Raw genomic sequence first — 111,814 nt, forward strand, 5'->3', positions numbered from 1 at the left:
TGCGGCCCCCGGCGAGTTCGCTCGCCGGGGGCCGCTTCGTCGTCAGCCGACGCGTCAGCGCGGCCTCATGCCGGACCGGGGGCTCGCGTCGCTCGAGACGCTTTCGAGCCCGGCTCCACGCGCGTGCGGCAGCTTGGAGCCGAGCACCATGGCGGTCACATCGCGCGCGATGTGCTGCGGCGTGAGGCCCACGCGCTCGAGGATGTCGCCGCGGGAACCGTGCTCGAGGAACTCGTCGGGAAGGCCGATCTCGGTGACGGCGGTGTCGACGTCGGCCTCGCGGAGGTCCTGACGGATGCGGGTGCCGATGCCGCCGACCCGGATGCCGTCCTCGAGGCTCACGAGGATGCGGTGCTCGCGCGCGAGGTCGATCACGCTCTCGGGCACCGGCACCACCCAGCGGGGGTCGACGACCGTCGCGCCGATCCCCTGGGCCTCGAGTCGGTCGGCGACCTCCAGTCCGATGCCCGCCATCGGGCCGACGGTCACGAGCAGCACGTCCTTCCGTGCCGACTCGGCCAGGACGTCGACGCCGTCGGGCGTGCGGCGGACCGCCTCGTAGTCGACGCCCACCGTGCCCTTCGGGAACCGGAGCACCGTCGGCGCGTCGTCGACGACGACGGCCTCGGCCAGCTCCTCGGCGAGCCGCACCGAGTCGCGTGGCGCGGCGATGCGGATGCCGGGCACGACCTGCAGGATCGACAGGTCCCACACGCCGTGGTGGCTCGGCCCGTCGGGGCCGGTGACGCCGGCGCGGTCGAGCACGAACGTCACGCCGGCCTTGTGGAGTGCGACATCCATGAGCACCTGGTCGAAGGCCCGGTTGATGAACGTGGCGTAGACCGCGACCACCGGATGCAGGCCGCCGAAGGCGAGGCCGGCCGCGGAGGTCGCGGCGTGCTGCTCGGCGATGCCGACGTCGAAGACCCGGCTGGGGAACCGCTCGGCCATGCGGTGCAGGCCGGTCGGGCGCAGCATCGCCGCGGTGATGCCGACGAGCCGCTCGTCGTGCTCGGCGAGGCGCACCAGCTCGTCGGCGAACACGCTCGTCCACGAGGGAGACGACGAGGACTCGAGCGACTCCCCCGTCTCGGGGTCGATCTGGCCGACCGCGTGGAACTGGTCGGCGACGTCGTTGCGCGCGGGCTCGTAGCCACGGCCCTTGTCGGTGATCGCGTGCACGATGACCGGCGCCCCGTAGTCCTTCGCCTGCCGGAGGGCCTCCTCCATGGCGCGCTCGTCGTGGCCGTCGATCGGGCCGATGTACTTGATGTCGAGGTTGGAGTACAGCGCCTCGTTGTTCGTGAAGCGACTGAGGAACCCGTGCAGGCCGCCGCGGACGCCGCGGTAGAACGCGCGGGCGGGCGCGCCCATGCGATCGAAGGCCGCGCGACTCGAGAGGTGCAGGGCCCGGTAGGTCTGCTTCGTGCGCACCGAGTTGAGGAATCGCGCCATGCCGCCGATGGTCGGGGCGTACGAGCGGCCGTTGTCGTTCACCACCACGATGAGCCGGCGCGTGTTGTCGTCGGAGATGTTGTTGAGCGCCTCCCACGTCATGCCGCCGGTGAGAGCGCCGTCGCCGACGACGGCGACCACGTGCCGGTCGTCCTGGCCGGTCATCTCGAACGCCTTCGAGATGCCGTCGGCCCACGAGAGCGAACTCGAGGCGTGCGAGCTCTCGACGATGTCGTGCTCGGACTCGGAGCGCTGCGGGTAGCCGGCGAGGCCACCGGTCTGGCGCAGCGTCGAGAAGTCCTTGCGGCCGGTGAGCAGCTTGTGCACGTACGACTGGTGGCCGGTATCGAAGACGATGGCGTCGCGCGGCGAGTCGAAGACCCGGTGGATCGCGATGGTCATCTCGACGACGCCGAGATTCGGGCCCAGGTGGCCGCCGGTCTTCGAGACGGATGCCACGAGGTACTCGCGCACCTCACGGGCCAGCTGCTCGAGCTGCTCCTGGTCCAGCGCATCGAGATCGCGTGGTCCTGAGATCGTCTCGAGAAGGGTCATGGGTGGCGCCTCCGGGTGCTCGCGGCGGGTGCCGCGGATCGAATCGAGTCTACGCCGGGCATTCTGGGAGGCCGGGCAGAGTTCGGGGCGATCGGCGAAGAGCCGACCGCCCCGAATCGCGAGCTGCGACGCTACACGAGCGAACGCAGCACGTACTGCAGGATGCCGCCGTTGCGGTAGTAGTCCGCCTCACCCGGCGTGTCGATGCGCACGACGGCGTCGAACTCCACCTTCTGCTTGCCGGCGGGCGAGTGCTCGCTCGGCTCGGCCACGACGTGCACGGTGCGCGGCGTCGCGCCCTCGTTGAGCTGCTCGAGGCCCGTGATCGACACGACCTCGGTGCCATCGAGGCCGAGGGAGTCGGCCGACTCGCCGGCCGGGAACTGCAGCGGAACGACGCCCATGCCGATGAGGTTCGATCGGTGGATCCGCTCGAAGCTCTCGGTGATGACGGCCTTCACGCCGAGCAGGTTCGTGCCCTTAGCGGCCCAGTCGCGGCTCGAGCCCGAGCCGTACTCCTTGCCGCCGAAGATGACGAGCGGCGTGCCCTGCGCCTGGTAGTTCATCGACGCGTCGTAGATGAACGACTGCGGGCCGCCCTCCTGGGTGAAGTCGCGCGTGTAGCCGCCCTCGACGCCGTCGAGGAGCTGGTTCTTCAGGCGGATGTTCGCGAACGTGCCGCGGATCATGACCTCGTGGTTGCCGCGACGCGAGCCGTAGGAGTTGAAGTCCTTGCGGTCGACGCCGTGCTCGGTGAGGTACCGGCCCGCCGGGCTGTCGGCCTTGATCGATCCGGCCGGCGAGATGTGGTCGGTCGTGACCGAGTCGCCGAGCTTCGCGAGCACGCGTGCGCCGACGATGTCGGTCACCGGCGTGGTCTCGAGGGTCATGCCGTCGAAGTACGGGGGCTTGCGCACGTACGTCGACTCGGCGTCCCACTCGAAGGTCGCCCCGGTCGGCGTGGGCAGCGTGCGCCACCGCTCGTCGCCCTCGAACACGCTGGCGTACTGACGGGTGAACATCTCCTCGTTGATCGACTCGTCGATCGTCTGCTGCACCTCGGCCGCGTCGGGCCAGATGTCCTTGAGGAACACGTCGTTGCCGTCGGAGTCCTGACCGAGCGGGTCGGTCTCGAAGTCGAAGTTCATCGACCCGGCGAGCGAGTAGGCGATGACGAGCGGCGGGCTCGCGAGGTAGTTCATCTTCACGTCGGGGTTGATGCGACCCTCGAAGTTGCGGTTGCCCGAGAGCACCGCAGTGACGGCCAGGTCGTTCTGCTGCACCGCGGCGGAGACCTCCTCGATGAGGGGGCCCGAGTTGCCGATGCAGGTCGTGCAGCCGTAGCCGACGGTGTAGAAGCCGAGGTCCTCGAGGTCCTTGGTGAGGCCGGCCTTCTCGTAGTACTCGGTGACGACCTTCGAGCCCGGCGCGAGGGTGGTCTTCACCCACGGCTTGGCCTTCAGGCCCTTCTTCACGGCATTGCGTGCGAGCAGGCCCGCGGCCAGCATGACCGACGGGTTCGACGTGTTGGTGCACGACGTGATGGCGGCGATGGTGACGGCGCCGTGGTCGAGCGTGTAGCTCACCCCGTCGGACGTCTGCACCGGGGTCGGCTTCGAGGCCGTCTTCGGCGCGTGCGAGTGGTGCGTGTGCACGTGGTGGTTGTGCTCGTCTTCGGGCGTGTTGCTCGGCGGGTCGGAGGCCGGGAACGACTCGGACACCTCGAGATCGACGAGGTCGTGCTCGACGTCGGCGTAGTTCGTGAGGTCCTGCTCGAACTGCTGCTTCGCCTCGGTGAGCACGATGCGGTCCTGTGGGCGCTTCGGGCCGGCGATCGACGGCACGACGGTCGAGAGGTCGAGCTCGAGGTACTCCGAGAAGACCGGCTCGTTGTCGGCGTCGTGCCAGAGCTTCTGCGCCTTCGCGTATGCCTCGACGAGCGCGATCTGCTCGTCGGCGCGGCCCGTGAGGCGGAGGTAGTCGAGGGTCACCTCGTCGATCGGGAAGATCGCTGCGGTGGAGCCGAACTCGGGGCTCATGTTGCCGATCGTGGCGCGGTTGGCGAGCGGCACCGAAGCGACGCCCGAGCCGTAGAACTCGACGAACTTGCCGACCACGCCGTGCTTGCGGAGCATGTCGGTGATCGTGAGCACGACGTCGGTCGCGGTGACGCCCATGGGGATCTCGCCCGAGAGCTTGAACCCGACGACCTTGGGGATGAGCATCGAGACGGGCTGACCGAGCATGGCCGCCTCGGCCTCGATGCCGCCGACGCCCCAGCCGAGCACGCCGAGGCCGTTCACCATGGTGGTGTGCGAGTCGGTGCCGACGCAGGTGTCGGGGTAGGCCTGCAGCACGCCGTTCACCTCACGGGTGAACGCGACGCGCGCGAGGTACTCGATGTTGACCTGGTGCACGATGCCGGTGCCGGGCGGCACGACCTTGAAGTCGTCGAACGCGGTCTGGCCCCAGCGCAGGAACTGGTAGCGCTCGCCGTTGCGCTCGTACTCGATCTCGACGTTGCGCTCGAACGCGTCGGGGCGACCGAAGAGGTCGGCGATCACGGAGTGGTCGATGACCATCTCGGCCGGGGCGAGCGGGTTGATCTTGTTGGGGTCTCCGCCGAGCGCGGACACGGCCTCGCGCATCGTGGCGAGGTCGACGATGCAGGGCACGCCGGTGAAGTCCTGCATGACCACGCGGGCCGGCGTGAACTGGATCTCGGTGTCGGGCTCGGCGGTGGGGACCCATGATCCGAGCGCCTCGATCTGCTCCTTGGTGACATTGGCGCCGTCTTCGGTGCGCAGCAGGTTCTCGAGGAGCACCTTCAGGCTGAACGGCAGCTTCTCGTGCCCCGGCACCGTATCGAGTCGGAAGATCTCATAGGACTTGTCACCGACGTGGAGCGTGTCCTTCGCCCCGAAACTGTTCACTGCAGACACGATGTCCTCTCCTTCGCGGATTCCGCGCATTTATCTTGACGTCGAGATAACAGTATCACTCGTGAGAGCGAGGTGATGACGGGTACACCGCCCGCACGACGAGCCACGTGAACACCAGCACGAGGGCGTACAACGGCACGCCCATGAGCAGGCGCGTGGCACCGAGGGCCTCGACGTTGCCGGCGAAGTAGAACGGCAGCTGCACCAGCAACCGGGCGGCGAACAGCCCCAGCCAGACGAGCGTGAGGAATTGCATGGTGCGCAGCTTCCGCCTGTCGGCACGCCACGCGGTGCCGTCGCCGACCAGGAAGCCCACGATGAGCCCGATGAGCGGCCAGCCCACGAGGAGCGACACGAGCAGCGCCACGCCGTAGGCCGCGTTCGTGTAGAAACCGAGCACGTAGTTGTCCTCGGCCCGGCCGGTCCACAGGGCGAGGGCCGCGGATGCCCCGACGCCGATGAGGCCCGCGATGGCCTGCGTCGGCCCGCTCCGCCGCACGAGCCGCACGACCGTGAAGATCACGGCGAGGCCGAGCGACGCCGAGAGGGCGGGCACGAGCTCCTTCGTGAACGTGTAGACCACGAGGAACACGAGCCCGGGCAGGATCGCCTCGGCGAGCCCGCGCACTCCCCCGAGCGCGCCGAGCAGGTCCCGTGCGGTCAGCGACTCCTCGCGGGCGATGCCGCCGAGTCCCGAGCGCTCCGCCGCGGCCGCGAGTTGGCGGCCGAACTCGTTCGTGCCGTCCTGCTCGGGACTCGGGGCATCCGCTCGATCGTCATCGGGCCGGTGTTCGGCGTCGGAACCGGACATCGCGCTACGCCGGGGTCGCGCCGGCGGCGGGCATGCGCAGCGGGATCAGGTCCCGCGGAGGCATGGGCGTGGAGCCGCGCACCACGACGATGGAACGGAACAGGTCTTCGACCTGCGCCGCTGCCGTGGGATCGACCGCCGCCTCGCCGGCGATGACGCCGCGGAGGAACCAGCGCGGTCCGTCGACGCCGATGAAGCGCGCGAGGCGCATGTGCCCCGCCTGGCCCTCGCCGGCGGTGACGGGGATCTGGGCCAGCAGCTCGGGTCCGAAGGTGCCCTCGCGCACGGTCGTCGTGCCGCCCTGACGTGCGATCTGGTCGGCGATCTGCGCCCGGATCTCGTGCCACAGCCCGCTCGAGCGCGGCGCCGCGAACGGCTGCACCTGCAGGGTCGAATTGGCGTAGTCGAGCCCGATGGCCACGACCCGCTTCGTGCCCTCCTCGACCTCGAGGCGGAGGTGCAGGCCCTCACGAGGCAGCACCTTGACCCCGCCCAGGTCGACGTAGGGGCGCACCGGGTTGGCCTCGGACTCGTCGAACGGACCCGCGACCGCACGGTCGTCGGGTGCCGACTTGGGCTGGTCGACGGGGACCTCGTCGACGTTCTCGATGTCGCTCACGCGTTCACTCCTGATCTGTGCTCCCCGAATCCCGTCGAACCGAACCCGCCCTCGCCGCGCATGCTGCCGGGAAGGCGCTCCACCTCGACGAACCGGGCGCGGCTCACGGGCATCACGACGAGCTGGGCGATGCGGTCGCCGGCCTCGATCGTGTACGACTCGGTGGCGTCGGTGTTGAGCAGTGCCACCTTGATCTCGCCCCGATAGCCGGCGTCGACGGTGCCGGGCGCGTTCACGATGGTGATGCCGTGCTTGAAGGCGAGGCCCGAACGCGGCACCACGAACGCGACGTACCCGTCTGGCAGCGCGATCGCGACGCCGGTGCCCACGGTCGCCCGCGCTCCGGGCGCGAGTTCCACGGACTCTGCCGCGTGGAGATCGGCTCCGGCATCGCCCGGGTGGGCGTAGGTGGGGAGGCGGTCGGCCGTGATCAGCACATCGACGGATTCGGTCACTGTTCGAGGGTAGTGCAGAAGTCTGATCGAATAGAGCCATGCCCGACTACCGCGAGAAACTGTGGCCGACGCCCTGGATCTACATCGCGACCCTGCTGCTCGTGCCCGCGAGCATCCTGGTGCTCGCCCCCGTCTCGATGCCCGCCGGCATCGTCACGGGCATCATCCTCTACCTCGCGGTCGTGGGAGCGCTCACGTTGACCTCGCCCGTCATCGAGGTGAGCGACGGGATGCTCCGAGCCGGCCGTGCCGAGATCCCCCTCGCCCAGACGGGCGAGGCGACCCCCGCCCTCGATGCGCAGGCGCGCGTGGAGCGGGGCACCGGACTCGACGCGCGCGCGTTCCTCGTCATCCGCGGATGGGTGCAGCCCGTGGTGAAGGTCCCGATCACCGATCCGGGCGATCCCACGCCGTACTGGCTGCTGTCGACCCGGCATCCGAAAGAACTGGCCGCCGCGATCAACGGATCACGACGGCCGGGTGGAGCGGAGCGCGACGTCTAGGACGCGCACTCCAGGCAGATCGGCCCGAGCTTGGTCTCGTGGTCGATCTGCGAGCGGTGCTTCACGAGGAAGCAGTTCACGCAGGTGAACTCGTCAGCCTGGGGCGGGAGCACGACGACGTCGAGCTCGACGTCGGAGAGATCGGCACCGGGCAGGTCGAAGCCTCCAGGGTTGTCGGCGTCATCGACATCCACCACTCCCGACATCTTGTCGGGGACGCGCTCCTTGAGGGCCTCGATCGACTCGGAGTCGTCCTCGGTCTTCCGCGGTGCGTCGTAATCCGTTGCCATTCCCATCCATTTCCTCGGTGCCGATGATTCGGCGGGCATAGTCTGCATCAATTCGGGTGCGTAAGCAAACCACTCGCGCCGCCCTGCAACCTGCTACGTGCTCAACTTCCGCCGCGCCCGCGCTATTCCCGGCGACGCCTTCTGCGACGTGGCATCCTTGGGCGGAGACGATGGCACGGAAGGGCTTTGTCGCGATGCAGGAACTCAAGGTAATCGGAGTCGAGAACGGCGCGCTGCTCGCCGCTTCCGACGATGGAGCACGCTTCCGGATCGAGATCGACGAGGTGCTGCAGTCCCGGATCCGGCAGGCGCAGCCCGAGACCCACACCGGGCCCAAACCCTCGCCCCGCGAGGTGCAGTCGCTCATCCGCTCCGGCCTCTCGGCCGAGGACGTCGCACAGGTCACCGGGGCGTCGATCGACTACATCCGCCGCTTCGAGGGGCCCGTGCTGGCCGAGCGCGAGCACGTCGTCACGTCCGCACTCGCCGTGCCCGTGCACGTCACGGCCGACGTCGACCCGGGTGACGACCCGCCGACGTTCGGCAGCGTCATCCGCGACCGGCTCGCGAAGCTCGGGGTGCACGGCGAGCGGTGGGCGAGCTGGAAGGACGAGGAACGGGGCTGGATCGTCAAGCTCGAGTTCACGGCCGACAGCATCGACCATGACGCCCGCTGGGGATTCGAGCCGCGCACGCAGGCGCTGCATCCGCTCAACTCCGAGGCCACGACGCTTTCGCAGCAGGGCGAGCTGAAAGGCGGCCTGATCCCACGGCTCCGCGCGGTGGCACCCGACGCCGAGGAGCCGAGCCGCTTCGACAGTGGCGCGTTCACTTTCGAGGAGAGCGAGCACGGCGAGTTCGACACCGCGCCGCACCTCGAGCCGCTGCCCTACGCCCGCTCGACGCCGCCGGTGTCGAGCCCTGCCGCCGCGCGCGCGGCCATCAAGCGGGCGGATGAACCGAAGCCGACGCTCGGCGAGACGGCCGACCTGCTCGAGGCCCTGCGCCGCCGGCGCGGTGAACGCGAGGCGGCGGGCGGAGCCGACCACGAGCAGCAGCAGCCCGTGCTGCCCACTCCCGCCCCGGTCGCCGAGACGCCGCCGGCCCCCGCGTCGAAGTCACCCGCCGACGACAAGCCCGGCACCGCGGCTCGTGCGCTCTGGGGTGGCAAGCCGTCGGCGGGCGCGCCCGCCGGCCGCACGTCGAAGAAAGGCCGCGCGTCGATGCCGAGCTGGGACGAGATCGTCTTCGGCGCGCGCAGCGACGACGACCTGGCCTGACGCCGGAGCCCGCGGCATCCGCTCGCCTCCGCCGTCACGTTCTGCGGAGATACGGTCCGGCACGCCGGCGATCCCTCGTGAGGCGCGGTGCGGCGGATCGAATCTCCGCCGTCGTGAGCGCGAGTGCTAACATTCGAACATACGTTCGAAGCTCTGGAGGTCGGCATGCCGCGCGTGCAGGAGGTCGTCGAGGTCCTGACGAGTGACGTGGGCGAACCCGAGCGGCTGGTCTGGCGGGCACGCCGCTTCCGGGTGACCGACATGCCGACGGCGCTCGTGGGACCGTGCGACTGGTGGGGTCCGTTCTCGGGCCACGAGGTCTCCCCCGGTCGGGTGCCGCTGTCGATCTCGGGCTGGCGTTTCCAGGCGAGCGCCGACGACGGCGAGACGCACGTGTTCGACGTCGAGCACGACGGCGCGCACTGGCGGCTGGTGCGCGTCTACGACTGACTACGCGCTCTTCTCGGCGCGACGCGGCTTGTGCGGCACGATCGTTGGTGCCGCGTTGTCGAGCACCGCGGCCTTCGTGACGACGACGCGGGCGACCCCGGTCGAGGACGGCACCTCGAACATGATCGGTCCGAGCACCTCCTCCATGATCGCGCGCAGCCCCCGGGCTCCCGTCTGACGCAGCACCGCGAGGTCGGCGATCGCCTCGAGCGCGGCCTGCTCGAAGTCGAGCTCCACGCCGTCGAGCTGGAACATGCGCTGATACTGGCGCACGAGCGCGTTGCGCGGCACCGTGAGGATCTCCATGAGCGCGTCACGGTCGAGCGGCATGACGGTGGCGACGACGGGCAACCGGCCGATGAACTCGGGGATGAGGCCGTACTTGTGGAGGTCTTCCGGCAGCACCTCGCTGAAGATGTCGGCCTCGTCCTCCTTGCTGTGCAGGGGGGCGCCGAACCCGATGCCGCGCTTGCCGGCGCGCGACGAGATGATGTCTTCGAGGCCCGCGAACGCGCCCGCCACGATGAACAGCACGTTCGTCGTGTCGATCTGGATGAACTCCTGGTGCGGATGCTTGCGTCCGCCCTGCGGGGGCACGGATGCCACGGTGCCCTCGAGGATCTTCAGGAGCGCCTGCTGCACGCCCTCACCCGAGACATCCCTGGTGATCGACGGGTTCTCGGCCTTGCGGGCGATCTTGTCGATCTCGTCGATGTAGATGATGCCGGTCTCGGCTCGCTTGACGTCGTAGTCGGCGGCCTGGATGAGCTTGAGGAGGATGTTCTCGACGTCTTCTCCGACGTAGCCCGCCTCGGTGAGGGCAGTGGCATCGGCGACCGCGAACGGCACGTTGAGCTGCTTGGCGAGGGTCTGCGCGAGGTAGGTCTTGCCGCAGCCGGTCGGCCCGATGAGCAGGATGTTCGATTTCGCGATCTCGACGTCGTCGTGCGCGCGGTCGGCCGCGGTGAGGGTCGTGCGGGCCCGCACTCGCTTGTAGTGGTTGTAGACGGCGACCGCCAGGGCCTTCTTCGCGGCCTCCTGGCCGATGACGTACTCCTCGAGGAACGCGAAGATCTCTTTGGGCTTCGGCAGCTCGAACTCGCCCGCCTCGGTTTCGCCCGCCTCGGCGAGTCGCTCCTCGATGATCTCGTTGCAGAGCTCGACGCACTCGTCGCAGATGTAGACGCCGGGTCCGGCGATGAGCTGCTGGACCTGCTTCTGGCTCTTCCCGCAGAAGGAGCACTTGAGCAGGTCGGCGCTCTCCCCGATGCGTGCCATCGAACCCTCCCTGTCGAGTCTGTTTCGAGCCTAGCCCGAGACGGGGGCGTCGGGGCCGAACCGCCACGGATTGGCGGAAACGAGACGAACGAGGGGCGGATGCGACATCCGCACCCGCCCCTGATCGCGTGTTGCCGGAACTAGCGCGCGAGCGCCGGCAGGCTCTTGCGCGACGAGAGCACCTGGTCGATGAGGCCGTACTCGAGCGCCTCCTCGGCCGAGAGGATCTTGTCGCGGTCGATGTCGTTGTTGACCTGCTCGGCGGTGCGGTTCGAGTGGCGCGACAGCGTCTCCTCGAGCCAGGTGCGCATGCGCATGATCTCGGCCGCCTGGATCTCGATGTCGGAGGCCTGGCCGTGGCCCGCCTCGCCCATCGCCGGCTGGTGGATCAGCACGCGCGCGTTCGGCAGCGCGAGACGCTTGCCGGGCGTGCCCGCCGCCGCGATGACGGCGGCCGCCGAGGCGGCCTGGCCGAGCACGACCGTCTGGATCTCGGGGCGGATGTACTGCATCGTGTCGTAGATGGCGGTCATGGCCGTGAAGGAGCCGCCGGGCGAATTGATGTAGAGGATGATGTCGCGATCGGGGTCCATCGACTCGAGCACGAGCAGCTGGGCCATGATGTCGTCGGCCGACGCGTCGTCGACCTGCACGCCGAGGAAGATGATGCGGTCCTCGAAGAGCTTGGCGTACGGGTCCTGGCGCTTGTAGCCGTAGGCCGTGCGCTCCTCGAAGCTCGGCAGGATGTACCGCGAGCCGGGGGCCTGGATGCCGCTGAAGGCGGTGCCGCCCATTGCAGGGATGTTCATTCGCTCGTTCTCTCTCTTCCTCACGCCTGGGTTCCGCCGCCGCCCGACACGTCGAGTGCGGACTCGCGGATGTGGTCGACGAAGCCGTACTCGAGGGCCTCCTGCGCGTTGAACCAGCGGTCGCGGTCGCCGTCGGCGTTGATCTGCTCGACGGTCTTGCCGGTCTGCGCCGCGGTGATCTCGGCGAGCCGCTTCTTCATGTCGAGGATGAGCTGCGCCTGGGTCTGGATGTCGCTCGCCGTGCCGCCGAAGCCGCCGTGCGGCTGGTGCAGCAGCACGCGGGCGTTGGGGGTGATGTACCGCTTGCCCTTCGTGCCCGCGGTGAGGAGGAGCTGGCCCATGGACGCCGCCATGCCGATGCCGACCGTGACGATGTCGTTCGGCACGAACTGCATGGTGTCGTAGATCGCCATGCCCGCCGTGATCGACCCGCCCGGCGAGTTCACGTAGAGGTAGATGTCCTTCTTGGGGTCCTCGGCGGCGAGGAGCAGCAGCTTCGCCGCGATCTCGTTGGCGTTCTCGTCACGAACCTCGGAACCCAGCCAGATGATGCGGTCCTTCAGCAGTCGATCGAAAACACCGGGGCTGGGTGTCACTTCGGCCATGTGTCGCTCCGTTTCGGTTGTCGCGTTCACTCGAATCTATCCGGTGCAACACGCGCCGACGGGGCTGTTCGCCCTAGGCGGATGCCGCGTCCCGACCGCCCTCGTGGGCGGGGTCGTCATCGACCAGAGCGGCCGCGTAGGCCGTCATCGAGCGCGTGTACCGGCGCAGGTGAGGCGCGAGCGCCGTCAGCGCGACGGATGCCCCGCGCGTGGCGTCGCCCGCGCTCACGAGCGCGAGCGCGAGGAACGCCGCGACCTCGTCGCGGTACGGAGCATCGGGGTGGTCGCGGTGCTCGGCCTCGATGAGCGCCAGCGCCTCGCCCACGTCGCCGAGGTTGCGGATGCTGCTGGCGAGCTGCACGACCGCCTGCGGGCGGTGCTCGGCGTCGAGGCCGAGCTCGAGGGCACGCCGGTACAACGGCACGGCCTCGTCGGGGCGGCCGGCGGAGTCGCGCGCCCCCGCGCGTTCGAACACGGCGCGGGCGTCATCGTCGCCCCGCTCGGCGGCGATGGCGTCGATCCTCGCGATCACCTCGTCGTCGACGGGCGATCCCGCCGCGAGGCTCCATGCCGCGGCGATGCGCCGCTCCCACTCGTCGGTCTGCATGCTGCTTCCTCTCTCCGCGACGACCTGTCGCCGGACCACGTCGTCTTCACAAGGTCGTCAGCCGCCGAATGGTCGTGGGGGCGACGGCCGGGTGTGCGAAGAGGCCGGGCGGAATCCGCCCGGCCCCTTGGGCATGTCGCGCGAACGCGACACGTGAGTGCTACTCGGCGTCGGCCTTCTTGGCCGCGCGCTTGCGGGCCGGCTTCTTCTCCTCGGCGGCGGCCTCGGCAGGCTCCTCGGCGGGCGCCTCGGCTGCGGCGTCGGCCTTCTTCGTCGCGCGCTTGCGGGCCGGCTTCTTCTCCTCGGCGGGCTCGGGCTCGGCGGCCGTCTCGGCGCCGGCGTCGGCCTGCTCGGCCTCGCCCTCCGCCTCGTCGGACACGGCCGTGAACTCGGAGAGGTCGACGGCGTTGCCCGAGGCATCCGTCACCTTGGTCTTGCCGAGCGCGAGCGCGAGCGCCTTGTTGCGCGCGACCTCGCCCACCATGGCGGGGATCTGGCCGTTCTGGCTGAGCACCTGCACGAACTCGTTCGGGTCCATGCCGTACTGCGCGGCGCCCTGCACGAGGTACTGGGTGAGCTCCTCCTGGCTGACCTGCACCTTCTCGGCCTCGGCGATCTTGTCGAGGACGATCTGCGTCTTGAACGCCTTCGTGCTCGACTCGGTGACCTCGGCGCGGTGCTCGTCGTCTTCGAGACGGCCTTCGGACTCGAGGTGGCGGTGCACCTCGTCTTCGATGACGCTGTCGGCGACGGGCACGTCGACGAGCTCGAGGAGCTTGTCGACGAGGAGGTCGCGGGCCTGCGTGCCCTGACCGAACGACTTGTTGCGCGAGACCTGCTGCTTCAGGCTCGCCGTGAGCTCGTCGAGCGTGTCGAACTCGCTCGCGATCTGCGCGAAGTCGTCGTCGGCGGCGGGGAGCTCGCGCTCCTTGACGGCCGTGACGGTGACGGTGATCTCGGCGGTCTCGCCCTCGTGGTCGCCGCCGAGGAGCTTCGACTCGAAGGTGGTGGTCTCACCGGCGGTGAGGGACTCGAGGGCCTCGTCGATGCCCTCGAGCAGCTCGCCGGAGCCGAGCTCGTAGGAGATGCCGCTCGCGGTGTCGACCTCGGTGCCGTCGATGGTGGCGACCAGGTCGAGCGTCACGAAGTCGCCCGTGGTCGCGGGACGGTCGACGGTGATGAGCGTGCCGAAGCGGCTGCGGAGACGCTCGAGCTCGGCCTGGACCTCGTCGTCGCCGACCTCGACCGAGTCGACCGTGAGCTCGAGACCGTCGTAGTCGGGAAGCTCCACGTCGGGGCGCACATCGACCTCGATGGCGAGGAGCAGGTCGCCCGAGAAGTCCTTCTCGTTCGGCCACTCGACGATGTCGGCCTCGGGACGGCCGAGCGGGCGCAGCTCGTGCTCGGTCACCGCGGCGCGGTAGAAGCCGTCGAGGCCCTCGTTCACCGCGTGCTCGAGCACGGCGGCCTTGCCGACCCGCTGGTCGATGATGGGCGGCGGCACCTTGCCCTTGCGGAAGCCCGGCACGTTGATCTGCTCGGCGATGTGCTCGTAGGCGTGGGCGATGCTGGGCTTCAGCTCCTCGGGCGTCACCGAGATGGTGAGCTTGGCGCGCGTGGGGCTCAGCTTCTCAACCGAAGTGGTCGGCATGTGGAAGATCTCCTGTTGTGTGGAAGTTCGTGTCGAGCCGCAGGCGACTCGTCGGGGCGACAGGATTTGAACCTGCGACCTCCCGCTCCCAAAGCGGGCGCTCTACCAAGCTGAGCTACGCCCCGAGTCGCTGACTCAACTCGTCGAGTCATCCGCACGGCACGCCGAAGCATGCAGGAGCACGGATGGACCCCCGAAAGTCTACTGCACGGGCGGCTTCGCGGTTGCGGCGTCGCAGCGGATGCGTGATGGCAGGCGGAGTGGCCCCCGAACGGGCGCTGTGGATGATCCTCCCCAGCGCCGTCGGCGCGTGGGAGAGTGTGCGCATGACCGACCCCCTCCCGCTCGCCGAGGACCTGCGTCGCTGGCCGCCCGACCCGTCGTGGCTCATCGACACCACGCGGTGCCCCGCGTGCTTCACGAGCCTGTACTCCACCCGCTGCGGCACCTGCGGACTGGACCTCGGGGTGCCCGCGTCGTCGGAGCTCCTCGCCGCATCGACCGAGGTCTTCGAGGCGGAGGCGGCGAGGCAGCGGGTCATCACGGGCATGCGCAAGGCCCAGCGGGCGCGCGAGGGCCGTGCCGTGCCGAGCACGACGGCGATCGCGGCGACGGCGGTCGCCGCCGCGACGGCGACGGCGATCCCCGGCTCCGCTCCGACGCCGGAGATTGCTGCCGACGCCGCACCCACGGCACCCGTACGCGAGCCCGAGGCATCCGCTTCGGCGCCTGCGGCACCCGTTCCGGTTCCCGGCGATGCTCGGCCGCCGCGCACGCCCGAGCCTGCAGCCGTGACGGACGAGCCGCCGGCTCGACGCCGCTCGGGCGTGCAGGTGCTCCTGCTCACCTTGGGCGTCGTGCTCATCTCGGTCGCCGCGATCGTGTTCCTGCTCGTGGCGTACCTGGTGGCGACCCTCGAGGTGCGATCGGTCATCATCGCCGGAGCCAGCGTGCTCGTGCTCGGCATCGCGTGGCTGCTGCGGGCTCGTCGCCTGTCGGGCACGGCCGAGGGCGTGGCATCCGTCGCCATCGTGCCGCTGCTCCTCGACGTCTGGATCGTGCGCGAGAACGAGCTGTTCGGCACCGAGGCCCTGAACGCCGCGGCGTACACCGGCGTGGCGTTCGCGGTCATCGCCGGTGTCCTGGCCGTGACGCGGGCAGTGAGCGGCATCCGCGTGCCGGGCTTCGCGGCTGCCGTGCTGGCCCCGAGCGCCGCATTCCTCCTTGCCTTCGCAGTGGATCCCGGCACCCCGACCGCCACCTGGCTCGGCGGGCTCGCAGCGGTCGTCGTCGGCGCCGCGGCAGTTGCGACCGCCCCCATGTCGCCCGAGCGCACCATCATGCTCGTCGCCGGGTTCACTGGTGGACTGCTGGCGCTCGCCGCCGCCTTCTGGGCGCTTCCCGAGGTGAGCTGGGGCCCGGCCTGGGCGTTCCTCGCGGTGGCTGCCGGGGCGCTCCTGCTCCTCGTCGCGACGCGCATCGCACGCGCCGAGGTCGCCCCAGAGTGGGGACCGGCCGCGGCCATCGGTGCGGGCATGTCAGCGGCACTGGCCCCGGTGGTCGGCATCGCCACTGTTCTCGAGCAGGGCCTCGCGCTCTGGCTCGCACCCGGCGCGGCCGGGGCGGTGGTCGCGTTCGCCGCGGCGCTCGTGCGCGCGGCTCGTTCGATGCGTCCAGAGGCACGAGCCGCGCTCTTCGCGGCGGCGGCCGTGGCGGCCGCGAGCGCGGTTCCTGGCCTGCTGCTCAGTGTCGCCGCCCTGGGCTCGCGCGCCGCCGCCTGCCTGCCGCCATGGCAGGTGGAGTCCGACGAGCGCGTCGCGTCGAGCCCGTCGGATCTCGACCTCGGCGCCATCCTCGTGCCCTTCGTGGTGGCGGCGGGCGTCGCCGCGGTGCTCGTCGTCCTCGGTCTGCTCCGCCGGTTCGCGGTGGTTCCCGTGGCGGCCGCGCTGACCGGCCTGCTCGTGGTGGGGGCGATCGTCCCCGGCACGGCCGTGCCTGCCGCGATCTTCGTGGGCGTCGCGATGTCGGGTCTTCTCGCGGCATCGAGCGGAATGCCGACCCGCGTGCCCGGACTGGTCCCGACCCTCGCCGTGCTCGGCGTCGCCGCCGCGGGCCTGGCCCTGTCGACGGCGTACGCCGATGCAGCGGTCTGGCCATGGACGATCGCGGGCATCCTGGCGATGGCGGTCGCCGGCCGCCTGCTGGCGAGCCGGGTCTGGTCGGTCGCCGCCGCGCCCGGCGTCGGCACGGCGCATCTCGTGATCGCGATGCTCCTGGCGGTCGGGGCCGTCTTCACGTTGCCGTTCTGGATCAGCGCATCGGGATTCACGCCCGTGTCGCCATGGCATTCGCCGTGGTTCTGGCTCGGCATCGTCGGGGCCGCGCTCCTCGCCGGCGTCGTCCTCGCTCCGCGCCTCTCCCCCGCGGATCGACTCGGCCTGGGTCTGCCTGCGCTCGTCGCGACGGCGGTCGGAGGCTTCGCGGCCGCGCTCACCCCCGAGACGGATCTGCAATGGGTCCCCGCCGTCTCCGCCGCAGCCGTCGTCATCGCCGCGCTGCGCGCTGCCACACCACTGCTCCTGCGGATCTCGTTCGCCGCGGTCGGCCCCCTGCTGCTCGCCATCGGATTCGAGCGCGTGCTCGCAGCCGTTCCCGACGCGCCGCCGTCGATCCTCGGAGCGGCGGCCGCCGTGCTCCTCGCCGCCGCGATCGCGCCGCTCGTCACGACCCGGAGGGCGCCGTCCGCACGCGTGGCATGGTGCGTTGCACTGGGCGTCGCCGGCCTGATCACCCTGGTGGCCCTGCCGTCGGCCGGCGATCAGGCGTGGCTGCTCCTGGTGCTGCTCGCTCCGGCACCGCTCCTCGTGGCCGCGCTCGACGGCGACCCGATCGGGGGTTCGTCACCGAGCCGGCATCTCTCGTGGCTGAGCCTCGCACTCGTCATCGCCGCCGTCTGGACCCGGCTCGCGGGCGACGGCGTGGACGATGTCGAGGCCTACACGCTGCCGCTCGCCGTGGTCCTCGCCGCGGCCTCCGGGCTCATCGCCTGGCGCCGCACCGCACGGCACGCGACGGCGGGCGGGCGCACCGCGCTCATGGCATCTGCAGCCGCCGCCGCCGTGCTGCCGAGCGTCGGCTCGAGCGCTGACTCCGAGTTGCGCACGCTCGTGCTCGTGGCGGCAGGCGCGGTGATCGCGATCGCGTCGGTCTTCCTCCCCGAAACGGTGCGAGGCGTGCCGATCCGCCTCCTCGGCGTGGCGAGCGGCTGGGTCGCGTTCGCCGGAGCCGCGCTGGTGCGCGGGACCGCCGTCGCGGTGGGCGAACGCAGTGCGCTGCCCGTCGAGTTCTGGCCGGTGCTCGCACTCGCGGCCGGGACCGTCGTGGCCGTGGCCTGGGCGCGCACTGGATCGCGGCCCGCCATCCTCGCGGAGTCCATGCTCGCGGCGTCCGTCGCCTCGGCATCGATCCCCCCGACGATCGCGATCGTCGTCGGTGACGATCCGGTACTGCGGGCGGCCGTGCTCTTCCCCGCGCTGGCCGTCCTGCACGTGGCCGCCGTGGCGCTCAGGGCGCGGCCGCTCGCCGGGGCGGTCCTCGAGTGGGCCACGCTCGGCGTGCTCGTCCTGGGCGGCATCATCGTGCTCGTGGCGAGCAGGCTCGAGCCGTTCGACGTCGTCACCGTGCCGGTCGGCGCCGCGCTCATCGGCGCGGGAGCGTTCCGGATGCGGCGGTCCACCGCCTCGGGCAGTTGGCCGGCGCTCGGCCCGGGGCTCGCGGTGCTCCTCCTGCCGGCCCTCGTCGCCGACTTCACCGATCCCGTGCTGTGGCGGCTCATCGCGCTGGGACTCGTCGCCGCTGCGGCCGTGGTGATCGGCGCGGTCCGCCGCCTGCAGGCGCCGCTGCTCGTCGGGGGCGGCGTGCTCCTCGTGCACGCGGTCAATCAGCTGTGGCCGTGGATCACCGATCTCTACGAGGCCGTCTGGTGGTGGCTCTGGCTCGGGATCGCGGGCGTCATCCTCGTGGTGCTGGCGGCGACGTACGAGCGGCAGCTGCGCCTGGCGCGCAGGGTCGTGCACTCGATCGCCGAGCTCCGGTAGCCACCGATCAACGCGGATGCCTCGCCGCCGCAGAGGTCAGGCGCGCTCGACCCACTCCGCGCGCCAGTCGGGCGCGGGGAACGGTTGCGACCAGTACGCGGTCTCCTTCGCGATCTTCCCATCGCGCATCTCGAAGATGAAGACCGTCTGGTAGATCGCGCCGTCGCCGTAGTCGAGGTCGGCCTCCGCGACCCAGAGATCGCCTTCGCCGGTCACACGTCGCGGCGTGATCTTCGGCAGCCTCGGGAAGGCGTGATAGACGCCTCTCCGGTTGTCGCCACCGACGATGCGCTCGCCCGACTGAGGCCACTCCATGACGGCGTCCTCGTGGAACACGGCATCCATGCCGTCGATGTCTCCGGCGTTCAATGTCGCGATCAACGCCTCGACCGTCTCGCGCCCGCTCATGCAGCTGCTCCTTCGAACGGATGCCGCGTGCGTACCGTGACGGGACCGACCCCTGCCGTGTACTACGATGATCCAGTGCCCGAACGCGGGCGCTCGCGGATGTAGCTCAATGGTAGAGCCTCAGTCTTCCAAACTGATTACGCGGGTTCGATTCCCGTCATCCGCTCCAATTGACCGCCTTCTGATCAGGTATGGATCCCGCAACCGATCGCTCGGGATGCGAAGGATCCCGCTCGCGCTTGCAGACGTAGTTCTCGTTGCGACGACCTCAGGTGCCGGCGCGGCGGCCGGGCTCGATCGGCGGGTCTACTATGGGCGCCATCAGGGCAGGACGGCCCGACGGGGCGGCGATGATGGCGGATCGAAGTGGTAGGCACGGTGCTCGGGTGACGCCGGAACTCGTCGCTCGGGAGATCCGACGCCAGCACTTCGCCGTACTGTCCACGGTGAGCCGTGATGGAGCGCCGCATTCCGCCGGTGTGAGCTACGGCAGCACCGGCCCGGGCTCGGAACTCACCATCTACGTCATGACCAGGCGGCACCTGCTCAAGGCCCGCAATATCGCGTCCGACGCTCGGGTCTCCATCGTGATCCCGCCGCCCCGACCGGTGCTCGCATTCCTCCCGCCGCCCACCATCCAGTTGCACGGCCGAGCCGAGCTGCTCGACTGGGGCGACGCTGAGGGAACGGCGGTCTTCGAGACCTTCTGGATGGGTCGCCGGATCCTCGAGGGCTACCAACGCGCCCGCGACCACGGTGAACAGCGCGTGTGCTTCATCCGGATCGTCCCCGACCCGGAGGTGCGCACCTACATGCTCGGCGCCCGGATCTGGCAGCTTCGCAACGACATGGAGGCCGGCGCGGGGAAGGTGACCCTTCGCCACGGACGCTGAGCCAGCGGCACCGGACTCCCGTCCGTTCGGTGTCAACCCCCGCCCAGCCGAGCCTTGCCCTTCTTGAAATAACCGGGCGGCTGCGTAGCGTTGAGGGGAGGACAGACGCTCCGGGGAAGGGTGGACACGATGACCGACACGAAGACCGCACCGAAGAAGACCACGAAGGCGGCCGAGGCCCCGAAGGCCACCAAGGGCTCGAGCGCGGATGTCGCGGCCGGCGTCGCACAGTACCTCACGCCCGTCGTGCAGGAGCTCGTCGCCCTCGCCGTGAACGGCAAGCAGGCGCACTGGCACGTGCGCGGCGTGAACTTCATCGCCGTGCACGAATTGCTCGACGAGGTCGTCGCCCACGCGCAGGGCTGGGCCGATGAAGCCGCCGAGCGGGTCGTCGCGCTCGGACTGCCGGTCGACGGCCGGCTGAAGTCGGTCGCCGACAAGAGCGGTGCCGTGAACCCGAAGCTCGGCTTCCAGCCGTACGACGAGGCGATCACCGACGTCATCGCGCAGATCGACCTCGCGACCGAGAAGGTCAACGAGGCGATCGAGGGCCTCGAGGACCTCGATCCCTCGAGCCAGGATGTCGCGATCGAGATCCGTCGCGGTCTCGACAAGGACCGCTGGTTCCTCTTCTCGCACATCGCGGTGAAGTGACGATGCACTGACGCGGCGATTCCGCCGCGCGACGGGGTCATGCCAGAATCGCGGCATGACCCCCGCCGCGTTCCTCGCCTTCTGCGGACTGGCGATCATCCTGGCCCTCACGCCCGGACCCGACAGCTTCCTCACCCTCCGCTACAGCCTGCGCGGCCTCCGATCGGGTATCGCGGCCGGAACCGGTGCCGCACTCGGCCAGCTCGGCTGGGCGCTGCTCGTGGGCGTCGGCCTCGCCGCGATCATCGAGCAGTCGGCCGAGGTCTACCAGGTCATCAAGCTCGTGGGCGGCCTCTACCTCGTCTACCTCGGCATCCAGGCGTTCCTGAGCCACCGCAGGAATGGTGGGGCGGATGCCGCGGCGCCCGCCGTTCCCGGTTCGGTCCGCCGCGCGTTCGGCGCCGGCCTGATCTCCAACCTGACGAACCCGAAGGTCGGCCTCTTCTTCCTGGCCGTCGTGCCGCAGTTCCTCCCCGACGGGGCATCCGCGTTCGGGATGACCATGCTGCTGGGGGCCACGCTCACCGTGATCGGCGGACTGTACCTCGTACTGCTCGCGCTCGTCGCCGCGAAGGCCAACGCCTGGCTCAACCGACCGCGGGTGAGCCGCAACCTCGAGCGCACCTCCGGCGGCATCCTCGCCGCCCTCGGCATCGGCACGATCGCCTCGGCCGCGCAACCCTGACGGCTGTGTAGGGTCGGACCGTGCGAGCGGTCGTGTATGAGCGATACGGGTCGGTGGACGAACTCGAACTCCGCGACGTGCCGGTACCGAGGCCGGGCCCCGGTGAGGTGCTCGTCGAGGTGGTAGCCACCTCGGTGAACCTCTCGGATTGGGAGGCCCTGCAGGGCAGTCCGGGATATGCCCGCTTCGGAGGGCTTCGCCGACCGCGACGAAGAATCCTGGGGTCCGACGTTGCGGGGAGAGTGGCGGCGGCGGGTGAGGGCGTCACGCGGTTCCGCGTCGACGACGAGGTGTACGGCGACAACGTCCCGCGACTCGGCGGTTTCGCCGACTACGTCGCGATGCCCGAGTCGGCCCTCGCTCGGAAGCCCAGTGCCCTGACATTCGAGGAGGCCTCGACGATCCCACAGGCAGGCGCCATCGCCCTGCAAGCCGTCGCACTGGCGTCGCCGGGCGAGCACCTGCTCATCAACGGCGCCGGCGGCGGCTCCGGCTCGTTCGCCATCCAGCTTGCCGCCCGTAAGGGCGTGCACGTCACAGCCGTCGACAATGCGGACAAGCTGGACTTCCTCCGCGACCTCGGCGCAGACCGCGTGATCGACTACCGTGTGAGCGACTTCACCCGAACCGGGCCCTACGACGTGATCGTGGATCTCGTTGCACGTCGCTCGGTGTTCGCCTATCGCCGTGCACTCGCCCGGGGCGGGCGGTGCGTCATGGTGGGCGGCACGCTGCGCACGATGCTGCGGATGCTGACCGTCGGCAAGCTCCTCGGGGCCGTCACCGGCGCGCGTCTCGGGGTGCTCTTCGTGCGGGAGGGTCCCGAACACTTCACCGCCCTCGCCGAGCAATGCGCGGCCGGCGAGATCCGCATCAGCATCGACCGCGCCTTCGATCTCGGCGAGGTTGCCGACGCGCTCACGCTGCACGGCACGGGCAAGGCCAACGGCAAGGTCGTCGTCACCGTCTCGAACGCGTGACGCGATCATGTCGGTCGTCGCCTGGCATGCTGACCCAAGCGCGCCTCGACCGGCTGCTACCGCAATGTCCCCGATAGCGTCCCGCCGGGAGCAGGTGCAGAATGCCGGTATGGCGGATGCCTCGGGGCCCGACCCGTCCCCGCCGGCCGACGAGCCGGTGGCCGCCCTCACCGACGCGCAGAAGGCGCTGCGGGCACAGCTTCTCGCGACCGAGCACTGGAGCCTGCTGGCCTCCCGCTCGACGACGCAGAGCGAGGTGCTCACGCGCATCGCGATCTTCCTGACCCTCGTCTCGGCCGGGCTCGTGACGCTCGGCGTGCTCGGCAACGCGACGGAGTTCCGCGGATGGTTCGGGGTCGCCGCCCTTGGTGTGCTGTTCCTGCTCGTGCTCCTCGGGGTCATCACGCAACTGCGCGTGTTCAACACGGCGACGGAAGACCTGGTCTACGTGCTCGCGATGAACCGGCTCCGCGGCGCCTACGTCGACCTCGACCCGGGTCTCGAGCCGTACCTGATGATGGGTACCACCGACGACGACCCGGGAGCAGGACGCACCTACTACGCGTTCGCGAATCGAGATCGCACGCAGGTCATCGCCAGCTCGATGATGGTGATGCTGGTCGTGAACACGGCGCTCGTGGGGCTCTTCGTGGGCGCGTTCGTCTTCGCACTCTCAGGGTCCGTGGCGTGGGCGATCGCCCCCGCGGTCGTGATCGCGGTCGCACAGTTCGCACTGTGGATGCGGTGGGGCTACCGCACGTACCGGCACGTGATGCGAACGCACGTACCGAGGCGACGCAGCACCGGCGACTGGCCCCCTACCGCTGCAGCCAGGTGAGCACGGCGAGCACGCGCCGGTGGTCGGTGCCCGAGTCCTCGAGGCCGAGCTTCTGGAAGATCGACGTCACGTTCTTCTCGACGGCCCCGACCCCGATGTAGAGCTGCTTCGCGATCCCGGTGTTCGTGCGTCCCTCCGCCATGAGCGCCAGCACCTCGCGCTCGCGCGGCGTCAGCGTGGCGAGCGGGTCGCCGCGGCGCGACAGGAGTTCGGCGACCACCTGCGGGTCGAGCACGGTGCCACCCTCGCTGATCCGCTGCACGGCGTCCTCGAGCTCGTCGAGCGAGGCCACCCGGTCCTTGAGGAGATAGCCCATGCCGCCATTGCCCGACGAGAGCAGTTCGTGCGCGTAGGTGCCCTCGACGTACTGGCTGAGCAGCAGCACGCCCAGTCGCGGCATCCGCCGGCGCAGTTCGATCGCGGCTCGCACACCCTCGTCGCGGAAGGTCGGCGGCATGCGCACGTCGAGCACCGCGACATCGGGCCTCGTCGTCTCGAGCTCCGCGAGCAGCGCATCGGCATCACCGTACGATCCGACGGTCTCGAACCCGGCTTCGTCGAACAGCCGCACCAGCCCCTCGCGCAGCAGCACCGAATCCTCGGCGAGCACGATGCGCAAGGGGCTGGGGGCGGCATCCGTCATGCCGTCCACACTATCGACGAGCGTCAAGCGGTGCCGGATGTCGCGACGGGCGCGAGCGGCGCGAACGGCACGTGCGCGCCGATCGAGGTCGGCCCGCCTGCCGGGCTGTCGATGACGAGCAGGCCACGGAGGCCGCGGACGCGCTCGTCGAGGCCGGCGAGGCCGTGACCCGGCACGGCGGAGGCGCCGCCGCGGCCGTTGTCGGTGACCCACACGTCGATCCAGTGACCCGCGGCGCCCTCGTCGCGCGTGGTCACCCGGAGCCGGATCGCGCTCGCCTCGGAGTGCTTCGCCGCGTTGGTGAGGAGCTCCGCGGCGATGAAGTACGCGTTGCGTTCGATGGGCGCGGGCAGCGTCACGGAGTCGAGGTCGATCTCGACCGTGACGGGCACGGGGCTTCGCATCGCGAGCGACTCGAGGGCCACCGCGAGGCCGCGGTCCTGGAGGATCGGCGGCGCGAACCCGCGTGACAGCGCGCGCAGCTCGTCGAGGGTCTCGCGGGCCTGGTCGCGCGCCTCGCCGAGAAGCTCGCGCGCCGACTCGGGGTCGCGCTCCAGTTTGCGCTCGATGGCGGCCAGATCCATCTGCAGTCGCACCAGACGCTGCTGGGGGCCGTCGTGGATGTCGCGCTCGAGACGTCGGAGCGACGCATCCTCGGCCTGCACCGCCGCGCCGCGCGAGGCCGCGAGCTGCGCGACCTCGACCTCGAGGGCCTCCGAACGCCACGCCCCGAGGATGCCGCGCGCGATGACGTCGTGCAGGAGCGTGAGGCCGCGGAACACGAACGGAAGGGTGAGCAGGAAGACCACGCCGAGGATGAACTCGAACACGCGCTCGCCGACGATCGGGTCGATCTCGAAGGTGTTGCCGGGGAAGATCCAGTCGAGGATCACGTCGTGCAGCCAGAGACCGCGATCGGACTCGGGAATGAAGCGCTGCCAGATCCAGCCGGTCGTGCCGCCGAGCGCGACCGAGGTCCAGGCGATGGTGACGGCCCACGTGAAGATGCTGATGATCGGGTTGATCACCATGCCGTGCAGCAGGTACAGCCAGTAGTGGCCGTTCACGAACGGGGCGAGCATCATGCGCCAGAAGCCCTGTTCGCGCTCGGCCTGCTCCCAGCGCGGTGGCGTGATGGCGGGTCGCCCCGCCCAGCGCAGCCGCACGAGCTCGAGCATCCCGAAGCCTCGCGCCGTGTAGAGCGCCGCGACGAGGATGAAGATGCCGAAGACGATGAAGATCATCCCGAGGCCCGTGAAGAAGACCGTGCTGAGGATGCTGAGGCCGATGATGGCGATCGGCATCGTGAGGATGAGGAACCCGAACTCGCGGGGCACGCTCGCCCAGAGGGCGCCGTAGCCGGAACGCCGCGGCGGGGCATCCGCTCGCTCGGTGGTGGTGTCGCTCGTCATGCGGTCGATGCTCGCGCTCTCAGTGCTCATGGTGCGTGGTTCCTTCTGTCATGGTGGCAGACGAGCCCGGTTCGACGACGGCGAACTGGCCCATCATGCCCTGGTCCTCGTGCCACAGCAGGTGGCAGTGGTACATGTACGGGGTGTCGGGATCGGCGTAGTCCTCGAAGCGGAGGACCAGCTCGATCTCGGTCTCGGGGGTGGCGAAGACGGTGTCCTTCCAGCCCGCGAGCTGCGGGGGCGGCGGAGCGCCGTCGATGGACGCGATGCGGAACTGCACGTCGTGCACGTGGAAGCTGTGCGGCATCTGGCTGGTGTTCTCGATGATCCAGCGCTCGGTCGTGCCGACGGTGGCGGTCTGGTCGATGCGGTCCATCTCCATCTCGTCGCCGTTGATCTGGAAGCCGTCGAGGCTGAACCGGCGCGTGGTCGCGACGTCGGCGGTGTCGACGGGCGGCACCTCGGCGAGCCGATCGGGCACCTCGGGCGACGGGTCGAGCGAGTCGGCGGCGCGCAGCTCGAGCACGTCGAACGCGTCGGTGCCGCCGTTCATCGCGGCGATGGTGCCGATCATGCCGGCGGCCTCGGCGGTCATCTCGGAGCGCAGCACCAATCGCTCCCCCGGCGTCGGACGCACGAGCACCTCGGCGCGCTCGCCGGGCGACAGCATGACGCGATCGAGCTCGACGGATGCCTCGAGCAGTCCGCCATCGGTGGCGATGAGCTCGACCGGCCGGCCGTCGCTCCAGGTGAACGCGTAGCTGCGCGCGGTGGACGCGTTGAGCAGGCGCAGTCGCACCACCTCGTCCGAGACCTCCAGGTACGGGCCACGCGTGCCGTTGACGAGGAGCTCGTCACCGAGCCCGCCCGCGAAGCCGCGCGGGCCGCCCTCGCGTACGCCGTCGTTCGTGAACGCGGCGTCCTGCACGATGACGGGGACGTCGTCGACGCCGTACTCGCGCGGCAGCGGCAACGCCCGCTCGGCGTCGTCCTGCACGAGGAACATGCCGGCGAGTCCGCGCTGCACGTGCGACTCCGTCTCGCCGTGCGGGTGCGGGTGGTACCAGAGCGTCGCGGCCTGCTGGTCGACCTGCCACTCCGGCGACCACGTGGCATCCGGATCGACCATCTGGTGGGGGCCGCCGTCCACCTCGGCCGGCAGGTGCATGCCGTGCCAGTGCACCGTCGTGGGCACCTCGAGCGAGTTCGTGACGTCGACCCGGACGCGCTCGCCGCGCTGTGCGACCAGGGTCGGGCCGAGGTAGGAGCCGTTGAAGCCCCACGTGTCGCTCGGGGCGCCTGGCGTGAACTCGGTCGTGCCCGTCTGCGCTTCGAGCGAGAAGACGCGGGTGCCGTCGGCGTCGACGGTCGATTCGGCGAGCGGCGGGATGGCGAGCGGCGTCTCGAAGTCGACCTCGCCGACCGTGGAGACCGGCGTCGGGCCGGCGAAGCCGCAGCCGGCGAACGAGACCGCGACGAGCGCCCCCGCGGCGAGCGCCGCGAGCGCACCGGCGGCGGCGCGGGGCCGGCGGATCGGAGCTGGGTTCGAACGTGTCGGAAGCATGTACCCAGCGTCGCGATCGCGCCACCGGCGCCACAGCCGGTGCGCGCCCGGATCGTCGCGGGGGTTATCCCCCGCGACTCCGCGGGGTCAGCGCGCGTCGTGCGTGATGCGCCCGCCGAGGAGCGTCACGGCGACCGGCATGGTGCGGAGCTCGTCGACGGATGCCGCGAGCGGATCGAGTTCGACGGCCGCGAGGTCGGCCGGCGCGCCGACGGCGATCTCGGCACCGCGGCCGCCGGTCGACGCGGCGAGCGCCGCCCTTGCCTCGATCGACTGCTCGGGATGCCACGGCTCGCGTCCGTCACGGGTGCGGCCGACCGCTGCCGAGATGGCGACCCACGGGTCGAGCGGTGCGACGGGTGCGTCCGAGCCGAGCGCGAGCTCGACGCCGGCCGCGGCGAGTTCGGCGAGCATGAACGCACGATCGGTGCGTCCGGCCCAGTACCGGTCGGCGACGTCGCGGTCGTCCATGGCGTGCTCGGGTTGCACGCTCGCGACGATGCCGAGGCCGGCGAACCGCGCGACGTCCTCGTGGCGGAGGAGCTGGGCGTGCTCGATCGACGCGAGCCCGTTCCAGCCGTCGGGCGCGACGGCCTCCAGCGCGTCGAGCACGGCCGCGTTGGCGCGGTCGCCGATCGCGTGCACCGCGGGTGCGAGTCCTCCGCCGTGGGCCGTCCGGAGGAGCGGCACGAGCTCGTCGTAGGGCACCGTCGCGAGCCCGAAGGGGTGGTCGTGGCCGGCGAGGCCCGGGTAGCGATCGAAGCACCACGCCGTGCGGGTGTTGAGCGACCCGTCAGTGATGACCTTGTAACCGCCGACGGTGACCAGGCCGCGGCCTTCCGGCAGTTCGTCGCCCGTGCGCATGCCCTCGTCGATGGCGCGGTCGAGGTGCTGCGTGTAGACGCCGAACGAGACGCGCAGCGCGTCGAAGCCTGCGACGGCGCGGCGTGCCCAGTCGTCGCGGTTCCAGCGCATCTCGTAGTCGGTGATGCCGACCGTGCCGCGCGCCGCGGCGGCTGCTGCGGCCTCGGCGACCCACCGGTCGAGCACGTCGTCGGCGACGTCGTCGAGTTCGCGGGTGAGGCGGAAGCAGTCGTCCTCGCGCAGCACGCCGCTCTCCCCCGCGAGGTGGTCGACCCCGTGGCGGCGCGCGGCGGCGCTGTTCACCCAGCACGCGTGCAGGTCGCCCGCGATGAGCACGACCGGCACGTCGCCCGACACCCGGTCGAGCAGGGCTCGGCTCGGGGCATCCGGCCAGAGTCCGTCGCGGTAGCCGCCGCCGACGACCTCCGCGGCTCCCCCGTCGACGGATGCCGCGACGAGCGCCGCGGCGGCCGCCGCGGACTCCACGCCCGCGAGGTCGAGCCGCCGCGACCACATCGCCCACTGCGAGAAATGCACGTGCCGGTCGTGGAGGCCGGGCACGATGAAGCGGCCGTCGAGCTCGATGCGCTCCGCGCGTGACGCGGCGTCCGCCGCCCCCGCGACCCCCGCCGGCGCGATCGAGGCGATGCGCCCGTTCACGACGTGCACGTGGACGCGCTCGTCCCGCCCCGGGATGCGCGCTCCGGCGAGGAGGACCGGCGCAGGGGCATCCGTCGCCCGAGTCGTGCCCGAGAGCTCGACGCTCATGCGCGTGCCGCTCGCAGCGCCTCGTGCGTGCGGCGCATCTGCGCGGCGAGCGCGGGATTCGCGTAGGGGCCGGAGCCCTCGAGCTCGCCGATGATGCGGTCGACGGTCTCGGCCGGGCGGTTCTGGCTCATCTTGTTCTTCGCGACGAACCGCGTGATGGGGATGCGGAGCCCGACCGTGCCCACCGAGATACGGTCCGCATACGCCGAATCCTCGGGCGTGCCGCGCATGCGCCGCGGTTCGGGCATCGCGAACTCGAAGTGGTCGACGAGCTGCTCGAGCACGCGCAGGTTCTCGTCGTGCTCGAGGAGCTCGGGTATGCCGTAGAGGTGCGCGGTGACGAAGTTCCACGTCGGGACCGCCGGATTCGCGTCGTACCAGCCGGGCGAGATGTAGCCATGCGGCCCCTGCACGATGACCATGACCTCATGCCGGCCGAGCTCGTGCACGACCTCGTCGGGGCGGCCCACGTGCGTGAGCAGCGCGATGCCGTCGGCCGCCTCGTCGAGGAGCACGGGGTAGTGGGAAGCCACGAGCCCCGCGGCATCCGTGCTGCTCACGATCGTCATCCACGGGTGCTCGCGGATGAGTTGCCTCACGCCCTCCTCGCTCGCGAGGGTGAAGCTCGGGTTCTGCCGCATCGCCGTCCTTCCGTCGGATGCCTCCACGCTACCTTCGGCAGCACCGGCACCGGGTGTCGATAGGCTGGCGCGGATGAGCAGGCGCGGCGCGGACGAACGGACGAACCTCAGCCGCACGCCGCCGACCTGGCCGATCGTCGCCGTCCTCGCGTTCGCCGGCGCGTGCTCGTCGTTCATGTTCACGATCGTCGTGCCGATCCAGGCGGAGCTGCCCGAACTGCTCGACGAGAGCCGTGAGGCGACCGCCTGGGTCGTGACCGTGACACTCCTCACGGCGGCGATCACGACACCCATCGCGGGTCGGCTCGGCGACCTGTACGGCAAGCGGCGCATCGTGCTGGCGCTCATCGCCGTGCTCATCGTGGGCAGCGTGATCGCCGGCGCCTCGCAATCGCTGCCGGTGCTGCTCGTCGGGCGGGCGCTGCAGGGTGCGGTCACCGGCGTGATCCCGCTCGGCATCGCGATCCTCCGCGACCACCTGCACGAGGATCGGATCGGCGGCGCGGTCGCACTCGTGAGCGCGACCCTCGGGTTCGGCGGCGCGCTGGGCCTGCCCGTGAGCGCGCTCATCGCCGACAACGCCGACTGGCACCTGCTCTTCTGGATGGCCGCCGTCCTCGGGGCCGTGCTCTTCGTGCTCGTCGCCTGGCTCGTGCCCGTGAGCACGCTTCGGACGCCGGGCGGCTTCGACCTGCCGGGCGTCGTCGGACTGTCGATCGGCCTGTCGGGCGTGCTCGTGGCCCTCTCGCAGGGCGAGACATGGGGATGGGGGTCACCCGCGACGCTCGCGTTCGGCGTCGGCGGCGTGGTGGTGCTCGTGGCATGGGGCTGGTTCGAACTCCGGCTCGACGACCCGCTCGTCGACCTGCGCGTCGCCGCCCGGCCGCCCGTGCTCATCACGAACCTCGCGTCGATCGCCATGGGCTTCGCGTTCTTCTCGTCGAACATCACCCTCCCGCAACTGCTCGAGCTGCCCGCCGGCACCGGGGTCGGCCTCGGGCTGCCGCTGCTCCAGGCGAGCCTCGTGATCATGCCGGCCGGGCTCGTGATGATGGCGATGTCACCCGTCGCCGCTCGCCTCACCCGGCTGTTCGGTCCTCGGGTGCTCCTGGTGGCCGGCGCGGCCGCGATGGTCATCGCCTACTCCGCGGCACTCGTCGCCTCGTCGGAAGTGTGGCAGATCGCGCTCGTCAACGCGCTCATCGGCGTCGGCATCGGGCTCGGCTACGCGGCCATGCCGATCCTCATCATGCGCGCGGTGCCCGCGACCGAGACCGGGGCCGCCAACGGGCTCAACGCGCTCATGCGCTCGCTCGGCACGAGTGCCGCGGCAGCCGTCATGGGGGCGGTGCTCGCGGCCTACGCGATCGACGTCGGGGGAATCCCAGTGCCCACGCCGGAGGGCTTCCAACTCACCTTCCTCCTCGGCCTTGCCGCCGCGATCGTCGCCGGCGTGCTGGGCCTGCTCATCCCGAAACCGCGGCGACTCCCCGGCGAGCATCCGTCACTGCCCGAGGGCGTGGGCTGAGCAACGGGGTCTCGAGACGCTGCGCTCCTCGACCCGCTGTCCGTCAGGCCTGGCAGTAGGGGCACCAGTACAGCTTGCGGGCGCCGAGCTCCTCCATGACGATGTTCGTGCCGCACACCCGGCACGGGAGCCCCTCGCGCTTGTAGACCCAGTGCCGGTCGGCGCGGTTGGCGAGCGCCGCCCGGTACGCCTCGGGGTCGAGGTCGTCCATGGTCATCATCTGACCCGTCTCGACGCCGATGCGGAGGAGCTTCGACCAGTCGCGCCAGAGGTGCCGCACGTGCTCCTCGGGCACCAGCCGGCCCGGGGTGTGCGGGTTCTGGCGTGCGCGGAACAACAGTTCGGCGCGGTACACGTTGCCGATGCCGGCGACCACGTTCTGGTCCATGAGCAGCAGCGCGATCGGGGTCGGCTTCCTCCCCACGGATGCCGCGAACCGGTCTTCCGCGGCCTGCCCGGCGTCGATCAGCGGGTCGGGCCCGAGCTTCGCGACGACGGCCTCCACCTGGGCCGGGTCGAGCACCTCGCACGCGGTCGGTCCGCGCAGGTCGGCGCAGACGGTCTCGGTGAGCAGGCGCACCCGCACCTGGCCGATCGGCTCGGGCGGGAACGCCTCGAGCCCGTCGCCCTCCTTCTCGGACTCCGACATCCGAAGCCGCGTGCGGCGGGGTGCGCCGATCGAAGTGAGCGAGTTCTCGCCCGCCCGGTCGAACACGACTGCATCGGGGTTCGGCCCCTCGAGGAAGGTGCCCTTCTGGTTCGTCTGGCCCATGCGCCCGTTCGCGGCGGCGATCGTGGCATCCATCAGGATGTCGCCCGCGAAGTCCCACGCGCCGTACATGCCGAGGTGCACCCGCAGCCAGCGGTCGCCCTCGAAGCCGAGGAACATCTGCTTGCCCACGGCACGGGCGTCGGTCATCCGTCGCCCGTCGAGGTCGGCCGCCCCCTCGGCGAAGCGCCCCTGCGGGCTCCACGCGTGCACGACGTGACCCACGAAGTTGCGCTCGAACTGGCGGGTGATGCGGTGGACGGAGTGTCCCTCGGGCAACGGCGCTCCTACGCCTCGGAGCTCGGCGGCGCCACGTCGACGCCCTTGCCCGCGATGTCGCCCGTGACCTCGTACTCGGCGAGCTGGGCGATGCGGCGCGCGTGCCGTTCGTCGCCCGAGAACGGCTCGGCGATGAACGCGTCGATGTAGCGGATCGCCTCCTCCACGGTGTGCTGGCGGGCGCCGATCGAGATGACGTTCGCGTCGTTGTGCTGCCGGGCGAGGATCGCGGTGTCCATGCTCCACACGAGGGCCGCGCGGATGCCGCGCACCTTGTTGGCGGCGATCTGTTCGCCGTTGCCCGACCCGCCGAAGACGACGCCGAGCGTCTTCACGCCCGCCGCCTGGTCGCGCGCCACGGCGAGCGCCGCGTTGATGCAGAACGCCGGGTAGTCGTCGAGCGGGTCGTACTCGGCGGGGCCGTGGTCGACGACCTCGTGACCGCCGTTGGTCAGGTGGCCGGCGAGCGTGCGGCTGAACTCGAGGCCGGCGTGGTCGGTCGCGATGTGGATGCGCATGCGCCAAGTCTAGGGATTCGGCACCCACCGGATCGCGCGGCCATGCGGCTGCGCCCAGGCGAGCTGCGCCCCGTCGAGCGCGAGCACGAGGTCGGAACCCTCGTTCGGCACGTCGTCGCGCCGCCGGATCGACGGGAACACCGCGCGCGGCTCCACCGACAGCCAGTGACCGGGCAGGCCGCCCACGGTCTCGGCGAACCGTTGCCGCTGGTCGGCATCGAGGTACATCAGCACGACCGTGTGGAAGATCACCAGCGTCGCGTCGTGCGGCACCTCGGCGGCGAGCGCCACGAGCCGCTCATTGAGGTCGCCGGCGACGATGCGCGGCGGTTCCGCCGCGGCGATGGCGGCCGCGGCCCGCAGGCGCTGCCGGCGATCGTCGTGCTCCGGCCACACGAGGGCGTCGAGCCATGCCAGATCGTCGGGGTGGCGCACGTCGAGCGGATTGAGGTCGATGCCGCCGCGCCATACCACTTCGGGGAGCCGCGAGGGCACGGGTACCGGGCCGATGGCCTCGCAGTCGAGCACCACCGGGCTGGCGCCCGTCGCAGGGTCGAGCTGCGGGTGCCCGGTGTACCGGTAGCTGTACCGGTCGGGGTAGAGGCAGAGGCCGGCGGATGCCCCGACCTCGAGCAGTGCGAGGGGGCCCTCGAGGCCCGCCAGCGCGGGCAGGTGCAAGGCGCACCTGCCCGCCTCGTTCGTCTGGGTCGCGTGGGAGAGGGCCGTCGCCCGCACCTCGACCCAGTGCGCGTGAAGCCACTCGCGGAACACCCGATACGGTCCCGTGGGTGCGCCCTGGTATCGGGCGGCGGTGAACACGAGGTTCGGCTGGCGCTTCGGCGACGGAAGCTCGTCGATGAGCGCGACGACGCCCGGATCGCGCGCGACACCACGAGCCCACGCCTCATAGGTCGCCGAAAGGCCGTGCGCCTCCACCTCGGCGAAGGTGCGGTACCGATCGGCCGTGGAGGCATGGGAATCGACGCTCATCGGCATGTCGCCACGGTAGGCCCGAGCACTAGGCTGGTCAATCGTGCGACGGCGCCACGAGCGCCCCCGAACGCTCATTGGAGAGGAAGACCAAGTTGCCAGGAGAGAACCTCACGAGGCTCGAAGCCGAGGAGCGCGCCGCGCTCGTCACCGTGCACGACTACGACGTGGTGCTCGACGTGACGACCGGCCCCGACGTGTTCCGGAGCACGACCACGGTGCGGTTCGCCGCGACCGAGGGCGCGGCCACGTTCATCGACGCCATCACCGCCGAGGTGCACTCGGTCACGCTCAACGGCGAGGCCCTCGATCCCGCCGAAGTCAGCGACGGCGTGCGCATCCAGCTGCCGAACCTCGCCGCCGAGAACGAACTGACCGTCGTCGCCGACGGACGCTACATGCACACCGGTGAGGGCCTGCACCGGTTCGTCGACCCGGTCGACGGCGAGGCCTACCTCTACACGCAGTTCGAGGTGCCCGACTCGCGGCGCATGTTCGCGGTGTTCGAGCAGCCCGACCTCAAGGCGTCGTTCCGATTCGCCGTGACCGCTCCCGCGCACTGGGAGGTGGTGTCCAACTCGCCGACCCCCGAGCCGGTCGACGCGGTCGCCGGCGACGGCAGCGGCGCGGCCGCGAAGACGTGGACGTTCGAGCCCACGCCGCGCATCTCGAGCTACATCACCGCGCTCGTCGCCGGCCCGTACGCCGTGGTGCGCGACGAACTCACGTCGGCCGACGGGCGGGTCATCCCACTCGGCGTGTTCAGCCGCAAGAGCCTCTCGGAGCACCTCGACGCCGACTACATCTTCGAGAAGACCAAGCAGGGCTTCGAGTACTTCGAGCGCAAGTTCGGCGTGCCCTACCCGTTCGCCAAGTACGACCAGCTCTTCGTGCCCGAGTACAACGCGGGCGCCATGGAGAACGCCGGCGCGGTGACGTTCACCGAGTTCTACGTCTTCCGCTCGAAGGTGACGGATGCCGTGCGCGAGCGCCGGGTCGTCACGATCCTGCACGAGCTCGCCCACATGTGGTTCGGCGATCTGGTCACCATGAAGTGGTGGAACGACCTCTGGCTCAACGAGTCGTTCGCCGAGTGGGCGTCGACCATCGCCACCGCCGAGGCCACCGAGTGGACCGAGGCGTGGACGACGTTCAACTCGATGGAGAAGAGCTGGGCGTACCGTCAGGACCAGCTGCCCTCGACGCATCCGGTGGTCGCCACCATCAACGACCTCGAGGACGTGCAGGTCAACTTCGACGGCATCACCTACGCCAAGGGCGGCTCGGTGCTGAAGCAGCTGGTGGCGTGGGTGGGCGTCGACGCGTTCTTCGCGGGCGTCTCGGCGTACTTCCAGAAGCACGCATGGGGGAACACGACCCTCGCCGACCTCCTCGCCGAGCTCGAGGTCGCGAGCGGCCGCGACCTGTCGGACTGGTCGGGCCTCTGGCTCGAGACCGCCGGGGTCAACACGCTGCGCCCAGAGATCGCGGCCGACGACGACGGGGTCATCACCTCGTTCTCGGTGCTGCAGACCGCCATCGACGAACACCCCACCATCCGCCCGCACCGCCTCGCCATCGGGTTCTACAACCTCACCGACGGCAGGCTTGTGCGCGACCATCGCGTCGAGCTCGACGTCGACGGCGACCGGACGTCGGTGCCCGAGCTCATCGGCCTCGCCCGCCCCGACCTCGTGCTGCTCAACGACGACGACCTCGCCTACGCGAAGATCCGGCTCGACGAGGCGTCGCACGGCGTGGCGCTCGCGAACCTCTCCGAGATCGCCGACCCGCTCGCCCGCGCGCTCGTGTGGAGCTCGGTGTGGGATGCCACGCGCGACGCCGAGACCCGGGCGAGCGACTACCTGGCGCTCGTGCTCGGCAACATCGCGAGCGAGACCGAGTCCACGACGCTGCGCATCGTGCTCGCGAACTCCGTGCTCGCGGCGAGCGCGTACACCGCACCCGAGCGGCGCGCCGAGGCGCGACGCACCCTCGCCGACGGGTTCTGGCGCCTCGCGCAGGAGGCCGAGCCCGGCAGCGACGCGCAGTTCCAGTTCGTCACGAACTTCGCCACGATCGCCGAGGCGAGCTCGCACGTCGACGACCTCGCGGCCCTGTACGACGGATCCCTGCAGCTCGAGGGCCTCGAGATCGACGCGGACCTCGGCTGGGAGCTGCTCATCGCGCTCGTCGCGTCGGGCCGTGCCGGCGACGCGGAGATCGACGCGCGCCTCGCGACCGACAACACGGCCACCGGGCAGCAGTCGGCCGCCAACGCCCGCGCGGCGATCCAGACGCTCGAGGCGAAGGAGCGGGCCTGGTCGTCGCTCGTCGACGTCGACACGGCCAGCAACACCATCGTGCGCGAAACCGCCGAGGGCTTCCTCCGCGCGAGCGACCCGGCCCTGCTCGAGGCGTTCGTGGAACGGTACTTCGAGATGCTCGAGCGCATCTGGGACGAGCGCAGCTACCAGATCGCCGAGAAGCTCATCGACGGGCTCTACCCGGCGCCGCTCGCCAACCGTGCGCTCGCCGACGCGAGCCGCGTCTGGCTCGACTCGCACCCCGACGTGCCGGCGCTGCGGCGCCTCGTGATCGAACGCCTCGCCGGCATCGATCGGGCGCTCGCCGCGCAGGAGCGCGACGCCCGGCCGTAGCCCAGCGGCCTCGACGGGGCGGTCGCGAGTCATACCCAGGTACGACTCGCGGCCGCCCCGTAACCGTTCTGGGGGCCGATGAGCCGCGGTGGCGGCTTCCGTAGCGTCGACGTCATGATCACCGCAGAAGGACTCACCAAGCGCTACGGCGCCAAGACCGCCGTCGACGGCATCGACTTCACCGTGCACCCGGGCCGGGTCACGGGCTTCCTCGGCCCGAACGGGGCGGGCAAATCGACCACGATGCGCATGATCGTCGGACTCGACCGCCCCACCGAGGGCACCGTCACGGTCAACGGCCGTCGGTACCCGGAGCACCGCGCTCCTCTGCACGAGGTGGGAGCGCTGCTCGACGCGAAGGCCGTGCACACGGGCCGCACCGCCGAGAACCACCTCCTCGCCATGGCCGCCACCCACGGCATCGGCCGGCGGCGCGTGCGCGAGGTCATCGAGCTCACGGGCCTCGAGTCGGTCGCCCGCAGGCGGGTCGGCGGCTTCTCGCTCGGCATGGGCCAGCGCCTCGGCATCGCGGCGGCGCTCCTGGGCGACCCGGCCACGCTCCTCTTCGATGAGCCCGTCAACGGCCTCGACCCCGAGGGCGTGCTCTGGGTGCGTCAGCTCGTGCGCCACCTCGCATCCGAGGGACGCACGATCTTCCTCTCGTCGCACCTCATGAGCGAGATGGCGCTCACCGCCGACCACCTCATCGTGCTCGGCATGGGCCGGATCATCGCGGATGCCCCGGTCGCCGACGTCGTCTCCGGCAACACCGGGACTCGCGTCCGTGTTCGCTCGCCGCATGCATCGCAACTCGCCGACCTCCTCACGGGCTCCGACGTGAGCGTCATGCGTTCCGAGGCCGGGTTGCTGGAGATCACTGGCGTCGAGGCATCCGGCATCGGCGATCTCGCCGCGGAGCATTCGCTCGCGATCCACGAACTGACCACCCTCAGCGCGTCGTTGGAGGAGGCCTACATGGCCCTCACCGCCGACGCCGTCGAGTACCGCACGGAGGCACTCCGATGAGCACCATCACCCCCACCGCATCGCACCACGCTCGGCGCACGCCGGAACGCGCCGGGTCGCTCGCTCTCGGCGGCGTGCTCCGTTCGGAATGGATCAAGCTGCGCACGCTTCGGTCCACGGTCTGGTCGTACGTCTCGGTCATCGTGATCTCGCTCGGGATGGCGCTCCTGCTGACGGTGACGACCGCGAACGGCGGGGAGGACGCACCCGACACCCTGGGCGGTTCCGCCGAGCAGCAGGTCGGGCTCTTCGTGCAGTCCTCCACCTTCGGCGTGTTCCTCACACAACTCGTGGTCGCCGTGCTCGGGGTCCTCGTGATCAGCGGCGAATACGGCACCGGGATGTCGCGGTCCACGTTCACCGCCGTGCCGAGGCGGCTCCCGGTGCTCGCCGCCAAGGCGATGGTCCTCTTCGTCGTGACGTTCCTCGTCGGACTCGTCGCCATGGTGGGCTCGTACCTCGTCTCGACCGCGGTCTACGCCGGATACGACGTGTCGGCGAGCCTGGCCGACCTCGATCTGTTCATGCCGATCCTCGGCGCCTCGCTCTACCTGGCGCTCGTCGCGGTCTTCTCGCTCGGCGTCGGATTCATGGTGCGCTCGAGCGCCGGGGGGATCGCCATCGTGCTCGGGCTCTTGCTGGTGGTGCCGACGATCCTGCAGCTCATTCCCGCCGACTGGGCCCAGGACCTGCACCCGTACCTGCTCTCCATGGCCGGTACCAACATGTTCGCGCCCACCGAGCTCACCGGCACCGAGGTGCTGACGGCGTGGCAGGACCTGCTCGTCGTCCTCGCCTGGGTCTCCGTCTCGCTCGCCGGCGCCGCCACCCTCCTCGTCAAGCGGGACGCGTAGCATCCTGTCCATGACCGAATCGCCGCTCGCCCCCGACCACCCTGACGGGGTGGCCGGGGGCGAGTTGCGCCTGCCGAGGCCGCCCGGCGTCTTCCGGCAGTTCTGGGCGCGGCATCCACGCCTCACCGACGGGCTCATCGCCGGGATCTACGGGGTTCCGACGGTCATCGGCACCTTCGTCGGCGCGTTTCAGTACGCATTTCCGGTGTGGGTCACGATCGCCGCCGTCGCCACCGCGGTGGCCGCCGTGGTGGGACTGCTGCTGTTCCGCCGCTCGCAACCGACGGCCGTGCTCGCGCTCGCCTGGCTCTCGTGTCTGGTGTCCGCTCCGACCGGCTCCATCGACGTCCTCGCCATCCTGATCGCGCTCTACGCGATGGCCGTCTACGCGTCGACGCGAGCGGCATGGATCGCGTACGGGCTGTCGGTCCTGGTCGGCGCGTCAGCGGCGTACCTCTCGACGTGGCTTCGGGACGCACTGGTCGTGGACCCCTTCGAGTTCGATGCACTCGGTTCATCGATCGCGTTCGCCGTGTTCATGCTCGTGGCCACCCTCATCGGCGTCACGGTCGGCAACCGTCGCCGCTACCTCGACGCGCTCATCGCCCGCGCGCACGATCTCGCCCGCGAGCGGGACCAGGAGCGGCAGCTCGCCGCCGCGGCGGAACGGGCTCGCATCGCCCGCGAGATGCACGACATCGTCTCCCACGGGCTGACCGTGATGATCACGCTGGCCGACGGGTCGGCGGCCACCGCCGAGAAGGACCCGGCGCGGGCAGCCGAGGCCATGCGGCGGGTCGCCGATGCCGGGCGCGATGCGCTCACCGAGATGCGCCACATGCTCGGAGTGCTGAACGAGGCCTCGGGCGACGCTGCGACGCGGTCGCCGCAGCCCGGCGCCGACGCGATCCCCGATCTGGTCGACGGATTCCGCGAAGCCGGGCTGCCCGTCCGTCTCACCACGTCAGGGGAACCGATCAGCGGCACCGCCCTGCAGCTCGCCGCCTACCGCATCGTGCAGGAGGGCCTCACGAACGCGCTCCGGCATGCGGCCGGAGCGCAACACGTCGACGTGCTCGTCGAGCATCGCGATGATTCCGTCGACATCACGATCGAGGACGACGCCGTGCTGGTGAGCGGTCGGATGACCGGTGCGGGGCGTGGGCTGGAGGGCCTCCGCGAACGCGTCGCGCTCTCCGGCGGCACCCTCGAGGCGGCGCCGCGCACGCGGGCCGGGTGGCGCCTGCACGCGACGCTTCCGACCCGATCGCCAGACCAGGGGGAGAACACAGACCAGAGGGAGAACCGATGAACGAGGACGCGGCGCCCATCAGGGTCGCGATCGTCGACGACCAGGAGCTCGTGCGCGCGGGCTTCCACATGGTGCTCGACGCGGAGCCCGGGATCGAGGTCGTCGGTGAGGCGGGCGACGGTCGTGCGGCCGTACGGCTCGCCGACGAGACCTCCGTCGACGTGATGCTCATGGACGTGCGCATGCCCGGCATGGACGGCATCACCGCCACCGGCGAGGTCATCGCGACCCGATCGGCGCCGAAGGTCATCGTGCTCACCACGTTCGACCTCGACGAGTACGCGTTCGCCGCCATCCGGGCGGGAGCGAGCGGATTCCTGCTCAAGGACGTGCGCCCGCAGGAACTCGCCGCCGCGATCCGCGCGGTGCACGAGGGCGATGCGGCGCTCTCGCCGCGGATCACCCGGCGCATGATCGAGCTCTTCTCCCAGGTGCTGCCCTCACGCGCCGACGGACCCGCGGCGCCCAGCCCCATCGACGCGCTGACGCCGAGGGAACGCGAGATCCTCGTCGCGATCGCCGAAGGGCTCACCAACGGCGAGCTCGCGCGGCGCTTCTTCCTCTCGGAGTCGACCGTGAAGACGCACGTCGGCCACATCCTGACGAAGCTCGACGCGCGTGATCGCGTGCACCTCGTGATCCTCGCCTACGAGCACGCTCTCATGCCGACGAGGCCGGTGGACGACCGTCGGTAGGCTGGCTGGGCACGCCGACTCGAAGGGTTCTCCATGCCTGCTGCCAACCTCACGCGCGCCGAGGCGATCGAGCGCTCGGCTCTCGTGAGTGCCCCATCGTACGAGGTCGTGCTCGACCTCACCCGGGGTGCCGAGACGTTCCGAAGCGAGACGACGGTCCGGTTCACGGCCGTTCCGGGGAGCTCGACCTTCATCGAGGCCTGCACCCACGCCATCCACTCGATCACCCTGAACGGTCGCGCCCTCGACCCCGCGTCGGTGAACGATGGGACGCGCATCCGTCTCGAGCAGCTCGAAGCCGACAACGAGCTGCACGTCGTGGCCGATGCTCGCTACACGAACACGGGCGAGGGCCTGCACCGCTTCGTCGACCCCGTCGACGACGAGGTCTACCTGTACACCGAGTTCGCCGTGGCCGAGGCCAACCGGGTGTTCGCCGTCTTCGACCAGCCCGACCTGAAGGCTTCCGTCGGATTCACGATCACCGCACCCGCGCACTGGACCGTGCTCTCGAACGCGCCGTCGCCCGAGCCGGTCGCCCCTTCGACAGGCTCAGGGACCGTTCCGTCGACGGGCTCGGGGAGCGCGGCATCCGCCACCTGGACCTTCGAGTCGGGCCCGGTGATCTCGAGTTACATCGTCGCCATCATCGCCGGCCCGTATTCGGCATGGCACGGCGCGGCACGCAGCGTCGACGGGCGCGACGTGCCGCTCGGCCTCTTCACCCGCGCCTCGCTCGCGCAGTACGCCGAGCCCGACATCATGTTCGACACCGTGCAGGCAGGGCTCGGCTTCTACGAGACCGCGTTCGGCGTGCCCTACCCGTACGGCAAGTACGACCAGATCTTCGTGCCCGAGTACAACTGGGGCGCCATGGAGAACGTCGGCGCCGTGACCTTCAACGAGGGCTACCTGTTCCGGGCCCGGGTCTCCGACGCCCGGCGGGAGCAGCGCGCCATCGTGGTCCTGCACGAACTCAGCCACATGTGGTTCGGCGATTCCGTCACCATGAAGTGGTGGAACGACCTCTGGCTCAACGAGTCGTTCGCCACCTGGGCGTCGACGCTCGCGACGTCGCAGGTGACCGAGTTCACCGGGGTGTGGTCCACCTTCGCGAGCGACGAGAAGACGAGCGCGGCCGAGCAGGACCAGCTGCCATCGACGCATCCGGTCGTCGCCGAGATCCGCGACCTCGCCGACGTCGAGGTGAACTTCGACAAGATCACGTACGACAAGGGCGCCTCGGTGCTGAAGCAGCTCGTCGCGTGGGTCGGGCTCGAGGCGTTCCAGCGCGGCGTCGGCGCATACCTCACGGCCCACGCCGGCGGCAACGCGACCCTCCGAGACCTCCTCGACGAACTCGAGCTGGCGAGCGGGCGCGACCTCACGCGCTGGTCGGAGCTGTGGCTCCAGACGGCCGGCGTGAACACGCTGCGAGCCGTGGTCGAGACGGATGCCTCCGGAACGATCACCGCGGCGCGCATCGAGCAGACGGCCGCCACGGCGCATCCGACCCTCCGCCCGCACCGGCTCGCGATCGGCTGCTATTCGGGCGAGGTCGGCGGCGACGGCGCGCTCGTGCGAACCCACCGCATCGAACTCGACATCGACGGCGCCTCGACCGTTGTGCCCGAGCTGGTCGGGCTCGCCCGCCCCGACCTGCTCCTCGTGAACGACGACGACCTCACGTACGCGAAGGTGCGGCTCGACGAGCGCTCGTTCGCAACCGCCGTGACGCGGCTCGCGGACCTCCCGGACCCGGTCGCCCGGGCCGTGGTACTCGGCTCGGCATGGGACGCGGTGCGCGACGCCGAACTGCCGGCTCGCGACTTCGTGCGGCTCGTGCTCGGCAGCGTGGGGCACGAGTCGCAGTCGGCCGCCCGGGGTCTCGCGCTCGCACGCCTCGAGCTCGCGCTCTCGCGCTACCTCGCGGACGAGCACCGTGAAACGCTCTCGGCCGAGGCGGGGGACGCGATCTGGGCGCTGACGGAACTGGCGGAGGTGGGGTCCGACACACAGCTGCAGTTGGCCAAGGCGTTCACTCGCCTCGCCTCGACCGCGGCCCACGCGGATGTGCTCGGCACCCTGCTCGACGGCTCGTTCTCGCTGCCCGGGCTCGAGATCGACCTCGACCTGCAGTGGGAGCTCGTCATCGCGCGCGCGGCGCTCGGCGCGGCATCCGACGACGAGATCGACGCGGCGCTCGCGCTCGACGACACCGCGAAGGGGCGGCAGCTCGCCGAGACCGCCCGGGCGGCACGACCCGATCAGGCCGTGAAGGATGCCGCATGGCGGCGCGTCGCCACCGATACCGGGCTCTCGAACGACCTGGCCCGCGCGATCGCCGAGGGATGGCGACGCACCACCCGGCCCGAGCTGCTCGCCCCGACCGCGGCCGACTACTTCGGGATGCTGCAGGACGTCTGGGCGGGCCGGAGCTTCACCATGGCCTCGCTCATCGTCTCGCGGCTCTTCCCGTCACCGCTCGTCGATGAGGAGCTCGCCACCATGGCTCGCACCTGGCTCGCCGCGAACCCCGAGCCGGCGCCACTGCACCGGCTGGTGTCGGAGCAGCTCGACGAGCTGGAGCGGGCGCTCGCGGCGCGGGCGAGGGATGCCAGGGAGCTCTCGGACGCGGCTCAGTAGACTGTCGAACCATGCTCCGACTCGAAGAGCCCGCCCCCGACGGGACCACCCTGTGGGAGCAGCTGGACGCCTTCTGGCTGACCCCGTGGGGCACCATCACCGGCAAGCTCATCGCCGTGGTCGTGATCATCCTGGTCGCGCTCGTCGTGCGCTGGGTCCTGCACTTCGTCATCGAGCGGGTCGTCACGCGCATCGTGACGGGCGTGAAGCAGAAGCAGCAGGTCACCGACACGCAGGCACTGCAGGCCTCGCCGCTCGCGGCCGTGCGCATCGTGCAACGCACGCGCACGCTGGGGTCGCTGCTGCGGAACGTCGTGAATGTGACCCTGTTCATCATCGTGACCCTGATGATCGTGAACGTCATCGACCCGACGATCCTCGGCTCGTTCGCGCTGCTGTCGGCGGCGATCGGCGCCGGACTCGGCTTCGGCGCGCAGAACATCGTGAAGGACGTGCTGAACGGGCTGTTCATGGTCGTGGAGGACCAGCTCGGCGTCGGCGACGTCGTCGACCTCGGCCCGGCCACCGGCATCGTCGAGGACGTGCAGATCCGCATCACCAAGGTGCGCGACGTCAACGGCACGCTCTGGTTCGTGCGCAACGGCGAGATCCTGCGCGTCGGCAACATGTCGCAGGGATGGGCGCGGATCATCCTCGACCTCGCGGTCCCATATGACGCCGACGTCGACGCCGTCGAGGCGGAGATGCTGCGAACGGCCATCGAGATGTCGCAGTCGGGCAAGTGGCGGTCACGGGTGCTGGAGAAGCCCGAGGTGTGGGGCCTCGAGTCCATCTCGGATGAGGCGATGGTGCTCCGCATCGTGATGAAGGTGCGCACGTCGTCGAAGGACGATGTCGCCCGCGAGCTCCGGATGCGACTCAAGCGCTCGCTCGACGCGATGGACGTGAAGCTGCCGAGCCTCTCGACCGTCGTCCTCGAGGGGTTCGAAGGCGCCACGAGGGTGAAGGGTGCGAAACCGCCGAAGACCGCGCCGAACCCGACCGTCGAAGCGGCCACGGCCCGCGCCGCCAAGAAGAACCGCGCGCCTCGCGCACCCCAGCCACCCACCACCGGAGACACACCATGACGGATGCATCCCTCGGCCCGTCGTTCTACGAGACCGTCGGCGGGCGCGACACGTTCGAGCGCCTCGTCGCCGAGTTCTACCGCGGCGTCGCCGACGACCCCGTGCTGCGCCCCATGTACCCCGAGGAGGACCTCGGGCCCGCCGCCGAGCGGCTCACCATGTTCCTCGAGCAGTACTGGGGCGGACCGGGCACGTACAGCGAGCAGCGCGGCCATCCGCGACTGCGACTGCGGCACCAGCCCTTCAAGGTGAATCCCGACGCGCGCGACCGTTGGCTCGCGCACATGCGCCGCGCGCTCGATACGCTCGAGCTGCCCCCGCTCGCCGAGGAGACCCTCTGGGACTACCTCCAGCGGGCGGCGTTCGCCATGGTCAACACATTCGAGGACTGAAGCAGCACCACGCAGCATCCGCAGTACGCACGCACCACCCGAGACGAAGGAGTCCACGTGGCCGCCACCCCCGCCCCCAGCACCGAGCCCGCCGCGATCATCGTCGGCGCCGGCCTCTCTGGCCTCGTCGCCGCGGCCGAGCTCGTCGATGCGGGCAAGCGGGTCGTGATCGTCGAACAGGAGCCCGAGGCGAGTCTCGGTGGGCAGGCGTGGTGGTCGTTCGGCGGCCTCTTCCTGGTCGACTCCCCCGAGCAGCGGCGCATGGGCGTCCACGACTCGCTGGAGCTCGCCCGCCAGGACTGGGACGGCACCGCCGGCTTCGATCGCGACGAGGACGAGTGGGGTCGCCGGTGGGCGGAGGCGTACCTGGAGTTCGCCGCCGGCGAGAAGCGCGCCTGGCTGCACGAGAAGGGCGTGCGGTTCTTCCCCGTCGTGGGGTGGGCCGAGCGCGGCGGCTACGGACCCGTCGGACACGGCAACTCGGTGCCACGCTTCCACATCACCTGGGGCACGGGACCCGGCGTCCTCGAGCCGTTCATCGCCCGGGTCCGTGCGGGTGCGGCCGCGGGCCTCGTCGAACTCCGTCATCGGCACCGCGTCGACGAGCTCATCGTCGAATCGGGGGCCGTGGTCGGCGTGCGGGGCACGGTGCTCGCCGACGACCCCGCCCAGCGCGGCGAGCCGAGCAATCGCGACGCCGCGGGCGAGTTCGAGTTGCGGGCGCCGGCGGTGGTCGTGGCATCCGGGGGCATCGGCGGCAATCACGACCTCGTGCGGCAGTACTGGCCCGAGCGAATGGGCACCGCGCCGAGGGCGATGCTCTCGGGAGTACCCGCGCACGTCGACGGCCGGATGCTGCCCATCTCCGAGCAGGCCGGCGCGAGGCTCGTGAACCGCGACCGGATGTGGCACTACACCGAGGGCATCACGAACTGGGAGCCCGTCTGGCCGCTGCACGGCATCCGGATCCTGCCCGGCCCGTCCTCGCTGTGGTTCGACGCGGAGGGCCGGCGGCTGCCCGCGCCGCTGTTCCCCGGCTTCGACACGCTCGGCACCATGGAGCACATCGTCGCGACCGGACACGCGCACTCGTGGTTCGTGCTCACCCAGAAGATCATCGAGAAGGAGTTCGCGCTCTCGGGCAGCGAGCAGAACCCCGACCTCACCGGCAAGGACCTGCGGCTCCTCGCCGACCGGCTGGGGTCGGGCGCGCCGGCGCCGGTGGAGGCGTTCAAGCAGCACGGCGTCGATTTCGTGGTCGCCGACACCCTGCCCGAGCTCTTGGAGGGCATGCGCGGCCTCTCCCAGGGCGTTCCCCTCGACGCCGAGAACATCGAACGCGAGATCGTCGCACGAGACCGCCAGCTCGACAACGAGTTCTCGAAGGATCCGCAGCTCAACGCGGTTCGGAGCGCACGCAGGTACCGCGGCGACAAGCTCATCCGCGTGGCCGCGCCGCATCGCATCCTCGACCCCAAGGCCGGTCCGCTCATCGCCGTGAAGCTGCACCTGCTCACCCGGAAGACCCTCGGCGGCATCCAGACCGATCTCGACTCCCGGGCGCTCGGCGTCGATGGAGCACCGGTGCCGGGCCTCTACGCGGTCGGCGAGGCCGCGGGGTTCGGTGGCGGCGGCGTGCACGGGTATCGCGCGCTCGAAGGCACCTTCCTCGGCGGATGCCTCCTCACCGGCCGCCAGGCAGGCCGAGCCATCGCCCGAGGCTGACCGGAGCGGCTACGCCTCGAGGGACTACGCCTTGAGGGTCCAGGGCTTGCGGCGCACGAGCACGTGGCCGCGTCTCGAGGAGAGCCTCGTCCACGGACCCGTCTCGAACAGCCGAACGGGGTCGTCGCCGAGGAAGCCGAGGCTGTAGGAGGCGAAGGCGGCGCCGGCGGGAACGTACTCGATGCCCTCGATGCCGCGGCCCCACACCTCGGATCGCACGCGCTGCACGAGCTGCTCGCCGGTGCCCTCGGGGATCGCTTCGGCGACCTCCTCGATGCCGGCCCGAGCCGCACGCTCCAGCGTCGCCGAGTCGGTCTCGCCGAGGGGTCGCCAGCCGCCGCGCGGCGGCGAGATGCCCGCCCAGGTGACCGTGTTCACCTCCGGCGGCCGGGTCATCGTGACCGGACGCGACTCGTCGTCGTCGCCGAGTTGCCCCCGGGCCCGCACGATGCGCTCGACCACGGAGCGCATGGGCACGACGACGTCGAAGTCGTCGGTCTCGAACAACTGGAAGGTGCGCAGGCCCAGTACCGTGGGGCTCTCATCGAGGATGCCGCGCGGATACAGGATCGCCGTGTAGACCGCGAGGATGCCCGAACCGGCGACCAGGCGCACGGAACCGTCCTCAACGCGCCCGGCGCGCTGCAGGTAGGTGTGCAGGTCGCCGAGCGAAAGGCTGTCCGCGAGCGTGAATTGCTGAACCATCTGCTGTCTAAACTACCAAGCGAGCGCCGCCTCCCCGGCGGAGGCGTAACCGCCGACCTCCGGGTGGCCCGCCCGAGCGACACGGAGGAACGATGAACGGTCCCATCGACGGCCTGCTCAGTACCCTGCACCTCACCGACACGGGTGCACGCACGACCGAGGACATCTTCACGGGACCGTCGCAGTGGATGCCGCACGGCCGGGTGTTCGGCGGCCAGGTGCTCGCCCAGTCGCTCATCGCCGCGATGCACACCGTGCCGAGCGACCGCCCCATCCACTCGATGCACGGCTACTTCCTGCGTCCGGGCGACGTCACGCATCCCATCACGTTCTCGGTGGATCGCCTGCACGACGGGCGCTCCTTCACCACGCGCCGCACGCATGCCTTCCAGAACGGCGTGCCGATCCTCTCGCTCATCGCCTCGTTCCAACGCGACGACGGCGGCCTCGAGCACCAGATCCAGATGCCCGAGGGCCTGCCCGATCCCGAGACGCTGCCGACCGCGGCCGACCTGATCGGCGACATCGACCACGACTTCGCTCGCCACGCGTCCAACGAGCGCGCGTTCGACCTGCGCCACGTTCCACCGGCCATCTACCTCCGCCCCGACGACTCGCGAGAGCCCCGTCAGGCCGTGTGGATGAAGGCACGCGGCCGGCTGCCCGACGACCCGAAGCAGCATCGCGCCGCCCTCGCCTATGCCAGCGACTACTCGATGGTCGAGACGGTGCTCCGGGCGACGGGTCTGGCGTGGGCGACGCCCGGCCTGAAGACCGCGAGTCTCGACCACGCCATGTGGTGGCATCGCGATGCTCGGGTCGACGAGTGGCTCCTGTTCGTGCTCGAGTCGCCGTCGGCGAGCGGCGGTCGCGGCCTCACGACCGGGCACGTCTACACGCGTGACGGCGTGCTCGTCGCGACGGTGGCGCAGGAGGGCATGATCCGCGTTCCCCGCGCCGATGCATTCGACTGAATGAATTCTGTGGGTTCGCGCGCGGGCAGGCGCCCGTCCTCCAGAATGATGCAGGCGGGCAGTCGGTGCGGGTGACGCCATGAAAGGAGCTCAGCGATGACGGATGCCACGGAACTCACGAGGCGCACGGTGCTGGCACTCGGCTCGGTCGGCGCGGTCGGCGGCGCGCTGACGCTGGCAGGATGTGCACCGGATGACTCGTCGGTCACGCCGACCGGCGTGACTGATGAGCCGGGTGCCGGCGGGTCCGGTGGACCCGACGCTCCCGCGGTCGGCGGTGAGATCGCCGCGCTCGCCGATGTTCCGGTCGGAGGAAGCATCGCCGTGACGGTCGGCGGCCAGGCGGTGCTCATCGCCCAGCCCAGGGCGGGCCAGGTGGTGGCATTCAGCGCCATCTGCACGCACCAGCAGTGCATCGTCGCCGCGAAGGGCGACGAGTTCCACTGCCCGTGCCACGGGTCGAAGTTCGAGGCGGCAACCGGCGAGGTGATCGAGGGCCCGGCACGCCAGCCGCTCGCCGAGTTCCCCGTCGCGATCTCCGGCGACCGGATCGTCGCCGCCTCCTGAGCGCCGACGGGGCTCAGCGCCGTCGGAAGGCCAGCGGCTCACCGAGGTACGGCTCCCATGCCGCGCGCTCGGAATCCCTGATGCGACGCGGTCGTTCGGATGCCGCGTCGACGAGCACGATCGTGGTCGTCGCGCGCGTGTAGAGGGTGCGCGGTTCGACCGCGATCGGCGAGAACACCTCGTAGCAGACGTCGAGGCTGGCCCCGCCCATGTGACCGATCCACAGCTCGATGTCGAGCGGCTGACGCTGGTACGGGATCGGCGCGAGGTACTCGACCTGCTGCCGGGCGATGAGCGTGATCGTGTCGGAGCCCGAAGTGGCATCGATCACCGCGGTCGTCGCGCCGACCGCATGCTCCGACGTGTCGTCGCTGGCCCAGAACGCCTGGATGCGAGCCTCCTCGAGGAGGCTCAGCATCCGGGCGTTGTTCACGTGGCCGTATGCGTCGAGATCCGACCACCGCAGCGGCGTCGGCACGTGCAGACGCATGGTCAGTGCCGGGTGAGCTTGCGGTAGGCGGAGCGATGCGGCTTCGCGGCCTCGGGCCCGAGTCGCTCGATCTTGTTCGCCTCGTACGCCTCGAAGTTGCCCTCGAACCAGTGCCAGTACGCAGGGTTCTCATCGGTGCCCTCGTAGGCGAGGATGTGCGTCGCAATGCGGTCGAGGAACCACCGGTCGTGCGTGATGACCACCGCACAACCCGGGAACTCCAGGAGCGCGTTCTCGAGGCTCGAGAGCGTCTCGACGTCGAGGTCGTTGGTCGGCTCGTCGAGGAGCAGGAGGTTGCCGCCCTGCTTCAACGTGAGTGCGAGATTGAGGCGATTGCGCTCACCGCCCGAGAGCACGCCCGCGGGCTTCTGCTGGTCGGGGCCCTTGAAGCCGAACGTCGACACGTAGGCGCGGCTCGGCACCTCGGTCCTGCCGACCTGGATGTAGTCGAGTCCGTCGGACACGACCTCCCACAGCGTCTTCTTCGGGTCGATGCCGCCACGCGACTGGTCGACGTACGAGATCTGCACGGTCTCGCCGACCTTCAGGTCGCCGCCGTCGAGTTCCTCGAGTCCCACGATCGACTTGAAGAGCGTGGTCTTGCCGACGCCGTTCGGACCGATGATGCCGACGATGCCGTTGCGCGGCAGCGAGAAGCTGAGACCCTCGATGAGGATGCGGTCGCCGAAGCCCTTCTGCAGGTTCTTCGCCTCGAGCACGACGTTGCCGAGTCGAGGACCCGGCGGGATCTGGATCTCCTCGAAGTCGAGCTTCCTGGTGCGCTCGGCCTCGGCCGCCATCTCCTCGTAGCGCGCGAGACGCGCCTTCGACTTGGCCTGCCGGCCCTTCGCGTTCGAGCGCACCCAGTCGAGCTCGTCGGCGAGGCGCTTGGCGAGCTTGGCGTCCTTCTTGCCCTGGACGGTGAGGCGCTCCTGCTTCTTCTCGAGGTACGTCGAGTAGTTGCCCTCGTACGGGTAGAGGCGGCCGCGGTCGACCTCGCAGATCCACTCGGCGACGTGGTCGAGGAAGTATCGGTCGTGGGTCACGGCGAGCACGGCGCCGTGGTACTTGGCGAGATGCTGCTCGAGCCACAGCACGCTCTCGGCGTCGAGGTGGTTGGTGGGCTCGTCGAGCAGGAGCAGGTCGGGCTTCTGCAGCAGGAGCTTGCAGAGCGCCACGCGGCGCTTCTCGCCGCCGGAGAGCACCGACACCTTCTCGTCGCTCGGGGGGCAGCGCAGCGCGTCCATCGCCTGCTCGAGCTGGGAGTCGAGATCCCACGCGTCGGCCGCGTCGATGTCCTCCTGGAGGCTGCCCATCTCGGCGAGGAGCGCATCGAAGTCGGCGTCGGGTTCGGCCATCGCGAGCGAGATCTCGTTGAAGCGGTCGACCTTCGCCTTGATCGGGCCGACACCTTCCTGCACGTTCTCGAGCACCGTCTTGGTCTCGTCGAGCTCGGGCTCCTGCATGAGGATGCCGACCGAGTACCCGGGCGTGAGCCTGGCCTCGCCGTTCGACGGCTGGTCGAGGCCGGCCATGATCTTCAGGATCGTGGACTTCCCAGCGCCGTTCGGGCCCACGACGCCGATCTTCGCGCCAGGGAGGAATGCCATCGTGACGTCGTCGAGAATGACCTTGTCGCCGACCGCCTTGCGGGCGCGAACCATCGAGTAAATGTAGTCAGCCATATCCGTACCAGTGTACGGGGGCGCCGAGCGCCCCTCTCACGGCGCCGGCCACGGCTACCAGTCGATGGGCCGCGTGTCACCGACGAGGCATCCGCCGGTGCCGAGGGGCGGCTGCACCGCGCTCTGGTAGCCGCCCGCGCCCGACCCGTACTGGCCGATGAGGCACTCGCCCTGGAACAGCACGGCGAACTGCACCGAGTCGGCCTGCAGGTCGACCGTGGTGCGGTCGGCGGTGACCTCCATCTGCGCCTTGTCGAACCCGGCGGCCACGAGCGCGTCGATGAAGTCGCGCCCTCCGGCAGCCGGGTTCGCCGCGATCACCGCTTGGCTCACGGCATCGAAATACGCGCGGTTCTCCGCGGCCGAGAGCGTCGGTCGCAGCGTCGGCGACGCACTCGGCGACGACGAGGGTTCGCCGGTGCCCGCCGGCGCCGACGCCGTGGGAGCCGACGTGGACGTCGGGCCCGGAGTCGTGGCGGTGCATCCGGTCGCGGCGATCATGATCGCGGCCCCGGCGAACGCCAGGACCGTGGTGGTGCCGAGACGGCGCGACATCACTCCCCTGTTCCGGCGGGTGCCGACCGCCCGTGGCGAGTCTATGCTGCGACACGCGCCCGACCGGTCGGCCCGCGCTGCGCTCAGACCGCGGCCCCGAGCGGCGACTCCTCCTGCTCGCCGACGAAGAGGCCCCCGTCGCCCTCGTCGCCCGGTTCGGAGGCGGCGTCGAGCGACGCGTCACCCGCCGGCGCCGCCTCGGTGCCCGGCCATGCGGTTGACGACTCCTCGACCGGTCGGTCGCCCTCGGACGACTCCCGTGCCAACCGCACCTTCGTGAGCTCCGTCGTGCCCCACGTGAGGTCGTGACCGACCGCGTCGGCCTCGATCTCGACGGCCGTTCCGGATTTCTCGCCGTTCTCCCACGCACGCAGCCGCAGGCGGCCGTGCACGACGATCCGCTCCCCCTTGCGGATGGAGACGACGGTGTTCTGCGCCAGCTGGCGGAACGTCGAGATCGTGTACCAGTTCGTCTCGCCGTCCTCCCAGCTGCCCTTGGCGCGATCGAAGTACCGCCGCGTGGACGCGAGACGGAACGACGTGATCGCGAGTCCCTGCGTCGTCACGTGCAGGTTCGGGTCGGTGCCCACGACGCCCGTGACGGTGATGCTGTCGGTCATGCTGTGCTCCTCGGCTCGTACGCCGCCGCGGATCGGCGGCTCGCGGCATCCGGAGCTGCTCGTGCCGGACCAGGCCCCGGATGCCGCGTCGCACCAGCATCGACGGCACGCGGAAGCCCGGCGGAACGAGGCCGCGACCCGTGGACGATCGCCATTCCGGGGCGGCTGGCGAGGACGAGTCGTCAGGCGAGCACGTAGTCGGCGTACGACCGGCGGATCTTGTTCACCTTCGGCAGCGCGACCGCGAGGCAGTACCCCTGGCCCGGGTTCTTCGCGAAGAAGTCCTGGTGATACTCCTCCGCCCGGTAGAAGTCGCCGAGCGGGTCGATCGCGGTCACGATCTGGTCGGGCCACCAGTCGGCGGCGCGGGCGCGGGCGGCCTCGAACGCCTCGCGCTGCGTCTCATCGGCGTAGAACATCGCCGAGCGGTACTGCGTGCCGACATCCGCTCCCTGACGATTCAGCTGCGTCGGGTCGTGCAGCGTGAAGAACACGTCGAGGACGACCTCGCGCGGGATCACGTCGGGGTCGAAGTCCACCCGAACCGCCTCCGCGTGCCCCGTGAGGCCCGTGCAGACGGCCTCGTAGCTCGGGTTCTGCACCGACCCGCCGGTGTAGCCCGAGACGACGGCGTCGACGCCCCGAAGGGTGCGGTACACGGCGTCGAGGCACCAGAAGCAGCCGCCCGCGAGAACGTAGCTTTCCATCGACCTAGAGTATCGGCATGACCTTCGTCGCCGCCCCCGACCGCTACGACCGCATGCGCTACAACCGAGTCGGGCGAAGCGGCCTCAGGCTCCCCGCCCTCTCCCTCGGGTTGTGGCACAACTTCGGCCACGATCGTGCGTTCGAGACCCAGCGCGCCATCGTCCGCCGGGCATTCGACCTCGGGGTCACGCACTTCGACCTGGCGAACAACTACGGCCCGCCGCCCGGCAGCGCCGAGGAGAACTTCGGCCGGATGCTCGCGAGCGACCTCGCCCCGTACCGAGACGAGCTCATCATCTCGTCGAAGGCCGGCTACGAGATGTGGCCCGGCCCCTACGGCGACTTCGGGTCGCGCAAGCACGTGCTGTCGTCGCTCGACCAGAGCCTTCGCCGCATGGGACTCGACTACGTCGACGTCTTCTACTCCCACCGCCCCGACCCCGAGACGCCCATCGAGGAGACCATGGGCGCCCTCGCACACGCGGTGCGCCAGGGCAAGGCGCTGTACGTGGGGATCTCCAGCTACGACCCCGAGCAGACCCGTGCCGCCGCCGCAGTGCTGGGCGCCGAGGGCGTACCGCTCACGATCCACCAGCCGCGCTACTCGATGTTCGATCGCCGCATCGAGGACGGACTGTTCCCCGTGCTCGAGGAGGTCGGAGCCGCGAGCATCGTCTTCTCGCCGCTCGCGCAGGGACTGCTCACCGATCGGTACCTCTCGGGCGACGTGCCGGCCGATTCCCGGGCCGCGACGAGCCGGTTCCTCTCGCCCCATCGCATCAGCCGCGAGTACCTCGAGCGGATGCGCGGACTCGAGGCCGTCGCACGGGAGCGCGGGCAGACCATCGCGCAGCTCGCACTGTCGTGGGTGCTGCGCGAGCCGCTCGTCGTGAGCGCGCTGATCGGCGCCTCGAGCGTCGCGCAGCTCGAACAGAACGTGGCGGCACTCGACGCGCCGGCGCTGACCGACGACGAGATCTCCCGCATCGATCCCTACGCCTCGGACGGCACCGTCCTGGCCTGACGGATGTCGGTGGCTCGACGTAGCTTCGAGGCAGACGCAGGGCCGGCTGCACGAGGAGAGGAGCGACGATGTCCACCACGATGCTCGCAACCGCGATGCTCGCACGGCCCCGTGAGAGCTTCCCCGTCCCGGTCGCCGGGCTCACCATCGCGCCCGCGGCACCGTCGCTCTGGCGGGTGTCGCGCCCGGGTGGCGCCGTGCTCGGGCATATCGAGCGCCGGGAGGTCGGCGGTCTCGAACGGTGGGCCGCGCGTCGGGTGGTGGGCAGCGGCATCCGCTCCATGCCCCTCGGCGAGTTCTGGTCGCCGGGCGATGCGGCGGAGTGCTTCCGCTGATCCCACGACGCGAGCCGAGCGTGCACGGCGCGGCATCGGCGGCACGGGGCATCCGCGGCGCTAGCCTGCAGCCATGGAGTGGTGGAACGACCTGATCTCATGGCTCACCTCGAACGCGGCGCGGCCGACCGTGCTGGCGACCGTCGTGCTCTTCGTCGCCATGCTCGCCTCGGGCCTGCTCGCGGCGTGGATCGCTGGAGCGGCCATCCGCCGGCTCGTCGCGCAGCGCGACCGTGAAGCTCGCGCCGCCGCGATCGCGGCGCTCGTGGATGCCGCGACCGAGGCTTCGGTCTGGAACTCGCTGACTCCCCAGGAGCAGGTGCTCGCCGACCGGCTCGTCGGACAGGCCGACATCCAGGTCCGGATGCTTCCCATCCACGGCTCGGATGTCGCGGCCAACTGGGCGGCCCACCAACTGCACGAGCTCAAGCGGGCGTCGGCGACGTTCGGGTACCAGCTCGACCCGGCCGTGGTCGAGTTCCGTGACCGCCTGCTCGACTGGGCGCGCCGCCCGGGGCGCACGCGCAAGCAGTTCCAGAACGACCTGCTGCGCTGGCGCGCCCAGCGGCAGGAGCCCGAGCAGGCCGCCATCGAGGCGCAGGACGCCTGGGTGGCCGAGCAGCACCACGAGCGCTACCGGAGCACCGCGACCATCGACGCGCCCGCGCGCCCGGCCGCACCGGTGGAGCGCCCGGTCGACACCGCGCCGACGCCGACGCTGGACGACGCGCGGGCGTAGCCGAGCCGAGCGAGAGCCGAGCACCAGCGCGCCGGGCCGCCGCCCTGCCGCCTCAGCGGTTCAGATCCACCAGTCGTCGAACATCGACACAGGCACGGCCCGCTTGTGCCGGGTCTGCAGGAACCGGGTTTCGATGCGTTCGGCGATCTCGGGGTCGATCTGCTCGCCCTCGAGGAACGCGTCGATGTCGTGGTACTTGAGGCCGAGGTTCGCCTCGTCGGACTGGCCGGGGTCGTGGTCGAGCAGGTCGGCGGTCGGCACCTTCGTGTAGATGCGCTCGGGCGCGCCGAGGTGCTGCAGCAGTGCGCGGCCCTGGCGCTTCGTGAGTCCCGTGAGCGGCAGGATGTCGGCGCCCCCGTCGCCGTACTTCGTGAAGAACCCCGTGACCGCCTCGGCGGCGTGGTCGGTGCCGATCACGAGCAGCCGACCCTCGCCGGCGATCGCGTACTGCGCGATCATGCGCATGCGCGCCTTCACGTTGCCCTTGCCGAAGTCGGTGAGCGCGATGCCCGTCGCCTCTTCGACCTCCTCGGCGAGCTCGTCGACCGGCTCGGCGATGTTGAAGACCATGGTCTCCGCCGGCTGGATGAAGTCGAGCGCCGACTGCGCATCGACCTCGTCGTGCTGGACCCCGTACGGCAGCCGCACGGCGACGAACCGCGCCGGATCGCCTTCGGCGATGAGCTCCTCGACCGCGAGCTGGCACAGCCGGCCTGCGAGCGAGGAGTCCTGCCCGCCGCTGATGCCGAGCACGAAGCCGGCCGCGCCCGTGGTGCGCAGGTAGGTCTTCAGGAAGTCGATCCGCGCACGCACCTGCTCGGCAGGGTCGATGGCCGGGCGGACATGGAGTTCGTCGATGATTCTCGCCTGCAGGTCGCGCATCCCACGACGATACCGCCGCCATGTTTCGCGCACGAAACGCGCCGCGCGAAGGCCCGGGCCGCGGACTCGGCGCTCCGATAGCATCGGGGCCAGCGCACGTGGTGCGAGACGGACCCCGGAGGGCGCTGTGGACTATTCGATCGGGACCCTCGTGCTGTTCCCAGCGGTCGCAGTGGCGGCTCCCCTGCTGGTCCGCGCACTCTCCCGGTGGGTCGTGATTCCGCTCGTGGTGTTCGAGATCCTGCTCGGACTCGTCCTCGGACCATCGGGGCTCGGGTGGATCGTGCCCGACGATCTCATGGCGTTCTTCTCCGACTTCGGCCTGGCCATGCTGTTCTTCCTCGCCGGCAACGAGATCGACTTCCGCGCCATCCGCGGCCGACCGCTCGAGAGGGCCGCGATCGGGTGGCTCCTCTCGCTCGGGGCAGGCATCGGCATCGCCGTCCTCCTCACGCAGAGCTTCACTGCGGCCGCCTTCATCGGCATTGCGCTCACGTCGACCGCGCTCGGCACCATCATGCCCGTGTTGCGAGATTCCGGGGAACTGCGAACCCCGTTCGGCATCGCGGTGATCGCGCTCGGTGCCATCGGCGAGTTCGGGCCGCTGCTGGCGATCTCGCTCTTCCTCGGTGGTCGATCGCCGCTCACCTCCGCGCTCGTGCTCGTCGCGTTCGCCGTGATCGCCGGAGGCGCCATCTGGCTCGCCGCCCGTGGCGCCGGGCGCCGCCTGCATCGGATCATCAACCTCACGCTGCACACGAGCGGCCAATTCGGGGTGCGCCTGGTCGTCCTCGTACTCGTGGCGCTCGTCGCGCTCAGTGTGCAACTGGACCTCGACATGCTGCTCGGCGCATTCACGGCCGGCGTACTCTACCGCCTCATCCTCTCGGGCGCGCCGGAACATGACGTCGAGGTCATCGAAGGCAAGGTGGAGGCCCTGGGTTTCGGGTTCCTCGTGCCGATCTTCTTCATCGCCACGGGGGTCACCTTCGACCTCGGGGCGCTCGTCGGCGACATCCGCACGCTCGTCCTGCTGCCGATCTTCCTCGTGCTGCTGCTCGTCGTGCGGGGGCTGCCGTCGATGCTCGCCGCGCCGCGCGGGTCGAGCCCGAGCGACCTCGCGGCGACGGCGCTCTTCGGTGCGACCGGCCTGCCCATCATCGTGGCGGTCACCGCGATCGGGGTCGAGCGCGGCGAGCTCTCGAGCGGCACCGCGGCCGCGCTCGTCGGGGCGGGCATGCTTTCGGTGCTCCTGTTCCCGCTCATCGGGCTCGCCCTGCATCGGCGATCGGCGGATGTCGCGCGTCGACGAGCCGACGACCGGTCTGCGCCCGTACGGGGCTGACGACGACCCGCAGGCGCCCCCGATATGCTGTCAGTGCGTCGCTCCACCACCCCCCGTAGCTCAGTGGACAGAGCAGGTGGTTTCTACCCACTTGGTCGGGAGTTCGAATCTCTCCGGGGGGACCATTCCGTGCATCGGCCGCGGCGAGCGTGTCCGACCACCCCGGTAGACTCGCCGCATGGCAACCTCGAGCGACCGACTGGTCTGGATCGACTGCGAGATGACCGGGCTCGACCTCGAGGTCGATGAGCTCGTCGAGATCGCGGTCGTCATCACGGACTACGACCTCAACCCGGTCGACCCGGGTCTCAGCATCGTGATCAAGCCCGATGCGAGCGCCCTCGAGTCGATGGGCGAGTTCGTCCGCGCCATGCACACCGAGTCGGGCCTCATCGAGGAGATCCCGAACGGCGTCAGCGTCGCCGAGGCGGAGTACGAGGTGCTCGAGTACGTGCTGAAGCACGTCCCCGACGAGCAGCGGGCCCCCCTCGCGGGCAACTCGATCGGCACCGACCGCGCCTTCCTCGCGAAGTACATGCCGCGACTCGACGGGCACCTCCACTACCGCAACGTCGATGTGTCCTCCATCAAGGAGCTCGCGAAGCGCTGGTTCCCGCGCGCCTACTTCAACTCACCCGCCAAGAACGGCGGCCACCGGGCCCTCGCCGACATCCTCGAGTCGATCCGCGAGCTCCAGTACTACCGCCGTGCGGTCTTCGTCGCGGAGCCTGGCCCCTCGAGCCAGGAGCTGCAGACGCTCGCGGCCTCCATCGTGGACGAGTTCGAGGCAAAGGTGTAGTAATCTCTTTGAGTTGCCAGATCGCTCCGGCGGTCGACACATGGTGGGTATAGCTCAGTTGGTAGAGCGCCTGGTTGTGGTCCAGGAGGTCGCGGGTTCAAGCCCCGTTACTCACCCCAATTCCTCACTCCGCCACCGATCGGAGCCGCGCGTGCACCTCGATGCCGAAGCGTTCGAGGCCCTCGTGGTCGACGAGCTCGATCGACTGCCCGATGACATGGTCGATGGGCTCGAGAACGTCGTGTTCGTCGTCGAGGACCGGCCCGAAGACGGCTCCCTCGACCTGCTCGGGCTCTACGACGGGTTCGCGCTCACCGAACGCGACCGCTACGGCTTCGGCGAGATGCCCGATCGCATCATCCTCTACCGTGAACCGCTGCTCGCGATCGCAGCCGACGAGGCCGAGCTGCGCGACGAGATCCACGTCACCCTCGTGCACGAGATCGCCCACTTCTACGGCATCGACGACGACCGGCTGCACGAGCTGGGCTGGGCGTGAGCGCCGCCCCGTTACGCTGATGCCATGACCTCCCCCGGCCGCATCGTCGGCATCGTCGTCGGCGCCCTGGCGATTCTCGGCATCGGCGTGTACGGGCCGGCGATGCTCCTCGGTCCCCTGCCCCCGGTCGACGTCCGCGTCGAGCCCGCAGCGACCTCCACGGCGGAGGTTCCCAGCCTGGTGATGCCCGAGACCGGTGCGAGCGCGCTGGCGGTGCTCGCCGACGACGGCACGAGCGAGACCGTCGCGACCGGCGGCGACACCGGGCCGGTGCCGATCGGGGGCGCCGCGAAGCTCGTGACCCTGCTGGTCACCCTCGAGTCGCTTCCGCTCCCCGCCGAGGGCGCCGGTCCCGGCATCCCCATCGGACCGGCAGACTACAGCGACTACCTGCGCTACTCGGGCGAGGGCTCGCGCGCGCTGCAGGTCTCCCCCGGCGAGACCTGGTCCCAACGCGACGTCGTGCGCGCGGTGCTCCTCGCGTCGAGCAACAACCACGCCGACACGCTCGTACGCTGGGCGTTCGGCGGTGTCGAACCGTACGTCGACGAGGCCAACGCGTGGCTCGCCGAGCAGGGCTTCACCGCCACCCGGGTCGACGACGCGACCGGACTGTCGGGCGACAACGTCGGCACCGCCGATGAACTCGCTCGCCTCGCCGGGCTCGTCCTCGCTGAGCCCGAACTCGCGGCGATGCTCGACGACCCCGACCGGGCGGAGCCCGCAGCGCGGCGCGTCCCCGACGTCGTCGACCGGTCGGAGCAGAACGGCGTCCGAGCCATCACCCGCAGCTTCACCGACCAGGCGGCGCTCAGCTACGTGTTCACCACTGAGCTTCCGGCAGCCCAGGGCGCCGAGGGCGGGGCGACGCGCCTGACGGGCGCGATGCTGCTCATGCCCGACTACGAGACGCTCGACCCCGCCGTCACGGCGGCGATCGAGTCGGCGGTGGCGGCATCCGCGCCGGTCACCCTGATCGAGGCGGGAGCGCGCTACGCGACAGCGACGGCGCCGTGGGGCGATCGCGCCGAGGTCGTCGCCTCGGTGAGCCGAACGGATGCCGCGTGGGGCAACGCGTTCGGCGAGGCATCCGTCACCGTGGACGAATTCTCGACCGCGCTCGACGGCAGGGAGGTCGGCCGCATCACAGTGCCGACCTCGACGGGGGAGCTCGCCTCACCGCTGGTGCTGTCGGGAGACATCCGCGACCCCGGGCCGTTCTGGCGCCTCACCCACCCCGCACCCGTCATCAGTGCGTTCCTCGCCGGCCAGCACGGCTGACCCCCAGTAGGGCTGATCCCCAGGACGGCTGAACCGCCTTCCCTCGCGGTTGCGCGGGCGACGCCGGCGACGGTTCGTCAGTCGTTGTCGTCCTGGTCGAACTCCACCGGGTCGGAGTCGTCGGCATCGAAGCGAAAGCGCACCCGCACCTGCCCGTTGACCTCGCGCTGTTCGACGGCGTCGTACCAGAACAGGGATTCCAACCCGTCGACGGCCGCCAGCATGCCGACGCGCGACTCGGGCTTGCCGCCGACGAGGGCCCGATGCTCGAAGTCGCCTTCGAGGGGTCCGTCGATGAACTCGGCGATGTAGTCGGCTCGGGGCGTGTCTGCGCTCATGCCTCTACGGTAGTCCGAGCGTCGCGGGCGCGCACGCGCACGTCGGCGCGACGCTCGGGCGACGTGCGATGCACGTATCGGCGCCACTGACGCTCCCAGAGTCCCCAGAAGGGATCGTAGGCGCCCCGGTCGCGGTCGAGCGCCCGGCGCTTGCGGAGCTCGTCGGGTGCGTCGACCCAGACGCGGACGACTCCCGGCGTGCCTTCGCCGACCATGAAGGCGCCGCAGCCCTCGACCATGAGCGCGCCGCCCGGTCGCAGGTGCTCGAGGACCCCGGGCGTGGACGTGGCCCAGTCCCACCGGCGCCAGCTGCCGACCGCCCCCCGGCGCAGGGGCGGCACGAGGGAGCGCGCGAGCACGTCGCCCGCTCGCTCGAGCCCCGTCCATCCGGGATACGCGTCGTCGAGCCGCACGAGGGCCGGCGGCGTGCCCGGCCACGCCGCGCGGAGGGCGTCGGCCAAGACGCTCTTGCCCGCGCCGCTCGGCCCGTCGATGAGCACGAGCGGGCGACGGATGCCTCTGGCCGCATCGGACACGGCATGCAGCGCCGGTGCCGTCCCGCGCACCGTCGCTGCCGTGATGGCGAGGTGGCGCTCGGGCGCGTCGGCCGTCACGCCCACACCGGGTGGAACGTGCCTGCCAAGACCGCGACCGCGATCGCGGCGCCGGCGATCGCAGCCGCGATCACCAGGAGCACGGCGTCGACCGGCCCCACCCGCGACAGTCGAGCCCACGTGCGCGGCGTCTCAGAGCCGAACCCGCGCGCCTCCATTGCCGTGGCGAGCTTGCTGCCGCGCCGGATCGCGAGCACGAGGAGCGCGAACGCCATGGTGGCCACGCGTCGGAGCGTGCCGTGGTCGCCGATGCCGCGCGCCCGTCGCGACAGGCCCATGGCCCGCCAATCCTCGACGAAGAGGCCAACGAGCCGCGTCGCCGCCAGCGCGCCGAGCACGAATCGCGCCGGTAGCCGGGCGATCTGGGCGAGCCCATCGGCCAGATCGGTCGGGTCGACGCGGAGGAACAGCAGCGCGGCCGGGAGTCCGATCGCCAGGACCCGCACCGTGACCGCGATCGCGAGTTCGATCGAGCCGTCGGTGATGCGGGCGAGCCAGAAGCTCCAGTACTCGGTGCCCTCGGGGCGACCGTAGAGGAGCATGCTGAGGCCCGCGATCGGCGCGGCGACGAGGATCGGCCAGGTGCGTGCGACGAGGAGCCGCGGCGTCACGCCCGCCAGGGCGAAGAGCCCGAGTTGGATTCCGAGCGCGACTGAGGCGCTCAGCCAGTCGACGGTGAGCAGGAGCGGGGTGGTGAGCACCATCACGGCTGCGAGCCGCGTGACGGGATTGGTGCGGTCGACGAACCGCAATCGCGGCACGGCGGGAGTGTGCGCCGCGATGCCGGCATCCGCGGTGATGAGATGCGCGCTCATGCCCGGCCTCCCGTGCTGGGCACCGCAGCGGCGTCGACGGATGCCGCGAGCTCGAGCCGATGGTCGCCGAGCACGTCCTGGAACGCGGCGTCGTGGGTGACCGAGAGCAGCGTCACCCCGTCGTCGACGAGGTCGCGGAGCAGCTGCACGAGCTCGATCCACGTCACGCGGTCCTGCCCGAAGGTGGGTTCGTCGAGGATCACGACGCGCGGACGCGCGACCAGCACCGCGGCGACCGACAGCCGGCGCTGCTCGCCGCCCGAAAGGGTGAACGGGTTGGCGCCGGCGAGCCGGTCGAGGCGGAGCCGGGCGAGCACCTCGTCGGTACGGGTCGTGACCTCCGCGGCGGGGAGGCCGAGCGCGCGCGGCGCCACCGCGACCTCGCCCCGCACCGTGGCGGCGACGAACTGGTGCTCGGGCTCCTGGAAGACCGTGCCGATGCGAGTGAGCAGATCCCGCGACCGCCAGCGGACCGGGTCGGCGCCGAGGCCCGAGGCCAGCGATTCGGATGCCACGACCCGGCCGGCGAGGGGCGACAGGAGCCCGCCGAGGGTGAGCGCCAGGGTCGACTTCCCGGCGCCGTTCGGACCGACGAGCACCGTGGAACGCGCTTCGGGGAGCGCGACCTCGATGCCCGAGCGCACGACCGCATCGCGACGGCGCCCGATGGCGAGGCGCTCGCCGGCGAGGATCGGCTCGGTGGGCGTGGCGCCTCGCTCGTCCACGGTCGGCACCGGGATCGGCACCCCCGGCACCCACACGCCGGCGGCGAGCAGGGTGTCCCGCTGCTGCTCGAGCACCTCCTCGGGCGACCCGTCGGCAAGGAGCCGACCGTCGCCGCCGAGCACCACCACCCGGTCGACCAGGTCGACCCAGACGTCGACGCGATGTTCGACGACGACGAACGTGGCCCCGGTGCGATCGAGCACGCGCGCCACCGCATCGCGCACCTCGGCGACGCCGACAGGATCGAGGTTGGCCGTGGGCTCGTCGAGGAGCAGGAGCCCCGGACGCATCGCGAGCGCCCCCGCGAGCGAGAGACGCTGCTTCTGCCCTCCCGAGAGCGTCGACGTGGGGTGCGCGAGCGGCAGGTCGAGGCCGACGGCGTCGAGCGCCTCGCCCACCCGTCGCCAGGTCTCGTCGCGCGGCACGCCGAGGTTCTCGCACCCGAACGCGACATCGTCGCCCACCCGGGCGAGGATCACCTGCGAGTCGGGATCCTGGAGCACGAGGCCGGCTCGTCCGCGCGCGGCGCCGGCTCGCTCCCCGTCGAGGAGGAGCTGCCCCCGCTGCTCACCTTCATCGTCGTCGCCCTGGACGCCGGCGAGCGCATGCAGCAGCGTCGACTTGCCCGAGCCCGACGGGCCGAGCAGCAGCACCCGCTCCCCTCGCCCGATGACGAGATCGATGCCGTCGAGCGCCCACCGGAGCCGGCCGGCGTGTCGCCACCCCCATGCGCGAGCCTCGACGCGCACGGGACGGCCGGCCACCACCGATTCGGACATGGATCAGACCCGCTCGGTCACGCTCCGCCCGGCGGCGAAGCGGTGCAGGGCTCCGGTCGCCGCCAGCGCACGCACCACGACCCAGCCGAGAAGACCGGCGAGGATCGCGCCGGAGATCACGACGGTGGCGAAGTAGAGCCCCAGGAACTCGGCGGACTTCTGCAGGTTGCCCGAGAGGAAGAGTTCGAGGGTCCACGCCGCAACGCCGGCGGCCGCGCCCGCGAGCATCGCCTGCAGCAGGCCGAAGCGCCGGTAGGCGAAGGCGGCGAAGACGAGTTCGGCTCCGAGCCCCTGCGCGATTCCCGAGTACACGGTCTCGATGCCCCACTGGTTGCCGATGAGTGCCGACACGACGGCGGCGAGGAGCTCCACGTAGAGCGCGGCGCCCGGCTTGCGGATGATGAGCCCGCCGAGCACGCCGCCGATGAGCCAGATGCCCACGGCGACGCCGCCGAGGCCGGGTGTCACGGCATCGGCCGCGGAGAACCAGGCGTAGCCGACGTTGTTCCAGAAGAGGAAGACGAGGCCGGTCGCGACGCCGATGACGCTCGCGACGACGATGTCCACCACCCGCCAGCGGAACCGGCGCGCCGTCGTGGTGGATTCGGATGAGGTGACGGTTGCGTGCACTGTTCGTGCCCTTTCTGTTCGAGGAAAGAGGCACGGGATTGAGATGTGATGCCCTCCCTGCGCTGGCATGACCCAGATCAGGTTCGACGGTCGAAGGTTGAGAACCTTCCTCTCAGCCCGGCTCACCGGACTCCCGTGTTCGCCACCGAGTATACGCCGCGGCGAGCGGCGCCTCACGACGTCAGCGCTTCAAGGCGCGGATGACCGCCTTCAGTGCCTTGCCGGTCACCCAGACGAGCGGGGTGGCCACGAGGAGCAGTCCGATGAGGTTCGGCTCGAACCGCACGTCGCCGCCGCGGCCGATGTATGCGCCGAGCGGAATCGATGCTCCGCCGCCGCCACCGCCGCTGCCCTCGTCGCCCTGCTCGTCCTTGCCGCCGCCGGCGCCGAAGCCGTAGTAGCTGAGCGCCACTGGCACCACCTTGGTGCCGTCGATGTCGATCGTCTCCCCGTACGAGGTCTTCACGCCGACGCCGGCGACGGTCGCTGCGAGTTCCAGCACGAGTTCAGCCATGCGGCCACGCTACCCGCCCAGGCGACGAGCTACCACCCCCACCCGGCGGCGGCGGCCTCGGCGTCGTCGTCGCCAGGACGCGGTCGATCGCCGCGACGCTCGCCACCGGGACGAACGAGGGCGGCCGGACGCACGGCGCCCGTGCCGAACTTCGCGGTGACCGCGTCGATCGTGCGCTCGGCGTCACGCCACTCCTCGTCGGGATCCCAGAGCAGCGCTCCACCCCCGGTGGGTCGGAGATGCTCGGCGCGCACGCCGATGAGGCGCACACGCTCGCCGTTGCCGACGAGGTCGGCGAGGGCGTCGGATGCCTCGTCGAAGATGCGGCGGGCGACATCCGTCGGCTCTGCGAGCGTGCGCGACCTCGTGATGGTGCGGAAGTCGCCGTAGCGGAGCTTCAGCGTCACCGTGCGACCGAGGAGCCCAGCCTTGCGCAGCCGCACCGCCACGTTGTTCGAGAGGCGCAGCAGTTCACGTCGGATCTCGTCGGGATCGGTGAGGTCGTGTTGGAAGGTATTCTCGTGGCCGATGCTCTTCTCGGTGCGGGTCGTGTGCACGTCACGCGCGTCGATGCCGTTGGCGAGGCGACCGAGGCGCGCTGCGAGCGCCGGGCCGACGGCGCGCTCGAGGGCGTCGGGTGGCATCGCGGCGACATCGCCGACCGTGCGGAGCCCGAGCCTCAGCAGCGATTCCTCAGTGACCCGGCCGACGCCCCACAACGCCGAGACGGGCAGCGGGTGCAGGAACGCGACCGTGTCGACCGCGGGGACCACGAGCATGCCGTCGGGCTTGGCGCGACTCGACGCGACCTTGGCGACGTACTTCGTGGCCGCGACCCCGATGGAGCAGGTCAGGCCCGTCTCGGTGTGCACGCGCTCGCGGATGGTCGAGGCGATCTCGGCCGGGCTGCCATGCAGGCGCCGGGCGCCCGACACGTCGAGGAACGCCTCGTCGATCGACAGCGGCTCCACGAGCGGCGTGATCTCGCCGAAGATCGACATGACCCGCTTGGAGTACGTGGCGTAGCTCGCGTAGTCGCCACGGAGCACGACGGCGTTCGGGCACCGCTGCAGCGCGATCGACATCGGCATCGCCGAGTTCACGCCGAATCGGCGCGCCTCGTAGCTCGCCGCCGCCACGACGCCGCGTCCGGCGGTGCCACCGACCAGCACGGGCTTGCCCCGGAGATCGGGACGGCGCAGCAACTCGACCGACACGAAGAACGCGTCCATGTCGACATGCAGGATGGGGGTCGCAGAATCGTCGACCGGACCCGTCGTGACCTGGCGCGACGAGCCGTCCTGCTTGCTCATGCTGCGACCCTAGCCCGTGCCTCCGTCATCGACCGCCGCGGGGCGGGGTCAGAACCCGAAGTCACCGCCGCCGAAGTCACCGCCACCGAAATCGCCGCCGCCGAAGTCACCGCCGCCGAAGTCACCGCCACCGAAATCGCCGCCGCCGTCTCCGGAGGCATCCGCCCCCGAGGCATCCGCACCGGCGTCGCCCGTCTCGCCGCTCGCGTCGAACGCCGCCGGGTCGGGAAGGAACGCCTGCGCGATGGCGGAGCCGATGACCACACCGGCGATCGTGCCGAGCATCGAGCTGCCGATCATCTGCCCCATCGAGGGCCCGCCCATGCCGCCGCGCCCGCCGACTCCCGCGCCCGAGAAGGCGCGCTCCATCGTGCCGGGGGCACGCATCTCCGCACGCGTCGCCGCGCGCGCCAGAGCGGCGGGGTCGTCGGAGACGAGACGCTCGCCCGCCGGTGCCTGCTCGGCCAACGTGCGGAACACCTCGGCACGCTGCTGCGGAGTGAGCTTCGCGAACGCCTCGGCGTGCACCGCCTCGATCGACTCGGGCGGCGCGGTGCGCAGGAGGTAGCGGTACCGCTCGATGGCCAGTCCGTCTTCGCTCAGCTGTCGTGCCGGCGGCGCCTGCCGCGGCGGCGGCGCGTTGCGTTCATCGGACGAACCGAACAGTCGATCCAGGAAACCCATGATGTCCTCGTCAATCGCTCAGGGACGACCAATCTACGGTCGCCGCCATTGAACCGGCTGTGAGTGCCCCGGGGCTGCTATGCGTCGGCGTCGGCGCCCGCGGCGCGCTCGAGTACGAGTTCGCGTACCCGCGCGGCATCCGCCTTGCCGTGCATCGCCTTCATGACCGAGCCGATCACGGCGCCGGCCGCCTGCACCTTGCCGTCGCGGATCTTCGCGAGCACGTCGGGCTGCGACGCGAGCGCCTGGTCGATCGCGGCGATCAGGGCGCCGTCGTCGGACACGACCGCGAGGCCCCGGGCCTCGACGACCTGCTGCGGAGAGCCCTCGCCATCGGCGACGCCCTCGAGCACCTGCCGGGCGAGGCGGTCGGTGAGCGTTCCGGCCTCGACGAGGGCGGCGAGCTCGGCGACGTCCGCGGGTGTCACGAGCGACGCGGCATCCGTGTTGCGGGCGTTCGCGAGTCGGGTCAGTTCGCCCGTCCACCACTTGTGAGCGGCGGCGGGCGCGGCGCCGGCCGCGACCGTTTCGGCGATCTCGACGAGGAGTCCGCCGTTCACGACGTGTTGGAACTCGAGGTCGGTGAAGCCCCACTCGGCCTTCAAACGACGTCGACGCGCGGCCGGCGGCTCGGGCAGGGCTGCGCGCAGCTCGTCGACGAGCTCCTTCGACGGCACCACGGGCAGCAGGTCGGGCTCGGGGAAGTACCGGTAGTCGTCGGCGTCGGACTTCGGGCGACCCGGGCTCGTGGTCCCCGTGTCCTCGTGCCAGTGTCGGGTCTCCTGCGTGATCGTGCCGCCCTTCGCGAGGATGGCGGCCTGTCGCTGGATCTCGTAGCGCACAGCCCGTTCGATCGACCGGAACGAGTTCACATTCTTCGTCTCGGTGCGCGTGCCGAGGGGTTCGACGCCCCGCCGGCGCAGCGACACGTTCGCGTCGCAGCGCAGGTTTCCGCGCTCCATGCGCGCCTCGGAGATGCCGAGCGAGATCACGATGTCGCGGATGGTCGAGACGTAGGCGCGCGCGAGCGCGGGAGCATCCGCCTCACCGCCGAAGATCGGCTTGGTGACGATCTCGACGAGCGGCACGCCCGCACGGTTGTAGTCGACGAGCGAGTACTCGGCGCCGTGGATGCGGCCCGTGGAACCGCCCACGTGGGTGAGCTTGCCGGCGTCCTCCTCCATGTGCGCGCGCTCGATCGGCACCTGGAAGACCCTGCCGTTCTCGAGCTCGACCTCGACCGAGCCCTCGAACGCGATCGGCTCGTCGTACTGCGAGATCTGGTAGTTCTTGGCGAGGTCGGGGTAGAAGTAGTTCTTCCGGGCGAATCGGCACGACTCGGCGATGCTGCAGCCGAGCGCGAGCCCGAGCGAGATCGAGTCGCGCACGGCCTGGCCGTTGACCACCGGGAGGGAACCCGGCAGGCCGAGGTCGACGGGGGCGACGAGCGTGTTCGGCTCCGCGCCGTGGAACTCCGAGTTCGCCGGGTTCGGGGCGGCCGAGAACATCTTCGTGCGGGTGTTCAGCTCGACGTGCACCTCGAGGCCGATGACCGGCTCGAAGAGCTCGAGCGCCTCGTCGAAGTCCATCAGTTCTGCGCGCGCCATCAGACGACACCCTCCTCGGCCGCGGCCATCTCATGTGACGAAAGATCGGGGGCCCGGTCGAGGAGCGGGCCGCCCCACTGCTCGACGAGGAGCCGCTCGAGCGCGCCGCCCACGTTGTAGAGGCGCGCGTCCTCACGAGCCGGCGCGAGGAACTGGATGCCGACGGGCAGGCCGTCTTCGGGCGCGAGCCCGACGGGCACCGAGATGCCGGGCACACCCGCGAGGTTCGCCGGGATGGTGGCGACGTCGTTGAGGTACATCGCGAGCGGATCGTCGAGCTTCTCACCGAGCTTGAACGCGGTGGTCGGCGCGGTCGGCGTGGCGAGCACGTCGACCTGCGCGAACGCCGCGTCGAAGTCGCGCTGTACGAGCGTGCGCACCTTCTGTGCGCTGCCGTAGTACGCGTCGTAGTATCCGGCCGACAGCGCATAGGTGCCGAGGATGATGCGACGCTTCACCTCGGGGCCGAAGCCGGCCTCGCGCGTGGCGCCCATGACCTGCTCCACGGTGCCGCCGCCCTCGGGCGTGACCCGCAGGCCGAACCGCACGGAGTCGAACTTCGCGAGGTTCGAGGATGCCTCGGCGGGGAGGATGAGGTAGTACGCGGCGATCGAGTACTCGAAGTGCGGCGCACTCACCTCCACGATCTCGGCTCCGTTGCGTTCGAGGAGCTCGAGCGCCTCGTGGAACCGCGAGCGCACGCCCGCCTGGAAGCCGTCGGAGTCGAGCTGCTTGACCACCCCGATGCGCAGGCCCGCGACATCCGCTCGCCGTACCGCGTCGGCCATCGACGGCCACGCCTCGGGAATCGACGTCGAGTCGTGCGGGTCGTGGCCCGCGATGATGTCCTGCAGGAGGGCCGCATCGAGCACGGTGCGGGTGACGGGCCCGACCTGGTCGAGCGAGGAGGCCAGCGCGATCGAGCCGTAGCGGCTCACCGCGCCGTAGGTGGGCTTCACGCCGACGGTGCCCGTGACGTGCGCGGGCTGGCGGATCGAGCCGCCCGTGTCGCTGCCGAGGGCGACGGGCGCCTCGAAGCTCGCCACCGCTGCGGCCGAGCCGCCGCCCGAGCCGCCGGGGATGCGCTCGAGGTCCCACGGGTTGTAGGTGGGGCCGTAGGCCGAGTGCTCGGTCGACGAGCCCATAGCGAACTCGTCCATGTTGGTCTTGCCGAGCACGATCATGCCCGCCTCGCGGACCTTGCGCACGGGCGTCGCGTCGTACGGAGGCACCCAGCCCTCGAGAATGCGCGACCCCGCCGTGGACGGCATGCCCTCGGTCACGAGCACGTCCTTGATCGCGATCGGCACGCCCGCGAGCGGGCCGAGCGCCTCGCCGGTCGCGCGGCGGCGATCGACGTCGGCGGCGGCCTCGAGCGCGCGCTCGCCGTCGACATGGAGGAACGCGTGCACCGCGCCGTCGACGGCCGCGATGCGGTCGAGGTGCGCGCGGGTGGCCTCCACCGACGAGACGTCGCCCGAGGCGAGGCGGTCGCCGAGTTCGGCGGCCGTGAGCCGGATCAGGTGCTCGCTCACTGCTCCTCCCCCAGGATCGCCGAGACGACGAATCGCGAGCCATCGGATTCGGGCGCACCCGACAGGGCCTGCTCGACGGTGAGGATGTCGCCGACGACGTCGTCGCGGAAGACGTTCTGCATCGGGATCGGGTGGCTCGTCGGCGGCACGTCGGGCGTGGCCACCTCGCTCACCTTCTCGACCGCCTGCATGATCTGGCCGAGCTCCGTCGTGAGGTGCTCGATCTCTTCCTCGGTGAGCGCGATGCGGGCGAGGTTCGCGAGGTGCGCGACCTGCTCCGCATTGATTTCGGACATGCTGCTCCGTCGTGTCGGGATGGGGATCCCACGATTCTAACGGGGTGCGCCGAACAGTCCCTCGCCGTACTTGTGGAGCAGTTCGTAGGCGTCGGCATAGGTCGCGGGCTCCTCCTCGCCGGGGGTGCCGTACTTCGCGAGCAGGAGGCCGAGCAGGCCGCGGGCGGGCGGGCTCAACGGCTTGTCCTTGTGGGCGTGGGCCGGATGCGGCGCCTCTGCCTGCGGGTTCGGCGGAAGGTACTGCGGCGTGGTGGAGGGCCAGGTGATGGGCGGCCGCGGCTCATCGAGGTTGACCGCCTTGAAGAGGTCGTTCGCGCCGACGTCACGGCGGGTGAGCGGCTCCAGGCCGTGCAGCCGTGAGAGCGTGGCGATGACGGCCGCGTGATGCGTCTCGTCGTGCACGACGGTGCCCGCCCGCGTGTAGGCGGACACCGCGATCGCGGGCACGCGGCATCCGAGTCGGTCGAATCCGAACCCCATCTCGCCCTCGGAGTCGTCGTGCGGCGGCGTCGCGGATGGTGGCGGCACATGGTCGTAGGTGCCGCCGTGCTCGTCGAACGTGATGAGGAGCATGGTGTTCATCGCGTTGGAGCCCTTCGGCGCGTCGCTGCGCTTGATCGCCTCGTAGATCTCATGCACGAGCGCCTCCCCGGCCCGCACGTCGGAGACGGCGCTGTCGATGACGGGGCGGCCGTCGACGAGCTCCTCCCTGAGTGCGCCGAACGGCGGGTGGAAGTCGTTGTGGTTGTACGTCATGCGGGGTTCGATGAACGCGTACGCCGGCAGGGTGCCGAGGCGCACGTCCTCGTAGAAGTCGGTCATCGTGGCGAAGTGGTCGGTGCGCCAGTACTCCTCGAGCACGGGGGCGTGCAGCACGCCCGTGAACGAGACGAGCTGCAGCTCGTCGAAGTAGATGCGCCACGTGATGCCGGCCTCCTCGAGGCGGTTGAAGATCGTCGGCGTGGCCGGCGCGTCGAGCCACTTCTCGTAGCCGCCGCCGTGCTTGTTCGTGACGAAGCCGTGCGACGTCGAGGCGTGGAAGAACGACCGGTTGCAGAACGTCTGCGACGGCACCGCGCAGTACCAGTGGTCGAAGACGGCGAAGTTCCTCGCGAGCGTCGACAGCACCGGCAGCATCTGCGTCGAGAACGAGCCCATGATCTGCTTCGCCTCGTCGGCGGTGGGCGGCACACCCTTGCGCAGGCGCTGGAAGTTGATCCAGTAGTCGCGTAGGAAGCCCGACATGGTCGCGTCGGTGCTCGAGGGCGGCGTGTTGTAGGGCGCCTCCATGTGCTCGACGAACAGCTCGGCGTTCGTCGGCGGCTCGACCGTGCCGAAGAGCTGCGTGTTGACGTGCGGGAACTCCTCGCCGGGGTCGGGATCGGGTCGGCCCATGATGTGGTCGGTCGGCCCGTCGTAGACGTGGGCGGCCACTTCGGTGCCGTCGGGCGAGGTGTTGCGGTAGTCGCCGAAGGCCAGGCCCTCGAACGACTCGCCGTCGGGCAGGTCGTCGGGCGTGTAGAGGAAGCCGAGGAGGTTGTCGAACGACCGGTTCTCGCCCATCAGCACCACGAGATGATCGAACCCGGCCTCCTGCCGCGGGGTGATGGGCACGAAGTCGTCCCGCCCCTCGTCGAGACCCGCCTGGTGGCCGACGGCGACGCCGATCGCCGCGCCGATCCCACCGCCGACCACGGCACCCGCGGCCGCCGCCCCGCCGATTCTCAGGAAGTCGCGTCGGCTCGTGCCGCCACCGCGCTCATCGCCCCCGGCGGCTTCCCGCGGGCTTCCGTCATCCGCCATCTGCTCCCCCGCTCGTGTCAGGTGTCGAGTGCCGCCGGCCCCTCGGTCACGAGCCGCGCGAACTGCGCCGCGTCGATGATCCGGACGCCGAGCTCCTCCGCCTTGGCCAGCTTCGACCCGGCTCCGGGGCCGGCCGCCACGAAGTCGGTCTTCTTCGACACGCTCGAGGCCGCCTTGCCGCCCGCCGCGATGATGGCCTCCTGCGCGCCCTCTCGCGTGAAGCCCTCGAGGGAGCCCGTGGCGACGATCGTGAGTCCGGCGAGCACGCCCCCGTCTTCTCCGGCGCGGCCCGGGCCCGGATGCCCCGGGGTGGTGAACTGCACACCCGACGCCGTCCAGCGCTCGACGATCTCGCGGTGCCAGTCGACGTCGAACCATTCGATCAGCGCATCGGCGATGATGCCGCCGACGCCCTCCACCTCGGCGAGCTCGTCGCGGCTCGCCGCGCGGATCGCATCGAGGGAGCCGAAATGGTCGGCGAGTGCCCGCGCGGCCACGGGGCCGACGTGGCGGATGTTCAGCGACACGAGGAGTCGCCAGAGCGGCTTCGTCTTCGCCTTCTCGAGTTCGTCGAGGAGCTTGGTGGCCGCCCCCGACGGGCCGTACTCGGCCGGACGGGACTTCGTGCCCTGACGGATGATGCGCTTGAACGGCGCCCGCCGCACCGGCTCGCCCGACTTCTCGTCGACCTTCGGCTCGCCGGTCTCGGCGTCGCGCACGACGACCTCGATCGGCACGAGCTCGTCGAGGGTGAGCTCGAACAGGCCCGCTTCGGTCACGAGCGGCGGGGTGGACGGCACGGACGGCTGCGTCAGGGCGGCGGCCGTGACCTCGCCGAGGGCCTCGATGTCGAGCGCGCCGCGCGACCCGATGTGCTCGACGCGCCCGCGCACCTGGGCGGGGCAGGATCGCGCGTTCGGGCAGCGCAGGTCGATGTCGCCCTCCTTCATGGGGCGGAGCGGCGTTCCGCACTCGGGGCATTCGGCCGGCATCTGCCATTCGCGCTGGCTGCCGTCGCGGAGCTCTTCGACCGCACCGAGGATCTCGGGGATCACGTCGCCCGCCTTGCGGAGCACGACGGTGTCGCCGATGAGCACGCCCTTGGCCTTCACGACCTCCTGGTTGTGCAGGGTCGCCTGCTCGACGGTGCTGCCCTGCACCTTCACCGGCGCCATGACCGCGTAGGGCGTCGCCCGCCCCGTGCGCCCGATCGCGACTCGGATGTCGAGCAGCTTCGTGTGCACCTCCTCGGGCGGGTACTTGTATGCGATCGCCCAGCGCGGTGCCCGGCTGGTCGCGCCGAGCTCGCCGTGGAGGGCGAGCTCGTCGACCTTCACGACGATGCCGTCGATCTCGTGCTCGACGTCATGGCGATGCTCGCCGTGGTGCGCGATGAAGGCGGTGACCTCGTCGATCGTGTCGAACACTCGCGTGTGCGGCGAGACCGGCAGGCCCCAGCCGGCCAGGAGGGCGTAGATCTCGGACTGGCTCGAGACCGGAGGATTCTCCCAAGCGCCGATGCCGTGCAGGTACAGCGCCAGCCGCCCGAGGCGCTCGCGCATGAGCTCCAACTGCTGCGGCGACTTGTTCTCGCGGCGTTGGCGCAGGCTGCCGGCCGCCGTGTTGCGGGCGTTGGCGAACTCGGGGAAGCGCGTCGGGATCGCGTCATCGGCGCGGCCCTTCGCCCGCTGCTCTGCGACGAACTCGGCCTGCAGCGCGTGCTGCCGAGCGTTGAGCGCCTCGAAGTCGTCGGAACGCAGGAACACCTCGCCGCGGACCTCGAAGAAGGGCGGGTAGACCTCGCCCTGGAGGCGTCTCGGGATGGCCGGGATGAAGTCCACGTTCTCGGTGATGTCCTCGCCGACTCGGCCGTCGCCTCGGGTCGTGGCCGTCTCGAGCACGCCGTCGCGATACGCGAGGCTGATGGCCAGACCGTCGATCTTGAGCTCGGAGAGCCAGCGCACGGGTCGACCCGCGGCGGCCTGGGCCTTCGTCGCCCATTCGGCGAACTCGTCGAGCGAGAAGACGTTGTCGAGGCTCAGCATGCGCTCGGCATGCTCATGCGGCGGGAACCCGACGGACACCAGCGCCGCGCCGACCTGCTGGGTCGGGCTGTCCTGACCGGCGAGCTCGGGGAACTCGCGCTCGAGCGCCTCGAGCCGGTGGAAGAACACGTCGTACTCGGCGTCGCTGACGAGACTGACGCCCTCGGAGTAGTACGTCGTGCGATACCGCTCGATGCGCTCGGCGAGCTCTTCCGCTTCGGCGCGGGCGGTTTCGAAGTCGGCGGGGATGTCGCTCACAGGCGCCATCCTATGGGCGACCCCCGACGGCGGCACGGCTGTGGCGCGACGCGTCGGCGGTCGGATCCCGTGTCCCGCCGTTCGCGAGTCGAAGGACGATCGCGACGACACGCCGGGCATCACCGGCGTGTCGACTCGATCGTCCTTCGACCGGCGAACCGAAGCCGAGGTCCGGACACGCGAAAGGCGGGGCGCGTACGCGCCCCGCCTCCACGCGGTGGCTACCGCTCCACGGCGTAGCCCGCGCGATCCACCTTGCGGTGGTAGTGCGTGCCGGCCTTGCCGCCGAGGATCGCACCGCCGAGGCTCGCGAGGATCACGAGGATCGTGGTGATGATGCCCGCCACGGTGAGGTCGCCCTCGGCCACCGGGATGCGCGGGAACACGTTCAGGTCGCCGAAGATGTCGTACTGGCTTCCCAGCACGACGCCGGCCAGCGCGACGATGATCGCGATGACGAGCGCCCACACCCAGACGGCGATGCCCTGGCGGATGCCGTTGAAGCGCGCCATCCGCCCGGCGACGTAGCCGCCCGCGTAGTACGCGACGAACAGGATCACGAGGAGCGCGATCGCGCCCACCCAGCCGACGGTCTCGGCGTCGACGGCGGCGTCGTCGGCGGTCGTGTCGGATTCGACGATGCCCAGGCCGAGCGCCGCACCGGTGGCGGCGAGGATGGCGGTCAGGATCACGCCGGTGCCGAAGGCCGTGAGCCATCCGAAGAACGCGGATCCGACCTTCACGCCGCCGAAGGCCTCGCGCTCGCGAGCGACGACCTCCCGGCGATCCACGAGGTTCCGGTCGTGCGTCACGGCCTCGTGCCGGTCGTCGACGCCGTCACGGTCGCGGTCGTGCGTCACGGCCTCGCGGCGGTCGTCGACGCCGTCACGGTCGCGGTCGTGCGTCACGGCCTCGCGGCGGTCGTCGATGCCGTCGCGGTCGCGGTCGACGGGCGCTTCGGGCATGTTCGCCGGATACGGATCTCGACCGGGCCGGTCAGATGAGGTGCTCATGATGGGTCCCCTCTCGTCGTGCGCCGCTCAGTGGTGGGTGCCTGCGACGCCGATCCGACCCTACGACGGGGGGTACCCGGCAGGAGAGGCCTTGACACGAGACGGTTTCCCGTACTCGGACGTGCAGCGAACGTTCGGGCGGCATCCAGATTCGCCCGGAACGCGCCCGAATGGCGCCGCGGGCTACACGTCGAGACCCGTGTAGTCGACCCGGCGGTGATACCGGAGCCCGGCCGGACCGCCCAGGAGCGCCCCACCGAGGCTCACCACGGCCACCGCGGCGGCAGCCACGATCCCGCCGACGAGGAACAGGTCGTCCGTGAGGATCAGTCCGGAGAACATGGTCAGCCGATCGGCCGCGAACTCGAAGGGCACGCCGAGCAGCACGACGGCCAGCACGACCACGATCGCCGTGACCACCGCCCACGCCCACACGGCGAGACCCTGTGCGACGCCACTGAATCGCGCCATGCGCCCGGCGACGTAGCCGCCCGCGAAGAACGCGACGAGCACGATCGCGAGCACCGTGCCGACGCCGATCCAGCCGACCGTCGAGGCGTCGAAGGGGCCCCAACCGGTCGAGGTCACCGGGTTCAGGAGCTTGCCGAGGCCGAGGGCTGCACCGCCCGCGGCCAGGAGCCCGGTGATCGCGGTCGCGAGTGCGGCGGCGATGACCCATCCGAAGAACGCGGAACCGAACTTCACGCCGCCGAACTGCTCGCGCTGGCGTTCGACGAGCTCGTCGGCGGTGATGGTGCGGGTGTCGGCGCTGCCGCCCCACGCGCCGGGCCGCGGCACGGCGGTCGCGCCGGTGGTGGCCGGGAGGGTGATGGCGCCGGAGTCGAGGTTCCGGAACGGCTCGGCGGGGTCTGCAGTCGGATCAGCGGGGTACAGCGGGTAGGACACTGGTATCTCCTCGTCACGTGTGCGGCGCCGGGGGTAGCGCCAGGCGCCGAATCTACGCGAATCCGGCCGTGGCGGCGAGCGGACCGTGCCGGAAGACCGGTGCTACGCGTCGACGGGAACGGCGCTGACGGTGCGGTCGATCGTGCACTGGCCGAGCACGCGTGTGCCGACGTAGACGACCGCGGTCTGGCCCGGGGCGACGCCATCGAGCGGATGCTCCGGGGTGATCACCAGCTCACCGCCCGTGACCACCGCCACCGCGGGCACGGGGTCGGCGTGTGCACGGATCTGCACCTCGCAGGCGAAGGGCGTGGCGGCATCCTCGGGCGGAAGGCCCGCCCAGGTGAATCGCGACCCGGCGATCTCGGCGGTCGCGAGCGCCTCCTTGGGGCCGACGACGACCGTGTTCTCCTTCGGCCGCACCTCGAGCACGAATCGTGGCCTGCCGTCGGGCGCCGGCGTGCCGAGCCGCAGTCCGCGGCGCTGGCCCACCGTGTACGCGTGCGCGCCCTCGTGCGAACCGACGACCTCGCCCGTGCGGTCGACGATGTCGCCGGGTGCGACGCCGACCTTGTCGGCGAGCCACCCGCGCGTGTCGCCGTCGGGGATGAAGCAGATGTCGTGCGAGTCGGGCTTCTGCGCCACCGACAGCCCGCGACGGGCGGCCTCCTCGCGCACGAGCTGCTTCGAGGGCGTGTCGCCGAGCGGGAAGTAGGCGTGCTCGAGCTGCTCGGCGGTGAGCACGCCGAGCACGTACGACTGGTCCTTCGCCCAGGCGCTCGCGCGGTGCAGCTCGCGGTGGCCCGCGACATCCGTCACGATCGTCGCGTAGTGGCCGGTGCACACCGCATCGAAGCCGAGCGCGAGCGCCTTCTCGAGGAGCGCGGCGAACTTGATGCGCTCGTTGCAGCGCATGCACGGGTTCGGCGTGCGGCCGGCGGAGTACTCGGCGATGAAGTCGTCGACGACGTCGGCCTTGAACCGCTCGGAGAAGTCCCACACGTAGTACGGGATGCCGAGCACGTTCGCGGCGCGTTGCGCGTCCATCGAGTCCTCGATGGTGCAGCAGCCGCGGCTGCCCGTGCGCAGGGTCCCGGGCATGCGGCTGAGCGCGAGGTGCACGCCGACGACGTCGTGCCCCGCCTCCACGGCGCGCGCAGCGGCCACGGCGCTGTCGACGCCGCCGCTCATCGCTGCCAGGATCCGCATCGTTCCAGTGTACGAAACCGGTCCTGAGCGGATGCCGCAGGCCGCGGATGCCGCAGGCCGCGGATGCCGCAGGCGCCGGATGCCGCAGGCGCCGGATGCCGCAGGCGCCGGATGCCGCAGGCGCCGGATGCCGCAGGCGCCGGATGCCGCGACCGCTCGTCAGCGGTCGAACGACGTCGCCCGGGCCGCGAGGCCGGCGCGGGACGCCTGGGCGTACGCGCCGGACAGCGCGGCCAGGAACGCGTCGACGTCGGCGTCGGTGGACTCGTGTCCGAGCGTGATGCGCAGCGCGCCGCGGGCGTCGGCCTCGGAGCGCCCCATGGCCATGAGCACGTGCGAGGGCTCCGGCACGCCCGCCTGGCACGCCGACCCCGTCGACACGGCGACCCCGGCCATGTCGAGGAGGAACAGCAGCGAGTCCCCCTCGCATCCGGGGAACGAGAAGTGCACGTTGCCGGGCAGGCGTCCGCCGGGCGAGGGGTCGCCGGAGAGACGGGCCGACGGCACCGTCGCCTGGACGCCCGCGATGAGCCGGTCGCGCAGCCGCGACATCCGCTCGGCATCAGCGTCGAGCCGTTCGTGCACCGCTGATGCCGCCGCCGCGAACGCCGCCGCGGCCGCGACATCCTGCGTGCCCGAGCGCACCTTGCGCTGCTGCCCGCCGCCGTGGATGAGCGGCTCGATCGTGGCCGACCGGTCGAGCACGAGCGCCCCGATGCCCACGGGCCCGCCGATCTTGTGCGCCGAGACGCTGAGGGCGACGAGACCGGCGCCGGCGGAGGCATCCGTCGCCCGGCGCAGGCCGTGGACGTCGATGGGAACCTGCCCGTACGCCGCGATCGCGTCGACGTGCAGCGGCACCCCGGCCCGGGCGGCGAGCCGGGCGACCTCGGCGACGGGCTGGATCGTGCCCACCTCGTTGTTCGCCCAGATCATCGTGACGAGCGCGACGGATGCCGCGTCGCGGTCGAGCGCGTCGGCGAGCGCGTCGAGGCGCACCCGGCCGACCTCGTCGAGCGGCACCTCATCCACGATCGCGCCCTCGTGCTCGGCCAGCCACTCGACGGTGTCGAGCGTGGCGTGGTGCTCCCCCGCCGGAACGATGATGCGCGGCCGCGGGCCCCCCGCCTGCCGACTCCACCAGAGGCCCTTGATCGCGAGGTTCACGGCCTCGGTGCCGCTGCCCGTGAAGACGACCTCGATGCCGTCGGCGCCGAGGGTCTCGGCGACGCGCTCGCGGGACTCCTCGAGCAGGCGTTTCGCCTCCTGCCCGGCGCTGTGGATCGACGCGGGGTTGCCGACGACGCGCAACGCCGCGGTCAGCGCCTCGATCGCCTCGGCCCGCATCGGGGTCGTCGCGGCATGGTCGAGGTAGACCATCGCGGGGAGCGCTTCCACACGAACTACTGTAGATCGCATGCCCGCGCCCGACCCCCTGCACGACCTCGGCGTCCGGACGGGCGCCGACGGCGGCAGCATCCGGGTCTGGTCCGCGCACGCGACCTCCGTGGAGCTCGAGGTGTTCGCCGACGGCGACCTCGGTTGGGCGACGTCGCGCACGGCACTCGAGCGCGACGAGCACGGCGTGTGGGAAGCGGCATCCGCTGCCCTCGTGCCGGGCGCCCGGTACGGGCTTCGCGTCGACGGGCCCGCGGGCATCGAGCACGCGTTCAACCCCGCGCACACCCTGCTCGACCCGTATGCGCGCGGGCTCGCCGCCGTGCCCGACGGCTCCTGGCGCGGCGTCGCACTCTCGTCACTCGTCGACGACGGCTTCGACTGGGCGGGCACCGTGAAGCCGCGCGTGCCGCTCGACCACACCGTCGTGTACGAGGCGCACGTGCGCGGATTCTCGAAGCTCAACGAACGCATCCCCGAGCACCTGCGCGGCACCTACGCGGGGCTCGCGCACGACGTCTCGCTCGAGTACCTCACGGGGCTCGGCGTCACGACCGTCGAACTCCTCCCGGTGCACGCGTTCGTCTCCGAGCAGCGGCTCGTGCGACAGGGGCGTCCGAACTACTGGGGCTACAACACGCTCGCCTTCTTCGCCGCGCATGCGCCGTACGCGTCATCCGCAGCGCAGGCCGAGGGGGCCCACGCCGTGCGCCGCGAATTCGCGGGCATGGTGCGGCGCCTCCATGAGGCGGGCCTCGAGGTCGTGCTCGACGTCGTCTACAACCACACCGCCGAGGAGGGACGCGAGGGTCCCACCACGTCGTTCCGCGGCATCGACAACGCCTCCTACTACCGGCACGACGCGCACGGCCGGTACGTCGACACGACCGGATGCGGCAACACGGTCGACTTCGGCACCGAGGCCGCCCGCCGGCTCGTGCTCGACTCGCTGCGGTACTTCGCCGACGAGCTGCAGGTCGACGGCTTCCGGCTCGACCTCGCCGCGACACTCGGCCGCGACGACCACGGCGGCTACACCCCCGAGCATCCGCTGCTGCAGGCGATGCTCGACGATCCCGTGATCGGCGACACCAAGCTCATCGCCGAACCCTGGGACGTCGGGCCGGGCGGCTGGCAGACGGGCAACTTCCCGGCCGGCTTCACCGAGTGGAACGACCGCTACCGCGATCGGATGCGCGACTTCTGGCTCGGCGACCTGCGTCGCGAGCGCAAGACGGGCACCGCCGGCAGCGGCATCGGCAGGTTCGCGACGCGCCTCGCCGGATCGTCGAACACCTTCTCGACCGAGCGCGGGCCCCTCGCCTCCCTCAACTTCGTCACCGCCCACGACGGGTTCACGCTCGCCGACCTCACGGCTTACGACGCGAAGCACAACCTCGGCAACGGCGAGCAGAACCGCGACGGCACCGACAACAACAACTCGTACAACCACGGCGTCGAGGGTGAGACGGACGACGCCGACGTCTGCGCGGCGCGCCGCCGGAGCACCCGGAACCTGCTCGGCACCCTGCTGCTCTCGGCGGGCGTGCCGATGCTCACCGCGGGCGACGAGTACGGCCGCTCGCAGCGCGGCAACAACAACGCGTACTGCCACGACTCCGAATTGACCTGGCTCGCGTGGGACGACCGCGAGCGCGATGCCGGCCTGCTCGAGACCGTGCGGCGGCTGCTCCGGCTGCGCGCCGAGAACCCCGCGGTCCGGCCCGTGCGTTTCGGCCGCTTCGGCGAGACCACGCCGAGCGCGTCGCAGATGGACTGGTTCAACGCCGAGGGCGCGACCATGACCATCGACGACTGGCACTCGCCCGAACAGCGCACGCTGCAGTACCTCGCCGCGTCGACGCCCGAGTTCGAGGCGTTCAACCGCATCCTGCTCGTCGTGCACGCGCACGAGACCGACACCGAGGTGGTCTTGCCGCCGCACGAGGGGGTCACCGGATACACCCGCCTGTGGGACTCCGCGGGCGACGTGCCGGTCGACGTCGGCTCCGAACACGGGCCGGGTGAACGCATCGCGGTGGCGCCGCTGTCGATGGTGCTGTTCCGTGCGCACGGGGGCGAGTGATGGCGAAACGCTCGGATGCTTCGACGGGGCTCAGCAGAGCTGCCTCCGCCGGCACGCCCGCGACGGTCGCGCTCGCAGCGGCGGGCATCGCGTTCACGGTGCACGCCTACGAGCACGACCCCAGGGCCGCCGCCTACGGACTCGAGGCCGCCGAGAAGCTCGGCCTGGACCCCGACCGAGTGTTCAAGACGCTGCTCGCGAACGTCGATGGTGCGCTCGCCGTGGGCATCGTGCCGGTCGCGATGCAGCTCGATCTCAAGGCGCTCGCGCAGGCGCTCGGCGGCAAGCGCGCCGAGATGGCCGACCCCACCGTGGCCGAGCGCAAGACCGGGTACGTCGTGGGCGGCATCAGCCCCATCGGGCAGAAGACGGCGCTGCCGACCGTGCTCGACGAGTCGGCGATCCTCTGCGAGACGGTCTACGTCTCGGGCGGCCGACGCGGCCTCGACCTGGAGCTCGCGCCCGACGACCTCATCGCCGTCACGTCGGGCCGCTACGCGCCCATCGCCCGCGCCCGCTGACGCCGCTGCACGGCGGGTCCGCCGATCATGACTCGAGAGGACGCGATGGCGGGGACGCCGGAGCCGGTGGGCGGCCTCAGCCGGCGACGGCGACGAGCCCCAGTTCCGCGGTCGAGAGCATGAGCGGATGCCGCGGCACCACGCGCACCGTGTACCCGAACGCCCCGGCGCGGTCGAGCACCACGGTGCCCGTGTAGAGACGGGGGCCCGAGGCATCCGGTGCCCCGTCGGGATCGAGTGCGGTGCGTCGCACGTCCTCGATCGTCTCGTCGGCGCGGCTGCGGCCGTAGACGACCTCGACCGTGACGTCGTCGGGCGCCAGCCCGTCGAGCTCGACGTACGCACGCAGCCGCAACGCGTCGCCGACGTGCGGCGCTTCGACGCCGCCCGACTCCACGTGCGTCACGTGCACGTTGGGCCACGCGGCGCGAACCCGCGCGTCGAACGCGGCGAGCTCACGCGCACCCCGGTCGCCGTCGGCCTCGACGAGTGCGGCATGCTCGGCCGCCCGGCGGTAGAGCCGCTCGACGTACTCCTTCACCATGCGGTCGGCACCGAGGTCGGGCGCGAGGTGCGCGAGGGTCAGCCGCAGCCGGCGCACCCATTCCACGGGCACGCCATCGCCGTCGCGCTCGTAGTAGCGAGTCGCGACGCGATGCTCGAGCAGGTCGTAGAGCGCGGATGCCTCGAGGGCGTCGCGCTCCCCTGCGTCGCCCGCGGCATCCGCCGACGGGATGACCCAGCCGTAGTCGTCGCCCGCGTACTCGGCCCACCAGCCGTCGAGGATCGAGAGGTTGAGCGCACCGTTCATGGCGGCCTTCATGCCCGACGTGCCGCACGCCTCGAGGGGGCGCAGCGGGTTGTTCAGCCAGACGTCGCAGCCGGGGTAGAGCACCTCGGCCATGCCCATGTCGTAGTCGGGCAGGAACACGATGCGCTCGCGCAGCTCGGGCTGCTGCGCGAACTGCACGAGCTGCTGGATGAGTCGCTTGCCCTCGTCGTCGGCCGGATGCGACTTGCCGGCGATCACGAACTGCACGGGCCGATCGGGGTTGGTGAGGATCGCCTTCAGCCGCTCAGGGTCCTGCAGCATGAGCGTGAGGCGCTTGTACGTCGGCACGCGACGGGCGAAGCCGACCGTGAGCGTGTCGGGATCGAGCACCTGCGAGAGCCAGGTCGGCGCCGACGCGCCGCCGTGCTGCTCCGACCACGCCGCCGAGAGCCGGCGTCGTGCGTCCTCGACGAGCTGCAGGCGCATCCGCCGCTTCACGTTCCAGAACTCGCCGTCGGACAGGGCGGGGCTCAGCCAGTCGGCATGCTCGGGGTCGGCCGTGCCGAGCGTCGCCTCGGCGAGTTCGATGAGCGCGGGGTCCGTCCACGTGGGCGCGTGCACGCCGTTCGTGATCGACGTGATGGGCACCTCGTCGGCGTCGAAGCCGGGCCACAGGTCGCCGAACATGCGCCGGCTCACCTCGCCGTGCAGCTTGGAGACGCCGTTGGCGTGCTGTGCGAGCCGAAGCCCCATGACGGCCATGTTGAACGCGCTCGTCTCGGGGTCGGCGCCGGGCTCGACGCCGAGGGCGAGCGCATCGGCGGGCTCGATGCCGGGCAGCAGGGAGCTCGTGACGTACCGCTCGACGAGGCCGCGGTCGAAGCGGTCGATGCCGGCGGGCACGGGCGTGTGCGTCGTGAACACGGTTCCGGCCCGAACGACCTGCAGCGCCTCGGCGAACGAGAGCCCTTCGGCGATGTGCGTGGCGATGCGCTCGAGCCCGAGGAACCCGGCGTGACCCTCGTTCATGTGGAACACGTCTGGGGCGGGCAGCCCGGCGAGCTCGGTGTAGGCGCGCACGGCGCGCGCACCGCCGATGCCCAGCAGCAGCTCCTGCAGCAGCCGGTGCTCGCCGCCGCCGCCGTAGAGCCGGTCGGTCACCGAGCGCAGGTCGTCGGTGTTCGCGGGGATGTCGGTGTCGAGCATGAGCAGCGTGACCCGGCCGACCGCCGCCCTCCACACGCGTGCGTGCAGCGACCGGTCGTCGGGCAGGGCCAGGGTCACCTGCACCGGTGCGCCGTTGGGCCGGCGCACGACCGAGAGCGGGAGCCCGTCGGGATCGAGGGTCGGGTAGCGCTCCTGCTGCCAGCCGTCGGCCGAGATCGACTGGCTGAAGTAGCCCGCCTTGTAGAACAGGCCGACGCCGACGAGCGGAACCCCGAGGTCGGAGGCCGCCTTCAGATGATCGCCCGCGAGGATGCCGAGGCCCCCCGAGTACTGCGGCAGCGCGGCGGTGATGCCGAACTCGGGCGAGAAGTACGCGACGAGCCGCGGCGCATGGGCGCCCAGCGACTGGAACCAGCGCGGCTCGGCGAGGTACTCGCGCAGTCCCGCTCGCTCGCGCTCGGCCCATTCGACGTAGTCTCCGTCGGCCGCGAGCGCGTCGAGGCGCGCCGGGTCGACCTCGCCGAGGAAGGCGACCGGGTCGCGGCGGGAGCTGCGCCACAGCTCGGGGTCGATGTGCTCGAACAGGCGCTTCGTAGGTTCGTGCCACGCCCACCGCAGGTTCCCCGCGAGCTCTTCGAGTGCCGCGAGCGCACCCGGGACGACGGCACGGACGGTGAACTTGCGAATCGGCTTCACCCGCTCAACCCTAGGGCGGACGCATGACGTTCGTGTGAACGGCGTCGCAGCTCGTCGCCCCAGCGCTCGGTCACCTCGCACCCGTCGCGATCCCGAACATCAGCGTGCGATGCACCGACTCCCCCACCGCGGCATCGGGTGAAGCCGCGTCCCGCACCGCCGCGACCAGCAGCGAGGCCATCGCCGTGACGATCCACTCCGGCGCGAGCCCCCGATCGAGGAGCCCCTCGCGCTGCCCTCGCCGCACCACGTCGACGAGCGGCGCCAGCACCTGCGCGCGCTGAGCGAGGAATCGCGGGTCGGAATCCGGTGCCTGCAGCAGCATGAAGCGCAGGCCCATGCCCTGGGCGCCCAGGGCGTGGATCACGCGCTGCAGGACCTCGACCGCGGTGCCCTCGTCGAGCCGGCTCTCCTCGAGCGCCCGCGACGCTCGGGCGAGTGCTTCCGCGCGGATGGCCGACTCGAGCGCCTCCCGGTTCGGGAAGTGGCGGTACACGGTCGCCCTCGTCAACTCGGCGACCCGGGCGATGTCGGCCATCGACGCCTCGGGGTTGCGGGCGAACTCCTCGGTGGCGGCAGCGATGAGCATGTCGCGGTGACGCGCGACATCGCGTCGCCGTGGCGGAGTGGCCGGCGAGGAGACATCCATGAATACGACCATATCGGCAATTACTTCGAAGCGAGACATTCATGTCTCGTTTTGCGATAGACTGCCGACATGAACGCCGCTCACGACACAGAAGGTCTCCCCCAACCCTCCGCGTCCGCCGACGTCGACGTGCTCGTCGTCGGCGCGGGTCCCACCGGACTGGCCGCCGCCTGCGAGGCCCTCCGCCACGGAATGACGGTGCGGATCATCGATCGAAAGCGCGGACTCTCCACGCACTCGAAGGCGCTCGCGACGCACGCCCGCACCATGGAGGTGCTCGAGCTCATGGGCGTCGCCGACGCGATGCTCGCGGAGGGCGTGCCGTTCGCGGCACTCACGGCTCACGCCGGGCCGCGTGGGCGCCGCACGAGGGTGGACCTGCGCGGGCTCCCCTGGGGCGACACCGCCTACCCGTTCTGGCTGTCCATCCCGCAGTACGCCACCGAGCAGGTGCTCGAGGCACGACTCGCGCAGCTCGGGGGCGCCGTCGAGTGGGGAACGACGTTCGCCGAGCTCGACGAACGCGAAGCTCACGTCGAGGCCGCGCTCGAGACCCCCGGCGGGCTCCAGACGGTGCGAGCGCGGTGGCTCATCGGCTGCGACGGCGGCCGCAGCACGGTGCGCGATCGAGCGGGACTCCGGCTCGACCGTCGTGACAGCGGGGTGCAGTTCCTGCTGGCGGATGTCGCGGGCTCGCCGCGTCTGGCCGAGGACGAGGGCTACGCCTACCTCACGCCGCCGGGTCTCCTCATCGTCGTGCCGGTGCCCGACCCTGGCCGCTGGCGGATCATCGCCCAGGTTCCCGCGACGACGGATGCGGGCGCACCGACCATCGACGCGGGATACCTCGACCGACTCATCATGGAGCGCACGGGCCTCGCATTCGGCGTGCACGACGTCGGCTGGACCTCGCGCTTCACCCTCACCCACGGGGTCGCCGACGCCTACCGGCGTGGTCGCGTGTTCCTGGCCGGCGACGCCGCCCACGTGCACAGCCCGGTCGGCGGCCAAGGGCTGAACACCGGCCTGCAGGACGTCCACAACCTCGTCTGGAAACTCGCGGAGGTGGACCGGGCGGCCTCGCCCGCCGCGGCCGAGGCGCTCCTCGACAGCTACGAGGCCGAACGCCGTGCCGCGGGGAGCCGGATGGTCGAGACCGTCGCCCGCATGACCGCGCTGCTGACGACCAGCAACACCGCGATCCGGCGCGTGCTCGGCCGCGTCGCGCCCCGGGTACTCGCGCTTCGGCGCGTGCAGGCGAGGCTCGGCCGCGCCACCGGGATGCTCGAGGTCGCCTACCCCGACGGCCCGCTCAGCGCCGGCCCCGGCGCCGGCCGTCGGCTCGCGAACCCGAGGCTCGCCGACGGCGGCCGGCTCTCCGCACGCCTCCCCGAGACCGGTTGGTGCTGGGTCGTGTGGACGCGTGTCGGCGAGCCCGCACCCGCCCCCGAGGACCCGCGTTGGCGCGGCCTCCCCGTGATCGTCGTGCGCGACGACGAGGTGGTCGAGCCCGAGTCATCCGCCCCCGCCGACGATGGCCGGGTCGTGCTCGTGCGCCCCGACCGTGTGGCCGCCGGCACGGGTGGCGACCCCGGGCACCTCCGGACGCGCCTCGACGCTGACGCGCGGATGCCCGCCACGCGGTGAAGCCCGGCGCGACTCACCGAGGCGGGAGCGACTTGTACAGCACGAGCCCATTGCCCTGGCTGTCGTAGACGACCGCGCGTCGCTCGTGGGCGTCGTCGTATGGGCCCTTCGCGATGCCGCCGCCCGCCTCATCGATCGCCTCGGCCATGCCGTCGACGTCATCGGTCTTGATGCCCACGACGACTTGGCCCGGGATCGGGTGATCGAGTGCTGTCGCGAGCGCGAGCGTGATGGTGCCGCCGTCGAGCGCGGCGAAGTGGGATCCGTCGCGGAACTTGAGCGGGAACCCGAGCGTCTCGGTGTAGAACGCGATCGAGGCATCGAGGTCGTCGGTGGACAGGACGACCATCTTCACCTGCGGCTGCTGATCGGTCATGACATGTCCTCCTGCTCGGCCTGCGCTGCTGCTCCGTCGCGTCCAACCTACCCGCGAACGCCCGAGCTTCGCCGTTGCGTCACGCCGCTTCCGACCGATCCGCGCTACGGTCGGAACGTGACGACCCACCAAGTGCTGGCCGGCCGCATCCCGGTGACCCGGGTCACCCCCGCCCTCCCCGATTCGCGGTGGAGACCGAAGGCGTTCGAGGGCGAGGTCGTGCCGTTCCGCGCGACGGTCTTCCGCGAGGGGCACGACATGGTGGGCGCCATGCTCGTGCTCACGAGCCCGTCTGGCAGCACCCGGAGCGAACGGATGTCTCCGCTGGCGCCGGGCACCGACCGCTGGGAGTCGAAGGCGCAACTCGACGAGCGCGGCATCTGGCACTGGCATGTCACGGGCTTCGACGACGAGGTGGCCACGTGGCGGCACGATGCCTCGCTCAAGGTGGACGCCGGCATCGACGTCGAGCTGATGTTCGAGATCGGAGCACGCCTCCTCGACCGGGCCGCCGTCGACGCAGGGCGGCCCGGCGCGGTGCGGAATCAGCTGACGACCCTCGCCGCCGCACTGCGCGATCCCCGGACCTCCGTCGCCGACCGTCGCGCGCTGATCGACGACCCGCTGCTCGCCGAGTTCGGCCCGCGCCCCCTCACACGTCTCGCGAGCGACTCCCCCGAGCACGAGATCCTCGTCGAGCGGCGCCGAGCGGGCGTCGGCTCCTGGTACGAGTTCTTCCCCCGATCCGAGGGTGCGCGACGCTTCAAGGATGGTCGCTGGCGCAGCGGCTCGTTCCGCACGGCGACCAGGCGCCTCGACGGCGTCGCCGCCATGGGGTTCGACGTCGTGTACCTCCCACCCATCCACCCGATCGGCGTGACGAATCGCAAGGGCCGCAACAACACGCTCGACCCGGGGCCCGACGACCCGGGGTCGCCGTGGGCGATCGGCGGGCCGATGAAGGACGGCACGCCGGGCGGCCACGATGCGGTGCATCCCGACCTCGGCTCCCTCGCCGACTTCCGCGCTTTCGTGCGCCGGGCCGAAGCGCTCGGCATCGAGATCGCGCTCGACCTCGCGCTGCAGGCCTCCCCCGATCACCCGTGGGTGACGGAGCATCCGGAATGGTTCACGCAACTGCCCGACGGCACGATCCGCTACGCCGAGAACCCGCCGAAGAAGTACCAGGACATCTACCCGATCAACTTCGACGACGACTTCGACGGCCTCGTCGTCGAGGTCACGCGCGTCGTGCGGCACTGGATGAAGCAGGGCGTGCGCATCTTCCGGGTCGACAACCCGCACACCAAGCCGCTCGCGTTCTGGGAGCGGCTCATCGGCGACCTCAACGCCACGGACCCCGACGTCGTGTTCCTCGCCGAGGCGTTCACGCGGCCCGCGATGATGCAGGCGCTCGCGATGGTGGGCTTCCAGCAGTCGTACTCGTACTTCACGTGGCGGAACACCAAGGCGGAGCTCGAGGAGTTCCTCACGAGCGTCTCGCAGGAGACCGCCGACTTCATGCGGCCGAACCTGTTCGTGAACACGCCCGACATCCTCACCGAGTACCTGCAGTTCGGCGGCCCGGCCGCCTTCACCGTGCGCGCGACGATCGCCGCGACCGCCGCGCCGACGTGGGGCGTCTACTCGGGCTTCGAGCTCTTCGAGTCCGTGGCCCGGCCGGGCGCCGAGGAGGCCATCGACAACGAGAAGTACGAGTACAAGCCGCGCGACTTCGCCGGCGCCGAGCGCGAGGGCCGTTCGCTCGCCCTCTACCTCGGGATCCTCAACCGCATCCGCGCCGAGCACCCGGCGCTCGCGCAGTTGCGGAACTTCCGCGCCCACTCCAGCGAGGACGAATCGGTGCTCGTCTACTCCAAGCACCTCGAGGGGCGCTTCACGCCGAGCGGCGTCGACGACACGATCATCGTGGTCGCCAACGTCGACCCCCACTCCGTCAGGGAGACGACCGTGCACCTCGACCTCGCCGCCATCGGGCTCGAGCCGGGGGCGCCGTTCCTGGTCGCCGACCTCGTCACCGGCGACCGCTGGACGTGGAGCGACAGCAACTACGTGAGGCTCGATGCGTTCACCCAGCCCGCCCACATCCTGCACGTCGTGCGGGACGCGGATGCCGCGGGCGACACGAGCGGCACGGGCGGCACCGGTCGCACCGGCGGAGGCGCCGATGCCTGACCGGATGCCGCACACGGGCCCCGCGGTCACCGACGACGTGCTCGCCGCCGTCGGCGAGGGCCGCCACTCCGACCCGCACTCGGTGCTCGGCCAGCACGGGTTCGAGCTCGCGGGAACGCCGGGCGTGCACACCGTCATCCGCAGCCGCCGTCCGCTCGCCGATACCGTCGAGGCGATCCTCGACGACGGGCGGGTCGTTCCCCTCGAGCATCTCGCACACGGCATCTGGGCGGGTGCCGGCGAGTTCGGCCCGACCGGCTACCGGGTGCGGGCCCGGTACGGCGACGACGAGTGGACGAGCGACGACCCCTACCGGTTCGCGCCCACTATCGGCGATCTCGACCTGCACCTCATCGGCGAGGGACGGCACGAGGAGCTGTGGCGCGTCCTCGGCGCGCACCACCGCGAGCGCTGGGGCGCGGGCAGCGGCGTCCGCGGCACGGGGTTCACCGTCTGGGCGCCGCACGCGCGCGCCGCACGCGTCGTCGGCGAGTTCAACCGGTGGGACGGGTCCGCGCACGCCATGCGCAGCATGGGCGGCACGGGCGTCTGGGAGCTGTTCGTGCCCGACCTGCCGGCAGGCGCGATCTACAAGTTCGAGTTCCTCACGGCGTCGGGCGATTGGGTGATGAAGGCCGACCCCATGGCCCGGCAGGCCGAGATCGCGCCGGCGACCGCGTCGGTCGTGAGCACGAGCACGCACATCTGGGGCGACGACGAATGGATGTCCCGACGCGCGCATTCCAACCCGCACGAACTGCCGATGAGCGTCTACGAGCTCCACCTCGGTTCGTGGCGGCCCGGCAAGGGCTACCGGGCGATCGCCGACGAGCTCATCGAGTACCTCGACTGGCTCGGCTACACGCACGTGGAGTTCATGCCGCTGGCGGAGCATCCGTTCGGCGGTTCGTGGGGATACCAGGTGACCGGCTACTTCGCCGTGACGAGCCGGTTCGGCACCCCCGACGACCTCAAGTACCTCATCGATCGGCTGCACCGGGCCGGTATCGGCGTGATCATGGACTGGGTGCCCGGGCACTTCCCGAAGGACGACTGGGCGCTCGCGCGCTTCGACGGCGAACCGCTGTACGAGCATCCCGACCCGCGGCGCGGCGAGCAGAAGGACTGGGGCACGCTCGTCTTCGACTACGGCAACCCGAGGGTGCGCAACTTCCTCGTCGCCAACGCGCTGTTCTGGCTCGAGGAGATGCACGTCGACGGGCTGCGCGTCGACGCCGTCGCCTCGATGCTCTACCTCGACTACTCGCGGGAACCAGGCGAATGGCTGCCGAACGTGCACGGAGGCCGGGAGCACCTCGAGGCCATCGGCTTCCTGCAGGAGGCGACCGCGACGGCCTACAAGCGCAACCCGGGCATCGTCATGATCGCCGAGGAGTCGACGAGCTGGCCAGGGGTGACCGCGCCCACGAACTCGGGCGGCCTCGGATTCGGCTTCAAGTGGAACATGGGATGGATGCACGACACCCTGCAGTACATCCAGAAGGACCCGATGTACCGCGCGCACCACCACCACGACCTCACGTTCTCGTTCCTGTACGCGTTCAGCGAGCACTTCCTGCTGCCCATCAGCCACGACGAGGTCGTGCACGGCAAGGGCTCGCTCGTGCGCAAGATGCCGGGCGACCACTGGCAGCAGCTCGCGAACGTGCGCGCCTACCTCGCGTTCATGTGGGCGCATCCCGGCAAGCAGCTGCTCTTCATGGGCCAGGAGTTCGGGCAGCTCTCGGAATGGAGCGAGGAGCGCGGCCTCGACTGGTGGATCCTCGACCAGCCCAGCCATCGGCAGCTCGCCGAGTTCGTCGGCGCGCTGAACCGCACCTACCGGTCGGCGGCCGCGCTCTGGCAACTCGACGACGACGCGGCGGGCTTCGAGTGGGTCGAGGGCGGCGCCGCGGCCGAGAACGTGATCGCGTTCCTGCGCTACGACCGCGACCGCCGGCCGCTGCTCTGCGTGGTGAACTTCGCGGGCCGCCCGCACGACGGCTTCCGGCTCGGGCTGCCGGCTCCGGGCCGCTGGCGCGAGGTGCTGAACTCGGATGCCGCGGAGTTCGGCGGCTCCGGCGTGGGCAACCTCGGCGGCGTCGAGGCGACGGACACCCCGTGGGCGGGCCGGCCTGCATCGGGTGTGTTCACGCTGCCCCCGCTCGGCGCGGTGTGGTTCACGCCCGAAGCGACCGCTCCCTGAGCTCGTCGAAGGGAGCCGCTTACCGGCACGTGTTCCCCTCGACGGGCTCAGGGAACTCGAGCGCGTCGGTGCCGGTCTAGAAGAGCAGGTTCGTGAGGCGCCGCCGAGCCGCGATCACGCGCGGATCCTCAGTGCCGGCGACCTCGAAGAGCTCCACGAGCCGCTCGCGCACGAGCTTCTTGCCGTCGGCGTCGAGCTTCGGGAACAGCGTGAGGAGCCGGTCGAACGCGTCCTCCACGTGGCCGCCCGACAGGTCGAGGTCGGCGACGTCGAGCTGGGCGTCGAGGTCGTCGGGGGCGGATGCCGCGGCATTGCGGATCTGGTCGAGCGACTTGCCCTGCAGGCGGCCGAGCAGGTTGACCTGGGCGAGGCCGGCGACGGCGAGCGCGTCACGCGGATCCTGGGCCATGGCGGTGCGGTAGGCGGATGCCGCAGCGTCGTAGTCGCCCCGCCCGATCGCGTCGTACGCCTCCTGGTGCAGCGGCGGCAGGGGCGGTTCGGAGGCCTCGGGTGCGGCGCCGTCACCGTTCCCTTCGGCGCCGCTCACGTCGACGCGCCCGGAGACGCCGTTCTGGGCGGCCAGCTCGAGGAGCTGGTCGAACACCTGCCCGATCACGTCGTCGGGCTGGACGCCGGCGAAGAGCGGCACGGGCTGACCGGCGACGACGGCGACCACGGTGGGGATGCCCTGCGCCTGGAAGGCCTGCACGAGTTGCGGGCTTCGGTCGGCGTCGGCCGCGGCCAGCACGAGTCGCCCCTCACGCGCCCGCACGAGACGTTCGAGGGTGGCCACGAGCTGCGTCGACTGTTCGTTCCACGATGCCCAGAGCACGACGACGACCGGGACGGTGCGCGAGAGCTCGAGCGCGGAGCCGAACGAGGCGTCATCCGTCTCGAAGACCAGGGGGTCGGCGTTCGCCGCATGCCTGGGCTGGGCGCCCTGATGCGGCGAGCCCTGCGAACGCTGCACCAGCGCGGACAGGTCGACGGCTCCGCGAAGGCCGCTCGGCGGTGTGGGGTCGGTCACGGTACCTCCGATGCTCCGATCAGGCTCTCGGACCAGCCGAGGAGCCGGATCTGCTCATCCGAGCCGACGCTCGGGACGTAGAACAGCAACTGCACGCCGATGACGCGCTGCACGCCCTTGGCGCTCTTCTCGGTGAAGCCCGAGAGGGCCGCGCCAGGGGCGCCGGCCTCGAAGCCGATCGTACCGCCGTTCGTGGGCGTCACCTGCTCGGTCTGCTCGATCGAGACGCTCACGAGGGCGCCGGAGTCGTTCGTCGCCATCGCGATGGTGGGGCTGTCGCCCACGACGTTGGAGAACGCGATCGCGGCCTCCTTGCCCGCCAGGGAGTCACGCGTCGCCTGCTGTCCGGTGACGCCGAGCTGCTCGCGCAGCACGTCGCCCTCGGCGTCGAACAGCTCGTAGAACTCCGAGGCGTCGCCCTTCAGCAGGAGGTCGGCGTACGCACCGGCGACCTGACCGGGCGGGAGCACGAGTCCCTTGAACTCGGGCGAGATGAGCGGGGCGCCGATGGAGGCCGGCGCGACCTCGGGAACGTCGGCATCCGGCGCAAGGGACATCGCGTAGACGATCTTGTAGTTGTCGCGCGGCGTCGCCTGCTGGAGCACGAGGGCGGTCGGCGCGATGGTCGGGTCGGAGTTCTGCGCGATGGTGAGCACGGTCCGCCCGGTGGCCGGCCAGCCGGCCACCTGCTGTGGCAGCGTGAGCGTCAACGGCGATGCCGGCACCGCGACCGGGGCCGGGTGATCGGGCAGGCTGCCGCGGATCGTGTAGTTCGCCAACCGGGCCTCGAGCGCAGGCCCGGTGAAGCGCTCGGAGACCGTGGTCGCATCACGGGCGTCGTCGGCCTCCTTGGCGAAGACGGCGACACGGCGCATGATGCGCTCCATCTGCGGCACCGTGACCGCGGGCTCCATCTCCTCTTCGTCCTCTTGGACGGGGGTGTCGGTCGCCGCCGTCGCCGGTGGCGTGGACGGGCTCGCCGGAGCGGTGGACGAGGTCGCCTGGTCGAAGCTCGGCCAGTAGTCGGAGGAGCACGCGCTCAGGGCCAGGGCGGGCACCGCGATGAGCGGAACGAGCGCGATACGACGGGCGCGGCCGATGGCGCGCCGGTTGCCGCCGGTGAGGCCCTGCCGCGCCGACGGCTTCGGCGCGCTCGGGAGCCGGCCGCGCGGGCCCTTGGGCAGGTTGCGGCGTGGTCCGCGCGAACGGCGGTGGTGCAGGAAGCCGGTGAACAGGAGGACGAGCCCGATCAGGAAGACGAGCGCACCACCGGCGATCAGCGGGCCGGCCAGCGGCGTCGAGTTGTCGAGCGGCCACGAGATCGACAGGTCGGTCGGCGCCGGGGCGGTGCCGTCGCTCGCCAGCAGCACGGCGATGTCGTCGGGCACGTCGATCGTCGTCGTCAACGATCGCTCCTCGGTGAACTCGTCGAGCCAGAGGTCGGAGCCGGCCGGCGACGCCGCCGGGTCGGCCACCTGGGCCGCCGGGTCGCCCTCTGCGGGAGTGGGGGCCGGGGTGGCCGCGGGCGTCTCCGTTCCGGCGGGGGCGTCTCCGGCGGTGCCGCCGGCGACGAGTTCGCTCGTGAACTCCTCGGCCTCGGCGTCGTAGTGCACGGCAACATACGGCTCCTCGCCGAGCCACGACGTGACGTCGGAGGTGCGGCCGTACGCGAGGAAGACGGTGTCGGAACCAGACACGGTCAGGGTCTGCTTACCGGGGTGCGCGCCGAGCGCGTCGGGTTCGACGACCACGTAGGCCGCCTCCTCCTCGAGCCGGCTGGTGAGCGTCACCCGATCGGGATCGAGGTAGACAGTGCGCTGGGCGATCCCGAACCCGATCATCACGGCCGCGGCCACGAAAGCCACGATGGCGAGAGCGAAGCGCACGAACAAACCTCCGTTGCCGCCTCGGGCGGCTTCGAACAGGGACATTCCACACTACCGGCGGTGTCTGGGAGTCTCCTAACCACAGCCTGTGGGCAGCGTGCACGCGCGACCCCTCGTGCCCGTACAATCGACACATCCCGCATGAGCCCCCACGAACGCGGGACAGAGCCCGGAGGAAGAATGGCCGTCGAAGAGACCGAGTTCACGCAGGTGTTCCGCGGATACGACAAGGACGAAGTCGATAAGAGCCTCAACGGGCTCCGACGCGACATCATCAACGCGAACAACCAACTCGCCGAGCAGGCCAAGGAGAACAAACGCCTCCTTGCGCGCATCGATGAACTCACCGCCGAGCTCGAGGAGGTCGGCAGCCCCACCTTCTCCGGCCTCGGCACCAAGCTCGAGAACACGCTCCGCGTCGCCGAGGAGCAGTCCACGCGCCTCATCGCACAGGCCGACATCGACGCCGAGAAGCTCCGCCGTGCCGCCGAAGACGAGGCGCACCTCATGCGCTCCGACGCGCACGAGCTCGCCGAGCGCACCCTCAGCGAGGCCCGCGCCCAGGCCAACCGCGTGCTCGAGAACGCCCGCGCCGAGGCCGACGACATGGTCGCCCGGGCCCACGAGTCCAGCGAGCAGCTCCGCCAGGAGGCGGCCCGCGACGCGGCCGCCATCCGCGGCGCGGTGGCCACCGAGTCCGCCGAGCTCCGCTCGAGCGCCAAGCGCGAGGCGGCCGCAACGGTGGCCGCGGCCGAACGCAAGGCGTCCGAGATCCTCGTCGCGGCCAACACCGAGGCCACCGAGGCCCGGGCCACTGCGGCGGGTCTCGCACAGGAGACCGAGCAGACGCGCGCCGAGGTCGCCATCGAGCTCGACCGCGCGCGTGCAGAACTCGCCAAGGAGACCGAACAGGCCCGCATCGACCTCGCTCGCGAGACCAAGCAGTCGCGCCTCGACCTCGAGCGCGAGACGGCCGAGGCTCGTGCCGCCATCGAGGCCGAGATCGCTGAACGCCGTGCCGCCCTGGTGCACGAGCTCGAGCAGGCACGCACCGACCTCGACCACGAGCTCGAGGCCAGCCGCGCCGAACTCCTCCAGCAGAAGGAGCAGGCGAAGGTCGACCGCGAGCGCGAGGCCGAGGCCGCACGCCTCAAGCTGCAGCACGAGCTCGAGCGCATCCGTGCCAAGCACGCCGCCGACCTCGACCAGATGCGCGCCGACCTCGCGCTCGAGCAGGAGCAGGCGCGCGCCGACTTCGAGGCCGAGGCCGAGCAGGCCCGCATCGATCTCGACAATCAGCTGACGTCGATGCGCAAGAAGACGACGCACGAGGTCAACCGCATGCGTCGTGAGATCGAGAAGGCCCACCTCGACCTGGAGGCCGAGCTCACTCGCAAGCGCGACGAGTCCGAGCAGGAGCTGCTCACCGCCCACCAGGAGGCTGCGGCGCAGACGCAGAAGTTCCTCGACGACGCGAACGCCGAGCTCGCCGAGGCGGTCGCACGCACGGCCGAGAGCCGCGCCGAGGCCGAGCGTCTCGAGACCAAGGTGCGCAGCGAGATCGCGGAGGTCCGCGACCGGGCCGACGAGGAGGCGCGCGAGCGCATCTCGGCCGCGCACGACCAGGCGCGCAAGCTCATCGCCGACGCCGAGGAGCGCACCCGCGCCCTCGTCGCCGATGCGGAGGACCGCCTGTCGCAGATCAAGATCGAGCGCGACGCGGTCGCGGGCTACTTCGAGAGCCTGCGCGGGGTGTTGACGGCCGCCGAGCAGGTGGCTGCGCAGACGTCGCGCTGACCGGCGGGCGCGCCGGCCGATGAAGATCCAGAACGCGTTCCGAGTCGGACTCGTCGGAACGCTGGGGGTCGGCCTCGGCCTGCTCATCCTCGCGTCGATCGCGACCCTGTCGACGATCATCGCGTACATCGGTGCGGCACTCTTCCTGGCCCTCGGCCTCGATCCGGCGATCAGCTGGCTCGAGCGCCGAGGGCTTCCGCGTTGGGCGGCGATCATCATCGTGATGACGGGGGTCGGCCTCATCATCGCCGCCCTGGTCCTCGCGGTGGTGCCGATCATCGTCGACCAGGTGAGCCAGCTCGTCGAGGAGATCCCGGCGATCATCGAGCGCGTGAGCAGCTTCGACTGGGTCGAGTCCCTCGAGGAGCAGTTCCCGCAGCTCGCGATCAGCGACCTGCAGGAGCAGGTCACCGCCGCGATCACCGACTTCTTCACGAACCCCGAGAAACTGAGCGAGCTCGCCGGAGGCGTGCTGCAGGTCACGATCGCCATCGGCACGGGCATCTTCGCGATCGTGATCGTGCTCATCCTGACGCTCTACTTCGCCGCGTCCCTGAACAGCATGAAGCGAGCCACCTACCAGCTGGTGCCGGCGTCGAAGCGCGACAGGTTCGCCGACCTCACCGAGCAGATCACGCAATCGGTGGGCCGCTACGTGCTCGGCCAGGTCTCGCTCGCCGCGGTGAACGGCATCCTGAGCTTCGTCTTCCTCTCGATCATCAAGGCGCCGTTCCCGGCCGTCCTGGCGCTCCTCGCGTTCCTGTTCTCGCTCGTGCCGCTCGTCGGCACGCTGTCGGGCTCGATCCTCATCGTGCTGGTGTGCCTCATCCCGGGCCTCGGGTCACCGCTCACCGCACTGGTGGCCGCCATCTACTACCTCATCTACATGCAGATCGAGGCCTACGTGCTGAGCCCTCGCATCATGACGCGGGCCGTCAAGGTGCCGGGCGCCCTCGTCGTGATCGCCGCCCTCGCCGGCGGATCGCTCCTCGGCATCCTCGGTGCGCTCATCGCGATCCCGTTCGCGGCATCCGTGCTGCTCATCATCAAGCAGGTCGTGATCCCGCGACAGAACGAGCGCTGAGGCAGGAGGCCGGTCGCCTGGCGTCAGCCGGCGACGGATGCCGCGGGCCAGGTGGTCGGCAACGGGAGCGCCGACGGATTCACGGCCGCCACGATCTCCTCGAGCACCCGGCGGGTCTGCGCTTCGCCGACCCAGAGGTGCTTGCCGCCCGACACGTCGATGCGGCGCAGGCGCGGCAGGACCGCGAAGCGCTCGGCGGCGGCGGCGGGCTTCAGGAAGTCGTCGTGCTCGGGGATCAGGGCGATGATGGGCGCTGAGGACGCGTTCCAGCGGCGCAGCTCCTCCTCGCTCGTGCGATGCAACGGCGGCGACAGCAGCACTGCCCCGGCGATGCCGTGCTCGAGTCCGTACTTCAACGCGAGCTCGGTGCCGAACGACCAGCCGACCAGCCACGGGTTCGGCAGTCCGCGTTCGGCGACGAACTGCATGGCGGCCGCGACATCCGCCCGCTCCTCGACGCCTTCGCCGAACGAGCCCTCGCTGGTGCCGCGCGGCGATGATGTGCCGCGGGTGTTGAATCGCAGCACGGCGAGATCCGCGAGCGCGGGCAGCCGGGCGGCGGCCTTGCGCAGCACGTGCGAGTCCATGAACCCACCGGCCGTCGGGAGCGGATGCAGGGTCACGAGCGTGGCGACCGGCGGTCGATCGACCGGGGTCGCGAGCTCCCCGACGAGGGTGAGCCCATCGGAGGTGTGCAGCTCGATCTCCTCGCGGACGGCCGGCAGTTCGATGCCGGCCCTGATCTCGACCTGGTCGGCCTGGTTCTCGTGGTTCACGGGGTGACGATCCTCCAGCAGTGGGTGTGCCAATGGCGACGTGCCGCGAGATCGGCGGCGTCGCCGAGCACGCCGTCGGCTCGCCACACCACGAGGTGGGCGACGCCCGATGCGACGTCGAGCCCGCAGCCGGGGCACAGGTAGTCCTTGACAGCCTGCTGCTCGGAGACCGGTTGGACGTTCCACTCGCGACCGCCACGCACCTCGGTGCGTCGCCAGCCGGCCGTCATGCGCTCGACGTCGAGCTCCGGGTGCGGCTCACGGGCACGCGCCGCGCGTCCTCGTGACCGGTTCGAGCGCGCCATGGTCCCAGTCTAGGGTCGCGGCCCGCCAGGCTCGGCTCAGTACCAGCCGACGTCCTGCGAATGCGCCCAGGCGCCGCAGGGCGTGCCGTAGCGGCCTTGGATGTAGCCGAGGCCCCATTCGATCTGGGTCGCCGCGTTGGTCTCCCAGTCGGCCCCTGCGGTCGCCATCTTCGAACCGGGGAGCGCCTGTGGAATGCCGTAGGCGCCGCTCGACGCGTTGTAGGCGTTCACCCGCCACCCGGACTCCTTGTTCCAGAGCGCGACGAGGCAGTCGAACTCGGTGGACGCCCAACCGCGGGCGGCCACCGCACCGGCCGCGTACGCCTGCGCCGAGCCGGGATCGGGGGTGATGGCGGGCGGTGCCCACCCGCTGGCCGACGAGGTCGAAGCGGGCGCGAGCTTGACTTCGGGCTTCTTCTCGACCACGTACCCCTCACGGGACACGCCGATGGAGTACTCGCCGTCGACGGCGTAGGCCTGCACCTCCTCGCCACCGAACCGGTCGCCGCCGGGAGCGAAGTCGGCCGAGGCCGTCGCCCCGGAGTACGGGTCGACGACGTTGACGAGGAGGAAGCTCACCGAGGCGGCGAAGGCGAAGACGACGATGGCCGCCTGCTTGACCGGACCCCGGGTCGAGGAGTTCGTGGGATGCGAACGCACCGCGCCCGACGCGCCGCTCGATCCCATGTGCCTGCCCACGATTCGTCGAGTGTATCGGAGCCGCCGCGAGCTCGTCGAACGTCGGCTCGACCGTGTGGAACCGCTCACCGGACCGCCAGCATGACATCGACCACGGCATCGAGCACGAGGTCGACCTGCGACTCGCGGTAGCCGCCCCGCTGGGTCGTGAACACGACCGTGCGCACGTCGTCGATCGAGATGGGCCATCCGTCGCGGAAGTAGCGCGTGAGCTTGTCGGCGAAGCGGTCGACGTCCCGTACGCGGTAGCCGAGGGCGAGCGGGCTCACCCGGTCGAAGCGCTCGCCCTCGGGCCGGGCGAGTCGGTTGGTGATGACCTGTGCGGTGGTGCGCGCCTCGCTGAGCCAGGCCTCCGTGCCGTGCAGCCGGGCGGCGACCTGTCGCTCCTCGGCGGCGAATGCGTCTTCGAGCCGCTCGAGGGCGGCGTCCACGTGCGCGGTCGAGTAGCCGCCCTTCTGCATGGCGAACGCGGTGAGCCGGATGCGTTCCGACGACAGCGGGGGGTCGCCGGGCCGGGCGGATCCGTCGTAGGCGCGTCGGGCCACCTGCAGGAACTCCTCGACCTGATCGATGTTGTAGCCCAGGTGGGGCTTTCGCGCGCGGGGGAACGTGGAGCTCACCGCACCATTATCCCGGACACTCAACCGAAGACCCGGAACGCCACGAATGCCACGGCCGCCGACGGGAGGATCGAGTCGAGCCGATCGAGGAACCCGCCATGACCCGGGAGCCACGAGCTCATGTCCTTGATGCCGATGTCGCGTTTCACGAGCGACTCGGCGAGGTCGCCGAGGGTCGCGGTGAGGAAGATCGCCGCGCCGAAGATGAGGCCGAACCACCACGTGTTGCCGAGCATCAGCGTCGAGAGCAGCACACCGGCGATGAGGCTCGCGAGGGCTCCTCCGGCGAACCCCTCCCACGTCTTCTTCGGGCTGATCACGGGCGCCATCGGGTGCTTGCCGAACATGAGGCCCGACGCGTAGGCGCCGGTGTCGGCCGCGACCGCGGTGACGATGAAGGCCAGCGTCCACCATTGACCGCCCTCGGCGGCGGTGAGCACGACGGCGAACGTCGCGAGGAACGTGACGTAGCCCTGCACGAACGCCCCGGCGATGAGGTCGCGCAAGAGGCTGGCACGGGACCGGCGAAGGCTCGGCACGAGCTGCTCCCCCAGCCGCCAGAGGCTCACCACGACGATGCCGAGGAGCACCGCGACGAGCTGCCCGCCGGCACTGCCGTAGTACGCCGCAGGTACCGCGGCGACGGCGACCACGACGGTGGGGATCCGCGGTACGCGGTAGTCGTCCTTGCGCAGCGCCTGCGCGAGTTCGTAGCTGGCGAATCCCGCGAGCAGCACGGCGAAGAGCATGAACAGTTCTTTGATGACGAGCAGGCTCAGCAGCAGGGCGCCGCCGAAGACCAGGCCGATGACGATCGCGAGGATCAGGTTGCGGCCCGTGCGGGCCTGGATCTTCTCCTGCGCCTGGTCGAACTGGGCTTTGGAGGCCTCGAACTGGCGCTCGAGGTCGGCCTTGCGGGCATGCACCTGCGCCCGGAAGTCGTCGCGCGCGGTTCGGTCATGCCCCCCGGCGTCCGACTGCTCCCCCTCTGGGACACCTGACATCCGTCTGCCCCTCAGACCTCGAGGAGTTCGGCTTCCTTGCGCTTGAGCGCATCGTCGATCGCGTCGACGTTGGTCTTGGTGATGTGCTCGAGCTCCTTCTCACCGCGCGCCACCTCGTCGTCGCCGACCTCTCCCTTGAGCGAGTCGAGGTCGTCCTTCGCCTTGCGGCGGATGTTGCGAACCGAGACCTTGGCGTCCTCGGCCTTGGACCGCACGAGCTTCACGTACTCCTTGCGGCGTTCCTCGGTGAGCTCGGGCAGCGTCACCCGGATGATGTTGCCGTCGTTCGACGGGTTCGCGCCGAGGTTCGGAGTGTCGCGGATCGCCTGCTCGATGTCGCGCAGGGCGCCCTTGTCGTAGGGGGTCACCACGAGCGTGCGGGCCTCGGGGTTCTGCAGCGAGGCGAGCTGCGACAGCGGCGTGGGCGTGCCGTAGTAGCTCACCATGATCTTCTGGAACATCTGGGGGTTCGCCCGGCCCGTGCGCACGGTGGCGAAGTCGTCTTTCGCGACTTCGACGGCCTTGTGCATGCGTGCGGTGGCATCGGAAAGTACATCCGCGATCACGGGAGCTCCTTTTCGGTTCGCTACTCGGGACAGTCTATCGAGTGGGGCGCAGCACCTATCGGGTCGACACCGGCACGCCGTTGCTGACGATGGTGCCGAGGTCGGCGCCGAGGATGGCGGCGGTCACGTTGCCGCTCGGCTCCATGCCGAACACCTGCATGGGCATGCCGTTGTCCATGCAGAGGCTGAACGCGGTGGAGTCGACCACCTTCAGGCCGCGCTGCAGGGCCTCCTGGTAGCTGATCCGGTCGATCTTGTGCGCATCGGGGTTCGTTCGGGGGTCGTCGGAGTACACGCCGTCGACGCCGTTCTTCGCGACGAGCACGACGTCGGCGCCGATCTCGAGGGCACGCTGGGCCGCCACCGTGTCGGTGGAGAAGTAGGGCAGGCCGGCACCGGCGCCGAAGATCACTACGCGCCCCTTCTCGAGGTGCCGCTCGGCACGGCGAGGGATGTACGGCTCGGCGACCTGCGTCATCGAGATCGCGGACTGCACGCGCGTCTCGGCGCCCGCCTGCTCGAGGAAGTCCTGCAGCGCGAGCGAGTTCATCACCGTGCCGAGCATGCCCATGTAGTCGGCTCGCCCGCGGTCCATGCCGCGCTGCGAGAGCTCTGCACCGCGGAAGAAGTTCCCGCCGCCGACGACGATCGCGACCTCGACGGTGCGTGCGGCGTCGGCGATCTCCTTGGCCAGCGCGGCCACGACATCGGGATTGACGCCGAGCGCCCCACCGCCGAACGCCTCCCCCGACAGCTTCAGCATGACCCTTCGCCTGCGTTCCGTCATCCTCGCCCGTCCCTCCGTGCCCGTGTCAAAACTACTGGTTGCGCTCCGCGCATGGAAAAGGGAGTCCGGGTCGCATGTGCGAACCGGACTCCCTCACATCGACCTAGGCGCCGACCTTGAAGCGAGCGAAGTCGCTCACCGTGAGGCCTGCGTCCTCGACGACCTTGCGGACCGAGAGCTTGTTGTCCTTGGCATAGTCCTGCTCGAGGAGCGCGACCTGCTTGAAGTAGGCACCGAGGCGACCCTCGATGATCTTCGGAAGGGCGGCCTCGGGCTTGCCCTCCTCGCGCGAGATCTGCTCGACGATCGCGCGCTCCTTCTCGACCGCCTCGGCCGGGACGTCCTCGCGGGTGAGGAACTCGGGGTCGGCGAACGAGATGTGCTGCGCGATGCTGCGAGCCGTGTCGGCGTCGTCGCCCGAGTAGCCGAGCACGACTCCGACCTGCGGGGGCAGGTCCTTCGACGTCTTGTGCAGGTAGATCGCGAAGCGCTCGCCCTTCACCAGGCGGATGCGACGGAGCTCGACCTTCTCGCCGAGGATCGCGGCCTCCTCGCTGATCACGTCGGCGACGGTCTTGCCGTCGGCCGGCGCGGCCAGGGCGGCCTCGACGGTCTCGGCGCGAGCCGCCGCGACGCCGGCGAGCACGCGGTCGGCGAGCGCGACGAACTTGTCGCCCTTGGCGACGAAGTCGGTCTCGCAGGCGAGCTCGATGAGGGTGGCGGTGCCGTCGCCGTTGTCGACGGCGGTGACGAGACCCTCGGCGGTCGAGCGGTCGGCACGCTTCGCGTTGCCCTTCGCGCCCTTCAGGCGGAGGAGCTCGACTGCCTTCTCGAGGTCGCCGTCTGCCTCGACGAGCGCGTTCTTGGTGTCGACCATGCCGGTGCCGAGGCGCTCGCGCAGGGTCTTGACGTCTTCGAGTGTGAAGTTGGCCATGTTGTGGAAGTCTCCTGGACTCGTGGTCGTGTGTGGAGGGGTCTTACTTGGTCTCGGCGGCAGCGGCGCCCGCGGCGTCGGCCTCGGACTCGGTCGCGGCGGTCGCGGTCGCATCCGCGGAAACGACCTCGGCGACCTCGGCGGCCTCAGCGGACTCGGCGGTGGCCTCGTCGACCTTGGCGGTCTCGGCGGAGGACTGCTCGGGCGTCTGCGCCTGGAGGAGTTCCTGCTCCCACTCGGCGAGCGGCTCGACGGCCGAGACGTTGCCCTCGGCCTCGGGCTTCTGGTGACGCTCGATGAGGCCCTCGGCGGCGGCGTCGGCGATGATGCGGGTGAGCAGGCTCACCGATCGGATCGCGTCGTCGTTGCCCGGGATCGGGTACTGCACCTCGTCGGGGTCGCAGTTCGTGTCGAGGATGCCGATGACGGGGATGCCGAGCTTCTTGGCCTCGTCGATCGCGAGGTGCTCCTTCTTGGTGTCGACCACCCAGAGCGCCGACGGGGTCTTCGACAGGTTGCGGATGCCGCCGAGCGACTTGTGCAGCTTGTCGAGCTCGCGCTTCTTGATGAGCAGCTCCTTCTTGGTGAAGCCGCTGGTGGTGCCCTCGAAGTCGAGCTCCTCGAGCTCCTTCATGCGCGCGAGGCGCTTGGAGACCGTGGTGAAGTTCGTGAGGAGGCCGCCGAGCCAACGCTGGTTGACGTAGGGCTGGCCGACGCGCGTGGCCTGCTCGGCGATGGACTCCTGGGCCTGCTTCTTCGTGCCGACGAAGAGGATGGTGCCGCCGTGGGCGACCGTCTCCTTGACGAAGTCGTACGCCTTGTCGATGTAGGCGAGCGACTGCTGCAGGTCGATGATGTAGATGCCGGAACGCTCGGTGAAGATGAAGCGCTTCATCTTCGGGTTCCAACGGCGGGTCTGGTGCCCGAAGTGCACGCCGCTGTCGAGCAGCTGGCGAATGGTGACGACGGCCATGAGCCGTTCTCCTTCTGTTCTCAGTTGTCGCCCCGGACCGGCGGTCGGGAGCCCTGGTGCCCGGCACGGCTCCGCCCGCTCTTCCGAGTGGGACTGAGTGGAGTCGTCGGCCGAAATGGCACGCGTAGTCGCCCCGGCAGGCCGAGGCGCTCTCGACACTCTACCACCGGCACCGGCCCTCCCCAACCGCCCCGAGGCGCCTCGATCGCACAAATCCGCGGGCATCGGGCGACGGATGCCCCGAGCCAGAGGAGCATCGAGCCATGCTCGCCTCCCGCCCCCGCGTTCCCTCGCCGCGCCGCCGCGTCGCCCTCGTCGCCGCGGCCTCCGTCCTGCTCCTCGCCGCCTCCGTCGCCGCCGTGCTGCTCATGCCCGCGGCGGCGAACGCAGGTCCTCCACGACCGGAGGTCGGCGACCCGTCCTCGCCGGCCGAGCCGTGGGTGTGGCCGGTCGCGCCGCCCATCACGGTGCTCGCGCCGTTCCGGGCGCCGGCCACGCCGTACGCGGCCGGACATCGCGGTATCGACGTCGCCGCGGCATCCGGCGACCCGGTCGTCGCGCCCGCCGCCGGCGTCATCCGGTTCGCGGGGCCCGTCGCCGGCCGAGGCGTCGTGTCGATCGATCACGGCGACGGCGTGCTGAGCGCGGTCGAACCCGTCGGGGCGACCGTCGCGACAGGCGCAGCGGTCGCACCGGGCGACGTCGTGGGCACCGTGGCATCCGGTGGCCACTGCGACCGAGTCTGCGTGCACTTCGGCGTCCGGGTCGACGGCGAGTACGTGTCGCCGTTCCTGTTCCTCGGCGGATTGCCGAGAGCGGTGCTCCTGCCGCTCGGGGGCTGACTCAGGCGCCTGGGTGTGCCGTGCAGTAGCTCGGCTCGAGGCGTTCGGCCGACACATCGGTGCAGATCTGCGTCGTGCCGAGGCTCGCGGTTCGCGCAGATGGTCTACGACCTCGTCGGTCTCAACCTGGACCGGCCGGTGCCCGCCGTCGTGGTCTGCGTGGACGAGAAGAGCGGACCTCAGGTCGCGGTCACGTGGCGCAGCCAGTTCGTCAGCGCGTTGACGACGTCGGGTCCGTCGTCCCCGGCCCGGCGAACGAGGCCGATCTGGGCCTGGGCCGTCGGGCCGTTGACCGAGAGCTCGACGAGCGGGGCCATGACGGTGCCGCGGGCGTAGTGGGGTATGAAGGTGGCCACCACGCCCAGGCCGGCCTCTGCCGCCAGCACGCGAGCCTGCATGCCGTCCACCTCGATCACGGAATGGTCCCCGGTGATGCCGCTCTCCCGGAGGATCTGCCGGTAGTACATCGACTCGAGGCTGGTGAGGGGGCTGGTAATCAGGCCGGCCTCAGCGATGTCCTCGACCTCGACCGTCTCCTGCTGGGCCAGGGGATGGGAACTCGGAACCAGGAACCTCAGGGGCGCCTTGTGCAGCGCTTCGAATGAGACCTCGGGGGGCAATTGCCACTTGATCACATATGCAAGGTCCACCTCCCTGTCCAAGACCGCCTGGGCGTTCTGGGCGCTGTGGCCGAACCGCAGGGAGAGCAATGTCCCCTGATGGCTCCGGCAGAACGGGGCGATCACTTGGTCCAGGAAGTACCGCTGCTCGAAGGCGATGCTGGCTCCGAGCCGGACTCTGCCGCGCCGGCCGTGCTTCAGGTCGTTCAGTGACTCCTGGAGTGATTCCTGCTCACGGAGCATGAGCAGGGCCGAGTGGTACACCTCGCGGCCGGCCGGCGTCAGGTGTATCGCCCGCTGCTCGTAGCTGAGGAGCTCCGAGCCCAGGGCCTTCTGCAGTTCCGCCACGTGGTGCGAAACGGTGGGCTGCCCCAGGTGGAGGTGCCGGGCGGCGGCCGAATAGCCATTGCGCTCGACCACGGTGATGAAGACCCGCAACCGGAACAGGTCGAGCGCCAAATGGTTGGCAGATCCCATCGAACAATCGTAGGACCATTCGTAGAACATCGGCTCGACGCGACGATGCTGTGGGCCGGCGCCGGGCGGCTACCCGTCACGCCCGCGGCCTCGGACGGCTGGGAGGTGGGTGTCGCGCTGGGCATTCGCGAGAGCGGGGGTACTTCGCGACTCCCCCGGGTCGGGATTCGCAGGAACGCGGGCGCCAAGACGAAGGTGGCGCCGACGACCGTTCGGAATCCGAGCTGCTCCATGAGGGAATACCGGGCGCCCAAGAAGTCGGCGTGAGGACCCTGACCGCTGTTGAGGCCATCGATAAGTTCCATACGTCCATCGACCTCAGCCCGTTGAGGGAGATATGCACGCCACATAAGGTCGCTGGTGTTGACGCGTTCAGGGCAGGGTTCGCAGGCGTGGCAGCGTCGATCTCCATACCTGACGGCCTTGCCCTCGCGCCACGAAATCCAGGGAACACGTTCACCACCATCTTGTCGTGCCCTCTTCATCGTCGACAAGCCAAATCACGCAATGCATTCGAGGAGAACCGATGGCAACTCACCCAACCAAAGTCGCGGTCATCGGCGCCGGGGTGGGCGGGCTCACCGCCGCGATAGCGCTTACGAAGATCGCCGGTGTCCAGGTCACGGTGTTCGAGCAAGCGAAGACGTTGGCCGAAGTCGGCGCAGGCGTCGGAGTCACCCCGAATGGCCAGCGCGTGCTCGACCGCCTGGGCTTGCTCGATGAGGTCAAGCTCGCTGGTGCTTCCTGGGAGGGACCGGGCATCTACATGAATGCGGACGGCAGACCGGTGGCCGAAGCAGCCTGGTCGGACTCAGCCAGTCGGTATCAGACCTTTGGCATGCACCGAGCCGACTTCGTCGGTGTTCTGAGCCGAGCGATCCCCAGTGGCGCGGTTCGTGTGGGACACAGGTTGACCTCGGTTCACGCGTTGGACGCAAGCGTACGCCTTGAATTCGAGAATGGTGCCAAGGCTGAGTTCGATGCTGTGGTGGGTGCGGACGGCGTTCACTCCGTGGTACGGGATTCCATGATCCAGCCCTCCGATCCCGTCTATTCCGGATCCGTCGCATATCGGGGCGTCATCGACTCGAGTGTCCTTCCCGCGGAATGGCCGATGACGACCCAGGTCTGGATGGGGGGTGGGAAGCATTTCATGTGCTATCCGGTGCGCCAGCGCAAGTTGTTCAACTATGTCGGGTTCGTCCCAAGTGACAAGCCCCTGAAGGAATCGTGGTCGTCCGCCGGCGAGGTGAGCGAACTCGCCGCCGAGTTCGGGGGTGAGGAGTGGGATCCGAAGCTTCATGCGTTCATCGAACGAATCGACAAGACCTTCTGGTGGGGACTCTACGACCGAGAGCCTCTCGCCAATTGGTCACAAGGTCGAGTCACATTGCTCGGCGACGCAGCACACACGATGCTGCCTCACGTCGGCCAAGGGGCAGCCCAGGCGATTGAGGACAGCGTGACCCTCGCAATCTTCCTCAGGGAAGCTGACGGCCCTGACGGCATCGTCGATGCCTTCAAACGCTATACCTCGGCTCGCATGCAGCGAACAGCCATCTTGCAGGCGAGCTCGCGCAGGAGTGGCTCACAGCTCGACTCGCAAGCCGAGTACGAGGACATCAAGAAACGCGACGCCGACGTGCGCGCTGGGCGTGACTTTCGCAGAAGTTTCCTCTTCGACTACGACGCGGTAGCTGTCGCCGAATCGATTCTCACGCGATCGCGCTGATACCAGAAGGGCCTTGTTCACATGACATCGATCAGCATAATCGGCACCGGCAAGATGGGTTCGGCAATCGCCGATATGTCCGCACGGGCGAACGCGAAGATCCAGATACTCAAACGCAGCGCCGGTGCCGGTGCCACAGTCGAGCGTGCCGCAGGCGAGGATGACAGCGCAGAATACGGCGTCATCGGTGATGAGCTCACCGGTGAACTCGTGGTCCTCGCGATTCCGTATACGGCGGTCGCGGACGTACTTGCGCAGTATCGGGATCAACTCACTGGACGAGTTGTCATCGAGATCAGCAATCCAATTGAATTCACCACATTCGATAGGTTGTCGGTCCCACCAGACTCTTCTGCTGCGGCTGAGATCGCTCAGGACATTCCGAACGCGGCGGTCGTGAAGGCGTTCAACATCAACTTCGCCGAAACGTTGGGCAGCGGCACCAATGGTGGATCCCGCACCACGGTTGTGCTTGCCGGAGATGATGCAGAAGCGAAGATCGCAGTCATCGACCTCGTCACGGCGGCAGGCCTCCGGGCGGTTGACGTTGGACCTCTCTCGCGTGCGCGGGAGCTTGAGGCGCTCGGCTTTCTGCAGATCACGTTGGCAGCACTTGCGAAGACCAGCTGGGATTCCGGGTTCGCGCTACTGCCGTGAGCACGAGGGGCGATATCGGCCCCTCACACTCTCGGATCTATAGGTCCCACCAGGGACATCCGAATCCCGACGGCACGGACGCGACGACGCGAGAGGCTGGACGATGGGTGCTCGACTCACAGTGCAGGATGTGAACCTGCACTTCGGCGACGTGAAGTGGCTCGAAGCGGTGGGCTTCACCACGGAGCCGAGCCAGATCTTCGGGCCGACCGGCCCGAAAGGGGCCCGTACGACGTCGCTGTTCGGCTGCGTCAGCGGTCTCCACAGTCCCTCGTCGTGGAGCATCCGGATCGATGCCGTCGAGGTGTTGAACACGCCGTCGGGGCGGACGTCGCGGATCGGTCAACGCCCTGGCGGCGGTTGCCGACGCGGCGGCGGCGGGCACCACACCCGATCCCCGCAGACCACTCCGACGACGTCGCAGGCAACGACTCCGCAGGGACCCGAAACAGAGAGGCAAGGTCAGGAATGAGAATGCACAAGAGTCTACGGAACGCCATGGGCATCGTCGCCATGGCGTCGGCAGTGGCGCTGGTCGTCACCGGCTGTGCGCGTGGCGGCGGTGAATCGGGTGACGGGGGCACGGCCGCGAGCCCGGGCATCACCGACACCTCACTCGCCTTCGGCATCACGACCCCACTCACCGGCCCCAGCGCGGGACCGGGCAACTGTACCGCCGACGGCGCGCTCGCGTACTTCGGCGTGAAGAATGCCGAGGGCGGCATCGAGTTCGGCGACGGCAAGACCCGCACGATCGAGATCAGGACCTACGACGACGCCTACGACCCGCAGAAGGCGCTGGCGAACTTCCAGCAGATGGTCGCCGATGGCGTGTTCGCCGCCGGAATCGGCCTGGGCACGCCGACCAACCGGGCATGGCGCGAGGCCGCCATCGAAGAAGGCATCCCTCAGGTGCTGGTCCAGACCGGCGACCCGATCTTCAGCGACCGGGAGGAGAGCCCGTGGCAGATCGGCCTCGTGGCGACCTACCCGCAGGAGGGCCGGGCGTTCGGTGAAGCGCTGGTCGCGTCGGGTGAGCCCCACAAGGTGGCGATCCTTTCGCAGAACGATGACTACGGCGACGGCTACGTCGAAGGCTTCAAGGAGGCCATCGCGGAGTCGGGCGATATCGAGATCGTGGGTGAGCTCACCTATGAGGCGACTGACACCAGCGTCGACGCGCAGCTGACCGAGCTGGCCGGTTCACGCGCCGACGTGTTCTTCAACGCGACAGCGATCAAGCCGCTGGTCATCTCGTCGCTGCAGAAGGCGCAGCAGCTGGGCTGGTTGCCCAGCTGGTTCCTGCCTTCGAATTCGTCGAGCCCGGCGGCGATCCTCGAGCCCGGTGGCGGAGCGGCCTTCCCCGGCATCTACACGGTCGCGTTCTCGCAGTCCGCCGGAAGCCCGGCGTTCCAAGAGAGCGAAGAGGGCCAGGCGTTCATGGGGGCGCTCGCCCAGTACACCGACCAGGACGGCATCCCCGACTTCCCGCACTGCGTATGGAGCTGGATCGGCGCCGCGACGCTTGAGCAGGCCTTCATGGAGATGGAGGAGCCCACGCGCGAGAGCTTCATGGCGGCGCTGTTGAACGTGTCGGACTTCGACGCCCCGTTCATGCTCGAGGGCGCCGAGATCGACACCACGATTGACGGGATCCCGACAGTGTCGGGGGTCGTCGTGCAGAAGTACGACGGCACGGGCTACAAGACGGTCGAGGCCATCGGCTGAGTTGAAGGACGAGCGGATGCCGCGGCCCGCCGGGTCGCGGCATCCGGCGTCAATGGCGACGGCGCGTGCGTGCATCTCGGCGTCGATCCCTCAGCCCGTCGTAGGCCCGTCCCCGAGGCGCGCCGCGTCGCCGCTCAGGCGCGCGGATGCGCCGTGCGGTAGCTCTGCTTGAGCCGCTCGGCCGAGACGTGCGTGTAGATCTGCGTCGTGCCGAGGCTCGCGTGCCCGAGGAACTCCTGCACCGCGCGCAGGTCGGCTCCGCCGTCGAGCAGGTGCGTCGCCGCGCTGTGCCGCAGCGCGTGCGGCCCGCTCGGACCGGCGCCGGGGATCGACGAGAGCATCGAGGCGATCAGGCGGTGCACGCTCCGAACCCCCAGCCGACCGCCGCGTGCGCCGAGGAAGACCGCCGCGGAGGCCGCTCCCCCGGCGTCTCCGTTCCGTTCCGCGGCAGCGGCGATGATCTCGGGGCGTGCGACGTCGAGGTAGCGGTCGAGCGCCCGAGCGGCCGGGGCTCCGTAGGGCACGACCCGCTCCTTGGCGCCCTTGCCGGTGACGCGCACCGTGCGACGCCGGCGATCCACATCGCCGAGGTCGAGGCCGACGAGCTCAGAGACCCGCAGGGCCGAGGCGTACAGCAGCTCGGCGATCGCGGCGTCGCGCACGGCCGTGGCGTCTCCGCCCGCAGCCCGGTCGGTGAGGGCGGCGAGCGCGTCGGCGAGTGCCCGCTCCGTGACGACACGCGGCAGGGTCCGCTGCGCGCGCGGTGCCTTGAGCCGAACGCCCGGATCGGCCGGGACGAGTCCGCGCCGATGCAGCCACGCCGTCCATCCGCGTGCGGAAGCCGCGCGCCGGGCGATGCTCGCTCGGGCGAGGCCACGCTCGGTCGCGACCCACAGCCAGTCGCGCAGGAGCGCGAGGTCGAGCCCGGCGACCTCGTCGACGTGCCGCTCGGCCGCGAAGTCGACGAGCTCGACGAGGTCGGAGCGATAGGCCGCGACGGTGTGCTCGGAGTAGCCGCGTTCGGTGCGTACGTGCCCGAGGTAGTCGTCCACGAGCCGGTCGAGGGTCATGATCCGCTCACGGATGCGGTGGCCGTTTGCGCGAGAACCGCTCGAGCCGTTCCTCGGGCGAGAGCCGCTCGAGCTCGGTGAGGAACTCGGCGCCGAAGCTCGTCACGAGCGGGAACGGACCCACGGGCACCACCGACGTGACGATCGACTCGTCGTAGATGTGCACGAGCGTGAACGAGCGGCCGCCGTCGAGGCCCACGAGTTCGCCGGGCGGTGCCGAGAGGTCCATGGTGTACGCGGTCGCGCCCGCGACGGAGACGGGGATGCCGGCGAACATGCCGTTCGTGGCGTAGTGCAGGTGTCCGCCGAGGATCATCCGCACGTCGCGTCCACGCACGATCTCGGCGAGCTCGTCTTGATCGCGGAGTTCGAGCACGTCCATGAGCGAAAGCGGCGTCGCGAGCGGTGCGTGGTGCATGGCGATCAGGGTGCCCTCGGCGGTCGGCTCGGCGAGCACGGCGTCGAGCCAGGCGAGAGATGCCGCGTCGAGCGCGCCGTGGTGGTAGCCGGGCACGCTCGTGTCGAGCGCGATGATGCGGAGCCCGCCCAGCTGCACGACCTGATGCACGGGCTGGTCGGTGCCGGGCTCGTCGAGCAGCTCGGAGCGGAATGCCGCGCGTTCGTCGTGGTTGCCCATGACCCAGACGATCCGGACACCGGTCGACTCGGCGAGCGCCTCGAATGCCGCGCGCACGCGTCGGTACGCATCGGGCTCGCCGAGGTCGGTCACGTCGCCCGTGACCACGACCGCATCGAGTGCTTCGCCCAGCCGGCCGAGCTGCGTCGTCGTGCGCTCGAGCGCGCCGACGGTGTCGGCCACTCCCCCGAGCGGTGCGCCCTCGGCGAGCAGGTGGGTGTCGCTCACGTGGGCGATGACGTGGCGGGCCGCGGGGTATCGTCCGAGCTGCATGCGGGCCTCCTCGCGTTCCGGCGTCCCCGCCCAGCATAGGGTCGCGCTCGCGATGCATGATGGAGGCATGGCGGGAGTCCTGCTGGATCTCGACGGCGTCGTCTACGTGGGCGACACGGGGGTGCCCGGTGCGGCGGCGACGGTCGACTGGCTGCAGCGCGAGAGCATCCCGCACCGCTACCTGACGAACACGACCTCCCGCCCGCGCGGCGCGATCGTCGAGAAGCTGGCCCGCCTCGACATCCGCGCGGATGCGTCGGAGATCCTCACTCCCGGCGTCGCCGCGGCCGCATGGTTGCGTCAGGAGGGCATCGAACGGCCCGCCCTGTTCGTGCCGGATGCCACGGCCGCCGAGTTCGCGGGACTGGATCCGCTGCCCGCCTCGGCCGTGCGAGACGCGGGCGCGGTCGTGATTGGCGATCTCGGGAGCGGCTGGGACTTCGCGACGCTCAATCGTGCGTTCCGGCTGCTCATGGACGACCCGCGCGTTCCGCTCGTCGCGCTCGGGCTCACGCGGTACTGGCGGGCCGACGACGGCCTGCGCCTCGACGCGGGCGCGTACGTGCGCGCCCTCGAGTACGCGAGCGGCCGGGCCGCCGTGGTGCTCGGCAAGCCCGACCCGGCGTTCTACCGCACGGCCGTCGAGTCGCTGCGCCTCGAACCCGGTCAGGCGGTGATGATCGGCGACGATGTCCGCACCGACGTCGAGGGAGCCCAGCGAGCCGGTCTCGCCGGCGTACTCGTGCGCACCGGCAAGTTCTCCGAGGCCGATCTCGCGGGCGACGTGACGCCCGACGCCGTGCTCGACTCGATCGCCGACCTGCCACGCTGGTGGGCGAGCCGCTGAGCGACGCGAGCCTGCCGCTCCCGCCTGCTGACGGCGAGCCCGCTCACCTCGTTCGCCGCCGCAACCAGCCGTCGGCGCGCCGCACGGCGACGCCGTGGAGCTCGAGCGGCCCGAGCGAGGCCATGACCTCACGGGGCGACATCCCCGACCGCCGCGCCACGTCGTCGATGCTGCGCGGAGTCCTCGTGCTCAGGGCATCGGTGACGCGGAGCGCGTCGGGATCGAGGGCCGACTCCGCACCTGCCGGTTCGGCAGCGCTCGAGCGCACGTCGCCGCGCGCGGGCACGGGCGCTCCCCCGCCCGCGAGCTCCGCCATCTGCTCGGCATCGACCACGCACACGGCATCGAACTCTCGCAGCAGCCGGTGGCAACCCGCGGACGCCGGACTGGTCACCGGTCCCGGCACCGCGCCGAGCGGGCGACCCAGCGTCGCGGCATGGCTCGCCGTGTTGAGCGAACCCGAGCGCATCCCGGCCTCGAGCACGACCGTCGCGTCGGCGGCGGCCGCGATGAGCCGATTGCGCTGCAGGAACCGCCATTTCGTGGGTGCCGCACCGCACGGGAGTTCGGAGGCGACGGCCCCGGTCTCGGCGATGCGGGTGAGCAGCGCCTCATGCCCGAGCGGGTAGAACCGGTCGACGCCGCCGGCGAGGAATGCCACGGTCGTGCCGCGGCTCGCGAGCGCCGCGCGATGCGCCATGCCGTCGATGCCGTACGCCCCGCCCGACACGATGGTGAAGCCCCGATCGACGAGCCCGGCGGATGCCTCCATCGTGACGTGTTCGCCGTAGCCGGTCGCGGCCCGAGCGCCGACCAACGCGATCGAGCGGCCGTCGCCCGCCAGCGCGTCGGGCCGGCCACGCACCCAGAGGCCGATCGGCGCGTGCGGACCCAGCTCGTCGAGTTGCGCCGGCCACGCGGCGTCATCCGGCACGAGAAAGGTCGCACCGACTCGACCTGCCTGCGCCAACGACCGCGCGAACGCCGCGTGATCGAGACGTGGCAACCAACGATCGAGCCCGGTGCCGGCCTCGCGTTCGTCGAGGTGCCCGTCGGCCTCGGTGACGGCAGCCGAGAGCACTCCTGCCGTCGCACGCTGCAGGAGCAGCTCTGCGGTGCGGGGCGTCCCGATGGCCGCGATCGCGCGGCCGAGCACCCCATCGCCGGGCTCCGCGACGTGGCCGAGCACGGCTCTGGCGACCGCATCGAGCTCGAGGTCACCGGATG

At 70.6% G+C, this 111,814-nt stretch carries 103 protein-coding genes, 4 tRNA genes and 1 riboswitch (1 of these 108 only partly in view); of the genes, 44 read left to right on the top strand and 63 right to left on the bottom strand.

All coding sequences use genetic code 11. The features are described from left to right. Positions 1-54: 54 nt before the first annotated feature. The 5 genes from dxs to dut form a co-directional block, all read right to left on the bottom strand. Positions 55-2,010 (bottom strand): 1-deoxy-D-xylulose-5-phosphate synthase, encoded by a 1,956-nt coding sequence (gene dxs, locus ACVFI9_RS11635; protein WP_474762384.1) that lies wholly within the window; start codon positions 2,008-2,010, stop codon positions 55-57. Positions 2,011-2,141: 131 nt separating this feature from the next. Continuing rightward, positions 2,142-4,982: an aconitate hydratase AcnA gene (gene acnA / locus ACVFI9_RS11640; RefSeq protein ID WP_474762385.1), complete on the bottom strand. Its 2,841-nt coding sequence runs from the start codon at positions 4,980-4,982 to the stop codon at positions 2,142-2,144. 25 nt (positions 4,983-5,007) lie between these two features. After that, positions 5,008-5,763, bottom strand: a complete 756-nt coding sequence (locus ACVFI9_RS11645; RefSeq protein ID WP_474762386.1) for a DUF3159 domain-containing protein — start codon at positions 5,761-5,763, stop codon at positions 5,008-5,010. A gap of 4 nt (positions 5,764-5,767) precedes the next feature. Beyond that, the gene (locus tag ACVFI9_RS11650; protein WP_474762387.1) at positions 5,768-6,382 is read right to left on the bottom strand and encodes a DUF3710 domain-containing protein; all 615 of its coding nucleotides are present in this window, start codon (positions 6,380-6,382) and stop codon (positions 5,768-5,770) included. Continuing rightward, positions 6,379-6,837, bottom strand: coding sequence for a dUTP diphosphatase (gene dut, locus ACVFI9_RS11655; protein WP_474762388.1), 459 nt, complete (start codon positions 6,835-6,837; stop codon positions 6,379-6,381). Before dut ends, ACVFI9_RS11650 begins: the two co-directional genes overlap by 4 nt. A gap of 38 nt (positions 6,838-6,875) precedes the next feature. On the opposite strand from dut, the gene ACVFI9_RS11660 reads away from it, so the two are divergent. After that, positions 6,876-7,340, top strand: coding sequence for a DUF3093 domain-containing protein (locus ACVFI9_RS11660; protein WP_474762389.1), 465 nt, complete (start codon positions 6,876-6,878; stop codon positions 7,338-7,340). On the opposite strand, the gene ACVFI9_RS11665 is transcribed toward ACVFI9_RS11660, so the two are convergent. Next, a complete protein-coding gene (locus tag ACVFI9_RS11665; protein ID WP_056729312.1) occupies positions 7,337-7,630 on the bottom strand; it encodes a DUF4193 domain-containing protein in 294 nt (97 codons plus the stop codon). The two genes, ACVFI9_RS11660 and ACVFI9_RS11665, sit on opposite strands and share 4 nt — an antisense overlap. Before the next feature lie 194 nt (positions 7,631-7,824). Here ACVFI9_RS11665 and sepH point away from each other — a divergent pair, with 194 nt between their 5' ends. Continuing rightward, positions 7,825-8,910: a septation protein SepH gene (gene sepH / locus ACVFI9_RS11670; RefSeq protein WP_474762390.1), complete on the top strand. Its 1,086-nt coding sequence runs from the start codon at positions 7,825-7,827 to the stop codon at positions 8,908-8,910. Between the two features lie 165 nt (positions 8,911-9,075). Then, positions 9,076-9,360, top strand: coding sequence for a DUF6504 family protein (locus ACVFI9_RS11675; protein WP_474762391.1), 285 nt, complete (start codon positions 9,076-9,078; stop codon positions 9,358-9,360). On the opposite strand, the gene clpX is transcribed toward ACVFI9_RS11675, so the two are convergent. From clpX to ACVFI9_RS11705, 6 genes are all read right to left on the bottom strand, one after another. After that, positions 9,361-10,638 (bottom strand): ATP-dependent Clp protease ATP-binding subunit ClpX, encoded by a 1,278-nt coding sequence (clpX, locus tag ACVFI9_RS11680; RefSeq protein ID WP_474762392.1) that lies wholly within the window; start codon positions 10,636-10,638, stop codon positions 9,361-9,363. It lies immediately after the preceding gene. 140 nt (positions 10,639-10,778) lie between these two features. Then, entirely contained in the window at positions 10,779-11,447 is a 669-nt protein-coding gene (locus tag ACVFI9_RS11685; RefSeq protein WP_474762393.1) for an ATP-dependent Clp protease proteolytic subunit, read from the bottom strand. A gap of 20 nt (positions 11,448-11,467) precedes the next feature. Next, entirely contained in the window at positions 11,468-12,052 is a 585-nt protein-coding gene (locus tag ACVFI9_RS11690; RefSeq protein WP_474762394.1) for an ATP-dependent Clp protease proteolytic subunit, read from the bottom strand. A 73-nt stretch (positions 12,053-12,125) separates the two neighbouring features. Beyond that, positions 12,126-12,659 (bottom strand): tetratricopeptide repeat protein, encoded by a 534-nt coding sequence (locus tag ACVFI9_RS11695; protein ID WP_474762395.1) that lies wholly within the window; start codon positions 12,657-12,659, stop codon positions 12,126-12,128. Between the two features lie 160 nt (positions 12,660-12,819). Next, positions 12,820-14,310, bottom strand: coding sequence for a trigger factor (gene tig, locus ACVFI9_RS11700; RefSeq protein ID WP_474762396.1), 1,491 nt, complete (start codon positions 14,308-14,310; stop codon positions 12,820-12,822). Positions 14,311-14,361: 51 nt separating this feature from the next. Continuing rightward, positions 14,362-14,435, bottom strand: a tRNA-Pro gene (locus ACVFI9_RS11705). 201 nt (positions 14,436-14,636) lie between these two features. Between ACVFI9_RS11705 and ACVFI9_RS11710 the strand changes: the two genes are divergently transcribed. Further along, a complete protein-coding gene (locus tag ACVFI9_RS11710; protein WP_474762397.1) occupies positions 14,637-18,407 on the top strand; it encodes an SCO7613 C-terminal domain-containing membrane protein in 3,771 nt (1,256 codons plus the stop codon). Between the two features lie 36 nt (positions 18,408-18,443). On the opposite strand, the gene ACVFI9_RS11715 is transcribed toward ACVFI9_RS11710, so the two are convergent. Continuing rightward, entirely contained in the window at positions 18,444-18,815 is a 372-nt protein-coding gene (locus ACVFI9_RS11715; protein WP_474762398.1) for a nuclear transport factor 2 family protein, read from the bottom strand. A gap of 95 nt (positions 18,816-18,910) precedes the next feature. Between ACVFI9_RS11715 and ACVFI9_RS11720 the strand changes: the two genes are divergently transcribed. The 6 genes from ACVFI9_RS11720 (at position 18,911) to ACVFI9_RS11745 (ending at position 22,865) form a co-directional block, all read left to right on the top strand. After that, positions 18,911-18,984: transfer RNA gene (locus tag ACVFI9_RS11720), tRNA-Gly, on the top strand. Positions 18,985-19,201: 217 nt separating this feature from the next. Beyond that, the gene (locus ACVFI9_RS11725) at positions 19,202-19,708 is read left to right on the top strand and encodes a pyridoxamine 5'-phosphate oxidase family protein (protein ID WP_474762399.1); all 507 of its coding nucleotides are present in this window, start codon (positions 19,202-19,204) and stop codon (positions 19,706-19,708) included. 129 nt (positions 19,709-19,837) lie between these two features. Continuing rightward, a complete protein-coding gene (locus tag ACVFI9_RS11730) occupies positions 19,838-20,362 on the top strand; it encodes a Dps family protein (RefSeq protein ID WP_474762400.1) in 525 nt (174 codons plus the stop codon). Positions 20,363-20,417: 55 nt separating this feature from the next. After that, positions 20,418-21,047, top strand: a complete 630-nt coding sequence (locus ACVFI9_RS11735) for a LysE family translocator (protein ID WP_474762401.1) — start codon at positions 20,418-20,420, stop codon at positions 21,045-21,047. 20 nt (positions 21,048-21,067) lie between these two features. Beyond that, on the top strand, positions 21,068-22,027 hold the full coding sequence (locus ACVFI9_RS11740) for an NAD(P)-dependent alcohol dehydrogenase (protein ID WP_474762402.1): 960 nt from the start codon (positions 21,068-21,070) through the stop codon (positions 22,025-22,027). A gap of 109 nt (positions 22,028-22,136) precedes the next feature. Next, positions 22,137-22,865, top strand: a complete 729-nt coding sequence (locus ACVFI9_RS11745; RefSeq protein WP_474762403.1) for a hypothetical protein — start codon at positions 22,137-22,139, stop codon at positions 22,863-22,865. Here ACVFI9_RS11745 and ACVFI9_RS11750 read toward each other — a convergent pair. The 5 genes from ACVFI9_RS11750 to ACVFI9_RS11770 form a co-directional block, all read right to left on the bottom strand. Further along, positions 22,846-23,508, bottom strand: a complete 663-nt coding sequence (locus ACVFI9_RS11750) for a response regulator (protein WP_474762404.1) — start codon at positions 23,506-23,508, stop codon at positions 22,846-22,848. The two genes, ACVFI9_RS11745 and ACVFI9_RS11750, sit on opposite strands and share 20 nt — an antisense overlap. A 23-nt stretch (positions 23,509-23,531) precedes the next feature. Continuing rightward, on the bottom strand, positions 23,532-24,950 hold the full coding sequence (locus ACVFI9_RS11755; protein ID WP_474762405.1) for a sensor histidine kinase: 1,419 nt from the start codon (positions 24,948-24,950) through the stop codon (positions 23,532-23,534). After that, complete coding sequence (locus ACVFI9_RS11760; protein ID WP_474762406.1) at positions 24,940-26,484, bottom strand: multicopper oxidase family protein; 1,545 nt, start codon at positions 26,482-26,484, stop codon at positions 24,940-24,942. The genes ACVFI9_RS11755 and ACVFI9_RS11760 overlap by 11 nt, the downstream gene beginning before the upstream one ends. 87 nt (positions 26,485-26,571) lie before the next feature. Then, positions 26,572-28,116 carry an amidohydrolase gene (locus ACVFI9_RS11765; RefSeq protein ID WP_474762407.1) on the bottom strand — a complete coding sequence of 515 codons (1,545 nt, stop codon included), beginning with the start codon at positions 28,114-28,116 and terminating at the stop codon, positions 26,572-26,574. Next, the gene (locus tag ACVFI9_RS11770; protein ID WP_474762408.1) at positions 28,113-28,757 is read right to left on the bottom strand and encodes an FMN-binding negative transcriptional regulator; all 645 of its coding nucleotides are present in this window, start codon (positions 28,755-28,757) and stop codon (positions 28,113-28,115) included. The genes ACVFI9_RS11765 and ACVFI9_RS11770 overlap by 4 nt, the downstream gene beginning before the upstream one ends. Before the next feature lie 73 nt (positions 28,758-28,830). On the opposite strand from ACVFI9_RS11770, the gene ACVFI9_RS11775 reads away from it, so the two are divergent. Next, complete coding sequence (locus ACVFI9_RS11775; protein WP_474762409.1) at positions 28,831-30,285, top strand: MFS transporter; 1,455 nt, start codon at positions 28,831-28,833, stop codon at positions 30,283-30,285. Positions 30,286-30,328: 43 nt separating this feature from the next. Here ACVFI9_RS11775 and ACVFI9_RS11780 read toward each other — a convergent pair whose 3' ends face one another. Genes ACVFI9_RS11780 through ACVFI9_RS11790 form a run of 3 tightly spaced genes read right to left on the bottom strand, consistent with a single transcriptional unit; the run spans position 30,329 to position 32,847 of the window. Continuing rightward, positions 30,329-31,333, bottom strand: coding sequence for an Fpg/Nei family DNA glycosylase (locus tag ACVFI9_RS11780; RefSeq protein ID WP_474762410.1), 1,005 nt, complete (start codon positions 31,331-31,333; stop codon positions 30,329-30,331). A gap of 8 nt (positions 31,334-31,341) precedes the next feature. Continuing rightward, complete coding sequence (locus ACVFI9_RS11785; RefSeq protein WP_474762411.1) at positions 31,342-31,851, bottom strand: ribose-5-phosphate isomerase; 510 nt, start codon at positions 31,849-31,851, stop codon at positions 31,342-31,344. 9 nt (positions 31,852-31,860) lie between these two features. Further along, positions 31,861-32,847: a DUF2332 domain-containing protein gene (locus ACVFI9_RS11790; RefSeq protein WP_474762412.1), complete on the bottom strand. Its 987-nt coding sequence runs from the start codon at positions 32,845-32,847 to the stop codon at positions 31,861-31,863. 89 nt (positions 32,848-32,936) lie between these two features. Here ACVFI9_RS11790 and pepN (ACVFI9_RS11795) point away from each other — a divergent pair, with 89 nt between their 5' ends. The 9 genes from pepN (ACVFI9_RS11795) (at position 32,937) to ACVFI9_RS11835 (ending at position 45,239) form a co-directional block, all read left to right on the top strand. Continuing rightward, on the top strand, positions 32,937-35,501 hold the full coding sequence (gene pepN, locus ACVFI9_RS11795; protein ID WP_474762413.1) for an aminopeptidase N: 2,565 nt from the start codon (positions 32,937-32,939) through the stop codon (positions 35,499-35,501). Positions 35,502-35,615: 114 nt separating this feature from the next. Further along, positions 35,616-36,527: an ABC transporter ATP-binding protein gene (locus ACVFI9_RS11800; RefSeq protein ID WP_474762414.1), complete on the top strand. Its 912-nt coding sequence runs from the start codon at positions 35,616-35,618 to the stop codon at positions 36,525-36,527. Next, positions 36,524-37,381 (top strand): ABC transporter permease, encoded by an 858-nt coding sequence (locus tag ACVFI9_RS11805; RefSeq protein WP_474762415.1) that lies wholly within the window; start codon positions 36,524-36,526, stop codon positions 37,379-37,381. The genes ACVFI9_RS11800 and ACVFI9_RS11805 overlap by 4 nt, the downstream gene beginning before the upstream one ends. A 10-nt stretch (positions 37,382-37,391) precedes the next feature. Continuing rightward, the gene (locus ACVFI9_RS11810) at positions 37,392-38,693 is read left to right on the top strand and encodes a sensor histidine kinase (protein ID WP_474762416.1); all 1,302 of its coding nucleotides are present in this window, start codon (positions 37,392-37,394) and stop codon (positions 38,691-38,693) included. Next, on the top strand, positions 38,690-39,388 hold the full coding sequence (locus tag ACVFI9_RS11815) for a response regulator (RefSeq protein ID WP_474762417.1): 699 nt from the start codon (positions 38,690-38,692) through the stop codon (positions 39,386-39,388). Before ACVFI9_RS11810 ends, ACVFI9_RS11815 begins: the two co-directional genes overlap by 4 nt. Before the next feature lie 33 nt (positions 39,389-39,421). Beyond that, a complete protein-coding gene (gene pepN, locus ACVFI9_RS11820) occupies positions 39,422-42,034 on the top strand; it encodes an aminopeptidase N (protein ID WP_474762418.1) in 2,613 nt (870 codons plus the stop codon). 11 nt (positions 42,035-42,045) lie between these two features. Next, positions 42,046-43,122, top strand: a complete 1,077-nt coding sequence (locus tag ACVFI9_RS11825; RefSeq protein ID WP_474762419.1) for a mechanosensitive ion channel family protein — start codon at positions 42,046-42,048, stop codon at positions 43,120-43,122. Further along, positions 43,119-43,514 carry a globin gene (locus ACVFI9_RS11830; protein WP_474762420.1) on the top strand — a complete coding sequence of 132 codons (396 nt, stop codon included), beginning with the start codon at positions 43,119-43,121 and terminating at the stop codon, positions 43,512-43,514. Before ACVFI9_RS11825 ends, ACVFI9_RS11830 begins: the two co-directional genes overlap by 4 nt. Before the next feature lie 57 nt (positions 43,515-43,571). After that, entirely contained in the window at positions 43,572-45,239 is a 1,668-nt protein-coding gene (locus tag ACVFI9_RS11835; protein WP_474762421.1) for an FAD-binding dehydrogenase, read from the top strand. Positions 45,240-45,263: 24 nt separating this feature from the next. On the opposite strand, the gene ACVFI9_RS11840 is transcribed toward ACVFI9_RS11835, so the two are convergent. After that, positions 45,264-45,944: a DUF8185 domain-containing protein gene (locus ACVFI9_RS11840; RefSeq protein ID WP_474762422.1), complete on the bottom strand. Its 681-nt coding sequence runs from the start codon at positions 45,942-45,944 to the stop codon at positions 45,264-45,266. 92 nt (positions 45,945-46,036) lie between these two features. Here ACVFI9_RS11840 and ACVFI9_RS11845 point away from each other — a divergent pair, with 92 nt between their 5' ends. Both ACVFI9_RS11845 and ACVFI9_RS11850 read left to right on the top strand, forming a co-directional pair. Next, entirely contained in the window at positions 46,037-46,918 is an 882-nt protein-coding gene (locus tag ACVFI9_RS11845; RefSeq protein ID WP_474762423.1) for an acyl-CoA thioesterase, read from the top strand. Between the two features lie 96 nt (positions 46,919-47,014). After that, the gene (locus tag ACVFI9_RS11850; RefSeq protein WP_474762424.1) at positions 47,015-47,485 is read left to right on the top strand and encodes a QcrA and Rieske domain-containing protein; all 471 of its coding nucleotides are present in this window, start codon (positions 47,015-47,017) and stop codon (positions 47,483-47,485) included. Between the two features lie 13 nt (positions 47,486-47,498). On the opposite strand, the gene ACVFI9_RS11855 is transcribed toward ACVFI9_RS11850, so the two are convergent. The 5 genes from ACVFI9_RS11855 to msrA all read right to left on the bottom strand — a co-directional run bounded on the left by ACVFI9_RS11855 (position 47,499) and on the right by msrA (position 51,542). After that, complete coding sequence (locus ACVFI9_RS11855; RefSeq protein WP_474762425.1) at positions 47,499-47,975, bottom strand: acyl-CoA thioesterase; 477 nt, start codon at positions 47,973-47,975, stop codon at positions 47,499-47,501. A gap of 2 nt (positions 47,976-47,977) precedes the next feature. Then, positions 47,978-49,660, bottom strand: a complete 1,683-nt coding sequence (ettA, locus tag ACVFI9_RS11860) for an energy-dependent translational throttle protein EttA (RefSeq protein WP_474762426.1) — start codon at positions 49,658-49,660, stop codon at positions 47,978-47,980. Between the two features lie 54 nt (positions 49,661-49,714). After that, positions 49,715-50,215, bottom strand: a complete 501-nt coding sequence (locus tag ACVFI9_RS11865; RefSeq protein WP_474762427.1) for a DUF6993 domain-containing protein — start codon at positions 50,213-50,215, stop codon at positions 49,715-49,717. Positions 50,216-50,298: 83 nt separating this feature from the next. Continuing rightward, the gene (ssb, locus tag ACVFI9_RS11870; RefSeq protein WP_474762428.1) at positions 50,299-50,835 is read right to left on the bottom strand and encodes a single-stranded DNA-binding protein; all 537 of its coding nucleotides are present in this window, start codon (positions 50,833-50,835) and stop codon (positions 50,299-50,301) included. Between the two features lie 182 nt (positions 50,836-51,017). Beyond that, positions 51,018-51,542: a peptide-methionine (S)-S-oxide reductase MsrA gene (msrA, locus tag ACVFI9_RS11875; protein ID WP_474762429.1), complete on the bottom strand. Its 525-nt coding sequence runs from the start codon at positions 51,540-51,542 to the stop codon at positions 51,018-51,020. A 17-nt stretch (positions 51,543-51,559) separates the two neighbouring features. Here msrA and ACVFI9_RS11880 point away from each other — a divergent pair, with 17 nt between their 5' ends. The 3 genes from ACVFI9_RS11880 to ACVFI9_RS11890 all read left to right on the top strand — a co-directional run bounded on the left by ACVFI9_RS11880 (position 51,560) and on the right by ACVFI9_RS11890 (position 53,641). Further along, positions 51,560-52,567, top strand: a complete 1,008-nt coding sequence (locus tag ACVFI9_RS11880) for an aldo/keto reductase (protein WP_474762430.1) — start codon at positions 51,560-51,562, stop codon at positions 52,565-52,567. Positions 52,568-52,635: 68 nt separating this feature from the next. Beyond that, positions 52,636-52,902 (top strand): hypothetical protein, encoded by a 267-nt coding sequence (locus ACVFI9_RS11885; RefSeq protein WP_474762431.1) that lies wholly within the window; start codon positions 52,636-52,638, stop codon positions 52,900-52,902. A 73-nt stretch (positions 52,903-52,975) separates the two neighbouring features. Further along, positions 52,976-53,641: a hypothetical protein gene (locus tag ACVFI9_RS11890; RefSeq protein WP_474762432.1), complete on the top strand. Its 666-nt coding sequence runs from the start codon at positions 52,976-52,978 to the stop codon at positions 53,639-53,641. A 60-nt stretch (positions 53,642-53,701) separates the two neighbouring features. Here the strand turns inward: ACVFI9_RS11890 and nadE are convergent, their stop codons facing one another. After that, positions 53,702-54,523 carry an ammonia-dependent NAD(+) synthetase gene (gene nadE / locus ACVFI9_RS11895; protein ID WP_474762433.1) on the bottom strand — a complete coding sequence of 274 codons (822 nt, stop codon included), beginning with the start codon at positions 54,521-54,523 and terminating at the stop codon, positions 53,702-53,704. Between the two features lie 127 nt (positions 54,524-54,650). On the opposite strand from nadE, the gene ACVFI9_RS11900 reads away from it, so the two are divergent. The 6 genes from ACVFI9_RS11900 (at position 54,651) to ACVFI9_RS11925 (ending at position 58,447) form a co-directional block, all read left to right on the top strand. After that, complete coding sequence (locus ACVFI9_RS11900) at positions 54,651-55,868, top strand: cation:proton antiporter (RefSeq protein ID WP_474762434.1); 1,218 nt, start codon at positions 54,651-54,653, stop codon at positions 55,866-55,868. A 49-nt stretch (positions 55,869-55,917) separates the two neighbouring features. After that, a tRNA-Arg gene (locus tag ACVFI9_RS11905) sits at positions 55,918-55,993 on the top strand. A 53-nt stretch (positions 55,994-56,046) separates the two neighbouring features. Beyond that, entirely contained in the window at positions 56,047-56,667 is a 621-nt protein-coding gene (gene orn / locus ACVFI9_RS11910; RefSeq protein WP_474762435.1) for an oligoribonuclease, read from the top strand. Positions 56,668-56,710: 43 nt separating this feature from the next. Then, positions 56,711-56,786: transfer RNA gene (locus tag ACVFI9_RS11915), tRNA-His, on the top strand. A gap of 32 nt (positions 56,787-56,818) precedes the next feature. Beyond that, positions 56,819-57,166, top strand: coding sequence for a metallopeptidase family protein (locus tag ACVFI9_RS11920; protein ID WP_474762436.1), 348 nt, complete (start codon positions 56,819-56,821; stop codon positions 57,164-57,166). 24 nt (positions 57,167-57,190) lie between these two features. After that, positions 57,191-58,447 (top strand): serine hydrolase family protein, encoded by a 1,257-nt coding sequence (locus ACVFI9_RS11925; RefSeq protein ID WP_474762437.1) that lies wholly within the window; start codon positions 57,191-57,193, stop codon positions 58,445-58,447. Positions 58,448-58,524: 77 nt separating this feature from the next. Here the strand turns inward: ACVFI9_RS11925 and ACVFI9_RS11930 are convergent, their stop codons facing one another. From ACVFI9_RS11930 to ACVFI9_RS12010, 17 genes are all read right to left on the bottom strand, one after another. Then, on the bottom strand, positions 58,525-58,785 hold the full coding sequence (locus ACVFI9_RS11930; protein WP_474762438.1) for a hypothetical protein: 261 nt from the start codon (positions 58,783-58,785) through the stop codon (positions 58,525-58,527). Next, complete coding sequence (locus tag ACVFI9_RS11935) at positions 58,782-59,399, bottom strand: nucleoside/nucleotide kinase family protein (RefSeq protein WP_474762439.1); 618 nt, start codon at positions 59,397-59,399, stop codon at positions 58,782-58,784. Before ACVFI9_RS11935 ends, ACVFI9_RS11930 begins: the two co-directional genes overlap by 4 nt. Next, the gene (locus ACVFI9_RS11940; protein ID WP_474762440.1) at positions 59,396-60,214 is read right to left on the bottom strand and encodes an energy-coupling factor transporter transmembrane component T family protein; all 819 of its coding nucleotides are present in this window, start codon (positions 60,212-60,214) and stop codon (positions 59,396-59,398) included. Before ACVFI9_RS11940 ends, ACVFI9_RS11935 begins: the two co-directional genes overlap by 4 nt. Next, positions 60,211-61,719 (bottom strand): ABC transporter ATP-binding protein, encoded by a 1,509-nt coding sequence (locus tag ACVFI9_RS11945; RefSeq protein ID WP_474762441.1) that lies wholly within the window; start codon positions 61,717-61,719, stop codon positions 60,211-60,213. Before ACVFI9_RS11945 ends, ACVFI9_RS11940 begins: the two co-directional genes overlap by 4 nt. A gap of 3 nt (positions 61,720-61,722) precedes the next feature. Next, positions 61,723-62,349 (bottom strand): ECF transporter S component, encoded by a 627-nt coding sequence (locus ACVFI9_RS11950; protein ID WP_474762442.1) that lies wholly within the window; start codon positions 62,347-62,349, stop codon positions 61,723-61,725. A gap of 37 nt (positions 62,350-62,386) precedes the next feature. Beyond that, a riboswitch (TPP riboswitch) is annotated at positions 62,387-62,496 on the bottom strand. A gap of 34 nt (positions 62,497-62,530) precedes the next feature. Next, positions 62,531-62,863, bottom strand: a complete 333-nt coding sequence (locus ACVFI9_RS11955) for a hypothetical protein (RefSeq protein ID WP_474762443.1) — start codon at positions 62,861-62,863, stop codon at positions 62,531-62,533. A 29-nt stretch (positions 62,864-62,892) separates the two neighbouring features. Further along, entirely contained in the window at positions 62,893-64,176 is a 1,284-nt protein-coding gene (locus tag ACVFI9_RS11960; RefSeq protein ID WP_474762444.1) for a DNA polymerase IV, read from the bottom strand. Positions 64,177-64,224: 48 nt separating this feature from the next. Beyond that, positions 64,225-64,860, bottom strand: coding sequence for a hypothetical protein (locus ACVFI9_RS11965; RefSeq protein WP_474762445.1), 636 nt, complete (start codon positions 64,858-64,860; stop codon positions 64,225-64,227). A 77-nt stretch (positions 64,861-64,937) separates the two neighbouring features. Next, a complete protein-coding gene (gene gatB / locus ACVFI9_RS11970) occupies positions 64,938-66,467 on the bottom strand; it encodes an Asp-tRNA(Asn)/Glu-tRNA(Gln) amidotransferase subunit GatB (RefSeq protein WP_474762446.1) in 1,530 nt (509 codons plus the stop codon). Beyond that, complete coding sequence (gene gatA / locus ACVFI9_RS11975; RefSeq protein ID WP_474762447.1) at positions 66,467-68,002, bottom strand: Asp-tRNA(Asn)/Glu-tRNA(Gln) amidotransferase subunit GatA; 1,536 nt, start codon at positions 68,000-68,002, stop codon at positions 66,467-66,469. Before gatA ends, gatB begins: the two co-directional genes overlap by 1 nt. Then, on the bottom strand, positions 67,999-68,298 hold the full coding sequence (gene gatC, locus ACVFI9_RS11980; protein WP_474762448.1) for an Asp-tRNA(Asn)/Glu-tRNA(Gln) amidotransferase subunit GatC: 300 nt from the start codon (positions 68,296-68,298) through the stop codon (positions 67,999-68,001). Before gatC ends, gatA begins: the two co-directional genes overlap by 4 nt. A 36-nt stretch (positions 68,299-68,334) precedes the next feature. After that, positions 68,335-70,101, bottom strand: coding sequence for an alkaline phosphatase family protein (locus ACVFI9_RS11985; protein ID WP_474762449.1), 1,767 nt, complete (start codon positions 70,099-70,101; stop codon positions 68,335-68,337). A gap of 17 nt (positions 70,102-70,118) precedes the next feature. Continuing rightward, a complete protein-coding gene (ligA, locus tag ACVFI9_RS11990) occupies positions 70,119-72,413 on the bottom strand; it encodes an NAD-dependent DNA ligase LigA (protein WP_474762450.1) in 2,295 nt (764 codons plus the stop codon). A 212-nt stretch (positions 72,414-72,625) separates the two neighbouring features. Beyond that, a complete protein-coding gene (locus ACVFI9_RS11995) occupies positions 72,626-73,417 on the bottom strand; it encodes a hypothetical protein (RefSeq protein ID WP_474762451.1) in 792 nt (263 codons plus the stop codon). 183 nt (positions 73,418-73,600) lie between these two features. Beyond that, a complete protein-coding gene (locus tag ACVFI9_RS12000) occupies positions 73,601-74,323 on the bottom strand; it encodes a hypothetical protein (RefSeq protein ID WP_474762452.1) in 723 nt (240 codons plus the stop codon). Positions 74,324-74,425: 102 nt separating this feature from the next. After that, the gene (gene mnmA, locus ACVFI9_RS12005) at positions 74,426-75,532 is read right to left on the bottom strand and encodes a tRNA 2-thiouridine(34) synthase MnmA (RefSeq protein WP_474762453.1); all 1,107 of its coding nucleotides are present in this window, start codon (positions 75,530-75,532) and stop codon (positions 74,426-74,428) included. 159 nt (positions 75,533-75,691) lie between these two features. Next, positions 75,692-76,912 (bottom strand): cysteine desulfurase family protein, encoded by a 1,221-nt coding sequence (locus ACVFI9_RS12010; protein WP_474766247.1) that lies wholly within the window; start codon positions 76,910-76,912, stop codon positions 75,692-75,694. Between the two features lie 37 nt (positions 76,913-76,949). Between ACVFI9_RS12010 and glgX the strand changes: the two genes are divergently transcribed. Together glgX and ybaK are read left to right on the top strand one after the other, a co-directional pair. Then, complete coding sequence (glgX, locus tag ACVFI9_RS12015) at positions 76,950-79,016, top strand: glycogen debranching protein GlgX (protein ID WP_474762454.1); 2,067 nt, start codon at positions 76,950-76,952, stop codon at positions 79,014-79,016. Next, on the top strand, positions 79,016-79,537 hold the full coding sequence (ybaK, locus tag ACVFI9_RS12020; RefSeq protein WP_474762455.1) for a Cys-tRNA(Pro) deacylase: 522 nt from the start codon (positions 79,016-79,018) through the stop codon (positions 79,535-79,537). The genes glgX and ybaK overlap by 1 nt, the downstream gene beginning before the upstream one ends. 76 nt (positions 79,538-79,613) lie before the next feature. On the opposite strand, the gene glgP is transcribed toward ybaK, so the two are convergent. Beyond that, the gene (glgP, locus tag ACVFI9_RS12025) at positions 79,614-82,172 is read right to left on the bottom strand and encodes an alpha-glucan family phosphorylase (RefSeq protein ID WP_474762456.1); all 2,559 of its coding nucleotides are present in this window, start codon (positions 82,170-82,172) and stop codon (positions 79,614-79,616) included. Positions 82,173-82,242: 70 nt separating this feature from the next. Continuing rightward, positions 82,243-82,821, bottom strand: coding sequence for a TetR/AcrR family transcriptional regulator (locus tag ACVFI9_RS12030; RefSeq protein ID WP_474762457.1), 579 nt, complete (start codon positions 82,819-82,821; stop codon positions 82,243-82,245). Between the two features lie 69 nt (positions 82,822-82,890). Here ACVFI9_RS12030 and ACVFI9_RS12035 point away from each other — a divergent pair, with 69 nt between their 5' ends. Further along, positions 82,891-84,468 carry an FAD-dependent monooxygenase gene (locus tag ACVFI9_RS12035; protein WP_474762458.1) on the top strand — a complete coding sequence of 526 codons (1,578 nt, stop codon included), beginning with the start codon at positions 82,891-82,893 and terminating at the stop codon, positions 84,466-84,468. Positions 84,469-84,481: 13 nt separating this feature from the next. Here the strand turns inward: ACVFI9_RS12035 and ACVFI9_RS12040 are convergent, their stop codons facing one another. Next, positions 84,482-84,844 (bottom strand): VOC family protein, encoded by a 363-nt coding sequence (locus tag ACVFI9_RS12040; RefSeq protein ID WP_474762459.1) that lies wholly within the window; start codon positions 84,842-84,844, stop codon positions 84,482-84,484. A gap of 3 nt (positions 84,845-84,847) precedes the next feature. On the opposite strand from ACVFI9_RS12040, the gene ACVFI9_RS12045 reads away from it, so the two are divergent. Together ACVFI9_RS12045 and glgB are read left to right on the top strand one after the other, a co-directional pair. Next, entirely contained in the window at positions 84,848-87,040 is a 2,193-nt protein-coding gene (locus tag ACVFI9_RS12045; RefSeq protein ID WP_474762460.1) for a maltotransferase domain-containing protein, read from the top strand. After that, complete coding sequence (gene glgB / locus ACVFI9_RS12050; protein WP_474762461.1) at positions 87,033-89,246, top strand: 1,4-alpha-glucan branching protein GlgB; 2,214 nt, start codon at positions 87,033-87,035, stop codon at positions 89,244-89,246. The genes ACVFI9_RS12045 and glgB overlap by 8 nt, the downstream gene beginning before the upstream one ends. A 76-nt stretch (positions 89,247-89,322) precedes the next feature. Here the strand turns inward: glgB and ACVFI9_RS12055 are convergent, their stop codons facing one another. Further along, positions 89,323-90,273, bottom strand: a complete 951-nt coding sequence (locus ACVFI9_RS12055; protein WP_474762462.1) for a co-chaperone YbbN — start codon at positions 90,271-90,273, stop codon at positions 89,323-89,325. After that, a complete protein-coding gene (locus ACVFI9_RS12060) occupies positions 90,270-92,159 on the bottom strand; it encodes a DUF8094 domain-containing protein (RefSeq protein ID WP_474762463.1) in 1,890 nt (629 codons plus the stop codon). Before ACVFI9_RS12060 ends, ACVFI9_RS12055 begins: the two co-directional genes overlap by 4 nt. Before the next feature lie 180 nt (positions 92,160-92,339). On the opposite strand from ACVFI9_RS12060, the gene ACVFI9_RS12065 reads away from it, so the two are divergent. Continuing rightward, positions 92,340-93,956 (top strand): DivIVA domain-containing protein, encoded by a 1,617-nt coding sequence (locus ACVFI9_RS12065; protein ID WP_474762464.1) that lies wholly within the window; start codon positions 92,340-92,342, stop codon positions 93,954-93,956. 19 nt (positions 93,957-93,975) lie between these two features. Beyond that, positions 93,976-95,040: an AI-2E family transporter gene (locus tag ACVFI9_RS12070; RefSeq protein WP_474762465.1), complete on the top strand. Its 1,065-nt coding sequence runs from the start codon at positions 93,976-93,978 to the stop codon at positions 95,038-95,040. A 23-nt stretch (positions 95,041-95,063) separates the two neighbouring features. Here the strand turns inward: ACVFI9_RS12070 and ACVFI9_RS12075 are convergent, their stop codons facing one another. The 9 genes from ACVFI9_RS12075 to rpsB all read right to left on the bottom strand — a co-directional run bounded on the left by ACVFI9_RS12075 (position 95,064) and on the right by rpsB (position 101,704). Further along, positions 95,064-95,816: an alpha/beta hydrolase gene (locus ACVFI9_RS12075; protein WP_474762466.1), complete on the bottom strand. Its 753-nt coding sequence runs from the start codon at positions 95,814-95,816 to the stop codon at positions 95,064-95,066. Next, on the bottom strand, positions 95,813-96,121 hold the full coding sequence (locus ACVFI9_RS12080) for a hypothetical protein (protein ID WP_474762467.1): 309 nt from the start codon (positions 96,119-96,121) through the stop codon (positions 95,813-95,815). Before ACVFI9_RS12080 ends, ACVFI9_RS12075 begins: the two co-directional genes overlap by 4 nt. A gap of 36 nt (positions 96,122-96,157) precedes the next feature. Then, positions 96,158-96,820: an aggregation-promoting factor C-terminal-like domain-containing protein gene (locus tag ACVFI9_RS12085; protein WP_474762468.1), complete on the bottom strand. Its 663-nt coding sequence runs from the start codon at positions 96,818-96,820 to the stop codon at positions 96,158-96,160. A 65-nt stretch (positions 96,821-96,885) separates the two neighbouring features. Then, a complete protein-coding gene (locus tag ACVFI9_RS12090) occupies positions 96,886-97,440 on the bottom strand; it encodes a DivIVA domain-containing protein (protein ID WP_474762469.1) in 555 nt (184 codons plus the stop codon). A 20-nt stretch (positions 97,441-97,460) separates the two neighbouring features. Continuing rightward, the gene (locus tag ACVFI9_RS12095) at positions 97,461-98,444 is read right to left on the bottom strand and encodes a phosphatidate cytidylyltransferase (protein ID WP_474762470.1); all 984 of its coding nucleotides are present in this window, start codon (positions 98,442-98,444) and stop codon (positions 97,461-97,463) included. An 11-nt stretch (positions 98,445-98,455) separates the two neighbouring features. Beyond that, the gene (gene frr, locus ACVFI9_RS12100; protein WP_474762471.1) at positions 98,456-99,010 is read right to left on the bottom strand and encodes a ribosome recycling factor; all 555 of its coding nucleotides are present in this window, start codon (positions 99,008-99,010) and stop codon (positions 98,456-98,458) included. A 55-nt stretch (positions 99,011-99,065) separates the two neighbouring features. Continuing rightward, positions 99,066-99,797, bottom strand: a complete 732-nt coding sequence (gene pyrH, locus ACVFI9_RS12105; protein WP_474762472.1) for a UMP kinase — start codon at positions 99,795-99,797, stop codon at positions 99,066-99,068. A gap of 103 nt (positions 99,798-99,900) precedes the next feature. Further along, entirely contained in the window at positions 99,901-100,731 is an 831-nt protein-coding gene (gene tsf, locus ACVFI9_RS12110) for a translation elongation factor Ts (protein ID WP_474762473.1), read from the bottom strand. 43 nt (positions 100,732-100,774) lie between these two features. Continuing rightward, positions 100,775-101,704: a 30S ribosomal protein S2 gene (gene rpsB / locus ACVFI9_RS12115; protein WP_474762474.1), complete on the bottom strand. Its 930-nt coding sequence runs from the start codon at positions 101,702-101,704 to the stop codon at positions 100,775-100,777. Between the two features lie 263 nt (positions 101,705-101,967). Here rpsB and ACVFI9_RS12120 point away from each other — a divergent pair, with 263 nt between their 5' ends. Then, entirely contained in the window at positions 101,968-102,546 is a 579-nt protein-coding gene (locus ACVFI9_RS12120; protein ID WP_474762475.1) for a murein hydrolase activator EnvC family protein, read from the top strand. A 179-nt stretch (positions 102,547-102,725) separates the two neighbouring features. On the opposite strand, the gene ACVFI9_RS12125 is transcribed toward ACVFI9_RS12120, so the two are convergent. Continuing rightward, positions 102,726-103,643 (bottom strand): LysR family transcriptional regulator, encoded by a 918-nt coding sequence (locus tag ACVFI9_RS12125; RefSeq protein WP_474762476.1) that lies wholly within the window; start codon positions 103,641-103,643, stop codon positions 102,726-102,728. A 526-nt stretch (positions 103,644-104,169) separates the two neighbouring features. Between ACVFI9_RS12125 and ACVFI9_RS12130 the strand changes: the two genes are divergently transcribed. From ACVFI9_RS12130 to ACVFI9_RS12145, 4 genes are all read left to right on the top strand, one after another. Next, positions 104,170-105,375, top strand: a complete 1,206-nt coding sequence (locus ACVFI9_RS12130; protein WP_474762477.1) for an FAD-dependent monooxygenase — start codon at positions 104,170-104,172, stop codon at positions 105,373-105,375. Positions 105,376-105,396: 21 nt separating this feature from the next. Then, positions 105,397-106,032 carry an NADPH-dependent F420 reductase gene (locus tag ACVFI9_RS12135; protein WP_474762478.1) on the top strand — a complete coding sequence of 212 codons (636 nt, stop codon included), beginning with the start codon at positions 105,397-105,399 and terminating at the stop codon, positions 106,030-106,032. Between the two features lie 103 nt (positions 106,033-106,135). Then, the gene (locus ACVFI9_RS12140; RefSeq protein WP_474762479.1) at positions 106,136-106,504 is read left to right on the top strand and encodes a hypothetical protein; all 369 of its coding nucleotides are present in this window, start codon (positions 106,136-106,138) and stop codon (positions 106,502-106,504) included. Positions 106,505-106,530: 26 nt separating this feature from the next. Continuing rightward, entirely contained in the window at positions 106,531-107,760 is a 1,230-nt protein-coding gene (locus ACVFI9_RS12145; RefSeq protein ID WP_474762480.1) for an ABC transporter substrate-binding protein, read from the top strand. Between the two features lie 134 nt (positions 107,761-107,894). Here ACVFI9_RS12145 and ACVFI9_RS12150 read toward each other — a convergent pair whose 3' ends face one another. Beyond that, positions 107,895-108,830 (bottom strand): tyrosine-type recombinase/integrase, encoded by a 936-nt coding sequence (locus ACVFI9_RS12150; RefSeq protein ID WP_474762481.1) that lies wholly within the window; start codon positions 108,828-108,830, stop codon positions 107,895-107,897. A 7-nt stretch (positions 108,831-108,837) separates the two neighbouring features. Beyond that, complete coding sequence (locus ACVFI9_RS12155; protein WP_474762482.1) at positions 108,838-109,740, bottom strand: phosphodiesterase; 903 nt, start codon at positions 109,738-109,740, stop codon at positions 108,838-108,840. Positions 109,741-109,807: 67 nt separating this feature from the next. On the opposite strand from ACVFI9_RS12155, the gene ACVFI9_RS12160 reads away from it, so the two are divergent. Then, complete coding sequence (locus ACVFI9_RS12160) at positions 109,808-110,587, top strand: TIGR01458 family HAD-type hydrolase (RefSeq protein WP_474762483.1); 780 nt, start codon at positions 109,808-109,810, stop codon at positions 110,585-110,587. 43 nt (positions 110,588-110,630) lie between these two features. On the opposite strand, the gene dprA is transcribed toward ACVFI9_RS12160, so the two are convergent. After that, positions 110,631-111,814, bottom strand: the 3' portion of a protein-coding gene (gene dprA, locus ACVFI9_RS12165; RefSeq protein ID WP_474762484.1) for a DNA-processing protein DprA. Its footprint extends 94 nt past the window's final position; only the last 1,184 of its 1,278 coding nucleotides appear in the window; its start codon lies off the right edge, out of view — the gene reads right to left on this strand; its stop codon occupies positions 110,631-110,633.

Source organism: Agromyces sp. NSFZ (assembly GCF_056156205.1).

Excerpts from the sequence above, each read along its gene's own strand:
- ACVFI9_RS11710 (WP_474762397.1), top strand. The coding sequence starts at position 14,637 with ATGACCGACCCCCTCCCGCTCGCCGAGGACCTGCGTCGCTGGCCGCCC.
- ACVFI9_RS11735 (WP_474762401.1), top strand. The coding sequence starts at position 20,418 with ATGACCCCCGCCGCGTTCCTCGCCTTCTGCGGACTGGCGATCATCCTG.
- pyrH (WP_474762472.1), bottom strand. The coding sequence starts at position 99,797 with ATGACGGAACGCAGGCGAAGGGTCATGCTGAAGCTGTCGGGGGAGGCG.
- glgX (WP_474762454.1), top strand. The coding sequence starts at position 76,950 with ATGCCCGCGCCCGACCCCCTGCACGACCTCGGCGTCCGGACGGGCGCC.
- gatB (WP_474762446.1), bottom strand. The coding sequence starts at position 66,467 with ATGGCGCGCGCAGAACTGATGGACTTCGACGAGGCGCTCGAGCTCTTC.
- msrA (WP_474762429.1), bottom strand. The coding sequence starts at position 51,542 with ATGGAAAGCTACGTTCTCGCGGGCGGCTGCTTCTGGTGCCTCGACGCC.
- ACVFI9_RS11805 (WP_474762415.1), top strand. The coding sequence starts at position 36,524 with ATGAGCACCATCACCCCCACCGCATCGCACCACGCTCGGCGCACGCCG.
- ACVFI9_RS11785 (WP_474762411.1), bottom strand. The coding sequence starts at position 31,851 with ATGCGCATCCACATCGCGACCGACCACGCCGGCCTCGAGTTCAGCCGC.
- ACVFI9_RS12130 (WP_474762477.1), top strand. The coding sequence starts at position 104,170 with ATGGCAACTCACCCAACCAAAGTCGCGGTCATCGGCGCCGGGGTGGGC.
- ACVFI9_RS11840 (WP_474762422.1), bottom strand. The coding sequence starts at position 45,944 with ATGGTTCAGCAATTCACGCTCGCGGACAGCCTTTCGCTCGGCGACCTG.
- ACVFI9_RS12150 (WP_474762481.1), bottom strand. The coding sequence starts at position 108,830 with ATGACCCTCGACCGGCTCGTGGACGACTACCTCGGGCACGTACGCACC.
- orn (WP_474762435.1), top strand. The coding sequence starts at position 56,047 with ATGGCAACCTCGAGCGACCGACTGGTCTGGATCGACTGCGAGATGACC.
- ACVFI9_RS12120 (WP_474762475.1), top strand. The coding sequence starts at position 101,968 with ATGCTCGCCTCCCGCCCCCGCGTTCCCTCGCCGCGCCGCCGCGTCGCC.
- ACVFI9_RS11665 (WP_056729312.1), bottom strand. The coding sequence starts at position 7,630 with ATGGCAACGGATTACGACGCACCGCGGAAGACCGAGGACGACTCCGAG.
- ACVFI9_RS12135 (WP_474762478.1), top strand. The coding sequence starts at position 105,397 with ATGACATCGATCAGCATAATCGGCACCGGCAAGATGGGTTCGGCAATC.
- rpsB (WP_474762474.1), bottom strand. The coding sequence starts at position 101,704 with ATGGCCGTCGTCACCATTCGCCAGCTGCTCGACAGCGGCGTGCACTTC.
- ACVFI9_RS11645 (WP_474762386.1), bottom strand. The coding sequence starts at position 5,763 with ATGTCCGGTTCCGACGCCGAACACCGGCCCGATGACGATCGAGCGGAT.
- ACVFI9_RS12145 (WP_474762480.1), top strand. The coding sequence starts at position 106,531 with ATGGGCATCGTCGCCATGGCGTCGGCAGTGGCGCTGGTCGTCACCGGC.
- nadE (WP_474762433.1), bottom strand. The coding sequence starts at position 54,523 with ATGCGCGACCTGCAGGCGAGAATCATCGACGAACTCCATGTCCGCCCG.
- ACVFI9_RS11880 (WP_474762430.1), top strand. The coding sequence starts at position 51,560 with ATGACCTTCGTCGCCGCCCCCGACCGCTACGACCGCATGCGCTACAAC.
- ACVFI9_RS11750 (WP_474762404.1), bottom strand. The coding sequence starts at position 23,508 with ATGACGGATGCCGCCCCCAGCCCCTTGCGCATCGTGCTCGCCGAGGAT.
- ACVFI9_RS11845 (WP_474762423.1), top strand. The coding sequence starts at position 46,037 with ATGAACGGTCCCATCGACGGCCTGCTCAGTACCCTGCACCTCACCGAC.
- ACVFI9_RS12070 (WP_474762465.1), top strand. The coding sequence starts at position 93,976 with ATGAAGATCCAGAACGCGTTCCGAGTCGGACTCGTCGGAACGCTGGGG.
- tig (WP_474762396.1), bottom strand. The coding sequence starts at position 14,310 with ATGCCGACCACTTCGGTTGAGAAGCTGAGCCCCACGCGCGCCAAGCTC.
- ACVFI9_RS11685 (WP_474762393.1), bottom strand. The coding sequence starts at position 11,447 with ATGAACATCCCTGCAATGGGCGGCACCGCCTTCAGCGGCATCCAGGCC.
- ACVFI9_RS11695 (WP_474762395.1), bottom strand. The coding sequence starts at position 12,659 with ATGCAGACCGACGAGTGGGAGCGGCGCATCGCCGCGGCATGGAGCCTC.
- ACVFI9_RS12155 (WP_474762482.1), bottom strand. The coding sequence starts at position 109,740 with ATGCAGCTCGGACGATACCCCGCGGCCCGCCACGTCATCGCCCACGTG.
- ACVFI9_RS12035 (WP_474762458.1), top strand. The coding sequence starts at position 82,891 with ATGAACGCCGCTCACGACACAGAAGGTCTCCCCCAACCCTCCGCGTCC.
- ACVFI9_RS11755 (WP_474762405.1), bottom strand. The coding sequence starts at position 24,950 with ATGAGCACTGAGAGCGCGAGCATCGACCGCATGACGAGCGACACCACC.
- ACVFI9_RS11985 (WP_474762449.1), bottom strand. The coding sequence starts at position 70,101 with ATGGCGGATGACGGAAGCCCGCGGGAAGCCGCCGGGGGCGATGAGCGC.
- ACVFI9_RS11955 (WP_474762443.1), bottom strand. The coding sequence starts at position 62,863 with ATGGCTGAACTCGTGCTGGAACTCGCAGCGACCGTCGCCGGCGTCGGC.
- ACVFI9_RS11800 (WP_474762414.1), top strand. The coding sequence starts at position 35,616 with ATGATCACCGCAGAAGGACTCACCAAGCGCTACGGCGCCAAGACCGCC.
- ACVFI9_RS11760 (WP_474762406.1), bottom strand. The coding sequence starts at position 26,484 with ATGCTTCCGACACGTTCGAACCCAGCTCCGATCCGCCGGCCCCGCGCC.
- ligA (WP_474762450.1), bottom strand. The coding sequence starts at position 72,413 with ATGGCGCCTGTGAGCGACATCCCCGCCGACTTCGAAACCGCCCGCGCC.
- ACVFI9_RS12040 (WP_474762459.1), bottom strand. The coding sequence starts at position 84,844 with ATGACCGATCAGCAGCCGCAGGTGAAGATGGTCGTCCTGTCCACCGAC.
- ACVFI9_RS11965 (WP_474762445.1), bottom strand. The coding sequence starts at position 64,860 with ATGGGTTTCCTGGATCGACTGTTCGGTTCGTCCGATGAACGCAACGCG.
- ACVFI9_RS11960 (WP_474762444.1), bottom strand. The coding sequence starts at position 64,176 with ATGAGCAAGCAGGACGGCTCGTCGCGCCAGGTCACGACGGGTCCGGTC.
- pepN (WP_474762418.1), top strand. The coding sequence starts at position 39,422 with ATGCCTGCTGCCAACCTCACGCGCGCCGAGGCGATCGAGCGCTCGGCT.
- ACVFI9_RS11745 (WP_474762403.1), top strand. The coding sequence starts at position 22,137 with ATGGCGGATGCCTCGGGGCCCGACCCGTCCCCGCCGGCCGACGAGCCG.
- ACVFI9_RS11815 (WP_474762417.1), top strand. The coding sequence starts at position 38,690 with ATGAACGAGGACGCGGCGCCCATCAGGGTCGCGATCGTCGACGACCAG.
- ACVFI9_RS11925 (WP_474762437.1), top strand. The coding sequence starts at position 57,191 with ATGACCTCCCCCGGCCGCATCGTCGGCATCGTCGTCGGCGCCCTGGCG.
- ACVFI9_RS11940 (WP_474762440.1), bottom strand. The coding sequence starts at position 60,214 with ATGAGCGCGCATCTCATCACCGCGGATGCCGGCATCGCGGCGCACACT.
- ACVFI9_RS12140 (WP_474762479.1), top strand. The coding sequence starts at position 106,136 with ATGGGTGCTCGACTCACAGTGCAGGATGTGAACCTGCACTTCGGCGAC.
- ettA (WP_474762426.1), bottom strand. The coding sequence starts at position 49,660 with ATGGCTGACTACATTTACTCGATGGTTCGCGCCCGCAAGGCGGTCGGC.
- ACVFI9_RS11890 (WP_474762432.1), top strand. The coding sequence starts at position 52,976 with ATGGAGTGGTGGAACGACCTGATCTCATGGCTCACCTCGAACGCGGCG.
- ACVFI9_RS11855 (WP_474762425.1), bottom strand. The coding sequence starts at position 47,975 with ATGCGTCTGCACGTGCCGACGCCGCTGCGGTGGTCGGATCTCGACGCA.
- ACVFI9_RS11675 (WP_474762391.1), top strand. The coding sequence starts at position 9,076 with ATGCCGCGCGTGCAGGAGGTCGTCGAGGTCCTGACGAGTGACGTGGGC.
- ACVFI9_RS11850 (WP_474762424.1), top strand. The coding sequence starts at position 47,015 with ATGACGGATGCCACGGAACTCACGAGGCGCACGGTGCTGGCACTCGGC.
- ACVFI9_RS12160 (WP_474762483.1), top strand. The coding sequence starts at position 109,808 with ATGGCGGGAGTCCTGCTGGATCTCGACGGCGTCGTCTACGTGGGCGAC.
- ACVFI9_RS11865 (WP_474762427.1), bottom strand. The coding sequence starts at position 50,215 with ATGTCGCGCCGTCTCGGCACCACCACGGTCCTGGCGTTCGCCGGGGCC.
- ACVFI9_RS11830 (WP_474762420.1), top strand. The coding sequence starts at position 43,119 with ATGACGGATGCATCCCTCGGCCCGTCGTTCTACGAGACCGTCGGCGGG.
- ACVFI9_RS11825 (WP_474762419.1), top strand. The coding sequence starts at position 42,046 with ATGCTCCGACTCGAAGAGCCCGCCCCCGACGGGACCACCCTGTGGGAG.
- ACVFI9_RS11765 (WP_474762407.1), bottom strand. The coding sequence starts at position 28,116 with ATGAGCGTCGAGCTCTCGGGCACGACTCGGGCGACGGATGCCCCTGCG.
- clpX (WP_474762392.1), bottom strand. The coding sequence starts at position 10,638 with ATGGCACGCATCGGGGAGAGCGCCGACCTGCTCAAGTGCTCCTTCTGC.
- ACVFI9_RS12030 (WP_474762457.1), bottom strand. The coding sequence starts at position 82,821 with ATGGATGTCTCCTCGCCGGCCACTCCGCCACGGCGACGCGATGTCGCG.
- ACVFI9_RS12045 (WP_474762460.1), top strand. The coding sequence starts at position 84,848 with ATGTCCTCCTGCTCGGCCTGCGCTGCTGCTCCGTCGCGTCCAACCTAC.
- ACVFI9_RS12010 (WP_474766247.1), bottom strand. The coding sequence starts at position 76,912 with ATGGTCTACCTCGACCATGCCGCGACGACCCCGATGCGGGCCGAGGCG.
- ACVFI9_RS12125 (WP_474762476.1), bottom strand. The coding sequence starts at position 103,643 with ATGGGATCTGCCAACCATTTGGCGCTCGACCTGTTCCGGTTGCGGGTC.
- ACVFI9_RS11945 (WP_474762441.1), bottom strand. The coding sequence starts at position 61,719 with ATGTCCGAATCGGTGGTGGCCGGCCGTCCCGTGCGCGTCGAGGCTCGC.
- ACVFI9_RS11770 (WP_474762408.1), bottom strand. The coding sequence starts at position 28,757 with ATGCGGCAGAACCCGAGCTTCACCCTCGCGAGCGAGGAGGGCGTGAGG.
- ssb (WP_474762428.1), bottom strand. The coding sequence starts at position 50,835 with ATGACCGACAGCATCACCGTCACGGGCGTCGTGGGCACCGACCCGAAC.
- ACVFI9_RS11715 (WP_474762398.1), bottom strand. The coding sequence starts at position 18,815 with ATGAGCGGGCGCGAGACGGTCGAGGCGTTGATCGCGACATTGAACGCC.
- ACVFI9_RS11810 (WP_474762416.1), top strand. The coding sequence starts at position 37,392 with ATGACCGAATCGCCGCTCGCCCCCGACCACCCTGACGGGGTGGCCGGG.
- dxs (WP_474762384.1), bottom strand. The coding sequence starts at position 2,010 with ATGACCCTTCTCGAGACGATCTCAGGACCACGCGATCTCGATGCGCTG.
- mnmA (WP_474762453.1), bottom strand. The coding sequence starts at position 75,532 with ATGCGGATCCTGGCAGCGATGAGCGGCGGCGTCGACAGCGCCGTGGCC.
- ACVFI9_RS12065 (WP_474762464.1), top strand. The coding sequence starts at position 92,340 with ATGGCCGTCGAAGAGACCGAGTTCACGCAGGTGTTCCGCGGATACGAC.
- ACVFI9_RS12080 (WP_474762467.1), bottom strand. The coding sequence starts at position 96,121 with ATGGCGCGCTCGAACCGGTCACGAGGACGCGCGGCGCGTGCCCGTGAG.
- glgB (WP_474762461.1), top strand. The coding sequence starts at position 87,033 with ATGCCTGACCGGATGCCGCACACGGGCCCCGCGGTCACCGACGACGTG.
- ACVFI9_RS11690 (WP_474762394.1), bottom strand. The coding sequence starts at position 12,052 with ATGGCCGAAGTGACACCCAGCCCCGGTGTTTTCGATCGACTGCTGAAG.
- ACVFI9_RS11775 (WP_474762409.1), top strand. The coding sequence starts at position 28,831 with ATGAGCAGGCGCGGCGCGGACGAACGGACGAACCTCAGCCGCACGCCG.
- ACVFI9_RS11730 (WP_474762400.1), top strand. The coding sequence starts at position 19,838 with ATGACCGACACGAAGACCGCACCGAAGAAGACCACGAAGGCGGCCGAG.
- ybaK (WP_474762455.1), top strand. The coding sequence starts at position 79,016 with ATGGCGAAACGCTCGGATGCTTCGACGGGGCTCAGCAGAGCTGCCTCC.
- sepH (WP_474762390.1), top strand. The coding sequence starts at position 7,825 with ATGCAGGAACTCAAGGTAATCGGAGTCGAGAACGGCGCGCTGCTCGCC.
- ACVFI9_RS11930 (WP_474762438.1), bottom strand. The coding sequence starts at position 58,785 with ATGAGCGCAGACACGCCCCGAGCCGACTACATCGCCGAGTTCATCGAC.
- acnA (WP_474762385.1), bottom strand. The coding sequence starts at position 4,982 with ATGCGCGGAATCCGCGAAGGAGAGGACATCGTGTCTGCAGTGAACAGT.
- gatC (WP_474762448.1), bottom strand. The coding sequence starts at position 68,298 with ATGTCCGAAATCAATGCGGAGCAGGTCGCGCACCTCGCGAACCTCGCC.
- ACVFI9_RS11790 (WP_474762412.1), bottom strand. The coding sequence starts at position 32,847 with ATGCCGATGAGCGTCGATTCCCATGCCTCCACGGCCGATCGGTACCGC.
- ACVFI9_RS11885 (WP_474762431.1), top strand. The coding sequence starts at position 52,636 with ATGTCCACCACGATGCTCGCAACCGCGATGCTCGCACGGCCCCGTGAG.
- ACVFI9_RS11660 (WP_474762389.1), top strand. The coding sequence starts at position 6,876 with ATGCCCGACTACCGCGAGAAACTGTGGCCGACGCCCTGGATCTACATC.
- ACVFI9_RS12095 (WP_474762470.1), bottom strand. The coding sequence starts at position 98,444 with ATGTCAGGTGTCCCAGAGGGGGAGCAGTCGGACGCCGGGGGGCATGAC.
- tsf (WP_474762473.1), bottom strand. The coding sequence starts at position 100,731 with ATGGCCAACTTCACACTCGAAGACGTCAAGACCCTGCGCGAGCGCCTC.
- ACVFI9_RS11995 (WP_474762451.1), bottom strand. The coding sequence starts at position 73,417 with ATGAGCACCTCATCTGACCGGCCCGGTCGAGATCCGTATCCGGCGAAC.